Origin of the sequence: Burkholderia savannae (assembly GCF_001524445.2) — a bacterium.
In the GTDB taxonomy this organism is placed as follows: Bacteria; Pseudomonadota; Gammaproteobacteria; order Burkholderiales; family Burkholderiaceae; genus Burkholderia; species Burkholderia savannae.
In genome coordinates this window covers 3997739-4113081 of the sequence record NZ_CP013417.1, presented here as the reverse complement: position 1 = coordinate 4113081, position 115343 = coordinate 3997739, and the positions used below count along the sequence as shown (strand labels likewise).

Here is a 115343-nt window from a genome sequence, read left to right as displayed (position 1 = left end):
GCGAGCGGCCCAAGCGCGATCACGAAGCGGCCGAACGAGACGCCGCTCAACTGCCATAGAAAGAGGTTTTGCGGATTGCCGAGCGGCGTCGCGATCGCGCCTGCGTTCACGGCAAGCGCGATGTAGATCACGAGGCGCTTGAACGGCAGCGGCGTCAGCTCGCGCAGCGACAATACGAGCGGAATCACGACGAACAGCGCGACGTCGTTCGTGAGCCACACCGACAACGCCGCGGCGAACACGACGAGCAGCGCGGCAAGCGCGCGCTCCGAGCGCACGCGATGAACGATCCGATGCGCGAGCCACATCAGGAAGCCCGACAGCTCGAGCGCCTTCGTCAGCATCAACAGGCCGGCGAGCGTCGCAACCGTCTGCCAGTCGACGAGCTGCACGAGCGCGCTCGCCGATTGCGGACGAACGAACTGCAGTGAGATCAGCGCCGCGACGAGGATCGACAGAACCGGCTCGTGCCGAACGAACGCGACGATGCGCGCCAGCGCGCGGCGGCCGATCGAATTCGACACGTCGGCGTTACGCGGTGACGTTGCCGCGCAATCGCGCAAGAATGCCTTCGAGCGCGTCGAGATCGCCGAAGTCGATCGTCAGCTGGCCCCGTCCGCGGCGACCGACCTTGATCTTCACGTTCGATGCGAGCAAATCCGACAGCTCTTCTTCGAGGCGCCGCGTGTCGCGACCGCCGTCGTCCTTCGCGCGCGCCTTCACCGCCGGCTCGGCCTTCGTCGTGTGCGTGACGAGCTTCTCGGTTTCCCGCACCGACATCCGCTTGTTGACGACCTGATGCGCGAGCGTGATCTGCGTCGCGGCATCGACGGCGAGCAGCGCGCGGGCGTGCCCCATGTCCAGATCGCCCGCAAGCAGCATCGTCTGCACGGGCATCGCGAGATTGAGAAGACGCAGCAGGTTCGACACCGCGCTGCGCGAGCGGCCAACCGATTCCGCCGCCTGCTCGTGCGTGAATCCGAATTCGTCGAGCAGACGCTGGATGCCGTGCGCCTCTTCGAGCGGATTCAGATCCTCGCGCTGGATGTTCTCGATCAGCGCCATCGCGGCAGCGGCCTGGTCGGACACGTCCTTCACGAGCACCGGCACTTCCTCGAGGCCGGCGAGGCGCGCCGCGCGGAAACGCCGCTCGCCCGCGATGATCTCGTATTTGTCTGATGAAACGGGGCGAACGAGAATCGGCTGCATCACGCCCTGCGCGCGGATGCTTGCCGCGAGTTCTTGCAGGCTGCCCTCGTCCATTCGGGTACGCGGCTGGTATTTGCCCGCCTGCAGCTTGCCGAGCGCGAGCACGTTCGGCGCACCTTCGATCTTCACCGCTTCGGTGATGTCGGCGCTGCCGCCGAGCAGCGCTTCGAGGCCGCGCCCCAAACCTTTCTTCTTCGCTACCGCATTCATGTTCTGTTCCCTCGATTCTCGTCTGGAAGGCTGGCTCACAGCGCACGCACCCGCTCGATCATTTCCGCACCGAACTGGATATAGGCTTGCGCGCCACGCGAGCCGCGGTCGAACACCACACCGGGAAGTCCGTAGCTGGGCGCCTCCGCGAGGCGCACATTGCGAGGAATCACCGCGTCGAAAACCTTGTCGCCAAAATGCGCCTTCAGTTGATCGGACACCTGCTGCTGCAGCGTGATCCGTGGATCGAACATCACGCGCAGCAGGCCGATCACCTTAAGGTCGCGATTCAGGTTTGCATGCACTTGCTTGATCGTGTTGACGAGGTCGGACAAGCCCTCCAGCGCGAAGTATTCGCACTGCATCGGGATCACGACGCCGTGCGCCGCGCACAGCCCGTTTAGCGTCAGCAGCGACAGCGCAGGCGGACAATCGATCAGCACGAAATCGTAGTCGTCGGCGACCTTCGCGAGCGCGGCCTTCAACTGGCGCTCGCGATTTTCCACGCTCACCAGCTCGATTTCCGCGCCGGCGAGCTCGCGATTCGCCGGCAGCACGTCGTACTTCACCGCTTCGGGACGCACGCGCGCGTCCGCAACCGTAACACCGTCAACCAGCACTTCATAGACCGTCGACTCGCATTCCGCTTTGTCGATACCGCTGCCCATCGTGGCATTCCCCTGCGGGTCCAGATCGATCAGCAGCACGCGTTGCCCCTGCGCTGCGAGGCTCGCGGCGAGATTGACCGTCGTCGTCGTCTTGCCGACGCCGCCCTTCTGGTTCGCCACGCAGAAGATCTTTGCCATCGTTGGTATGTTCCTTCTCTTCAAATGGTCCGAGCGCCTGCGGCGCACCGATTAAATTGCTTCGTCGAGCTCGACTTCGATCAAATGCCGCTCCGCGTCGAGCGACGGGACCGTTAGACGGATCATCTGTTTGACACGCGCACCGGCCGGTAGCCGGCCGATTTCTTCATCGGGACGCACGCCCTTCATCGCCCAAATCGAACCGCCCGGCGCGACGAGATGCCGGGAAAGTGTAACGAAGTCCGCCAGATCCGCGAATGCCCGCGATACGATCACATCGAATTTCCCTGGGACTTCGGCGCCGGAACGCAGCGTTTCGACACGTCCCGTCACGACGGACAGATTGCCGAGCTTCAGTTCAGCCCTCGCCTGCGTCTGGAATGCGGATTTCTTATGGACGATGTCGTTCAACGTCACCTGCCATCCGGGCAGCGCGATAGCGAGCACGATGCCCGGCAGACCGCCGCCGGAGCCGACGTCCAGCGCGGTCGCCACCGCGCCGCGCGCACCGAGATGCGGGACGATCGACAGCGAATCGAGGATGTGTTGAATCAGCATCTGCCGCGGATCGCGGATCGCGGTGAGGTTGTAGACCGCGTTCCATTTCGCGAGCAGTGCGACGTAATCGAGCAACGCATCGCGCTGCGCATCGCTCAATATGACGCCCAGCGCTCGCGCACCATCCGACAGCAACGTTCCCGGCGTTTCCCGGCTGGCATTCGGGGCTTGACGACGTTGTGCCGTCATTGTTGCGTCGCGGCGTTGTTGGTTTCTGCGTCGGCGTTCGGCGCGCCGTCCGCGCCCTTTCGCCGGCCTAGCCCACGCTTCTTCAAATGCACCATCAGCAGCGAGATTGCAGCGGGCGTCACGCCCGAGATCCGCGACGCCTGCCCGATCGTTTCCGGACGGAACTGGTTCAGCTTCTGGCCCACTTCGAACGACAAGCCACGCACTTCGCTGTAGTCGATCCCGTCAGGCAATCGCGTGTTCTCATTCGCCTCATTCCGTTCGATTTCACCGGCCTGGCGCTCGATGTAGCCCTGATACTTGATGCCAATCTCGATCTGCTCCCTGATCTGGGCAAGCAGAATTTCGTCATCGGCCAGCGGCTCGGTCGGGCCGCATTCGCCGCCGCGAAGCCCACACACGCCTTCATAGCTGACGCCGGGACGGCGCAACAGCTCCGCCAGGCTGTATTCGTGATCGATCGGCTTACCGAGCAGCGCAGTCGCCTCTTCGGCCGGTAGCGTCTTCGGCGTCACCCACGTCGTGCGTAGCCGTTCTGTTTCACGTGAAACAGCGTCGCGCTTGCGGTTGAATGCGTCCCACCGGACGTCATCGACAACACCCAGCGCGCGTCCGATTTCGGTCAGCCGCATGTCCGCGTTGTCTTCGCGGAGACTCAACCGGTATTCGGCACGGCTCGTAAACATCCGATATGGTTCGGAAACTCCTCGCGTGACCAAATCGTCGACGAGCACGCCGAGATAGGCCTGGTCGCGACGCGAACACCACACCTCTTTTTCCTGTGCAAAGCGGCCCGCATTGATGCCGGCAAGCAGCCCCTGCGCCGCCGCCTCTTCGTAGCCGGTCGTGCCGTTGATTTGACCCGCAAAGAATAGGCCGTTGATCGCCTTGGTTTCCAGCGACGACTTCAGGGCGCGCGGATCAAAATAATCGTACTCGATCGCATAACCCGGGCGCAGGATATGCGCCTGCTCGAGACCGCGCATCGAATGCACGAGCGCAAGCTGCACATCGAACGGAAGGCTGGTCGAAATGCCGTTCGGGTAGAACTCGTTGGTCGTCAGCCCTTCCGGTTCGAGGAAGATTTGGTGCGAATCCTTCGATGCAAAGCGATGGATCTTATCTTCGATCGACGGGCAATAGCGGGGCCCAACGCCCTCGATAACGCCTGTATACATTGGCGAACGATCGAGACCGCTGCGAATGATGTCGTGCGTGCGCTCGTTCGTGTGCGTCACCCAGCACGGCAGCTGTTGTGGGTGCTGCTCGGCTCGCCCGAGGAACGAGAACACCGGAATCGGATCGAGGTCGCCAGGCTGTTCTTCGAGTTTCGAGAAATCGATCGTCCGGCCGTCGATACGCGGCGGCGTTCCGGTCTTCAGCCGCCCTTGAGGCAGCTTCAGCTCCTTCAACCGCGCCGACAGCGACACGGCAGCCGGATCGCCAGCGCGACCGCCCGTATAGTTGTTGAGCCCGACGTGAATCTTGCCGTCCAGGAACGTTCCGGCCGTCAGCACCACTGCGCGCGCCCGGAATCGAACGCCAACCTGCGTGACCGCACCGACCACACGGTCCCCTTCCACCATCAGGTCGTCGACGGCCTGCTGGAACAGCCAAAGATTCGGCTGATTCTCCAGACGACACCGAATCGCCTGCTTGTACAGCACGCGATCGGCCTGCGCGCGCGTCGCGCGGACCGCCGGCCCCTTCGATGAATTCAGGATACGGAACTGGATACCGCCTTCATCTGTGGCGGCCGCCATCGCACCGCCAAGCGCGTCGACTTCCTTGACCAGATGGCCTTTGCCAATCCCGCCAATCGACGGGTTGCAGCTCATCTGCCCAAGCGTTTCGATGTTGTGCGTTAGCAGGAGTGTCTTGGCGCCCATTCGAGCGGAAGCCAATGCGGCCTCCGTGCCGGCGTGACCGCCGCCGACGACAATGACGTCAAATTCAGTGGGATAAAGCATTGCGGACTTCGTGCAGGACGGCGCACGAACCTATCAGAGAAATGTATGGGCCGAATTATAGCGGGTTCGCTTTTGGCCCGAATCTCGTTCGAACGGCCGACCAACAAAAAACGGCGTGTTTCACGTGAAACACGCCGCCGATCGAAGCGCGCGAAGCGGCCCTTACACAGCCTTCTTCGCAAGCCCGAGGTAGGTTTCGATCACCCTGGGATTCCGGGCAAGCTCGCCTGCCGGGCCTTCCAGCGCGATCTCACCGGTTTCGAGCACATAGCCGTAGTCGGAGATCTGCAAGGCCGCGCGCGCATTCTGCTCGATCAGCAGCGTCGCTACGCCGGTTCCACGCAGCGCGCTGATGATATGAAAAATCTCCTTCACGATCAGCGGTGCGAGCCCGAGGCTCGGCTCGTCGAGCATCAGCAGATCCGGCTTACCCATCAGCGCGCGTCCAACCGCGAGCATTTGCCGCTCACCGCCCGACAGCGTTCCCGCCGTCTGCTTGCGCCGCTCCTTCAGCCTCGGAAACAACGTGAAAACCGGCTCGAGCTGGTCGAGAAAGTGTGCGTCACCGGCCATCTTCAGCCGGTATGCGCCGAGCACGAGGTTGTCCTCGACCGACATCGTGCCGAACAGCTCTCGCTTTTCCGGCACGAGGCACATCCCGCGCGCGACGCGCTGCTCGACCGGCAACGCATTCACGTCGTCGCCGCGGTACCGGATCGCGCCGGCCGAGTGGCCGGTCGTCGGCAACGCGCCCATCACCGCGTTAAGCAGCGTTGACTTGCCCGCCCCGTTCGGGCCGATCACAGCGACGATCTGCCCCGCTTCGACGTTTAGCACCGCGCGATGCAATGCTTCGACCTTGCCGTAGCGCACCGACAGATCGCGCACTTGTAGAATCGGCGTTATTTGGCCCATCATTCGACTCCGCCGAGATAAGCTTCCAGCACCGCGGGGTCCTGCTGTACGTCTTGCGGCAGCCCCTCGGCAATTCGGACACCGAATTCCATTACGACCAGCCGATCGGTCAGGTTCATCACGAAATCCATATCGTGTTCGACAAGCAGCACGCTCATCCCTTCCGCCCTCAACTTACGCAATAGTTCAGCCAGCCGCTGCTTTTCCTGGTAGCGCAGGCCGGCTGCGGGCTCGTCGAGCAGCAAGAGCGTCGGATCGCTGCACAACGCGCGGGCAACCTCGAGAATTCGCTGCTGGCCGAGCGCGAGGCTGCCCGCTTCGTCGTACATGTGCGCTTCGAGGCCGACGCGCCGGATCTGGTTCGCGGCTTCAGCCATCAGCCGCGCCTCCTCTTGCGCATTCAGTCTGACGATACTGCGCCAGATGCCGGTCGAGCCACGCAGATGCGCGCCGATCGCAACGTTCTCCAGTACGGTCATTCCAGGCAGCAATTTCACGTGCTGGAATGTGCGACCGATGCCCCGCTTCACGATTTCACGTGAAACAAGTTGGTCGATACGCTCGCCGCGGAACGTGATCTCGCCGCTTGTCGGCCGCAGCACGCCCGTCACGAGATTGAACGTCGTCGACTTGCCCGCCCCATTCGGGCCGATCAGGCCGACGATCTGCCCCGCCAGCACGTCGAAACTCACGTCGTTCACCGCGACGAGCCCACCGAACTGCTTACGCACGTTGTCGACGGCGAGCAGCGTCTCGCCGGCCCGCGGCCGCGCGCGCTGCGGCAGCGGCTCCGCATGGCCCGGAGCCCGGGCAGCCGGCTCGCGCGGAAAGAGCTTCGCGACGAAAGGCCAAACGCCCTGCCGTGCGTACTGCAGCAGCAGGACCATCAACACGCCGAACACGATGATCTCGAAGTTGCCTTCCGCGCCGAGCAGCTTAGGCAGCAGCGTCTGCAGATAGTCCTGCAGCACGGTGACGATCGCGGCGCCGAGCACCGCGCCCCACACGTGCGCGACGCCGCCGACCACCGCCATGAACAGGAACTCGATCCCATGATTCAGCCCGAACGGCGTCGGGTTCACTGCACGCTGCAGATGCGCATACAGAAAACCCGAAATCGACGCGAGCACCGCCGCATAAACGAAGATCGCCACGCGCATCCATCCGGTGTTCACGCCCATCGCCTCGGCCATCACGCCCCCGCCCCTCAACGCACGGATCGCACGCCCCGGGCGGCTATTAAGCAGGTTCTGAACAGTGACGATCGCCGCGAGCACGGCGATCCAGATCAGGTAATAGAGGCTGCGGCCGGTATCGAGCGCCTGCCCGAACACGGCAAGCGCCGGAATGCCGTTGATCCCATCGTATTTGCCGAGCCAATCGAGATTACCGAACAGGAAGAACAGCGCGAGCCCCCAAGCGATCGTTCCCAGCGGCAGAAAATGCCCTGAGAGGCGCATCGTGACGGCGCCCAGCACGAGCGCGACGAGCGCCGTCAGCGCAATACCCGCGATCAACCCGAGCCACGGCGACGCGCCGTAAGCCGTCGTCAGATACGCAGTCGCGTACGCGCCGATGCCGACGAACGCCGCCTGGCCGAAGCTCGTCATCCCGCCGATGCCGGTCAGCAGCACGAGCCCGATCGCGACGATCGCATAGAGCCCGATGTAGTTCAGCAGCGTGATCCAATACTCGGGCACGCGCGCCGCGCCGGGCAGCACCGGCAGCGCGAACAGCACGACGAGAAACAGCCAGAACGCCTTGTTGCGCAAGATCGCCTTCATCGCGTCACGCCTCCTCGTCTTCGGTTTGCGGCGCCGCAAGGCTGCGCCATAACAGCACCGGCACGATCAACGTGAAAACGATCACTTCCTTGTAGGCGCTCGCCCAAAACGACGAATACGATTCGAGCACGCCGACGAACAACGCCCCCGCTGCCGCGAGCGGATAGCTGACGAGCCCGCCGACGATCGCGCCGACGAAGCCCTTCAGGCCGATCAGGAAGCCGGAATCGTAGTAGACCGTCGTCAGCGGCCCGACGAGCACGCCGGACAACGCACCGAGCCCTGCCGCCAGCGTGAACGCGAGCCGCCCGGCCTCGGTCGTGCCGATGCCGACGAGCTGCGCGCCGAGACGGTTCACCGACGTCGCACGCAGCGCCTTGCCGGGCAGCGTGCGCTCGAAATACAGATAAAGCGCGACGATCAGCACGAGCGCGGCACCGGCCACCCAAGCGCTCTGCATCGAAATCGACAGGCTGCCGACGGCGAGCGACGCATCGGAGAACGCGGTCGTGCGCGAGCCTTCCGCGCCGAACATCACGAGCCCGAGCCCGACCAGCGCGAAATGCACGGCGACCGACACGATCAGCAGCAGCAGGGTCGTGCTTTCGGCGATCGGCTGATACGCGAGCCGATAGATGAACGGCCCGAGCGGCACGACGATCGCGAGCGTGAGCGCGATCTGCGCGATCATCGGCAGCGGCTGCGCGGCGGCGCTTCTCGTCACCGCGTAGATCGCGAGCGGCAGCAGCACATAGCGGCTCGCGAGTGTCGCCAGCGTACGCGCGAGCTGATGGCGGCGCGCCCGATACCGAATCAGCCCGCCTACTTCGAGCATGAAGCACGCGATGCCGGCGCAGAACAGCAGCCAGCAGGTTGCCGGAAACTTCTGCGCCTGCAGCGCGGCAAGCGTCAGCGCGCCGTACGTGACGAATTCGCCCTGGGGAATGAAGATCACGCGCGTGACGGAAAAGACGAGCACGAGCGCGAGCGACAGCAGCGCGTAGATTGCCCCTGTCGTGATGCCGTCCTGCGCAAGAATCGCCGCGATAGAGAAATCCATGTGGTTTCTTCGGTTGAGAATGCGTCGACGGAAAAAACGGAAGTACGGCCGGCGCGACGGCCGCTGTCGCGAAGCGGCGCGCTGTGACGGCGCTGGACGTCACCCATCATCCGGCAAAAGGACGAGACGCGCCGCTCGCCGATATGGGTGCGACGTGAAAACCGTGCCGCGCCGCGTGATGCATCGCATGCGGAAGGCGAAGCCCTTCGCTCTCGACGCGTGCCGTCCCGCGCCGCGCTGCGCGGTGCGTGCGCAACGCAACGCAACGCAACGCAACGCAACGCGAGACGAGGCGCACGCGCATCAGCCGCCGTTCAATCGGCCTGCAGCTTCCACTTGTCGCCGACGATCTGCACGATCACGCGGGCACGCGCGTCGAAGCCGTTGTGATCCGCGGGCGTCGTATTGATCACGCCATGCGATACCGGCAGATCCTTGACGTTCTCGAGCGCGCCGCGCAGCGCCTCGCGGAACGCCGGCGTGCCGGGCTGCGCCTTCTTCAGCGCGTCGGGAATCGCGCGCTGAAGCATCAGGCCGGCGTCCCACACGTGGCCGCCGAACGTCGATACCGCGCCCGCGCCGTACGCCTTCTCATACGCGGCCTTGTACGCGAGCGCCGGCTGCTTCGCCGGGTTCGAATCGGGCAACTGGCCGGCGACGAGCACGGGCCCCGCCGGCAGCAACTCGCCGTCGCAATCCTTGCCGCACACGCGCAGGAAATCGTTGTTCGCGACGCCGTGCGTCTGATAGACCTTGCCCGTGTAGCCGCGCTCCTTCAGCGTCTTCGCGGGCAACGCGGCGGGCGTGCCGGCGCCCGCGATCAGCACCGCGTCCGGACGCGCGCCGAGCGTCTTCAGCACCTGCCCCGTCACCGACGCGTCGGTGCGGTTATAGCGCTCGTTCGCGACGATCTTCAGCCCGTTCGCCGCCGCGGCCGCGCTGAACACGTCGTACCAGCCGGCGCCGTATGCGTCCGCAAAGCCGATGAAGCCGACCGTCTTCACGCCGTGCTTCGCCATGTAGCCGGCGAGCGCGTCGGCCATCAGGCGATCGTTCTGCGGCGTCTTGAACACCCACGCGCGCTTCGCGTCCATCGGCGCAATGATGTGCGCGCTCGCCGCGAGCGAAATCGTCGGCGTCTTGCCTTGCGCGACGACATCGATCATCGCGAGCGCATTCGGCGTGATCGACGAGCCGACGATCGCGTCAACGTGATCCTCGTCGATCAGCTTGCGCGCGTTTTGCACCGCGCGGCTCGTGTCCGACGCGTCGTCGAGCACGATGTACTCGACGCGCTTGCCGCCGATTTCCGTCGGCAACAGCGCGACCGTGTTCTTCTCGGGAATGCCGAGCGACGCGGCGGCGCCCGTCGCCGACACCGTGACGCCGATCTTCACCTGTGCCGATGCAAGCCCGGCGGTCAACAAGCAGCCGGCCGCAAGCGCGGCCTCGATCCATCGGTTCATTTTCATTGTGTGTCTCCAAACGCTGCGCGAAATGCGATCGATCGCGCCATTGCGACGCGACAAGCCGATCGAACCTGCACGCCACCGCGGCCGGTTTCACGTGCAACCGCGAATCGGCGCGGGGCGCGTTTTGTTTTGTTGCGCTCCCCAGTGCGTGCGCATCGCACGCCCCTTCTGCTGCTGTCTTGCAGTCCGCTATTGCTGCAACCCTCCGACCGATGCCGTACGCCGAGCGGCCGCGAGAAACACAGGCGGTCGCATTCGCCCGCCGTCGACGCCGTCGGCCGCGCGATGCAGCGCGCTCGGCTCCGCGCGGGCACGCGCTGGCGGTCGACGATTTCGGCGGTCACGCTCGCGCGTCAGCCGAAACCGGTCTCATCGGTGGCGCTCGCCTCGAACACGCGACTCGCCGACGGCGACGTTCTTCCCTTCGCGCTCCCGCACGCTGCGTGCCGCATGTGGCGAGACGCCGGCGTACCAGGCGAGCCGTGTGCCCGCGCAATCGCAATCGCGCGCGGCACGCGCAACGCCGCGTCGCGCGCGTCACCGCTGAACGTCGACGCAGTGCCGGCACGGCACGCGTTTGCCGCGCGCTTGCATGCGAGCGCGGACAGCGCGGTTGAATTCGAATCGGGATGTTGATCGGCGAAGAAAAGCCGGCCAACGTGCAGATGCGTGCGTTCGCAGTCGCTGCCGCACGCGCGCGGGAGATCGTCGTTTGCGACGCCGTACGCCGGATGAATTGCGCCCCTGTGGGCGCGCGCATTCCGCGTGTCCGGCGGCAGCGCTGTCGGCATGTCCGCGCCCGCGATCAGCGCCGCGCCGAACGGCTTCGACATCGCTTTCGGCCCGCGCCCCGCCCCCGCCCTCGGCGCATCGTCGCGCGCGAAGCGCTCGATCGCGGCGAACGCGCGCTGTTTCACGGCCGCGGCACGGCCGGACTCGTCGAGCGGCCCCTCGCTCCTCGATGCATCACCACGACCAACAAGCGCGCCGAACGCAACCATCGTCGCGCCGCGCTTCGTCACGTGCTCCGCGATGGAGCTCGCGATCGGGGTGTCGTCTCGCAGCTCGCGTTGCGGCGTGTTGAAGATTTCGCCGCGCGTCGCACCGAGCGGCTCGACGATCGACGCGACGGCCGTTGGCGAAATCATGAACGCCGGCGAATTCGCGGCGATCTCGGTCGTCACGCGCGCGTTCGCCACGCGAAGCGAACCAATCCGCGCATCGCCGTTGCCCCCGCTCGCGAGCTTGCGCGCATTCGTCTCCGCCTTCGCTAAATAGGAAGCGGCGGCCGCGGGCGAAATCATCGGCGCTGCCAACCGCGCGGCGACGTCGGTCAACTGGAGTGAATTCGTCATGCCGCCTTCGCCGATCGGCGAATCGCCCTCGCCCTCGCCCTCGCTCACGAGCTTGCGCGCATTCGTCACCGCCTTCGCCGAATCGGGCGCGGCGACGACGCCGCCGCTCGCCCCCCGCCCGCCGATCCCCTTCGGCGGCAGCACGATCACGTTCTTTCCGGAAATGCCGAACAACGCGGCAGGGCCAATAGCGGAGACGGCGGGGCCGACCGCGGCGTTTGCGAACGCGGCGCGCGAGACGGCCGCCCATGCGGCTGCCGCGCCGAATCCCCAGAACCGCCACGCCCGTTTCATCGAGTTCGTCTCCGTGTCTTGCGCTCGGCCAGCCCCGACCGACGGGTCGGGGAACGGCGAGTGTAGCGGACGCTTAGAGCGCGCGACAACCGGGTGAAGCCCGCAGCGGCAAGGGCCGCGCGGCCGTGTGCGAACGGCAATCGAAGGCGGCTGGATCGGCGGAATTCGGCGAAGATCGCGCGCGGCGCAATGGCCGGCGCACAAATAAAAAGCGCTGTTGGAACGAATCCAACAGCGCTTTGGATCGGGCACTCAGTGCCTCGAATGTCTCCTCGTTCTCCACCTGCAAATTCGTTTCGCGGTGCATCAGAACTGAGACGAAGGTTAATGCAAGCTTGCCGGATGCGACAACCTAGCATTTACCCCTATGGTGCATCGCCGCACGAAATTGGGGCATGCCGGCAGCCCGGCCGGATCGGCGTTTGCCGTGCCTATTGCATCGCATTCCCAACGATCGTTGCGCACCGCACGATCGCTCAGGACGTCCGCAGCGGCCGCACGCGCGCGATCACCTCGCCGACGATTCCACGCCGGAATGCAAGCACGCACGCGATGAAGATGAGGCCCGTGACGATCGTCGCGGACTCGCCGAGCGAGCGGAACCAGTCGATGCCCGTCGCCGACGCGAGCCAGGTGCCGATGTCGCCCAGCCGATCCTCGAGCGCGACGATCAGCGCCGCGCCGACGAGCGGGCCGAACAGCGTGCCCATGCCGCCCACGAGCGTCATCAGCACGACGAGGCCCGACATCGTCCAGTACGCGTCGCTCAGCGTCTCGAAACCGAGCACGACGACCTTCAGCGCGCCCGCGAGCCCCGCGAGCGCGGCCGACAGGATGAACGCGAGCAGCTTGAAGCGATCGGTATCGTAGCCGAGCGACGTCGCGCGAGGCTCGTTCTCCTTGATCGCGACGAGCACTTGCCCGAACGGCGAATGCACGATGCGCACGATGAAGAAGCACGCGCACGCGATGACGGCAAGTACGACGTAGTAGAGCGCGAGATCCGACGACAGATCGACGAGCCCGAACAGCTTGCCGCGCGGCACGCCCTGCAGCCCGTCCTCGCCGTGCGTGAACGGCGCCTGCAGATAGATGAAGTACACCATCTGCGCGAACGCGAGCGTGATCATCGCGAAATAGATGCCCTGCCGCCGGATCGCGAACAGGCCGACGACGAGGCCGAGCAGCGTCGCCGCCGCGGTGCCGGCGAGCACGCCGAGCTCGGGCGTCATGCCGAGCGACTGCATCGCGTAGCCCGTCACGTAGCCCGCGGTCGCGAGGAACATCGCATGGCCGAACGACAGCAGGCCCGTGAAGCCGATCAGCAGATTGAACGCGGCCGCGAAGAGCGCGAAGCACAGCACCTTCATCACGAACACCGGATACGCGCCGGCGAACGGCGCGACGAGAAGGCCGGCGAGCAGCAGCCCGTAGAGCGCTTTTCTCTGCATCATCTTTCCTTACCGAATAAACCTGCCGGACGGATCAGCAGCACGATCGCCATGATCACGAAGACGACCGTCGCCGACGCTTCCGGATAGAACACGCGCGTCAGGCCCTCGATCACGCCGAGCATCAGGCCCGTCACGATCGAGCCGAGAATCGAGCCCATCCCGCCGATCACGACGACCGCGAACACGGTGATGATCATCGGCTGCCCCATCAGCGGCGACACCTGGATCACGGGCGCCGCGAGCACGCCCGCGAACGCGGCGAGCGCGACGCCGAAGCCGTACGTCAGCGTGACCATCATCGGCACGTTCACGCCGAACGCCTCGACGAGCTTCGGATTCTCCGTGCCCGCGCGCAGATACGCGCCGAGCCGCGTCTTCTCGATCACGAACCACGTCGCGAGACACACCGCGAGCGACGCGACGACAACCCACGCGCGATAGTTCGGCAGGAACATGAAGCCGAGATTCGTCGCGCCGGAGAGCAGCTCGGGCACGTCGTACGGCTGCCCGGACGAGCCATAGATCGCGCGGAACACGCCTTCGACGACGAGCGTGAGCCCGAACGTCAGCAGCAGGCCGTACAGGTGATCGAGCTTGTAGAGCCAGCGCAGCATCGAGCGTTCGATCAGGATGCCGAACAGGCCGACGACGACGGGCGCGAGCACGAGCATCGCCCAGTACGGCAGGCCGAGATACGTGAGCCCCATCCACGCGAGCATCGCGCCCAGCATGAAAAGCGCGCCGTGCGCGAAGTTGATCACGTTGAGCAGCCCGAAGATCACCGCGAGCCCGAGGCTCAGGATCGCGTAGAACGAGCCGTTGACGAGTCCGAGCAACAACTGGCTCAGCATCGCCGACATCGGAATGCCGAAGATGTCCATCGAATCTGCCGTCAGTCAATCTGTCAGGTTGAAATAGTTGCGCATGCAACCAAATGCGCGCAACGGTCGCGTCAGGGCCGCCGTCGCGCGCACGTTCGCCGCGCGCCGAAACGCGCGCGGCGCGTGCAATGCGTCACGTCACTTCCACAACGTGCAGCGCGTCTCCTGCTTCGTCGTGAACGCCTGCTCGCCGGGGATCGTCGCGACGACCTTGTAGTAGTCCCACGGCTCCTTCGATTCTGACGGCTTCTTCACTTCCATCAGATACATGTCGTGAATCATGCTGCCGTCCGTGCGGATGTAGCCCTTCGCGTAGAAGTCGTCGATCTTCATCTTCTTGAGCTGCGCCATCACCTTGTCGGAATCGGTCGAGCCCACCGCCTGCACCGCCTTCAGATAGGTCGTCACCGACGAATAGTCGGCCGCCTGCAGGCTCGACGGCATCTTCTTCATCTTCCCGAAGTAGCGCTGCGCCCACTGTCGCGATGCCGAATCGCGATTCCAGTACCAGCTGTCCGTCAGCACGAGGCCCTGCGTCGTCTCGAGGCCGAGCGAGTGGACGTCGTCGATGAACATCAGCAGCGCGGCAAGCTTCATCGTCTTCGTGATGCCGAATTCCTTCGCCGCCTTGATCGCGTTCACCGTGTCGCCGCCCGCGTTCGCGAGGCCGAGGATCTGCGCTTTCGACGACTGCGCCTGCAACAGGAACGACGAGAAGTCCGACGCCGACAGCGGATGCCGCACTTCGCCGAGCACCTTGCCGCCGTTCGCCTTCACGACGTCCGCGGTGTTCTTCTCGAGCGCCTTGCCGAACGCGTAATCGGCGGTCAGGAAGAACCACGTCTTGCCGCCCTGCTTCACCACGGCCGAGCCCGTGCCCTTCGCGAGCGCCATCGTGTCGTACGCGTAGTGGACCGTGTACGGCGTGCACTGCTCGTTCGTGAGCGTGTCCGCGCCCGCGCCGATGTTGATGTAGACCTTCTTTTTCTCGGCCGCGACCTGGTTCATCGACAGCGCGGTCGCCGAGTTCGTGCCGCCGACGAGCAGATCGAGCCCGCCGCGGTCCATCCATTCGCGCGCCTTCGACGCGGCGATGTCCGCCTTGTTCTGGTGATCCGCGTACACCACTTCGATCGGCTTGCCGTTCACCTTGCCGCCGAAATCGGCCACCGCCATCTTGATCGCCTCGAGGCCGCCCTGCCCGTCGATGTCGGCGTAAAGGCCGGACATGTCGGTGATGAAGCCGATCTTCACGGTGTCCGCGGCCTGCGCGGCGCCCACCGACCACGCGGCGGCGGCAAGACATGCGTGCGCGAGGGTCTTCATTTTCATTGACGTCTCCTGGTGTAGTGCGTTGTGGTTGTCAGGTTATGTACATCGGGGGACCGGCAAAGCGGCGCGCTAGACGCCCAGCAGATCGTGCAGCACGGGCATCTTCCCTTCGAGCTCGGTCGCGCCGAAATGCTCGACGATGCGGCCGTGCTCCATCACGTAGAACCGATCGGCGAGCGGCGCCGCGAAACGGAAGTTCTGCTCGACCATCACGATCGTGTAGCCGCGCGCCTTCAGCGTGACGATCATCTTCGCGAGCGTCTGCACGATCACGGGCGCGAGGCCCTCGGAGATCTCGTCGAGCAGCAGCAGATTCGCGCCCGTGCGCAAGATCCGCGCGACGGCGAGCATCTGCTGCTCGCCGCCCGACAGCCGCGTGCCCTGGCTGCTGCGTCGCGACGCGAGGTTCGGGAACATCTCGTAGATGTCTTCGAGCGACATCGCGCTCTTGCGATCGCCGAGCACGGGCGGCAACAGCAGGTTCTCCTCGCACGACAGGCTCGAGAAGATCCCGCGCTCCTCCGGGCAATAGCCGATGCCGTAATGCGCGATACGGTGCGTCGGCAAATCGATCGTCTCGTGGCCGGCGACCTTGATCGAGCCGCTTCGCCGGCCCGTGAGCCCCATGATCGCGCGCAGCGTCGTCGTGCGTCCCGCGCCGTTGCGGCCGAGCAGCGTGACCACTTCGCCGCGGTGCACGGTCAGATCGACGCCGTGCAGGATGTGCGATTCGCCGTACCACGCTTCGAGCCCCGCGATCGCGAGCGCGGGCGTACCGCTTTCGACGTTGTTCAACTCGCGCTCTTCCCGTTCGCTGTGGTTCATGCGTGCGCCCCCGCGAGGGCCGCGTCCGCGCTGCCCATGTACGCCTCGACGACGAGCGGATTCTTCGACACCTCCGCGTACGTGCCTTCCGCGAGCACTTCGCCGCGCTGCAGGACGGTGATCGTGTCGGAGATGCCCGCGATCACGTTCATGTTGTGCTCGACCATCAGGATCGTGCGGCCGCTCGCAACCTTCTTGATGAGCGCCGTCACGCGATCGACGTCCTCGTGGCCCATTCCCTGCGTCGGCTCGTCGAGCAGCATCAGCTCGGGCTCCATCGCGAGCGTCGTCGCGATTTCGAGCGCGCGCTTGCGGCCGTAGGCGAGCTCGACCGTCGGCACGTGCGCGAAATCGGTGAGGCCGACCTGCGTGAGCAGATCCATCGCGCGATCGTCGAGGCGCTTGAGCGAGCGCTCGCTGCGCCAGAAATGGAACGCGGTGCCGAGCGAGCGCTGCAGGCCGATGCGCACGTTCTGCAGCGCGGTCAGATGCGGAAACACCGCGGAGATCTGGAACGAACGGATCACGCCGCGCCGCGCGATCTGCGCGGGGCGCTCGTCGGTAATGTCGATGCCGTTGTAGACGATCTGACCCGACGTCGGCTTCAGGAATTTGGTCAGGAGATTGAAGCAAGTGGTCTTGCCCGCGCCGTTCGGCCCGATCAGCGCGTGGATCGAGCCGCGCCGCACGCGCAGGTTCACGCCGTTCACCGCGGTGAAGCCCTTGAATTCCTTCGTGAGTCCGCGTGTTTCGAGAATCGTGTCGCCGAGAATCATGTTCCCTTCCTACGAAGTGAGGCGAAGCGCTGGGAGATCTCGCACAAGCGGCCACGATGCGTTCAGCGGATGTGAGGCTGCCCCCGAGCTTTGTGTGATTGCGTCGAGGCTGGTCTCCCCGCGCAAGTCGCAGATTCCGACCGCGTGTCATTGTCGCGCCGTTGGTGCAGTGCATTCATCGGGATTTGCACTTATAGGGCACGACAGACGCAAGCATTTTTTACTCGTTTTTTTTGATTTCCAGATCAATGCGCTCGCGTATTGCCGCGCAGCCGATCGGTTAGCGCGAAATCGTTTCAGATCTCGCGCAAACCCTGATGCCGCATGCATTTTTTCCGCGCGCGGCGAAAACATTCTCGACAAGAAAACGTGTTCCGGTACGAATCGAAAACCACTGCCGCGATCGAGTGCGCGCGCGATAGCCGGCTGCGCTTTTGGGTTAACCCTCGGCTGTTTTTTTATTGCGATTGTTTGCCGGTTCTTTCAACGGATCGTGTCGATTTTACGACGGCAGCGCGGCATCCGCGTGCGCGGCCGCGCCGCGCTCCGCCGCGCCGCGACGATCCGCGCGGATCATGTCGCTCGCGCGCTCGGCGATCATCAACGTCGGCGAGTTCGTATTGCCCGACGTGATCGTCGGCATCACCGACGCATCGACGACCCGCAGCCCCGTCACGCCAAGCACGCGCAGGCGGCTGTCGACGACCGCGTGCGGATCGTCCGCGCGCCCCATCCGGCACGTGCCGACCGGATGGAAGATCGTCGTGCCGACCGCGCCCGCCGCGGCGATCAATTCTTCCTCGCTCAGATACTGGGAGCCCGGCAGGATTTCCTCGGGTGCATAGCGCGCAAGCGCGGGCGCGGCGGCGATCCGGCGCGTGAGGCGCAGCGCGTTCGCCGCGACGTGACGATCGTAATCGGTCGACAGATAGTTCGGCGCAATCGCCGGCGCGTGCGCCGGGTCGGGCGACGTTGCATGAATGCTGCCGCGCGACGTCGGCCGCAGATGGCAGACCGAAGCAGTGAACGCGTTGAAGCGATGCAGCGGCTCGCCGAAACGCTCGAGCGACAGCGGCTGCACGTGGTATTCGAGATCGGGCCGCGCGAGCGACGGATCGTTCGGGTCCGATTTCGCGAACGCGCCCAACTGCGACGGCGCCATCGACATCGGCCCGCGCTGCATCAGCGCATATTGCAGGCCGATCCACAGCTTGCCCCACCAGTGCGCGGACAGCGTGTTGAGCGTGCGCACGCCGCGCACGCGAAACGCCATGCGCAACTGCAAGTGATCCTGAAGGTTTTCGCCGACGCCGCGCAGATCCGCGACCACGCCAACGCCAAGCGCCTGCAGCCGGTTGCCGTCGCCGATGCCGGACAGCTCGAGCAGCGGCGGCGAATTCACGGCGCCCGACGCGAGCAGCACTTCGCCGCGCGCGCGCGCGACGAAGGGCGCGCCGCCGCCGCGATACTCGACGCCCGCGCAGCGCTTGCCGTCGAACACGAGCCGCTCGGCCTGCGCGCCGGTGATCACGGTGAGGTTCGGCCGCGAGAGCGCGGGACGCAGGAACGCCTTCGACGCGTTCCAGCGAATGCCGCGCTTCTGATTGACTTCGAAATAACCGACGCCCGTGTTGTCGCCGCGATTGAAATCGTCGGTCGACGGAATGCCCGTCTGCTGCGCGGCCTGCGCGAACGCTTCCAGGATCTCCCAGCGCAGCCGCTGCTTCTCGACGCGCCACATGCCGCCCGCGCCGTGCGCGTCGCTCGCGCCCGCGTGATGATCCTCGCTGCGCTTGAAGACCGGCAGCACGCTGTCCCATGACCAGCCCGCGTCGCCCGTCGCCCGCGCCCATTCGTCGTAGTCGTCGCGCTGGCCGCGCATGTAGATCATCCCGTTGATCGACGACGAGCCGCCCAGCACGCGCCCGCGCGGATACGACAGCGCGCGGCCGTTCAGGCCCGCTTCGGGCTCGGTCTTGTAGAGCCAGTCGGTGCGCGGATTGCCGATGCAATACAGATAGCCGACCGGAATGTGGACCCAGTGATAGTCATCCTTGCCGCCGGCTTCGAGCAGCAGCACGGTCACGTCGGGGTCCTCGGTGAGCCGGTTCGCGAGCACGCAGCCCGCCGTGCCGGCGCCGACGATCACATAATCGAATTCGCCTTCGAGCGTACGTTCGGTAGCCACCTTCTCCGTCTCCTCAATATGGGTGCGGCGGTCCTTGCGCGGGCCGCCGTCGTGCGCGCCGCGGCGCAGGCCGCGCGTCGCGCCCGCTGTCGTGTCGTGTCGTGTCGTGCCGTGCCGTGCCGTGCCGTGCCGTGCCGTGCCGTTAAAGCATAGACCGCGCGCGGGCCCTTTGCGGTGCGCGCGCGGCAGCGTCAGTGCATCGGTTGCGCTCGCGTCACTTCGCGACGGGCATCGTGAACTCCGCGCCCTTCGCGATGCTGTCCGGCCAGCGCTGCATCACGCTCTTGTAGCGCGTGTAGAAACGCACGCCCTCCTCGCCGTACGCGTGGTGATCGCCGAACAGCGAGCGCTTCCAGCCGCCGAACGAATGCCACGCCATCGGCACCGGAATCGGCACGTTGATGCCGACCATCCCGACCTGGATCTGCCGCGCGAACGCGCGCGCGATGCCGCCGTCGGACGTGAAGCACGACACGCCGTTCGCGAACTCGTGCGCGTTGATGAGCGCGACCGCGCTTGCGAAGTCCGGCACGCGCACGACGGCCAGCACCGGCCCGAAGATTTCCTCGCGGTAAATCGACATGTCGGTCGCGACGTCATCGAACAGCGTGCCGCCGAGAAAAAAGCCGCTCTCGCCCCCTTCGACGACGTGATCGCGCCCGTCGACGACGAGCTTCGCGCCCGCCGCGACGCCCGCGTCGATATACGCGGACACCTTCGCGCGATGCGCGGCCGTCACGAGCGGCCCCATTTCGACGTCGGATTCCATCCCGTCGCCGATCTTCAGCGTCTTCGCGCGTGCGGCGAGCCGCTCGACGAGCGCGTCGGCGACGCCGCCCACCGCCACCGCCACCGAGATCGCCATGCAGCGCTCGCCCGCCGATCCGTAAGCGGCGCCGATGAGCGCATCGACCGCCTGATCGAGGTTCGCGTCCGGCATCACGACGAGATGGTTCTTCGCGCCGCCGAGCGCCTGCACGCGCTTGCCGCGCCGCGCGGCTTCCGTGTGAATGTATTCGGCGATCGGCGTCGAGCCGACGAACGACAAGGCGGCAATGTCCGGATGTGCGATCAGCGCGTCGACGGCGGTCTTGTCGCCGTGCACGACGTTGAACACGCCGTCGGGCAGCCCCGCTTCCTTCAGCAGCTCGGCGAGCCGGATCGACGCCGACGGATCGCGCTCGGACGGCTTCAGCACGAACGTATTGCCGCACGCGATCGCGACCGGGAACATCCAGCACGGCACCATCATCGGGAAGTTGAACGGCGTGACCCCGGCGACGACGCCGAGCGGCTGCCGCAGGTTCCAGTTGTCGATGCCGCCGCCGATCTGATCGGTGAAATCGGTTTTCAGCAGGCTCGGAATCCCGCACGCGAACTCGACGATCTCGATGCCGCGCATCACTTCGCCCTTCGCGTCCGAGAACACCTTGCCGTGCTCGCGGGTGATCAGCTCGGCGAGCTCGTCGTGATGGCGGTCGAGCAGTTCCTTGAACTTGAACATCACGCGGGCGCGCTTGAGCGGCGGCGTCTCGCTCCACGCGGGGAACGCCGCGGCCGCGGCCGAGACGGCCGAACCGACTTCCGCGACGGTGGCGAGCGGCACGCGCGCCGCCACGTTGCCGAACGCCGGGTTGAATACGTCGCCGTAGCGGTCGCTCGCGCCTTCGACCGCGCGACCGCCGATGAAATGGGTCAATGCGCGCACGCGCGAATCGTTCGAATGGGTACTGCCGTTCATGTCGTCCTCCGTGTTTGCCGTCGCCGCGCTCGGCTGCGCACGCGAGCCGCGTGCGTCGGGAAAGAAGCGTACCCGCGAGCCCCGTTCGCGATCCAATGAGTTATGCTCAATTGCGTTATAAGCAGCGCTAATATTGCTCGATGGACCTGACTCTGCTCCGCGCGTTCGTCGCGGTCGCGCGCGAGGGCAATCTCACGCGCGCGGCGACGCAACTGCATCTGACGCAGCCCGCCGTCAGCCTGCAGATCAAGAATCTGCAGGATCTGCTCGGCGTCGGCCTGTTCGTGCGCACGTCGCGCGGGCTCGTGCTCACGCGCGACGGCCAGGCGCTGCTGCCGCACGCGGAGCGCGCGCTCGACGCGGCGGCCGACGTGAAGCGCGCGGCCGCCGCGCTGCGGCACGAAGTGCGCGGGCGGCTGCGGATCGGCACGATCCTCGACCCCGAATTCCTGCGGCTCGGCGGCTTCCTGAAGCGGCTCGTCGAAACCTATCCGCAGATCGAGACGGCGCTGCGGCACGGGATGTCCGGCTGGGTGCTCGATCAGGTCCGCTCGCGCGAGCTCGACGTCGGCTACTACATCGGCCGGCCGGAAGAAGACGATCCGCGCGACGCCGGGCGCTTCCACACGGTGACGCTCACGCAGTTCCGCTATCGGGTGCTCGCGCCCGCCGGCTGGAAGGAACGCGTGCAGCGCGCGCGCACGTGGCGCGAGCTCGCCGCGCTGCCGTGGATCTGGACGCCCGCCGCGTCCGCGCACCAGCGGCTCCTGTCGCGCCGCTTCGCCGACGCGCTCGTGCAGCCCGTCAAGGTCGCCGAAGTCGATCAGGAGACGTCGATGCTCGATCTCGTCAAGTCGGGCGTCGGCCTGACGCTCGCGCGCGACTCGGTCGCGCTGCGGGAAGCGCACGCGCACGCGCTCACGATCGTCGAGCATGTCGCCGTGCCCGCCGAGCTCACGTTCGTCACGCTCGCCGAGCGGCGCGACGAGCGCGCGATCGCCGCCGCGCTGCGCCTCATCGACGAGCAATGGGCGATATGAGCGCCGCTGATGATCGAAGCGGCGGCGAAGACCTGGACAGGTGGAACGCCACGGTCGCGACCTGAATTGAATCAGGGCACGCCTCGCGCAATCGCTTCGGCGTCGAATCGCGTGATTGCGGCGCAATGTCGCGCCGCGACCGTCGCGCTCGATCCCACTCATCGCGCCGGGCCGCACCAAGTCGCGCCGCGCCCAATCGTGCCGTGCCGCACCGCGAATCGCGCCGTGCCGCGCGGCGTCGCCGCAAACGGCGCCGCCCTTGCGCATGACGTACCCGGCCACGGCGCGCCGCTCACCGGGCTCGGCCGCCCGCCGCGCGGCCGTTTCCGCCGAATGCGGCAGGCCCCGTTGCACGTCGCGTCAAAAGCGCTCGCGCCCCGATAGAATGGGGCTTCTGGATGGTTCGTCCGGACCCGCAAACGCTCTTCACAGGAGACCCGCATGGCCCGCAACATCGAGATCAAAGCCCGCGCGCGCGAATTCGAACGATTGCGCGAACGGGCCGCCGAGCTGGCGCCCGACGCGCCCCTCTTCTACCGCCAGCAGGATTTCTTCTACGACGTGCCGCGCGGCCGGCTAAAGCTGCGCCGCTTCGAGGACGGCACGCCCGCCGAGCTGATCTTCTATCAGCGCGACGACCAGGACGGCCCGAAGGCGTCGTACTACACGCGCAGCCCGGTGACGAATCCGGACGCAATGCACGCGCTGCTCGCGACCGCGCTGACGACCCGCGGCATCGTGACAAAGGAGCGGCACGTCTACCTGGCGGGCCGCACGCGAATTCACCTCGACCGCGTCGACGGCCTGGGCGACTTCGTCGAGCTCGAAGTGGTGCTTGCGCCGGACGACGACGAGGAAGGCGGCCACGCGGAAGCGCACGCGGTGTTCGAAAAGCTCGGCGTGTCGAGCGACGATCTCGTCGCGGTTGCGTACGTCGATCTGCTGAACGCGCAGGCCGAACCGGCCGCGTAACGCACGCCGGCGAGGCGGACGTGCGGGCAAAGCGCGCCCGCCCGCCGGCCGCCTGTCGTCAGCCGCGCCGCGCCCGCGTCACGCGTCACGCGGCGGGCGCGCCGGACGCGAGATGGCCGAGCGGCAGCGGCCCGTTGCGCTTGAACGTCGTGAGCACGATGTTCGAGCGTACGCTGTCCACGCCCGGCACCCGCATCAGCTTCTTCATCACGAACGACGACAGCGCGTTCAAATCCGGCGCGACGATCCTGAGCAGATAATCGGCGTCGCCGACCACCGCATGACATTCGAGCACTTCGGGCAGCACGTCGATCTGCTGCTGGAACTGCTCGATGATCGAATCGCCGTGATGCTTGAGCTTCAGGCTCGTGAACGCGGTGACGCCGAGCCCGAGCCGCTCGGGCCGCAGCACGACGCGGTAGCCGTCGATCACGCCCGCCGCCTCGAGCCGCTGCAGCCGCCTGCCGATCTGCGACGGCGACAGCGGCACTTCCTCGCCGAGCTGCTGATGCGTCGCGCGGCCGAAGCGCTGCAACACGTCGAGCAGCGCCAAATCGAAGTGATCGAGTTCCAGCATGAAAATTCTCCGCGTGATTTTGCGTATCAATGCGAGATTATCGCATTTAAAGCCGAATATCCGCTGACTTTGCGCCCAATCCGCGCAAGTCCCGCCCTACACTTGCAGGCATCCCAACCGATGCGAAGCAAGCGTTCACCATGTCCACCGTCGTCACCGCGAAACTGAAGGAACAGTTCGACGCGGGCCTCGAAACCCGCGCCGATTTCACCATCGACCAGCCGCTCGCCCGCTACGGCGAGGCCGACCACGCGGTGTGGCGCCAGCTCCATGCGCGCCAGGCGTCGCTGCTGCGCGGCCGCGCGTGCGACGCGTTCGTCGACGGGCTCGCGCGCATCGGCCTGCCGGCCGATCGCGTGCCGTCGTTCGCCGACGTAAACCGCCGGCTCGAGCCCGCGACCGGCTGGCGCATCGTCGCCGTGCCGGGCCTCGTGCCGGACGCCGTATTCTTCGAGCACCTCGCGAACCGGCGGTTTCCGGTCACCTGGTGGATGCGCCGCCCGGACCAGCTCGATTACCTGCAGGAGCCGGACTGCTTCCACGACCTGTTCGGCCACGTGCCGCTTCTCATCGATCCGGTGTTCGCCGACTACATGCACGCGTACGGCCGCGCGGCGCTCGGCGTCGCCGACGATCCGCGCGCGCTCGCGCTCCTTGCGCGCCTCTATTGGTACACGGTCGAATTCGGCCTGATCCGCGATGCGCGCGGCGAAAACGGGCTGCGAATCTACGGCGCGGGCATCGTGTCGAGCAAGGGCGAGACGCTCTACAGCCTGGAGAGCGCGGCGCCGAACCGGATCGGCTTCGATCTCGAACGCGTGATGCGGACCCGCTATCGAATCGACACGTTCCAGAAGACCTACTTCGTGATCGACGATTTCGCGCAGCTCTTCGCGCTCGCCCACGTCGACGCGCGCATGCTCGCCGCCCGCCTCGCCGACGCGCCCGAGCACGCGGCGGGCGCGGTGCTTGACGGCGATCATGTGCTCACGCGCGGCACGGGCGAAGGCTGGGCAACCGATGAAGACGCCTGACGAACAATTATGAAAGAATGGCCGATACGGCGCGCCGCCGCGCGAACTGGCTCGGCCGCGCCGCCATCGGACGAGGTATGAAAATGATTCACAAGCTCACATCGGAAGAACGCAAGACGCAACTCGAAAGCCTGCCTCACTGGACGGCCGTCCCGGGCCGCGACGCGATCCAGCGCAGTTTTCGCTTCGCCGATTTCAACGAGGCGTTCGGGTTCATGGCGCGCGTGGCGATCAAGGCGCAGGAAATGAATCACCATCCCGAGTGGTTCAACGTCTACAACCGCGTCGACGTCACGCTGTCGACGCACGACGCAGACGGCCTCACCGAACGCGACATCAAGCTCGCGCATTTCATCGAGGAAGTGGGCAAGCACGCAAAGGCTGCGTAATTACCCTGATGGAGATTCGAAAACGGATCGTCAACGTATCGCTTTCAGTAAGCGTTTTCTATGCTGAATGAAGCGAAAGCCTTCAGCCTTCCAAGCCGTTGTTAAGTCGAACGTAAGAGTCCCATGCGTTGCGTGCTTTAGGGTCTAATCCTTCCAGTTGCAGCGCACTTTGGCGCTGTACAATCAGCAACGCATACGGTTTGGAAAGCGCGCTAGCCTCTTCGCAGAGTTCGAGTTCGTCGCCGCTCGACGGCGAGCGGGCCCGCCAGAAATTGATCGCGGCTTCGAGTTCGTGGATCGAAATATCGGACATGATCGAAATGTTCGTTGCTGGCCGTCCTGCTCGTTGCCGGGCATGCGACGTTTTCGTGGAAATGGCGTCGTGCTGTCCCGCGTGCCTGAACCGCCAACCCATTGTACTTGAGCGAATCTCATGCGACTCCTTCTGATCGAAGACGACCGCCCCATCGCACGCGGCATTCAAAGCAGCCTCGAACAAGCGGGCTTCACCGTCGACATGGTTCACGACGGCATCTTTGCCGAGCAGGCGCTCGCGCAAAATCGCCACGAGCTCGTGATCCTCGACCTCGGCCTGCCCGGCATCGACGGCATGACGCTGCTGTCGCGCTTCCGCCAGACCAACCGCCACACGCCCGTCATCGTGCTGACCGCGCGCGACGAGCTGAACGATCGCGTGCAAGGCCTCAACTCGGGCGCCGACGACTACATGCTCAAGCCGTTCGAGCCCGCGGAGCTCGAAGCGCGGATTCGCGCGGTGATGCGCCGCAGCGGCCCGCACAGCGACATGCCGCGCCCGGAAGTGTCGCTCGGCGGCGTGCGCCTGTCGGGCGTCGATCGCCGCATCTTCAACGACGACAAGCCGCTCGAGCTGTCGCCGCGCGAATTCGCGGTGCTCGAAATGCTGCTGCTGCGTCACGGGCGCGTCGTCAGCAAGGCGCAGCTGCAGGATCACCTGACGCACTTCGGCGGCGATCTCGGCGACACCGCGATCGAAGTCTACGTGCACCGGGTGCGCAAAAAGCTCGAGCAGTGCCGTGTCGAGATCGTCACGGTGCGCGGCTTCGGCTATCTGCTGCAGGAGATCCGCCAGACGGCGAGCGTCTGACGGCCTGACGCCGCGCGTGCGGCACGCCGCGGCCGCGCGTGCCGCACGCCCTACCCGCGCCGCTTCGCGAAGCGGCGCTTATCTTTTTCTTTCGCGCGATGTCCCTTGATCCGGCTGTGACCAGCCTGCGCCGCACGCTGTTGCGCCGCCTCGCCGCGCCGCTATCGATGCTCGCGCTGATGAGCGGCCTCATTGCGTACTGGCTCGCGTGGCAATACACACAGCATGTCGTCGATCGATCGCTCGCCGATCTCGCATCGGCCATCTCGAAACAGATCCAGATCGCCGGCCCCGATGCGCCGTTCACGGTGCCGCCCCTCGCGCAGGCGATGTTCTCCGATCCGACCGAGCAGCTGATCTACCGGATCAGCGACGGCGAGCACGAGCTTGCCGGCGATCCGAAGCTGCCGCTGCAAGGCACGAGCGTGCGCCGGATGCACGTTGCGTACGTGTTCGAGGCCGAATACGAAAACCAGGCGGTGCGCGTGGCGCAAGTGCGCGTCGAGCAGACGGAAAGCGGCAATCCGATGATCGTCGAGGTTGCGCAGCCGGTGCGCTACCGCTACCGGATCGCGGCCGAATTCCTGGTTGCGATCATGATGCCGCTGCTGCTGCTGCTGCTCGCCGGCTGGGGAATCGTGTGGCGCGTCGTCAATCAGCAGCTCGGCCCGCTCACGCATCTCGCCGATTCGCTGAACCGGCAGACCCACACGTCGCTCGAGCCCGTCGACGAAACCGAGGTGCCGCTCGAAATCCGGCCGCTCACGAGCGCGATGAACGCGCTGCTCGGCCGCCTGAAAACCGCGCTCGACGCGCAGCGCAAGTTCATCGCCGACGCCGCGCACCAGTTGCGCACGCCGCTCACCGCGATCAAGCTGCATGCGGAACAAGCGGCCATCGCGCGCGATCCGCAGCAGGCGCTGACCGCGGTGCGCGAGTTGCGCTCGGCGGCAGACCGTGCGGTGCGGCTGTCGAATCAATTGCTGTCGCTCGCGCGCGCGGAGCCCGGCGAACAAGCGGCCCGCTTCGTCGACGTCGATCTCGCCGGCCTCGCGTTCGAAACCGGTGCCGAATGGGTGCCGCGCGCGCTCGCCGCGCACGTCGATCTCGGCTTTCAGCGTGGCGACGGCCGCGCCGACGACGAGCCGCTCATCGTGCGCGGCAATCCGGTGCTGCTGCGCGAGGTGATCGCGAACCTGCTCGACAACGCGCTGAAGTACGTGCCGCTCGCGCGGCCGCAAGGCGCGCGGATCACGGTCGACGTGTCGCGAATCGCGCTCGGCGACGGCATGCCCGCGGCCGAGATCGTCGTCGAGGATAACGGCTCCGGCGTGCCGGCGGGACAGCAGGCAGACCTCTTCAAGCGCTTTTTCCGCGGCGACGCGCAAAGCGGCAGCGGCGTCGAGACGGGCGCGGGCCTCGGCCTTGCGATCGTCCACGACATCATCGCGATGCACGGCGGCACGGTGTCGTACTCGGACGCGCCCGAAGGCGGCTCGCGCTTCGTCGTGCAGGTGCCGCTCGCGGACAAACCGTCTGCGCCCGCGCCTCGTCCGTCGGAATCGCCGACCGCTTCGGTCTGACGAAGCTGCTGCTCGTGCGGCCACGTGCCGCGCGCGAGCGGTTCGACGTGCGGATGCGATGCGCATGATCGGGCGATGCGGCTCGCCGCATGCGCGTCACGTCGTCCCTCGGAAGAATCCGAATGCCCGATTCACGGCCGCGTATGCGGCAATCGAAACGCGCGCCGAAGGAACATTCGCGCGCGACACCGCTGGACGACGCGTTCTCGAACGCACTCGACGACTCGGCCCAACGACGCGCGTCGCCGCCGCCAAACCTCCGCAGCCGCGCGCGAGCCAATTAGTTGGGATCGAAAAATATCGGGACGGCCCGTCTCGATTCGGCCGTCCTATCGAACGAAATCGCGGCGTGCGCCCGCCGTTCGCATCGCATCACCGCGGCGGCGTCACTTCTTCTTTTTCTTATCCTTGTCCTTGCCGCCTTTCTTTGCCTTCTTCTTTTTCTTGCCTTCGTCTTCTTCCGGCGTCGCCAGCAGCGTGCCCCGGCACGACGCCGCGCCGCAACGGCACGCGTATTCGCGCTTGAGCTTCTTCGTCAGGCGCGCATCGATCACGAGGCCGTAGTCGTAGAACAATTCTTCCTGCTCGTCGATGTCGCGCAGCGCATGGATGAACACGCGCCCGCCCACTTCCTCGGCTTCGCAGTTCGGCGCGCACGAATGATTGATCCAGCGCGCGCTGTTGCCGTTGATCTTGCCGTCGATCACGCCGCCCTCTTCGAGCGCGAAGTAGAACGTGTGATTCGGATCGTTCGGGTCGTGCGGATGGCGGCGCAGCGCCTCTTTCCACGAGATCCGCTCGCCCTTGTATTCGACTACGCGCTCTCCCGCCTTGATCGGCGCCGCGGCGAATACGCCCTTGCCGTGAACGCCCGAGCGGCGTACCACGATCCTGCGTGAACTCATCGAACGAATCCTTTGAAGACGACTTGAAACTGAAACGATCGCGCCGCGCATCGCATGTCGCTCGCGCCGCTTCGTCGGCCGCGACGCATGCGGCATTGCATGCCGTGCGTCGGCCGAGTGCGAATCACCCGAATCCTACACGTTCGGGATTGCTTCGTTCAACATCGAACAGCCGCTCGACGCTCGAAACCGCGCGAAATCAGCGGAAATCACGGTGCGCCGCGAATCGGCGAGTGAACCGGCGGGCGCGCTGCCCGCCCATCACTCTCCGATCACTCCCCGATCACTCGCCCACGCCTCGCGCGAATCCGAGTGCGCGCACCAAGCTCAACGCTGGCCGAACGACGCGTCGCCGAACAGCGCCTTGTGCTCGCGCGGCTGCGAACGCCAGTACTGCGGCGGCGCACTGACCGTCGCGCCGAGCTTCGCGGCCGCGTGCCACGGCCAGCGCGGATCATAGAGCATCGCGCGCGCCATCGCGACGAAGTCCGCATCGCCCGCTTCGATTAGGCGATTCGCGTGCTCGGGATCGGAGATGAGGCCGACGGCGACCGTCGGCATGCCGGCCGCGCGCTTGACCGCCTGAGCGAACGGCACCTGATAGCCGGGCGACAGCGGAATCTTCTGCAGCGGCGACACGCCGCCCGACGACACGTCGATCCAGTCGCAGCCGCGCCGCTTCAGCTCGTGCGCGAACGCGATCGTCTCGTCGAGCTCCCAGCCGCCCGGCACCCAGTCGGTCGCGGACACCCGCACGCCAACCGGACGATCGTCCGGAAACGCGGCGCGTACCGCGTCGAACACTTCGAGCGGAAAGCGCATCCGGTTCTCGAGCGAGCCGCCGTACGCATCGGTGCGGCGATTCGCGAGCGGCGACAAAAATTGATGCAGCAGGTAGCCATGCGCCGCGTGCACTTCGAGCGCATCGATGCCGAGACGCGCCGCACGCTTCGCCGATTCGACGAACGCTCGGCGCACGCGTTCGAGCCCGGCCGCATCGAGCGCGAGCGGCGGCGGCTCGTCGTCCCGATGCGGAATCGCGGACGGCGCATGCGGCTGCCAGCCGCCCCGGTCGACGGGAATCAACTGCCCGCCGTTCCACGGCACGTCGCTCGACGCCTTGCGCCCCGCGTGCGAGATCTGCATCGCGACTCGAATCGGCGAATACTTGCGGACCGCCGCGAGCACGGGTTCGAGCGCGGCTTCGGTCGCGTCGCTCCACAAACCGAGATCCGCGGGCGATATGCGGCCATCGGGCTCGACCGCCGTTGCTTCGATGCAGAGGAGCCCCGCCCCGGAGAGCGCGAGATGACCGAGATGGATCATGTGCCATGCGCGCGCCTCGCCGTTTTCGGCGGAGTACTGGCACATCGGCGAAATCACGATGCGATTGGGAAGGGTCACGCCGCGCAGCGTGAACGGAGAAAACAACGCGCTCATGGCAGCCGCTCTCACGTAGGAAGTCGAGCGACCGAGGTTAGCACGCGGCGCGCACGCTTGCCGCGAGCGCCATGACGCGCGGAATGGAACTGGACGGAAACGGTACCGCGATCGGCAGCGCGCCTCGCACCTGCCGCATTCGCTCGGATACGCGCGGCCGAAAACGGCCAAGCGCGGCGGCCCTACAGCCCGACGGAATCGAGCCACTCGCCGAACATCGCACGCGCGGCGCGTTCGAGCGTCGGGCCGAGCTGCGCAGTCTGCTCGCGCAATCGTTTCGCGTCAGTCCCGGGCGTTGCCGCGATCTCGCCCGCATGACCGATCAGCCAGGGCTCGAAGCGGTCCGCGCGGATCTCCGGATGGCATTGAAGCGCGAGTACGTGCGTGCCCCACGAGAAAGCCTGGTTGCGGCACGTCGGCGTCGATGCGAGATGGATCGCGCCCGCCGGCAGGTCGAACGTGTCGCCGTGCCAATGCATCATCGACGTGATCGCGCCGTCGACATGGCGCAGCGGTGACGCGCGCCCCGCGTCCGTCAGCGTGAGCGGCATCCAGCCGAGTTCCTTCGTCGCGGCCGGATACACGCGTGCGCCGAGCGCACGCGCGATCAGCTGCGAACCGAGACAGACACCGAGCGTCGGCAAGCCGGCCTCGATTCGCTTGCCGACGAGCGCCGTGAGCGGCGCCGTCGTCGGATACAGCTCGTCGTCGTACGCGCTGATCGGCCCGCCCAGCATGACGAGCAGCGACGGCTCGAGCGGGTCGAGCGCCTCGACGCGAGAACCGCCGACGTCGACGTACCGCACACGCCGGCCGCGCTCGCCGAGCACCTGCTCGAAACTCCCGAGGTCCTCGAAATGCACGTGGCGAATCGCAACGGCTTCAGCGTTCATCAGCGCCTCCGGCGAGAACAGGCGGCCGCCCGACGCGCATCACGCCTGCGCGAAGAGCTTCCAGGTCTTCTTCTGCGTCAGAGCGTCCGCTTCCTCGTGCACCGCGCAGTCGAGACGCAGGTCGCTGTCCGTCATCGTCAGATCGAGCAGCGAACAACGGTACGTCGGCTTACGCGCCGCTTTGCCCGGCTGGAAGTGCTTGCACGTCACGCACATCCGGTGCGGCGGAATGTCGCCGTTGACCTGCAGTTCGCGCAGCGTTTTCAACAGCGCGCGATACAGCACGCCCTGCTCGTCGCTGCCGAGCGTGCCGACCGCCTTCGACAGAAAGTCGGGCCACTGCAGCGCCTTCTTCGCCGCCGCGCGGCCACGCGCGCTCAAGCGCACCGCGAGCGCGCGGCCGTCGTCCAGCGCGCGACGCTTCTCGACTAGCCCCTTGTGCTCGAGCGTGCTCACCGCATCGCTCGTCGTCGCGGCGGTCAATTGCGTTTCGCGCGCAATCTCGCCCAGACGCATCGGCCCCTTGCGTTGGAGCAGCAGCACGAGGATTTCACCTTGCGTCGGCGTCAACCCCGCGCCTTCCGCCCAATCCCATGCCTGGCTCCGCATAGCCGTGCTCAACCGCAACAGGCTGTGGGTCACTCGCCCCGAAGCCTGGTTCCCGTAAACACCTTCGCTCATAGTCTTTTCGCTGTTGCCGGCCGTCTTATGAAGGCGGCCGTTTGTGGGGAGATCAGGTCTCGATCTCTGTCTCAAAAGGGCGCGCCCGGCCGAGCGCACCCGACATGTTCGCCGCGAGGCACACGCCGCGAACCTGCACGCGGTTTCAGCACCCCCGTCGGCGCCGACCACCGCGAAGCCGACATTCTAAGCGAGAGCGGAAAATCGCACAGCTAAGTTATCCCATCAAATCTGTGGATAACGCCTGAATAAGCACAGGAATGAACTGTGTGTCGTTTCTTGACAACTCGGAGCACAGGCTCGCCGAAAAAAATTCCGTCCCCGCGCATCCGCCGGAATTCTTACTCGATCCGCAGCGTTGTCAATGCCACAGGCCTTTGACTTTGCGGCGAAATATCAAGTTATCCACAGAATCGGCCGACGCTTGTTAACTACTACTACGTTTACATACGTATACGTCGAGGTAAACCTAAACCTGTGCTCGCCGGCTGCGAAGATTTGAAAAACTATTTTTCATTCCCGCCACCGCAGACATTGCTGGCGAACCGTTTCGTTCAGTGATTTTTCCTGCTTGAAAATCGTCCGCAGCCACGACGCGTCGTTCACGCGCGCCTTCGCGAGCGCGCCGATCTCGTCGAGCGCCGCGCGCGAGCCGAGCGCCGCCGCGTGCGGCGCGATGCGCTCGAGCGTGTCGAGGATGTCCTCGGCGATCGTCCGGCGCTCGCCCGTCTGCGGATTCACGCAGGTGCCCTCGAGTCCGAAGCGGCACGCCTCGAAGCGGTTGAACGTGTAGACGAGATAGTCGTCCTCCGACAGCTTGAGCGGCCGATCGATCAGCAGATAGCGTGCGAGCGTCTGGATGTAGCACGCGATCGCGGCCGCGCGGTCGACGGACAGCGGCGTGTCCATCACGCGCACCTCGATCGTTCCGTAGCCGGGCTTCGGGCGAATGTCCCAGTAGAAATCCTTCATGCTGTTGACGACGCCCGTGTTCACCATCTTCGTGAAGTACTCCTCGAAGCCTTGCCAGGTGAGCACGAACGGCGCGCGGCCCGACAGCGGGAACGCGAACACGGAATTCAGGCGTGCAGAATGAAATCCGGTGTCGACGTTCTGCACGTACGGCGACGACGCCGAAAGTGCGATGAAGTGCGGGATGAAGCGCGACATCGAATGCAGCAGGAACAGCGCGCTGTCGGCGTCCGGACAGCCGATATGCACGTGCTGGCCGAACACCGTGAACTGCTTCGCGAGATAGCCGTACAGCTCGGAGATGTACTGGAAGCGCGGCGCATCGAAGATCTGCCGCTCGCTCCATTGCTGGAACGCGTGCGTGCCGCCGCCGCAGAGACCGACGTTCAGCTGGTCGGCCGCGCTGACGAGCGTGTCGCGGATCGCGTGCAGTTCGCCCAATGCCTGATCATGCGTTCGGCATATGCCCGTCGACAGCTCGATCATGCTTTCGGTGATCTCCGGCGTGATGTTGCCGGGAAATTTCGCATCCTTGATGAGCCGCATCAGGTCGGACGACGCTTTAGTCAGATCGTAGTTGTGCGTATTGACGATCTGGATTTCGAGCTCGATGCCGAACGTGAACGGTTCGGAATTGACAAAGGTTTCGAGTGCCATGGCGTGGTTCCGGATAACGGGACGGGAAGCGTCGAACGCGCGGATCAGGTGGCGTCACGCCGTTCGCCGACGGCCGACAGGCTGCGATAGACGACAAGCGGCCCGATCAGTTGCAGCACGACGATCGAGCACATGATGACCGCGCGCAGGCGCGGATCGAAATTCGGGTAAAGCTGGTAGGTATCGTCGACGAGCAGATACGCGAGCGCCGACATCGGCACGAGCGAGAAGCCGAGCGCAACGCCCTGCTTGACGCCGAGGCCGCTCGGCTTCGCGAACGCGAGCACGCCGACGAGCTTCGCGACGAAGCGCGTCGCAATCAGCGCGCCCGCGACGAGTCCGCCCGCGACGATGTCCTGCCATGCGAACGACGTGAGCGTCAGCACGAACAGGATCACGGTGAGCAGCCACCCGGCCGTGCCGAAGTGCTCCGGCCAAAGCTGCGGGCGCGCCTCGAGGTTCTTCACGATGATGCCGGCGAGCAAGAGCGTGAGCATCGTCGACAATTTGAGCACCTGCGCAACCGCGATCGCCAGCACGACGAGACCGAACAGCGCGACGAACGAATGCTCGTCGCGCATCGTCGCGGCGACGTGCCTGAACAGATAATTGCATGCACGAGCGAACAGATACGCGACGATGAACGAGCCGGCGAGCAGATAGATCGGCTGCAGGATCGTCGCGAACACGTTGCCGTACGCTTCCTGATGCAGCCAGCTCGTGACGAGCTTCGTCAGCACGACTGCGTAGACGCTGTTGAGCGCGGAGAGCGTGATGAGCCGCTGCGACACCTGCCCTTCCGCGCGCAATTCGGTCTTCAGCTGGATCACCATCGCGGGCGACGTCGAGATCGCGATCGCCGCGAGCACGAGCGCGATCATCCCCGGCACCTTGAGGAGCAGCAGCACCGCGAGCACGAGTACGAACGTGAGCGTCGCCTCGGCGAGACTCGACGCGATGAGCCACGGATTGCGGCGAATCCAGCGCAAGTCGAGCCGGCTGCCGAGTTCGAACAGCAGCAGCCCGAGCGCGACGTTGACGAGGAGCCGCGACGTGTCGTCGGTGCTCGCATCGATCACGCCGAAGCCGAACGAGCCTGCGATGAGGCCGATCACCGCGTAGCCGGTGATGCGCGGCAGGCGCCATGCTCGATAGCAGAGCTCGCCGCAGAGGCCTGCTGCGAAGAGCGCGAAGCCGGCCCAGAAGATCGCATCCGGGGCGAGCGGCCAGTTGGGTAGAAACGAGAACGCTGACTTCATCGTGGTGACTTCTCCTTTGGAAGGCAACCTCCGGCGACGCGGATCGAGCGAGTCGAGCGAATGATGCGCGCTGGATGAGTGGTTGCCCCGTCGTTCGTTGTTCTGTACGACCGCTAGGACATGGGGTAAGCCCGCGTCGCTGAAAAGGGTGCGACGGTCAGTCGGGCCTGCAGCCGATCTGGGTCGGCCTGGCGTGTGCGAATGGGCAGCGCGATCTCAAATCCTCAGATCCGAATTCGAGCCGACCGTTCCGTTGATGCAAGCATGGCGCCATGCCATGACGTGCGTGAAGGAGACCGATTGTGCCACAGCTATTACGGTCCGAACCGAAATCGGGCAAACGGTTGGCCGACCGCAGGAGGCTAGCGTCTTTATCCTGAGGTAAACCTGTATACATACATAGTAAGAGTTAACAAAGCGCCCGTTTTTCTGTGGACAACCAGCGTTTACGTCGACAGATCAGGAACTTGCGGTGCGCATAACCGAATGCACAGCCTGTTTGTCCGCACAGAGTTTCGATGATCAACTTTTTCGGGTCTGTGCGGTGGCGCGTAGTTACCCCGTTTACGTCCACATCGGTTGCACAGTGAACGAGCGGGGAATTCGCTTGGTTATCCACAGGGTTGCGTGGATAACCGGCTCGCGTTTCTGTGGCGAGGTCGAGAAATTTCTTCGGCCGCACGTCGCGCAAAAGCGCTCGGTTGTCCAGATAGTGAGCCGGTTTCGATGAGTCAGTCGGCGCGCCCGTGACGCAATGCGCGCACGAGGAAGCGAGCCGGGTCGATCGCTTCGGCGAGCTCGCGTTCGAGCGGCCACGGCTCTCCTTCGATCTGCGCGGCGATCAGGTCGGCGCCGAGCGAGGCCCAGACGAGCCCGCGCGAGCCATAGCCAAATGCGCCGTACAGGCCAGCCGCGCGCGGCACGTCGCGCAGCCTCGCGCCGGTGAGCGCAGCCGCATTGCGCGCGGCCGCCGTTTCGTCGGGCAGCTCGCCGACGAGCGGCAGCCGGTCGCTCGCGACGCAGCGAAAGCCGACGCGCCCCGCAAGCGTGCGCGCGTCGAGCGTCGTCGCGGAAAAAGCGGGCAGCAGCCGCTCGAGCCGTTCGAGGTTTTCGCGATGGCCCGCTTCGCGCAGCGCCGTGTCGGCATCGTCCGGCTCGTACGTCGCGCCCGTCAGCGTGACGCCGTCGGCGAGCGGCACGACGTAGCCGTCGCCGATCACGGGCAGCGGCACGGCGGGCGCGCTGCCCGGCGGCAGCAGCGTCAACTGGCCGCGCACGCGCTGCGTCGGTGCGTGCCGAAGGCCCGCGACGCGCGCGGCGTCGGCCGCGTTCGCGACGACGACGACACTCGCCTGTGCAAGCGTCGCGCCCGATGCGTCGAGCGCGCGCCAGCGGCCGTCGCCGCCGCGCTCGAGCCGCGCGACTTCGACGCCGGCGATGCGCACGAGCCGTTCGCCGGCCGCCGCGCACTGCGCGGCCGCGAGCGCGGCGGGGCTGATCGAGCCGCCTTGCGGAAACCACCAGCCACCGTGCGCGACCTCGGTTTGCAGCAGCGCTCGCGTTTGGTCGCGCGACAGCGCCGCCGCGAGCTCCGCCGGCACGCCGAGCGCATCGATGGTGTCGCGCATCCGCTCGAATTCGTCGTCCGACGTCGCGAGCTGCACGAGGCCCCGCGTGCTGCGCGCGAACGCGTGTCCGGCGCGCTCGAGCGCGCGCCAGCGTCCGAGCGCATGCAGAAAACCGGCGCGCGACAGTCGGGACGCGAGGTTGTCGTCGCGCGCGATCATCGGATGGAACACGCCGGCGGGATTGCCGGACGCCTCGCTCGCAATCCGTTCGCGCCGCTCGACGAGCGTCACGTGCCAGCCGCGCGCCGCGAGCCGCTCGACGACCGCGCATCCCGCGAGCCCCGCGCCGATCACGAGCGCATCGCGCGTGCCGACGTCGAGCGCGCGCGGCGGCTCATGGCGCCGCACGCGCCAGCGCGGCGCGAATTCGCCGACGAGCATCGCGCGCTTGCCCGCGAAGCCTTCAACTTTCCGACACGCGAACCCCGCTTCGTCTAGCGCGCGCTTGACTGCGCCCGAGCTCGTGTACGTCGCGAACGTCGCATGGTCGTCGGCGAGTTTCGCGAGCGATTTGAAGATCGCGGGCGACCATAGATCCGCGTTCTTCGTCGGCGCGAAGCCGTCGAGATAGAACGCGTTTGCGCGCAGCACGAGATTCGGCAGCACGTCGAGCGCGTCGCCGAACGCGAGCGTGAGCGTCACGCGAGCGCCGTCGAATTCGAGGCGATGCACGCCTGGCGTCAGCGCGGGCCACGCGTTCGCGAGTTCGTCGACGAGCGGCTCAATGGTTGTATATGCAACGATATGCGCGGCGGCGCGACGCAGATCGTCGCGCGCGAACGGGTGCTTTTCGACCGACACGAAGTGAAGCCGCTCGCAGCGAGACGGGTCCGCGCGCCACGCGGCCCACGTCGCGAGAAAGTTGCAGCCGGTGCCGAATCCTGTCTCGAAAATCGTGAAAGTTTGCTCGTGCTGCCAGCGCTTCGGCAGGTCGTTGCCGCGGATGAACACATGGTCGGCCTGAGCAAGCGCGCCGGCCGCGCTATGGTAGATGTCGCCGTAGAGCGGCGAGACGACGGTGCCGTCTTCGCGGAAGACGAGCGTCGCCGGAACGATTCGATCGGGCATGCGAAACAATAAAGAAGGCGGCGAAATTGCGGCGAACCGCCGCGTGAGCCCCGTCCCGCCTGGCGTTGGCAAAATCCAACGAAACCACGCGCGGGCTTCGGCCGGGCAGCGGCGAAGCCGGTTGGCGCGACTCGAAACCCGCGCGGAACGCGTCTAACTCGACAAAATTCGCTCGAAAATCTTTGAAACCCTTGTCGTTATTGGGTTTGCGCTGCGCTATCATAGCAAGCGCCGTATCGCGGAGCTGCCAGGAGGCAAACCCGGCGGTGCGTTGCGCGGCGCAATACTTTGCGCTGTGCCGTTGCCACACACTATAGACGGCACGGTTCGCGCACGTATAATCGGCGCGTTCGCGCTGTTCGTGTCAACCTAACCTGGAAAGGAACCTTAATGAACAAACAGGAACTGATCGACGCCGTCGCCGCCCAGACGGGCGCCAGCAAGGCTCAAACCGGCGAAACGCTGGACACGCTCCTCGAAGTGATCAAGAAGTCTGTGTCGAAAGGCGACTCAGTTCAACTGATCGGCTTCGGCAGCTTCGGCTCGGGCAAGCGCGCAGCGCGCACCGGCCGCAATCCCAAGACGGGCGAGACCATCAAGATCCCGGCAGCCAAGACGGTTAAGTTCACGGCGGGCAAGGCGTTCAAGGACGCAGTGAACAAGCGCTGAAACGAGCTTTCGCGAACGAAAAACCCGCTGGTTCCAGCGGGTTTTTTCTTTTGTGCGCGGCTTTTTTGCCGCGCCGCATTGTCTTTTTCAATCTTTGACGATCAGTGGCGGTGGACGATTTCGGCGTCGTCGCCGTGATCGTGATCATGGTCATGGCCGTGATCATGATCATGGGCGTGGTCATGATCGTCGACGTCCCATGCCGGGAACGGGTCCGCGTAGCTTGCCCACGCATCCTTGCCTTGCGCGCATTCGGCGTCGGTGAGCAGGCACGCATCGAACTTCGCGCGCCACGCGGGCGCATCCAGCCCGACGCCGATCATCACGAGTTCCTGTCGGCGATCGCCGATCGACGTATCGGCGAGGTCGCCGTGCCAGTCGGCAACGATCTCGTTGTACAGTTCGTCGCCCTGTTCCGGCCATTCGGCGCGGTCCTGCGCCGCCCACCAGTGCCCGGCCGGACCGTGCCGGCACACCCCGCCCGCCTGCGACAGCGAGCCGGCGATGTCGTTGCGCGTCGCGAGCCAGAAGAAGCCCTTGCTGCGCAGCACGCCCTTCCACTCTTCGTGCAGCAGCGTCCACAGCCGCTCCGGATGGAACGGCCGGCGCGCGCGATAGACGAAGTGGCCGATGCCGTATTCGTCGGCTTCGCCATGCACGTGCCCATTGCCTTGGCCGTGCTCGTCTTCGTCGTAGTCATGCCGATGCTCGAGCGACGCGAGCCAGCCGGGCGCGCTCGCGGCTGCGTCGAAGTCGAAGAGTTTCGTGTCGATCACGTCGGCGAGCGGCACGTCGCCGAAGCGGCTCACGATCTGCCGCGCGCGCGGATTCAGGTTCGCGAGGATGCGCTGCAGGCGCGCGAGCGCGTCGGCGTCAACGAGATCCGCCTTGTTGACGACGAGCACGTCGCAAAATTCGATCTGCTCGATCAGCAGCTCGACGAGCGTGCGGTCGTCCTCGTCGGTCGCGGCGAGGCCGCGTTCCGCGAGCGCGTCGTCGCGGGCGTAGTCGCGCAGGAAGTTGAACGCGTCGACGACGGTGACCATCGTGTCGAGGCGCGCGACATCCTCGAGCGTCGAGCCGTCGTCGTCGACGAACGTGAAGGTCTCGGCGATCGGCATCGGCTCGGCGATGCCGGTCGATTCGATCAGGATCGCATCGAAGCGGTTTTCGGCCGCGAGGCGGCGGATCTCGACGAGCAAATCGTCGCGCAGCGTGCAGCAGATGCAGCCGTTCGACATTTCGACGAGGCGTTCCTCGACGTGCGACAGCTCGGCCGCGTCGCGCACGAGCGTCGCATCGACGTTGACGGCGGCGAGATCGTTGACGATCACGGCGACCTTCAGGCCGGCGCGATTCGCGAGGATGTGATTGAGCAGCGTGGTCTTGCCGGCGCCGAGGAAGCCGGACAGCACGGTGACGGGCAACGGCTGATTCATTGCGGTGCGCACCAACGAAAGAAGCGGGAGCGGCCGCCGCGCCCCGAAAAACGGGGCGGCACCGGCGGGCGACCGGCGCCGACGGGCGGCGGGAAAGCCGCATTGTGCATCAAATATAGATAGCCGGCCGCGCGCGGCGGCAAGGCGGCGGCGATTTCATGATGCGTGAAGCGCGAGCGAAACGGGCGGAAATTCTTGCATGCGATGCGATCGCGAGGCGGCTGGCGCGGCGTTGGGCTTGCTCGGGCGCGGCTTGGCTGCGGATTGCCGGGCCGTTCGTTCGGCCGCGTGCTCAGCGCTGCGCGTTCTGCGTATCCCGCGCGCTAGGCGCGGGCATCAGCTTCCATCGAACCAGAATGTCGGCGATTTGCCTCGCGTACTTGTCGCGCAGCGAAGGCGATTCCGAATGGTAGGCGCCCACCGCTTGCCAGGTGTTGCCGTACTTGTCCATCTTGCGGCGCAGATGCCATGCGGCGATATAGACGTTCTTGCAAGGCTCCATCAGCGTGCCCTTCGTGATTCCGTAGCGGGACAGCGTCGGCAGATGGATCGAGTTGATCTGCATGAGGCCGTAATCGATCGAGCCGTTCGTGTTCTTGTTGAGCGCGTCCGGGCGGTTATGCGATTCCTGCCACGCGATCGCGCGCAGGATCAGCGGATTCACCTTCTGATACTTCGCGGCTTCGTCGTAACAGTCGGCGCGTGCGGGTGCGCTGGCGAACCATGCGCCGGCGGCAAACATCGCGACAAGAACGAACCGATTGATCATTGAAGGAGAAGAAATAGCTTAGTTGAGCTTGCTGATTTTGCCGCAAACCTACCCACACGTTTCTGACAGGGCAATCCTAGCATACCCACGGATCGTTGCAGTGCCATGTCGATCGTTCGGATAACCGCCCTCTTCTTCGCCTTTCCGGCTGCGAGTCGACTTGAAAAACTTCCGTCGCCTTTCCGGTACATGCTCTTAAATCTCGCTTGATGTGAAAATGGGATATTAATCTCACATTATTAGTGGCTTGAAGAAAGCTATCGGATATTAATTGACGCGTGCTTGCCAAGCCAAGCCTTCTTGAGTTTAGTGGCTTGCTGAAATTGGTAGGGAATTCGCAAAAAGTCTATCTTTGAAAAGATGATCGAGGCTGAAGGAGGCTGAGATTTTTAAGTTGGAGAATTCTAATTGTCTCTCTATTTTGATCGAAATTATGCCGATAAATTGAGGCCAAGCAATAATGGCGCTTCGATCTCGAACGCCCAAGAAAGTCGGCTTTTTACAGCGCCAGCCAAGGCTGCCGCCTCAATTGTTCACGAGTGAAATGCGGTGATGAAACCGAAGTGGCATGGATAGATGGCGGAGGAAAAACGCGATCATGTTTGTTTATGCTGAAGGCGGAATTTTAATTAAATGGAGAAGGGTTGAATTCATGGGGCGAAGCAAGGATATTTTGAACGAAAGCTCTGCGAAGATTGTCTCTGAGATTTCTAGGGTTATCGTGGTAGATAGGGTGGGTGGAAATATCGATGTATTCACTAATAACCGGGAAGCAAGATGCGGAGGATATATGGTGTCAAATTCCAATTTCCGAGATGGGTGCGGCCAAATGGCATGGAAACGAATATTCTCGTTATTCAGCCCGAAGTAGACGGGACATCGGATTTCGAGTGCGCAGGCGTGGCCAAGGCAACGATCGTCCGAGAGTAAAGGCGAATCTGCGGAGGTATGTGCCGCATCGCTTGCGATATGGCGTATATCTCAAGTAGGTAAATCAACGGTAGACGGATTCAAAAGAGGGATTCGAGTGGCGCTGGAGCCGCAACCCTCTGGGCATAATGGCCCCGCGTTTTGCGGTAAAAGGACCAGCGATACCGTAGCCTGGCGAGCTGTAACAAAATGGAGCGGGCGGATGTCGTAACGCGTCTTCTGCTTCGGCGTGTCGCGGCTCAAGCGAGATTTTTTGCAGGCGGCGTAGTTTGTGGTCTTACTCGGTCGTGCCGGACCCGCCATGTACGGTTAGTGGCACACGCAATGACAACGTCCGGGCGTCGCACGTGACGCAACCTTATGCGCGTCACGTACGAAAATAGTGTCGGCTCTTACTGGTCACGCGCCGACGCCATGTGCGATAGTGTTGCAACGAACGGACAAGTGGCTTGCAGTCGATGATTGTTTCATCTCTTTGCTCGCCGATCCGGGAAGTTGCATGGGAGTGAAGATTGGGCTGGGGAAAACCCGCACGCGCTTTTCCGTCGGAGGCGCTTGCGCCGACCGTATCATACCGACAGCCACGCTGCCACCGCTATGTATGTTCTTGCATGCCGTTCGGCCGGGCCGGCTGCTCGGCAGGGCATTGATTAAATCCGTTTTCGCTTCCAATCGAACCAGTGAGGGAAGGCTTACATGTCGCATACGTCGAACTGAAATCCGTGTTGGAAATGAGTCGGTCCTGGGCTCTATGTGATATTTCGGACATGAAAAGCTGTTAATGTCCAAGCTTTCGCCATTGAATTTCAGCAATACCATCGGACACGGCCGCCGCCGGCATCGATCCATTACTCCATGACAAGAACTCGCTTTGCTTTGCGGCGCGTCGCAACGGCGCTCGTCGTCGCCGGAATTGTCGTCGCGCAGGCCGCTCACGCTCAGGTCACGCTCAATTTCGTCAATGCGGACATCGACCAGGTCGCGAAGGCGATCGGCGCCGCGACGGGCAAGACGATCATCGTCGACCCGCGCGTCAAGGGGCAGCTGAACCTGGTCGCCGAACGCTCCGTGCCGGAAGATCAGGCGCTGAAGACGCTGCAGTCCGCGCTTCGGATGCAAGGTTTCGCGCTCGTCCAGGATCACGGCGTCCTGAAAGTCGTGCCGGAAGCCGACGCGAAACTGCAGGGCGTGCCGACTTACATCGGCAACACGCCGCAGGCGCGCGGCGACCAGGTCGTCACGCAGGTGTTCGAGCTGCATAATGAATCGGCCAACAACCTGCTTCCGGTGCTGCGCCCGCTGATCTCGCCGAACAACACGATCACCGCGTATCCGGCCAACAACACGATCGTCGTCACCGATTACGCGGACAACGTGCGCCGGATCGCGCGGATCATCGCGGGCGTCGACAGCGCGGCGGGCTCGCAGGTCGCCGTCGTGCCGCTCAGGAACGCGAACGCGATCGACATCGCCGCGCAGCTGACGAAGCTGCTCGATCCGGGCGCGATCGGCAACACCGACGCGACGCTCAAGGTCACCGTGCAGGCCGATCCGCGGACCAACGCGCTGCTTTTGCGCGCGTCGAACGCGCAGCGCCTCGCCGCGGCGAAGAAAATCGCGCAGCAGCTCGACGCGCCGAGCGGCGTGCCGGGCAACATGCACGTCGTGCCGCTGCGCAACGCCGATGCGGTGAAGCTCGCGAAGACGCTGCGCGGAATGCTCGGCAAGGGCGGCGGCGAAAGCGGCTCGTCGGCGAGCTCGAACGATGCGAATGCGTTCAATCAGGGCGGCTCGCAGAGCGGCTCGAGCTTCTCGACGGGCACCTCGGGCACGCCGCCGCTGCCGTCGGGATTGTCGTCGTCGGGCTCGTCGGGCGGCACCGGCGGCACGATGGGCGGCGGCGGTCTAGGCACGGGTGGCCTCCTCGGCGGCGACAAGGACAAGAGCGACGAGAACCAGCCGGGCGGCATGATCCAGGCCGACGCGGCGACGAACTCGCTCATCATCACCGCGTCGGACCCGGTGTACCGGAATCTGCGGGCGGTCATCGATCAACTCGATGCGCGCCGCGCTCAGGTCTACATCGAGGCGCTGATCGTCGAACTGAACTCGAATACGGCCGGCAACCTCGGGATTCAGTGGCAGGTCGCGAACAATGCCCTCTATGCGGGCACCAATCTGGCGAGCACGGCGGGCAGTGTGGCCGCCAACAGCATCACCAATCTGACGGCCAACGCGACGAACCCGCTTAACGTGCTGAATGCGCTCACGCCGGGACTCAACATCGGCTGGCTGCACGACATGTTCGGCGTCAAGGGGCTCGGCGGGCTGCTACAGTACTTCGCGGGCGTGAGCGATGCGAACGTGCTGTCGACACCTAACCTGGTCACGCTCGACAACGAGGAAGCGAAGATCGTTGTGGGCCAGAACGTGCCGATCGCGACGGGCTCGTACTCGAATTTGACGAGCGGGACGTCGAACTCCGCGTTCAACACGTATGACCGTCGCGACGTCGGCCTCACGCTGCATGTGAAGCCGCAGATCACCGATGGCGGGATTCTCAAGCTGCAGCTCTATACCGAGGATTCGTCGGTCGTCAGCGGCACGACGAACACGACGACGAACCCGGCCGGCCCGACGTTCAACAAGCGCTCGCTTCAGTCGACGGTGCTTGCCGACAACGGCGAGATCATCGTGCTGGGCGGCTTGATGCAGGATAACTACCAGGTGTCGAACCAGAAGGTGCCGCTGCTGGGCGACATCCCGTGGATTGGCCAACTGTTCCGTTCCGAGACGAAGCAGCGCCAGAAAACGAACCTGATGGTGTTCCTGCGCCCCGTGATCATTTCCGACCGCGAGACTGCGCAGGCGGTGACGTCCAATCGCTACGACTACATCCAGGGCGTGACGGGGGCGTACAAGTCGGACAACAACATCATGCGCGACAAGGACGACCCGATCGTTCCGCCGATGCCGCTCGGCCCGAGCCAAGGCGGCTCGCCCTCGATGAACCTGTTCGACATCGACAAGATGCGGCGTCAGCAAGCCGCTCCGCCCGCGCCCGCCAGCGCGCCGGCGGCGGCGAGCGACATGGGCGCCGCGTCGCCGGGAGCCCGTCCGTGACGCAGGCGCTCGCGCAAGGTATCCAGGACCAGCCGACGGGTAACGCGCCGTCGCCGCTCGCCGCGCGGCTCTTGCCGTACGGCTTCGCGAAGGCCGGCCAGATCCTGATCGCGCACCAGCACGCGGACACGCTCGAAGTGTGGATCAGCGAGCGCACGAGCCCGGCCGCGCTCGCCGAGGTGGCGCGCAACTTCGGCGCGATCTCCTTGCGGCGCGTGCCGGCCGACGAGCTCGCGCAGGCGATCAACCAGGCGTACGCGCGCCAGGACGGCAGCGCCGCGCAGATCGTCGGCGAGGTCGAGGGCGAAGTCGACCTGTCACGGCTGATGCAGGACATCCCCGAGGTGGAGGATCTGCTCGAGTCCGAAGACGACGCGCCGATCATCCGGATGATCAACGCGCTCCTCACGCAAGCGGCGCGCGAGCAGGCGTCGGATATCCACATCGAGCCGTTCGAGAACGCGTCGGTCGTGCGCTTTCGCGTCGACGGCACGCTGCGCGACGTCGTGCGCCCGAAGAAGGCGCTGCACGGCGCGCTCATTTCGCGGATCAAGATCATGGCGCAGCTCGACATCGCCGAGAAGCGCCTGCCGCAGGACGGCCGCATCACGCTGCGCGTCGGCGGCCGGCCCGTCGACGTGCGGGTGTCGACGCTGCCGACCGGGCACGGCGAGCGCGCGGTGCTGCGTCTGCTCGAAAAGGACGCGCAGCGCCTGAATCTCGAAGCGCTCGGGATGGGCCGCGACACGCTCGGCCAGTTCGACAAGCTGATCTCGCGCCCGCACGGCATCGTGCTCGTCACGGGCCCGACTGGCTCGGGCAAGACGACGACGCTGTACGCGTCGATGTCGCGCCTCGAGACCGCGACGACCAACATCATGACGGTCGAAGATCCGATCGAATACGATCTCGCCGGCATCGGCCAGACGCAGGTGAACGAGCGCATCGGGATGACGTTCGCGCGCGCGCTGCGCTCGATCCTGCGTCAGGACCCGGACATCATCATGATCGGCGAAATCCGCGACCTCGAAACCGCGCAGATCGCCGTGCAGGCGTCGCTGACGGGCCACCTGGTGCTCGCGACGCTGCACACGAACGACGCGGCGTCGGCCGTCACGCGTCTCACCGACATGGGCGTCGAGCCGTACCTGCTCGCGTCGTCGCTGCTCGGCGTGCTCGCGCAGCGGCTCGTGCGCCAGCTCTGCCCGGTGTGCAAGGAGGAGCGGCACGAGGACGGCCGCACGATCTGGCATCCGGTCGGCTGCGACAAGTGCGGGCATTCGGGCTACACGGGGCGTCGCGGCGTCTACGAGCTGCTCGTCGTCGACGACGCGATCCGCTCGCTGATCCATCGCAACGCCGCGGACGCCGAGATTCTCGCGACCGGCCGCGCGAACGGAATGCGCACGTTGCGCGACGACGCCGAGCGCTGGCTCGCGGCGGGCGCGACGTCGCTCGAGGAAGTGCTGCGCGTGACGGGAGGCGCATAGCGTCATGCCGGCCTTCCGCTTCGAAGCAATCGACACGTCGGGGCGCGCGCAGAAAGGCGTCATCGAAGCCGACAGCGCGCGCAACGCGCGCGGCCAGCTCCGCACGCAGGGGCTCACGCCGCTCGTCGTCGAGCCGGCCGCGAGCGCGACGCGCGGCGCGCGCAGCCAGCGCCTCGCGCTCGGCCGCAAGCTGTCGCAGCGCGAGCAGGCGATCCTCACGCGCCAGCTCGCGAGCCTGCTCATCGCCGGGCTGCCGCTCGACGAAGCGCTCGCCGTGCTGACCGAGCAGGCGGAGCGCGACTACATCCGCGAGCTGATGGCGGCGATTCGCGCCGAGGTGCTCGGCGGCCATTCGCTCGCGAACGCGCTCGCGCAGCATCCGCGCGACTTTCCCGAGATCTACCGCGCGCTCGTCGCGGCGGGCGAGCACACCGGCAAGCTCGGGATCGTGCTGTCGCGGCTCGCCGATTACATCGAAGAGCGCAACGCGCTCAAGCAGAAGATCCTGCTCGCGTTCACGTATCCGGCGATCGTCACGGTGATCGCGTTCGGCATCGTCACGTTCCTGCTGAGTTATGTGGTGCCGCAGGTCGTCAACGTGTTCGCGAGCACGAAACAACAACTGCCGCTGTTGACGATCGTGATGATGGCGCTGTCCGATTTCGTCCGGCACTGGTGGTGGGCGATCCTGATCGGGATCGCGGCCGTCGTCTATCTGGTGAAGGCGACGCTGTCGCGCGACGGCCCGCGCCTCGCGTTCGACCGCTGGCTGCTGACCGCCCCGCTCGCCGGCAAGCTCGTGCGCGGCTACAACACCGTGCGCTTCGCGAGCACGCTCGGCATCCTGACCGCGGCGGGCGTGCCGATCCTGCGCGCGCTGCAGGCGGCGGGCGAGACGCTGTCGAACCGCGCGATGCGCGGCAACATCGAGGACGCGATCGTGCGCGTGCGCGAGGGCTCCGCGCTGTCGCGCGCGCTCAACAACGTGAAGACGTTTCCGCCCGTGCTCGTGCACCTGATTCGTTCGGGCGAGGCCACCGGCGACGTGACGACGATGCTCGACCGCGCGGCCGAAGGCGAATCGCGCGAGCTCGAGCGGCGCACGATGTTCCTGACGAGCCTGCTGGAGCCGCTGCTGATTCTCGCGATGGGCGGCATCGTGCTCGTGATCGTGCTCGCGGTGATGCTGCCCATCATCGAGCTCAACAACATGGTGCAGTGACGGACGACGGGCGCGGCCCGCCGTGGCGGCGAGCCGGCGGAAACGAAGCGGCGCGCCCGGCGGCGCCGCGCTTTCAGCGGACGTAGATCGCGGGAGACGGCGTGTTGGCGGGCAGGAAGATCTCGGAGCGCGCGCCGTTGCGCTCGACGACGATCGAGCGGTCGCGCACTTCGGCGAGCTTCGCGCCTTGCGCGATCTCGCTGCCGAGCGACACCGCGTGCGGCGCGTCGCCGCCGATGCCGACGATGGCCGCCGCGCCGCGCTGCAGCGCAAGGATGCCGAACAGGTGGATGTCCTGCACCGGATTGCGGGTTAGCTGCCCGCCGAAGAGCGCTGCGGCGTCTTCCGTGCGCACCGGCGTGCGTGCGGCGGCGGCGGGTAGCGGAGCCTGATGCGCGGACAGCGTGACGACCCAATAGGTGGCCGTCGCGCAGAGCACCGCGAAGAGGGCGAGGGATAGGAGCCGGATCGATAGCGCGTTCATGCGCGTTATTGTACGGAGGAATATGAAATTTGCGTTGAGTGGAAGCCCGGAGCAAGTCGCGCCTTACAATGCGGCTTCACGCAGCGCACGCCGCGCGGCTTGCTGCCGCGCGCGTCACTCACTCACCGCTCATTTTTTTGAAGAAGAGGTAGTCACTCATGCAAACGTGGATCACTCGCCGCTCTCAGGCAGCACGCCGCCAACGCGGCTTCACGCTGATCGAGATCATGGTCGTGGTGGCGATTCTCGGCATTCTCGCGGCGCTCATCGTGCCGAAGATCATGAGCCGTCCCGATGAAGCGCGCCGGATCGCGGCGAAGCAGGACATCGGCACGATCATGCAGGCGCTGAAGCTGTACCGCCTCGACAACGGCCGCTATCCGACCCAGGATCAGGGCCTGAACGCGCTGATCCAGAAGCCGTCCACCGATCCGATTCCGAACAACTGGAAGGACGGCGGCTATCTCGAGCGCATGCCGAACGACCCGTGGGGCAACCCGTACAAGTATCTGAACCCCGGCGTGCACGGCGAAATCGACGTGTTCAGCTACGGCGCCGACGGCAAGGAAGGCGGCGAAGGCAACGATTCCGACATCGGCTCGTGGCAATAAGCCGCTAACGCCACGCTTACGCGCGACGCGCGCACTTTTTCGATGTACGCACGACTCGGTTCGTCTTTCGCTTTCGGCACGCGGCGTCGCGCGGGGGCTTCCCGCCGTTGCGCAGCAGGGGCCGCATTCGGGCCGTCCGTAGAGGATGGCCTCGGTCGTTCGGCGGGAGCCGCTTGCGGGCGGCCCGCGGCGCGTTCCCGCGGTCGCGCCGAGGGGATGCGCTTCGGCCGCCCCGACGAGGCTTCCTTCGCGCGCCGCGCGCGCGGCTTCACGCTGCTCGAAATGCTCGTGGTGCTTGTGATCGCGGGCATTCTGGTGTCGGTCGCGTCGCTGACGCTCAGGCGCAATCCGCGCACCGACCTGCGCGAGGAAGCGCAGCGCGTCGCGCTATTGTTCGAGACGGCGGGCGACGAGGCGCAGGTGCGCGCGCGTCCGATCGCGTGGCGCGCGACCGATCACGGCTTTCGCTTCGACGTCCGTACGGGCGACGGCTGGCGTCCGCTGCGCGACGACGTGCTGCGCGCGCGCGACTGGGACGGCGGCGTGACGGGCGCCGCAATCGACTATCCCGGCTCGGACACGCATATCGACGCCGTCGTGTTCGGCACCGAAAGCATCGACGTGCCGGTGCGCGTCACGCTTTATTCGGCGGTCGGCAGCGCGACGATCGTCGGCACCGGCAACGGCCGCTACGAGGTGCGTTGACGATGCACGCCCATGCCCTTCCCCGCCGGCGTTTCCGCTCGCGCTCGCGCGGCTTCACGATGATCGAGGTGCTCGTCGCGCTCGCGATCATCGCGGTCGCGCTCGCGGCGTCGATCCGCGCGGTCGGCTCGATGGCGACGGGCGCATCCGATCTCCACGCGCGGCTGCTCGCCGGCTGGAGCGCGGACAACGCGCTCGCGCAACTGCGCCTCGCGCACGCGTGGCCCGAGATCGGCACGCAGACGTTCGACTGCTCGCAGGGCAACGTCGCGCTCACCTGCACGCAGCGCGTGAGCTCGACGCCGAACCCCGTGTTCCGGCGCGTTGCGATCTCGGTGTCGATGAACGGCCGCGCCGGCGTGCTCGCCCAGATGGTTACGGTGGTCGCGAATGAAACCAGCCGCTCGCTCTGAACGCCGCGCGCGCCGGCCGAAGCACGCCCGGCAGGCGGGCCGCGTGTCCCGACGCGGCGCGCGCGGCTTCACGCTGATCGAGATGATGATCGCGATCACGATCCTCGCGGTGATCGCGATCCTGTCGTGGCGCGGGCTCGACCAGATCATCCGCGGCCGCGAGAAGGTGGCGGCCGCGGTGGAGGACGAGCGCGTGTTCGCGCAGATGTTCGACCAGATGCGCATCGACGCGCGGCGCGCCGCGACCGACGACGAAGCGGGCGAGCCCGCGGTGCGCGTCGCGGGCGACACGCTGCAGATCGTGCGCGAATTCGATGCGCCGGGAGCGGCACCGAGCCTGCAGGTCGTGCGCTACCGGATCTCGAACGGCCGCGTCGTGCGCTACGCGTCGCCGCCGATCGGCGACGTCAATGCGCTGCGCGACGCGATTCGCGGCGGCGATACCGAAGGCTGGAGCGCGGTGCCGCTGATGCGCGGCGTCGGCATGATCAACGCGCGCGTCTACGTGCCGAAGGTCGGCTGGACGACCAGCATGCCCGACGCCGACAACGCGCTCGAGCAGAACAACAACGCGCTCAAGGTGCCGATGCTCGGCAACGCGCCGCCGCCGCGCGCGGTGACGGGGCTCGAGATCAGCATCGGCGCGACTTCGCTGCGCGTGCCGGTCACGCGCATCTTCCTGGTCGGGGAGTGACATGCGCGCATCCGCCCTCCTCGTTCGTCTCGCTTCGCTTCGCCGCTCGCGCGCGCGGCCCGATTCGCGCGCATCGAGCGCGTCAAGCCCGGCGCATCCGGCATCGGCGCGTTTGCCGAGCGCGCCGCACGGCGGCGCCGGCGCGCGCATGTGCGGGCCCCGGCGTTCGCTGCGCGCGGGCCCGAACCGCGAGCGCGGCGTCGCGATCATCAACGCGCTCCTCGTCGTCGCGCTGTCGGCGATCCTCGTATCCGGGATGTTGTGGCGCCAGCAGGTGCAGGTGCGCCGGATCGAGAACCAGCGGCTGCTCGCGCAGGCGCAGTGGGTCGCGCGCGGCGCGCTCGACTGGACGCGGATGGTGCTGCGCTCCGAAGGCGATACGGCGCCCGGCATCACCTATCTCGGCGGGATCTGGGCGGTGCCGATCGCGAAAACGAAGCTGTCGGAATTCCTCGGCCGGGTGGGCGTGACCGACGCGGCCGACGGCTCGGACACCTATCTGTCGGGCTCGATCGAGGACGCGCAGGCGAAGTTCAACCTGCGCAATCTCGTGTCGTCGCCCGCGCCCGGCGCGCTGCAATTGAACGCGGCGCAGGTGCAGACGTTCCAGCGCCTGCTCGCGACGCTCGGGCTCGACCAGCAGCTCGCGAAGATCGTCGCGCGGCACGTGCGCGCGGGGCTCAAGCAATCGGCGACGCGTTTCCAGGTGGCCCAGCTGCCGGGCGCCGCGAGCGGCGTGCCCGTGCCGCTGCCGGACGGCGGCACCGAAGGCGGCGGCAACTTCACCGACGAGCCGGGCATCGCGGGCGGCGAAGGCCGCGGGCCCGCGCCGCTCATGATGACGAGCGTCGATTCGCTGCTCGACGTCGAAGGCTTCACGCCGGAAATGGTCGAGCGGTTGCGCCCGTTCGTCACCGTGCTGCCGACGGTCACGCCCGTCAACCTGAACACCGCGCCCGCCGAAGTGATCGCGGCGCTCGTGCCGGGGATGTCGGTGTCGTCCGCGCAGGCGCTCGTGTCGCGCCGCGAGACCGTGTTTTTCCGCAACGTCGGCGACGTGACGCTCGCGTTGCGCGGCTCCGGCGCGCCGAACGTGAGCCTCGATTCGAGCCAGATCGACGTCACGTCCAGCTATTTCATCGTGCATGGCCGGATCGAGCACGACCGGGCAGTCGTCGATCGCACGTCGCTCGTGTATCGTGATCCGACCACGCACTCGACGCGGATCGTACGCATTCGCGATCAGCTATAACAACGCCATTCGGGAGAGGAGCTCTTGAGCACGTTGATTGTCCTATTGCCGCCGCGCGAGCCGGCCGTGCCGTTGCAGGAATGGCAATGGCCCGAGCTGCCGTTCGCGCTCGTCGACAAGAGCGGCCACACGCAGCGTGCGGGCCGCGCGACGCTCGCGCTGCTGCCGCAGGCGGCGACGACGGTGCTCGTCGTCGCCGCGCGCGACCTGCTGATGCTCGAGCAGGCGGTGCCGCCCCTGAAGGGGCCGAGGCTCAAGCAGGCGCTGCCGAATATCATCGAGGATCAGCTGATCCAGGACCCGCAGGGCTGCCACATCGCGGTCGACCCGGCGGCGCTCGACGGCGGGCGCCGTGTGCTCGCGGTGATCGATCGCGCGTGGTTCAAGTTCATCGCCGAAGCGTTCACCGCGGCGGGGCACCGCCATCTGCGCGCGGTGCCCGTCACGCGCTGCCTGCCGCTGCCGACGCGGCACGAAGCGGCCGAGGTCGACGCCGAAGCCGAGGTCGCGCACGAGCTGCAAGCGGGGCGCGAGGCGGGGCATCAAGCGTCCGCCGGCGCGCCGGCGGACGCCGCGAAGCCCGCCGAGCCGATCGTCGCGGTTGCGCTCGGCCTCGCCGTGACGGCGAGCGCGCCGTCGCTCGCCGAGGAATCGGCGGCGTTGCTGCCGGAGACGGCCGCCGCGCCGCGCGTCGAGCTCGCGCTCGCACGCGGCGCGCTTGGCGAGGGCTTCGCCGCGCCGGTGTCGACCGCGGCGCTGACGCTCGAGGCGCTCGCGAACGGCACGCCGCTCGAGCTCTACGAGCTCGGCGAGCCGGGCGCTGAGCCGCAGCTCGCGTCGGTGCGGCCGCTCGACGACAAGCGCCTGCTGCCGGGCGCCGCGATCTGGCCGTTCGACGCGCTCGTGCGCCGCGCGCTCGACGCCCGCTTCGACCTTTGCCAGTTCGAATTCGAATTCGCGCCATGGCGTTTCGACCGCGCGACGTTCATGCGCGTGCGCGTGCCGCTCGCGCTCGCGGCGGCGACGCTCGTCGCCGCGGTGATCGGCGCGAATGCGCACTGGTGGAAGCTCGCGCGCGAACGTGACGCGCTGTCCGCGCAGATCACCGAGACGCTGCTGTCGGCGTTCCCGAAGACGACGACGGTGCTCGATCCCGCCGCGCAGATGGCGCGCCAGCTCGACCGGCTGCGGATCGCGGCGGGCGAACTGTCGCCGAACGATTTCCTGTCGCTCGCGAGCGGCCTCGCACGCTCGCTCGGGCCGCTGCCGCCGAACGGCATCGCGTCGCTCGACTATCACGATCGCCGGCTCGACGTCGGCTTCAAGCCCGGGACCAAGGTCGACCCCGACTTCGCGCAGCGCCTCGCGCGCAACGGCCTCGCGGGCGAGATCGACAGCAGCACGGGCAAGTGGACCATTCGGAGCCGGTCATGAAAGAGGAGTTGAACGAAGCGCTGACCCAGTTCTGGGAGGCCCGCACCGTGCGCGAGAAGCTGCTGCTCGGCTGGGGCGGCGCGGTGCTCGCGATCGCGATCGCGTATTCGGTGCTGTGGTCGCCCGCGCAGGAAGGCCGGGCGCAGATCCAGCGCCAGTTGCCGACGATGCGCCACGAGCTCGCGGAGATGACCGCGCAGGCGAACGAGGCGCGCTCGCTCGCGGCCGCCGCGCAGGGCGTCGCGCCCACTGGCGTCGCGCTCAAGGACGCGCTCGCCGCGTCGCTGTCCGACCACGGGCTTGCCGCCGCGCCGCCGCAGGTGGTCGGCGGCGGCGTGCAGATCCAGTTGAAGAACGCGTCGTTCCCCGCGTGGACGCAGTGGCTCGACGACGTGCGCCGCCAGTTCAAGGCGCAGGTCGTCGAAGCGCACGTGAGCGCGCTGAAGGAGGACGGCCAAGTTGACCTGACGGCCGTGCTGCAGCCGGCGTCGGTCAAGTGAGCGACATCGATGTTCGATTTAGCGGACCACGGGGAATCCGGATGCCGATGACCTGGCCGATGCGCATCCGGCGCTTCGTGCCGTGGGGCGCCGTCGGCGGCGCGGCGATTTTCGTCACGCTCGTCGCGCTGCTGCCCGCGTCGTGGGTCACGCCGAAATTCGCGCGCGCGACAGGCGGCCACGTCAATCTCGTCGATCCGGAGGGCTCGCTCTGGCGCGGCTCGGCGACACTCCTGCTCGCGCCCGGCGCGGACCGCAGCGCGTCGACGCTGTTGCCCGGCCGCGTGGAATGGCGCACGCAGTTCTGGCCGCTCTTCACCGGGCGTGTGCGGATGCGGCTGCGCCAGACCGACGCGATGCCCGACGGCGTCACGCTCGACGCGACGCTGCGCGGCGCGATGCTGTCGGCGGGTTCGATGGCGGTGCCGGCGTCGCTGCTCGCGGGCCTCGGCGCGCCGTTCAACACGCTCGACCTGCAGGGCGACATGCGGATCGACTGGACCGACTGGCGGCTCTTCGGCAAGGATGCGTTCGGCCAGTTGACCGTGACGATCGCGGACATGAGTTCGCGCGTGTCGCGCGTGAAGCCGCTCGGCTCGTACCGGGCGGTGCTCGAGGCGCGCGGCGCGAACTCGACGCTCGATCTGTCGACGTCGAAGGGGCCGCTGATGCTGTCGGGGCAAGGGAATTTCGGCGCGACGGGCACGTCGTTTCGCGGCACCGCGAGCGCCGCGCCGGAGCAGCGCGACAACCTTGCGGGGCTTCTGAACCTGCTCGGCCATCCGATCGGCGGCGGTGCGGTGTCGTTGATCTACGGCGACGTGGCGCGCTGACGCAAAGCGCGCCGCGTGTTCGGCCGCGCGGCGTTGCGCCGGGGCGCGCTTGGGGACGCCGCGAGCACCGGCGAGGCGGCGACGCGAACGGCGGCGTTGGCCGAGATCGGGCCGTGGGCCGTTCGCGCGGCGGCCCGGCATGTGCGGTTTCGAAGCTTCGCGGCTTCGTCGCGAGGCGAACGCGGACGTGAAGAGACGGCCGTCGATCGTCTGATCTGAACCGGCTCATTCCGGTTTCGTGCCGTTTTTGCCACCGGCAATCGATACGACCGGACCGTGGCGCTGCCCGCCGGCATCGCCGGGCGGCATCCTCATCTTCATCGGCGTCATGCCATCGAGCTTGCAGCGGACATTCGACGGCTCGCAGAGGCGATCGTCGCGCCGCCGATAGCCGTTTTCCGCCCGCTGCTCCGCCCGGTCTTCCACCACACGGGGCACGGAGCACCGGGCACGATCATGCCGGCGAGCGGACGATGCGCCCGCCCGCAGCCGCCATCCGGATTATTGCTGCGCAGCCGTCGTCGTCGCCCGGACGACGGGCGCGTCGGCGGCGTCCGTCGCAACCGCTGCCGTCGACCGGGCCGTCGCCGCGGGCGCCGCAGCCGCCTGAGTCACCTGAGCGGTCTGAGCCGCCGGCGCCGCCGCTGCGGCCGGCGCGGAAGCCGGCACCGGCGCGGGCGCCTGCACGCCGCCCGTCACGCGCGCGATCTGCGCGACGTCCCAGCCTCCGCCCAGCGCCTTCACGAGCCCGACCGACGACACCATCCGCTGCCCGGAAATCGTCGAGAGCTTCTGCTGCGCGCTGAACGCGGTCGTCTGCGCGGTCAGCACGTTCAGGTAGGCGACCGTGCCCGCCTTGTACTGATTGAGCGTGATGTCGAGCGCGTGCTGCGCGGACTCGACCGCCTGCCGCTGCACGACGATTTCCTGCTCGAGTATCCGCTGCGACGCGAGGTTGTCCTCGACGTCCTGGAACGCGGACAGCACCGCGGCCCGGTACGAGGCGACGTCCTGATCGTAGGTCGCGCGCGCGGCTTCGGTCTGCGCGGCGCGCAGGCCCGCGTCGAACAGCGTCGCGGCGAGCTGCGGGCCGACCGACCAGAAGCGCGCCGGCAGCGTGAAGAGCTGCGACCACACCGAGCTCTGGAAGCCGCCCGACGCCGACAGCGTGAGCGTCGGGAAGAACGCGGCGATCGCGACGCCGATCTGCTCGTTCGCGGCGGCCGCGCGCCGCTCGGCGGCGGCGACGTCAGGCCGCCGCTCGAGGATCGCCGACGGCACGTCGATCGGCATCGAGGGCGGCTCGGCCGTGAGCGGCATCGGCGGCAGCGAGAACGTCGACGCCGGCTCGCCGACGAGCGTCGCGATCGCGTGCTCGTACTGCGCGCGCGCGATCCCGTTGTCGATCGCGGAAGCCTGCGCCGATTGCAGCTGCGTTTGCGCCTGGATCACGTCCGAGCGCGCGGCGACGCCCTGCGCGTACTGGTTTTGCGTGAGTTGCAGCGATTTCTGGTACGACGCGACGGTGTCGTCGAGCAGCTTTTGCGTCGCGTCGGCGGCGCGCAGCTGGAAGTAGGTCTGCGCGAGCGTCGCCTGCGCGGACAGCCGCGCGTTCGCGAGATCGGCCGCCGCCGCCGCCTCGCCGGCCTTCTGCGCGCCCACCGTGCGGCTTACCTTGCCCCACAGGTCCGGCTCCCATGACGCGTCGAGGCCGACGTTGTACGTGTTGCCGATCGTGCGCGCCGTGCTGCGCGATGCCGTGCTGCCCGAGGACAACGCGCTCGACGCGCGCGATTCGCTCGCGGTGAGGCCGAGCGTCGGGAAGTACGACGCGCGCGCCTCGGCGACGAGCGCGCGCGCCTGCCGGTACGCGGCCGCGTATTGCGCGACGGTCTGGTTCGACGCATTGAGCTTGTCGATCAGCGCGTTGAGCTGCGGATCGTCGTAGATCGCCCACCATGGGCCGCGGTCCGCGCGGTCGGCCGGCTGCGCGGCCTTCCAGCCGGGTGGCGCTTCCTTGTACGCGGCGGGAATCGCCGCGTCGGGACGGTGATAGTCGGGCCCGACCGCGCAGCCGGCGAGCAGCGCGGCGGCCGCAACGGCGACGGCGGCGCTCAGCGCGCGTGGCGCGCGCGGGTGTGGGACTTGCGACATGTTCTGGATTCCTGTCGAGGCGGCCGCCGGTGGACCGGGCGAGCGGGCGATGCGGCCGAAACGCCGACGGCGTGGCCGAAATGGTAACTGACGGATGCGGGAATGCGCAGACGTTAGGTTAAAGCGCGGACGGGGCCGGATGTGTTACCGGCGCGGGGCGGCTGTTTACCGCGCGTTACGCACCGATGCGGCGCGGCGGCCGCGTTTCACGGGCAGCGGACGGGATCGCCATGCGGGGCGGCGAGGCATAGCTGCGGCGCCGAAGTTTCCTGAGCCGACGCGGCCCGGCCGCCGCCGGCGCGCGCCGCGCGTTGCCGCCGCTGATCGAGCCACGCGAACCCGAGCGCCGCGAGCGAGCCGCCCGGTACGATCAGCAGCACGGCGTACAGCGCGATCTTCCAGCCGCGATGCGGGCCGGAAAGCGTGTGGCGGGCGGTGTCGGACAGGTTGCGGCGCAGCGCGCCGGCGGCGGTTTTCAGCAACGGCATGGGGAAATCCTCGGGACGCACGCCGAACGGATGCGGCTGCGTGGGCAAAGCGGTCAGAACATTGTCTCTGGCGGCGCATTAAGCGCGTAACTCATTGACTGAAATAATATTGACTATGCAATAAATATTCAAGATACTGGCGGCGTTTTTCCTGGAATGCACTGTTGCGGCTCGTGCAACCGACCGGACAGCCCGACGATGAGCAGCCTTTACGACCCCGAGCACATCGAGCTCGAATCGAGCCTCGGCTACTACCTGACGAAGGCGCGGCAGGCGCTCGTCGAGCGGCTGGACCGCGCGCTCGGCCCGCTCGACCTGACCGCGCAGCAGATCGGCGTGATCCTGCTGCTCGCGCGCGGCTTCGCGCGCACGCCGTTCGAGCTGTCGCGCAAGATGTCGTACGACAGCGGCTCGATGACGCGAATGCTCGACCGGCTCGAGAAGAAGGGCTTCGTCGTGCGCGCGCGCAGCGAATCGGACCGCCGGGTGATCGAGCTCGCGCTGACCGAGCGCGGCGCGCACGCGGCGAAGGTGCTGCCCGGCCTGATCGCGACCGAGCTGAACGCGCAGCTCGAGGGTTTTTCGGCCGACGAGCTCGCGCTCCTGACCGACCTGCTGCGGCGCTTCATCGCGAATTCGCCGGGCGCGGCCGATACCGCGTGCGCGGCGATCGTCGAATCGCTGCCGAACGACGGCTGACCGGGAACGACCTTGGATGAGCACCGGATTGCGGCCCGTCCGCCGCACATTTATCTGTCTGGGCAGAAGCTGACAAGTCACTTACTGTCAGTCGATGTCGACGAACAAAAGGATGTCGGGGCAACGGTCGCCCCGTAGGAGACATGCATGGCTGTGACGGCCCCCGCTTCCGCTTCCCCTTCCGCCGAACCGGCGCCGCTGTCGGGGGGCGTGCTCGCGCTGCTGACGGTCGGGCTCGCGCTCGGCACGTTCATGGAGGTGCTCGACACGTCGATCGCGAACGTCGCGGTGCCGACGATTTCCGGCAGCCTCGGCGTCGCGACGAGCGAAGGCACCTGGGTGATCTCGTCGTATTCGGTCGCGTCCGCGATCGCGGTGCCGCTGACCGGCTGGCTCGCGCGGCGGGTGGGCGAGGTGCGGCTCTTCACGCTGTCAGTGCTCGCGTTCACGATCGCGTCCGCGCTTTGCGGCCTCGCCGAGAATTTCGAATCGCTGATCGCGTTCCGGCTGTTGCAGGGCCTCGTGTCCGGCCCGATGGTGCCGCTGTCGCAGACGATCCTGATGCGCAGCTATCCGCCCGCGAAGCGCGGGCTCGCGCTCGGCCTATGGGCGATGACGGTGATCGTCGCGCCGATCTTCGGCCCGGTGATGGGCGGCTGGATCACCGACAACTACACGTGGCCGTGGATCTTCTACATCAACCTGCCGATCGGCGTGTTCTCCGCCGTGTGCGCATTCTTCCTGCTGCGCGGCCGCGAGACGAAGACGACGAAGCAGCGGATCGACGCGATCGGGCTCGCGCTCCTCGTGATCGGCGTGTCGTGCCTGCAGATGATGCTCGACCTCGGCAAGGACCGCGACTGGTTCAATTCGACGTTCATCACCGCGCTCGCGCTGATCGCCGTCGTGTCGCTCGCGTTCATGCTCGTCTGGGAATCGACGGAGAAGGAGCCCGTCGTCGATCTGTCGCTCTTCAAGGACCGCAACTTCGCGCTCGGCGCGATGATCATCTCGTTCGGCTTCATGGCGTTCTTCGGCTCGGTCGTGATCTTTCCGCTGTGGCTGCAGACCGTGATGGGCTACACGGCGGGCCTGGCCGGCCTCGCGACCGCGCCCGTTGGCTTCCTCGCGCTCGTGCTGTCGCCGTTGATCGGCCGCAACATGCACCGGCTCGATCTGCGGATGGTCGCGAGCTTCGCGTTCGTCGTGTTCGCCGTCGTGTCGATCTGGAATTCGACGTTTACGCTCGACGTGCCGTTCAATCACGTGATCCTGCCGCGGCTCGTGCAGGGGATCGGCGTCGCGTGCTTCTTCGTGCCGATGACGACGATCACGCTCTCCAGCGTCTCCGACGAGCGGCTCGCGAGCGCGTCGGGGCTGTCGAACTTCCTGCGCACGCTGTCGGGCGCGATCGGCACCGCGGTCAGCTCGACGTTCTGGGAAAACGACGCGATCTATCACCACGCGCGCCTCGCGGAATCGGTGAACGTCTACGCGCAGAACACGCTCGATTACCAGGGCGCGCTCGCGCAGCTCGGCATCACGGGCGACGTATCGGCCGCGCAGATCAACCAGATCGTCACGCAGCAGGGCTTCATGATGGCGACCAACGACTTCTTCCACATTTCGGCGCTCGCGTTCGTCGCGCTCGCGGCGCTCGTGTGGGTGACGAAGCCGAAGAAGGGGGCCGGGCCCGCGATGGGGCATTGAGCGGCGGCGGCCGGCGCGTCATGCGCAGCGCATCGCGGGCGGTTCGTGTGCGACGGCGCGAGCCCATGCGCCGCTGCGCGCCGGAGGCGGCGGCTTGACGACCGGGGCCGCGCGATGCGATAGGCTCGATGGTCCGGATGGTGAATAGTCCGGGCAGGCCGGATCGCCGCCGCGAGCGAGCGCCCCGTTCGCCGGGGCGCCGCGCTTAACGCGCGCGCAGGCTGCCGAACGCGAGGTCGTCGCCCGCGGCCACGGGGCCCGTCTCGCGCGCGACGTCGAGCCACGCGCGCGCCGCGTGCGACAGATAACCCTTCTTGAGCCAGCCGATCGCGACCGCCCACGTGATCTCCGGCTCGACGATCGGCCGGCACGTGAACTGCGCGGTGTCGAGCCGCCGGCAATAAGGCTGCGGCAGCAGCGCGATGCCGACGCCCGCGTGCACGAGCGCCGCCATGAAATCCCAGTGGCCGCTGCGGCTCACGATCTGCGGCGCGAAGCCGACTTTCCGGCACGCGTCGAGCACCGCGTCGTGCAACGCGAGGCTTTCCGCGTAGAACACGAACGGCTCGTCGGCGAGGTCGGCGAGCGGCACGGTTTCGGCGGCGTCCCAGCGCGAGCCGTGCGGCGCGACTAGCCACAGCGGCGCGCGCATCATCGGCAGCACGTCGAATACGGCCGGATCGACAGGCTCGAGCACCCCGCCCAGCTCCAGCTCGCCCGCGACGAGCGCCTCTTCGATCATCCGCGCGCCCTGCTCGAACAGCTTCAACTCGATTTTCGGGTAGCGCTGCTTGAACGCGGCGATCGCCTGCGTGAACAGCGAGCCGCCGAGCGGCGGAATGCCGATCGTCAGCTCGCCGCGCCCGAGCGTGCCGAGATCGTTCAGCTCGGCCTGCAGCTGCGCCTGCGCGGCGAGCACGTCCTGGCCGCGCTGGTAGACGATCCGGCCGGCGTCCGTCAGCACCATCTGGCGGCCGTCGCGCAGCAGGAGCGGCGAGCCGATTTCGTCTTCGAGGGACTTCACCATCTTGCTGATCGTCGGTTGCGTGACGTGCATCTGCTCGGCCGCGGCGGTGAAGCTCTGCTGCCTGACGACCTCGACGAAATAACGCAACGCGCGCAGCTCCATCGGCGCCTCCTGTTCAGTGAGCGAATCGGTGAAGATTCCTAAACGGAATGATTTTTATAGAACCAAGTCATTTTATTTATGAACGCGTGAATCCTATACTGCCTCCATTCTGTAAAGCAAGGCATTTCGCGAGGCATCTCATGACCCGAATCTCGACGGCGGCGACGGCCGCAACCCGGCCGGCCGTGCCGCCCGCGCGCGGCGGCCGCGCGGCGCGCATCGTGCTGCAGACGGCCGCGCTCGGCGCGCTGTGGGCGGCGGTCGACTGGGCGGTGTGCGCGCTCGGCGTGCCGGTGCCGTCCGGCGTGGTCGGCCTCGCGGTGCTGCTCGCGCTGCTGCTGTCCGGCCGAGTCGCGCCCGGCTGGGTGAAGGACGGCGCGAACTGGCTGCTGTCCGACATGCTGCTCTTCTTCATTCCGGCGACCGTCGCGGCGGTTCAGTACGGCGGGCTCTTCAGGGCGGACGGCTGGCGGCTCGCGCTCGTCGTCGTCGCGGGCACCGCCTTCGTGATGTTCTCGGTCGCGATCGCCGTCGACTTCGCTGCGGGTTTCGAGCGACGCATCGCGGTGATGCGCGTGCGCGCCGGCCGCCGCCGCGCACGGGCCTGACGCCGCCGCTCGGCCGTTTCACGCCCTCCTCTTCTGGCACCGGTTCCATCGACAGCATCATGACGACGCCCGACCCCTCGTTCCTCGCCGCGCCCGCGAGCACCGCGATTTCCGCCGGCTGCTTCGCGCTGACGATCGCGCTCTATTTCGCGTCGAAGCGGCTCTACGCGCACCGCAAGACGCTGTTTTTCTCGCCGCTCGTGCTCGTGCCGGCCGTGCTCGTCGCGTTCGTCGCGCTGACGGGCATTCCGTACGCGGTCTATTTTCACGACACGCGCTGGCTGATGTGGCTGCTCGGCCCGGCGACGATCGCGTTCGCCGTGCCGATTTACGAATACCGCGCGCTGATGAAGCGCCACTGGTTCTCGCTGTCGGTGGGCGTCGTCGTGGGGATCGCGGTCGCGATCTGCGGATCGCTGCTGCTGTCGAAGCTGCTGCACCTGTCGCCCGAGCTGCAGCGCAGCCTCGTCACGCGCTCGGTATCGACGCCGTTCGCGCTCGCCGTGTCCGACAAGATCCACGCGCCGCGCGACCTGACCGCGCTTTTCGTGATCGCGACCGGGATCTGCGGGATGCTCGTCGGCGAGTTCGTGCTCGCGCTCGTCCCGCTGCGCTCGCGGCTCGCGCGCGGCGCGCTGTTCGGCGCGGCCGCGCATGCGGTGGGCACCGCGAAGGCGCGCGAGATCGGCAGTGAGGAAGGCGTCGTGTCGAGCCTCACGATGATGATCGCGGGCGTCGCGATGGTACTGATCGCGCCGCTGCTGACGCTGCTGCCGATCTGACGCGCCGGGCCGGTGCGGTGGTGCGGCGCGCGATCGGCGGTTCGGCGATTCAGCGCCGCTGATCGGCGATCGGCGATCGGCGATCGGCAAATGGCGGTTGGCGAAAGCGGATCGCTGCCCGACGGACGTCGGGCCGGCTCGTTCTCCTCGTCGGTGCCGCGCTTCGGATACCGCTTTCCTGCACTTTTCCGCGCTGGCGTCTGCCGGAGACCCGCGACGCGCCCGGCCGCGGCCTGCTCGAGCCCTTTCCCCGCGCATCGGCGAGTTCTTTCGCACTGCTCGCCGGCGCGGGCTTGCGTTCGTCCGTGTCATTTACGCGGTTGCCTCGGCCGGCCAAGTCCGTTTCGCCGGAATTTTTCGCCCGCATCGGCTGCTTTTCTTTCCTTTTCGCCCCGCCCGCCCGCTCGTTCGGCCCAATCGGGGCTCTCGCGCATCCGCGCCGTCCGCGCCGCAGCTTTGGCCGGCCGGGCTGGTTCGGCCTGTGCGCCCCGGCCGCATCGGCTCGTTTTTTCTTTTTCTCGCCCGCGCAGCCCGGTCCGGCAGCGGCTTTCGTCGTCCACGCCACCCCCGCCCGCCGCGCCCTTTCGGCCCGATCGCGCCCCGCCGCGCCGGGCCGGCCGACGAACAAACGCCTGAGATAGCCGCAATTCCCCCCTCTATTCCGCCCATCGCGCGCGAGCCGGATGCCGAACAATGCAGGCTACTTAGAGTCTTCTCGCAAGCACGCCATGGCTACCACGACCGCAAACCCGACCGTCGACAAACCGGCCTCGTCCGGCAAGCTCAAGCGTCTCGTCCTTTTCCTGCTGCTCGGGCTCGTCGCCGCCGCCGCCGCCGCGGGCGGCACGTACTTCGTGCTGCTGAAGGAAGGCGTGCGCGGCTCGGCGCCGAGCGCGCCCCCGCCGCTCGCCGTGCCCGTGTTCTTCGCGCTCGATCCGCTCACCGTGAACCTGCAGTCGGACGACGGCATCCAGCACTACCTGCGCGTCGGCCTGTCGCTGAAGCTGACCGACTCGAAGGCGCAGGAATACCTGACCCAGCACATGCCGGAGCTGCGCAGCCGCATCCTGCTCGCGCTGTCGAACAAGCATCCCGAGCAGCTCGCGACGCTCGAAGGCAAGCGCGCGCTCGCCGACGAACTGAAGACGCTGATCGAGCAGCCGACTCAGCCGGGCAACCGCAGCGCGCGCATCGACGACGTGCTGTTCACCGAGTTCGTCGTCCAATAACGCCGCCGGCGAAGGAGCGCGCATGGGCCACGAAGAATTCATGTCCCAAGAGGAGGTCGATGCACTCCTCAAGGGCGTCACGGGTGAAGACGACTCGGCCGACGAACCGACCGAAGCGTCCGGCATTCGCCCGTACAACATCGCGACGCAGGAGCGGATCGTCCGCGGCCGGATGCCCGGCCTCGAGATCATCAATGACCGCTTCGCGCGCCTGTTGCGCATCGGCATCTTCAACTTCATGCGGCGCACGGCGGAGATCTCCGTGAGCCAGGTGAAGGTGCAGAAGTACAGCGAGTTCACCCGCAACCTGCCGATTCCGACCAATCTGAACCTCGTGCACGTGAAGCCGCTGCGCGGCACGTCGCTGTTCGTGTTCGATCCGAACCTCGTGTTCTTCGTCGTCGACAACCTGTTCGGCGGCGACGGGCGCTTTCACACGCGCGTCGAGGGCCGCGACTTCACGGCGACCGAGCAGCGGATCATCGGCAAGCTGCTCAATCTCGTGTTCGAGCACTATGCGACCTCGTGGAAGAGCGTGCGGCCGCTGCAGTTCGAGTTCGTGCGCTCGGAGATGCACACGCAGTTCGCGAATGTCGCGACGCCGAACGAGATCGTGATCGTCACGCAATTCTCGATCGAGTTCGGGCCGACGGGCGGCACGCTGCACATCTGCATGCCTTACTCGATGATCGAGCCGATTCGCGACGTGCTTTCCTCGCCGATCCAGGGCGAGGCGCTCGAGGTCGACCGCCGCTGGGTGCGCGTGCTGTCGCAGCAGGTGCAGTCGGCGGAAGTGGAGCTGGTCGCGGATCTCGCCGAGGTCCCGACGACGTTCGAGAAGATTCTCAACCTGCGCGCGGGCGACGTGCTGCCGCTCGACATCGCGGACACGATCACCGCGAAGGTCGACGGCGTGCCGGTGATCGAGTGCGGGTACGGCATTTTCAATGGCCAGTACGCGTTGCGCGTGCAGAAGATGATCAGCGCAAGCGACACGATGAAGGAAGGTGGATATGACTGAGTTGAATTCGACCCCCGAGGCCGAAGGCATCGACGAACAGGCGTTCGCGGACGCCGCGATGAGCGTGGCCGTGTCCGGCAAGCCGGCCGCCGACGCGCAGCGGGAAGAGGCCGCGCTGGACGACTGGGCGGCCGCGCTCGCGGAGCAGAACCAGCAGCCGATCGAGGCGGGCGCGACGGGGGCCGGCGTGTTCCGGCCGCTGTCGAAGGCCGCGGCGAGCTCGACGCACAACGACATCGACCTGATTCTCGACATCCCGGTCAAGATGACGGTCGAGCTCGGGCGCACGAAGATCGCGATCCGCAACCTGCTGCAGCTCGCGCAGGGCTCGGTCGTCGAGCTCGACGGGCTCGCCGGCGAGCCGATGGACGTGCTCGTCAACGGCTGCCTGATCGCGCAGGGCGAAGTGGTCGTCGTCAACGACAAGTTCGGCATCCGGCTCACCGACATCATCACGCCGTCCGAGCGCATCCGGAAGCTGAACCGATGAAATCGCGCATCGCGCCGCTCGTTTCGCCGCGCCGGCCGGCCGTGCGCGCCGCGCGAGCGTTCGCGGCGGCGCCGCGCGGCGTGCGGCGCGCGCTCGCCGGTTTCGCCGCGTTTTCGATCGGCGCGGCGGCGCTGCCCGCATCGGCCGCCGACATGAACGCGGTGAATCACGCGGCTTCGCTTGCGTCGGGCGTCGTCGTCGGCTCGGCCGCGCCGTCGCTCGGCGTCGGCGCGGTGCTGCAGACGTTCGTCGGGCTCGCGGTGGTGATCGGCCTCGTGTTCGGCTGCGCGTGGCTCGCGCGGCGCTTCGGCTTCCAGCCGTCGCGCCGCGGCGGCGCGCTCAAGGTGGTCGCGAGCGTTGCCGTCGGCGGCAAGGAAAGCGCGACCGTCGTCGAGATCGGCGACACCTGGCTCGTGCTCGGCGTCGCGCCCGGCAACGTGCGCCTGCTGCATGCGCTGCCCGCCGGCTCGGCGGGCGTGGTCGGCGCGCCCGTCGGCATGCCCGCGGGCGACGGCCTGCCCCGTGCGCCCGGCGCGCCGGACGGCGCGGCCCGCTCCGTCGCGCTCGGCCAGTATCCCGAGGGCGCTTCCTTCGGCGCGCGCTTTCGCGACGCGATGCTCGGCGAAGCCGCGAAGCGCTTCAAGCGCGACGGCGGCAAGGATCGCTGAGATGCCGCGCCTTCGCTTCGTCGCGCCGCCCGCGCAATCCGCCGCGCGCGCCCATTCCGACAGTCATTCGATGAAGACCACGTGCCCGCGCGGCGCCGTGCGCTGGCTGCCCGCGCTCGCCATCGGCCTCGCGCCCGCGCTCGCGTGCGCGCAGGCGGCTGGCCTGCCGGCGTTCAACTCGGCCCCGGGCCCGAACGGCGGCACGACCTACTCGCTGAGCGTGCAGACGATGCTGCTGCTCACGATGCTGTCGTTCCTGCCGGCAATGCTGCTGATGATGACGAGCTTCACGCGGATCATCATCGTGCTGTCGCTGCTGCGGCAGGCAATCGGCACCGCGTCGACGCCGCCGAACCAGGTGCTCGTCGGCCTCGCGCTGTTCCTCACGCTGTTCGTGATGTCGCCCGTGCTCGACCGCGCTTACGCCGACGCGTACAAGCCGTTCTCCGAAGGCACGCTGCAAATGGACCAGGCGGTGCAGCGCGGCACCGCGCCCTTCAAGGCGTTCATGCTGAAGCAGACGCGCGAGACCGATCTCGCGCTGTTCGCGAAGATCTCGAAGGCCGCGCCGATGCGGGGGCCGGAGGACGTGCCGCTGTCGCTCCTCGTGCCCGCGTTCGTCACGAGCGAGCTGAAGACGGGCTTCCAGATCGGCTTCACGATCTTCATCCCGTTCCTCATCATCGACATGGTCGTCGCGAGCGTGCTGATGTCGATGGGGATGATGATGGTGTCGCCCGCGACGGTGTCGCTGCCGTTCAAGCTGATGCTGTTCGTGCTCGTCGACGGCTGGCAGCTGCTGATCGGATCGCTCGCGCAGAGCTTCACCTAGGCTCGGTCGACCGAGGAGAATCGAGATGACCCCCGAAAACGTGATGACGCTCGCGCATCAGGCGATGTACATCGGCCTGCTGCTCGCCGCGCCTCTTCTGCTCGTCGCGCTCGCGGTCGGCCTCGTCGTCAGCCTGTTCCAGGCCGCGACGCAGATCAACGAGGCGACGCTGTCGTTCATTCCGAAGCTGCTCGCGGTCGCGGCGACGATGGTGATCGCCGGGCCGTGGATGCTGTCGACGATGCTCGATTACCTGCGCGAGATCCTGCTGCGCGTCGCGACGCTCGGCGCGGGCTGACGCCGCCCGCCCGAGCGCGTCGTCCGGTTCGGTTCGTTCACCGCGTCCGATTCTTCTGATTCGACCGATCCGTCCGATTCATCGGCTTTTTTCCGCTCGCCCCCTTTTACCGTCGACCGATGTTCTCCGTCACCTACGCGCAACTGAACGGCTGGCTCACGGCCTTCCTGTGGCCGTTCGTGCGGATGCTCGCGCTCGTCGCGACCGCGCCCGTGACGGGCCACCGCGCGACGCCGGTGCGCGTGAAGATCGGGCTCGCGGGCTTCATGGCGCTCGTCGTCGCGCCGACGCTGCCGCCGATGCCTGTCGCCACCGTGTTTTCCGCGCAGGGCGTGTGGATCATCGTCAATCAGTTCCTGATCGGCGCGGCGCTCGGCTTCACGATGCAGATCGTGTTCGCCGCGATCGAGGCGGCGGGCGACATCATCGGCCTGTCGATGGGGCTCGGGTTCGCGACGTTCTTCGATCCGCACTCGAGCGGCGCGACGCCCGTGATGGGGCGCTTCCTGAATGCGGTCGCGGTGCTCGCGTTTCTCGCGTTCGACGGGCATCTGCAGGTGTTCGCCGCGCTCGTCGATTCGTTCCGGCTCGTGCCGATCTCGGCCGACTTGCTGCGCGCGGCCGGCTGGCAGACGCTCGTCGCGTTCGGCGCGGCGATCTTCGAAATGGGGCTTTTGCTCGCGCTGCCCGTGGTCGCGGCGCTCCTGATCGCGAACCTCGCGCTCGGCATCCTGAACCGTGCGGCGCCGCAGATCGGGATCTTCCAGGTCGGCTTTCCGGTGACGATGCTCGTCGGCCTGCTGCTCGTGCAGCTGATGGCGCCGAACCTGATTCCGTTCGTCGGGCGCTTGTTCGACACGGGCGTCGACCTCGTCGGGCGCGTCGCGGCGGGGCTGCATTGAGCGGTGCGCGGATGGCGCCCGCGTGCGGGCCGGCGGCGCGCCGGTGAAAGCGTCGCCGCGGACGAACGCGAAGGCGCTCGATGCGGCCGGATCGACCGCGGGCGGTTGTCGAGCGGCGATTGCGGGCCGCCGGCGGCCGGCTGCCGTTTCGATGCCGGCTTCGCTTCTTTCCTTGTTTTCGCGTGAGCCTTGGGTGACCGCGATCGCGCCTGAGCGTTCGACCACCCGTGCGCCATTTCCCGCCTGGGGCCTGTTCCCGCTATTAGCGTGAACAGGCCCTAGCCGCGAGGCGGCGGCGTTGCTGGAAAACCCCTAAAAGAAAGCGACGCCCGCGAAAGGTTGCGGAAGGTTTCGTCTCCCTATACTCGTCCCGACGATGCAGCAAGCATCGCTTCATACAGACAACATTGGAGACTCCCGATGCGCACCACTCTTCGCGCGCTCAGCGTGGCCGCGATCGCGGCCGGCCTGTCCTTCGGCTTCGCTTCGCAATCCGCCTTCGCCGACGACGGCGGCAAGATCACGATCATGGTGGGCGGCATCACGAAGCTCATCTACCTGCCCGCGCGCCTCACGCAGGAGCTCGGCTACTTCAAGGCCGAGGGGCTCGACGTCGATCTGCAGTCGCAGCCGGCCGGCGTCGACGCCGAGAACGAGCTGCTCGCGGGCGCGGTGCAGGGCGTGGTCGGCTTCTACGATCACACGATCGACCTCCAGAGCAAGGGCAAGGACGTGAAGGCGATCGCCGTGCTCGGCCAGGTGCCGGGCGAGGTCGAGATGGTGTCGACGAAGGCGGCGGGCACGATCAAATCCATGGCCGACGTGAAGGGCAAGACGCTCGGCGTGACGGGCCTCGGCTCGTCGACGAGCTTCCTCACGCAGTACCTCGCGCAGCAGCACGGCGTCGCCGCGAACCAGTACACGATGTTGCCCGTCGGCGCCGACGCGAGCTTCATCGCGGCCGTCAAGCAAGGCCGCATCGACGCGGGGATGACGACCGAGCCGACCGTGTCGGTGCTCGAGAAGAACGGCGACGCGAAGGTGCTCGTCGATTTGCGCACGCTCGACGGCACGCGCGCCGCGCTCGGCGGCACGTACCCGGCGGCGAGCCTGTACGTGCAGTCCGCCTGGGCCGACACGCACAAGGAGCAGGCGACGAAGCTCGCGCACGCGTTCGCGCGCACGATGCAGTTCATCCACACGCACAGCGCGGAAGAGATCGCCGCGAAGATGCCCGCCGACTACCAGAAGGACAAGGCGCTCTACGTGAGCGCGCTGAAGGCGTCGCTGCCGATGTATACGCCCGACGGCAAGATGCCCGGCGACGGCCCGGCGACGGTGCTGAAGGTGCTGTCCGCGTTCAATCCGTCGGTGAAGGGCAAGCACATCGATCTGTCGAAGACATATACGAACGATTTCGTGAACGCGAAGTAAGCGCCGCGAACGACGCGCGGCCAGTTTTGAACCAGGCTCACGAGGGCCGCCGGCGCCGCAGGGACGGCGCCGGTTCCGATGCAGGACTTCTAGCGATGAATCAACATGTTTCGGCCAATGCACCCGCGATCGAGTTTCGCAACGTGTCGTGCCGCTTCATCTCGCCGGACGGCCGTGCGACCGTCGCGCTGCACGACTTCACGATGTCGGTCGCGCGCGGCGAGTTCGTCGCGATCGTCGGCCCGACGGGCTGCGGCAAATCGACGACGCTCAACCTGATCACGGGGTTGCTCAAGCCCGTGTCGGGCGAGGTGCACGTGATGGGCAAGCCCGTCGACGGCATCGATCCGCGAATCGGCTTCGTGTTCCAGGCCGACGCGGTGTTCCCGTGGCGCACGGTGATCGACAACGTCGCAGCCGGCCCGCTCTTTCGCGGCCGCTCGAAGGAGTCCGCGTATGCGCAGGCGGAGGAATGGATTCGCCGCGTCGGGCTCGCGAAATTCACGAAGCATTACCCGCACCAGCTGTCGGGCGGCATGAGAAAGCGCGTCGCGCTCGCGCAGACGTTCATCAACCAGCCCGAAATCCTGCTGATGGACGAGCCGTTCTCCGCGCTCGACATGCAGACGCGCACGCTGATGCAGGACGAGCTGCTGCAGCTCTGGTCGGCGAACAAGGGATCGGTCGTGTTCGTCACGCACGATCTCGAAGAGGCGATCGCGCTCGCGGACCGCGTGTTCGTGCTGACCTCGCGCCCGGCCACGCTCAAGCGCGTGTACGAGATCGACCTGCCGCGCCCGCGCGTCACGTCGGAAGTGCGCTACGAGCAGCGCTTCATCGAAATCTCGAAGGACATTTGGCACGACCTGCGCGAAGAAGTGCAGATCGGATAAACAGGAAAGGACTGGAGCATGACTGACATGACGCTTCCGACGCCGCTTGGCACCACCACCTCGCTCGAAGACGAAGAGCGCGCCGCGCAGAACCGATTGCGGCGGCGCCGGCAACTGATCGTCGGGCTGCGCATCGCGGTGCTCGTCGCCGTGCTGGGCGGCTGGGAGATCGCCGCGCGGCTCAAGTGGATCGACCCGTTCTTCTTCTCGATGCCGTCGCTGATCGTCGCACAGATCCAGGACTGGTTCGTCAACGGCACCTCGCAGGGCCCGCTGTTGCTGCAGGTGTGGGTGACGCTCGAGGAGACGATCGCCGGGTTCCTGATCGGCTCGGTCGCGGGCATCTTCTGCGGAATCGTGCTCGGCCGCAACAAGCTGCTCGCCGACGTGTTCGGGCTCTACATTCAGATCGCGAACTCGATTCCGCGCGTCGTGCTCGGCTCGATATTCGTGATCGCGCTCGGCCTCGGGATGGCGTCGAAGATCGCGCTCGCCGTCGTGATGGTGTTCTTCGTCGTGTTCGGCAATGCGTTTCAGGGCGTGCGCGAGGCCGACCGCTACCTGATCGCGAATGCGCAGATCCTCGGCGCGTCGCGCCGGCAGATCACGACGTCCGTCGTGATTCCGTCCGCGCTCAGCTGGATTCTCGCGAGCCTGCACGTGAGCTTCGGCTTCGCGCTCGTCGGCGCGGTAGTCGGGGAATTTCTGGGTTCCAAGCAAGGCATCGGCCTGTTAATCTCGACCGCACAGGGCGCGTTCAACGCGAGCGGCGTGTTCGCCGCGATGATCGTGCTCGCCGTCGTGGCGCTCGCTGCCGACTTCCTGCTGACCCGGCTCGAGAAGCGGCTCCTGAAGTGGCGGCCCGCCGCGTTCTGAAGACGATGCATCAACGAAACGGCGCATCTTCGGTGCGCCGTTTCGTTTTGGGGCTGGAGTGTGGGGGGATAACGGCATGTCGCACAGCCTGCGCGGCCGGTTGCTTTGGTGGCTGCTGCTGCCGCTTGCCGTGTTCGTCGCGATCGCGGGCGCGATGTCGTACGACACCGCGCGCAAGACGGCCGATCTCGTGCAGGACGGCGCGCTCGTCGCATCCGCGCGCGCGATCGCCGAGGACGTCGACTGGGAAAACGGCGCGCTCGTCGCGAACGTGCCGCCCGCCGCGCTCGAGCTGTTCGAGTCGCCCGCACAGGATCAGGTGTACTACAAAGTTCGCACGGGCGGCGGGCGGCTGCTCGCCGGCAATCCCGATCTCGACAATCCGCCCGCGCCCGCCGCGTCCGGCGCGCAGCCCGTGACGTTCGACACGACGCTCAACGGGCTCGCGATCCGCGCGGTCGCGTATACGCGCGAGCTGTACAACGCGGGCGACACGGAAACGGTGACGGTCGTCGTCGGCAAGACGCAGGCGTCTCGGGAGATGATGATCGCCGCGATCTGGCATCCGCAGCTCTGGCGGCTCGCACTGATGCTCGCGCTCGCGATGGCGCTCGTCTACCTCGGCCTCACGTTCGAGCTGCGGCCGCTGATGAAGCTGAAGGACGACGTCGCGGACCGCGGGCCGATGGAGCTCGAGCCGATCCGCACCGAGCGGCTGCATTTCGAGCTGCGGCCGATCGTCGACGCGATCAATCAATGCATCGCGCGGCTCAACCTGCATGCGGCAACGCAGCGGCGCTTCATCGCCGACGCCGCGCACCAGCTGCGCACGCCGATCGCGGTGATCGACACGCAGATCCAGTGCGCGCGGCAGCGCGAGAGCGACGACGCGGCGCTTGCCGGGCTGCTCGCGTCGATGCAGCGCAGCAGCCGCAGGATGGCGGACGTCACCGACAAGCTGCTGCTGCTCGCGCACGCGGAAGCGGCGTCGCCCGCGCGGCTCACCGCGCGCGTCGACGTCTCGGCCGTGGTGTCCGGCGTGCTCGAGGAGGAGATCGTGCTCGCCGAGCGGCGCAGGATCGATCTCGGCGCGGAGCTCGACGACGATCTGCAGGTTACGGGCAGCGAAAGCCTTTTGTCTGCTCTCCTGATGAATCTCGTCGACAACGCGGTGCGCTACACGCACGAAGGCGGCCGCGTGACGGTGAGCGCGCGGCGCGACGGCGACATGGTCGTGCTCGAAGTCGTCGACGACGGCCCCGGCATTCCGGCCGAAGCGCGGCCGCACGTGTTCAAGCGCTTCTACCGCGTCGCGAAGGACGAGGAAGGCACGGGCCTCGGGCTCGCGATCGTCGAAGAGATCGCGCAGTCGCACGGCGGCACGGTCACGCTCGCGACGGGCCCCGGCAATCGGGGCGTCAGGATGACGGTGCGCCTGCCCGCCTATCGCAATTGAGAGAGTCTCGATGAAACTGTTGCTCGTGGAAGATAACGCGGAACTCGCGCACTGGATCGTCGATTTGCTGCGCGGCGAGGGCTTCGGCGTTGATTCGGCGCCGGACGGCGAGAGCGCGGACACGGTGCTGAAAGCGCAGCGCTACGACGCGCTGCTGCTCGACATGCGGCTGCCCGGCATGAGCGGCAAGGAGCTGCTCGCGCGGCTGCGCCGCCGCGGCGACAACGTGCCCGTGCTGATGCTGACCGCGCACGGCTCGGTCGACGACAAGGTCGACTGCTTCAGCGCGGGCGCCGACGACTATGTCGTGAAGCCGTTCGAATCGCGCGAGCTCGTCGCGCGCATCCGCGCGTTGATCCGGCGGCAATGCGGCGTCGGCGCGACGCAGCTCGCGTGCGGCGATCTCGTCTATCTGTTCGGCACGCGCGAGTTCCAGTGCGACGGCGTGCCGCTCGTGCTGCGCCGCCGCGAGCATGCGATCCTCGAGACGCTGATGCTGCAGCAGGGCAAGACGGTATCGAAGGCGCGCCTGATGGATAGCGTGTACGGCCTCGACGACGAACCGAGCGCCGATGCGATCGACATCTACATCCATCGCCTGCGCAAGCACTTGTCGGGCTCGCTCGCGCAGATCATCACGTTGCGCGGGCTCGGCTACATTCTCAGAACGAAGGACGCGGCCGAGTAACGCAAGCCTCCGCGCCGCTCACGGCGCATCGCTCGCATGCCGCGCGCGCATCTGATGCGCGTGCGGCTTTGTTTCGTCCTGCTTCGCAAATCGTCCGATGTTTTCCCGCGCCGGCCGCGACGGCTCACGTCGGCCGAACGCGGCCGAAAAAATGCGCGCTACCCCGTATTTATCCCGAGCAATCCGCACCGCGCGCGAAAGCGGCGCGAAGGATTGCGCCCACTACGATGACGTCGCCGTTCGATGCGCATTGCATCGCGTATTCACAGCCAACGCTGCGCACTACGAAGGAATGGCGGTCAACACGATATCGGAGGGGACGATCTTGAAACGACAATACCTGGCACTTTCCATCGCGACGGTTGCCTGCGCGGCGCCGCAAGCGCACGCGCAGTCGAGCGTCCAGCTTTACGGGCTCATCGACCTGAGCGTGCCCACCTATCAATCGCACGCGAACGCGAAGGGCGATCACGTGATCGGCATGGGCATCGGCGGCGAGCCTTGGTTCAGCGGCAGCCGCTGGGGCCTGAAGGGCGCGGAAGACATCGGCGGCGGAACGAAGGTGATCTTCCGGCTCGAAAGCGAATACCGGGTGAGCGACGGCCAGATGGAAGACTCGGGCCAGATCTTCGATCGCGACGCGTGGGTCGGCATCGAAAACGAAACGTTCGGCAAGTTCACCGCGGGCTTCCAGAACACGATCGCACGCGACGCGTCGGCGATCTACGGCGACCCGTACGGTTCGGCGAAGCTGACGACGGAGGAAGGCGGCTGGACGAACGCGAACAACTTCAAGCAGATGATCTTCTACGCGGCGAGCGCGACGGGCACTCGCTACAACAACGGCCTCGCGTGGAAGAAGCTGTTCAGCAACGGCATCTTCGCGAGCGCGGGCTACGCGTTCAGCAATTCGACGAGCTTCGCGCAGAACTCGAACTACCAGGCCGCGCTCGGCTACAACGGCGGCCCGTTCAACGTGTCGGGCTTCTTCAGCCACGTGAACCACGGCGGCTACGCGAACAAGTCGTTCTCGGTCGGCGGCAACTACACGTTCGACATCTTCCGCTTGAATGCCGGCTATTTCCGCTACCTCGGCGATCAGGGCCCGCTCGGCCAGCGTCAGGACAACGCATGGACCGTGTCGTTCAAGGTCGCGCCGAAGGGCGCGCTCGATTACGAGCTCGGCTATCAGCAAATGCGCGTGCACAACGCCGCGTACAACAGCGACGGCAACATTCCGAACGCGAACGTCGGCGACTTCAGCCTGACGTCGGGTGTCGGCAACGGCTTCAAGGAAACGCTGTACGGATCGGTGTTCTATCACCTGTCGAAACGCACCGAGCTGTACCTCGCCGGCGACTACATGCGCCTGCACGGCGGCTACACCGTCGCGTCGACGCACGGCTCGACCAATCAGCTCGAGCTGACGACCGGCATCCGCACGCGGTTCTGACCCGCTGCGCGGCACGGCCGGCCGCGATACGGCCGTGCCGCCCTTCCCGCTTCTCCCGTCCAGCTCGCCCGATCTCCTGCGAGACCATGCGGTATTCGACAGCCCGGCTTCACGCCGGGCTTTTTTGTGCCGGTTTCCTGCGCTCGATTCGCGCCCGCGCGCGAGGGCGAAACCTCGCAATGGCGGCGGGCTTGCGAACCTGTGGTAAACATCTGCGTCGCCGAACGCGGGCGCGAAGCCCCGGCAGCCGAGGCTGCGGGCCCCGCCCGGCGGCACGCGCCGCGCCCGGCCGCCGCAAGTCCTTGACCTGCGCCGGGCGGATCGCTAGCGTTTCGCCTTTGCCGCGCCGCGCGGCCCGACGATCGGGCTCGCACGCCGGCGCGAAGACACGCAATTGATGGGAAGAATGATGCAAAAACTCGATGCGGCGAGCCCGGAAGCACAATCCGCGGATCTCGTGTCCGCGAACATCGAGCGCCTGAAGGCGCTTTTTCCGGACGCCGTGACCGAAGGAGCGGACGGCGCGTCGTTGAATCTCGACGCGCTCGCGGCGCTCGTCGGCGCGCCGGCCGTCGCCGACGCCGACGAGAAGTACGGCCTCAACTGGCACGGCAAGCGCCGCGCGCGCAGGCTCGCGCTCACGCCGTCGACGGGCACGCTGCGTCCATGCCCGCGCGAGAGCGTCGATTGGGCGTCGACCCGCAACCTGATGATCGAGGGCGAGAACCTCGAGGTGCTGAAGCTGCTGCAAAAGAGCTACGCGGGGCGCGCGAAGCTCGTGTACATCGATCCGCCGTACAACACCGGCAAGGATTTCGTCTATTCGGACAATTTCACCGACAGCCTGCGCCACTATCTCGAGCTGACCGGCCAGACGACGGGCGGCAAGCGGGTGAGCAGCAACGCCGATGCGAGCGGCCGTTTCCATACGGACTGGCTCAACATGATCTATCCGCGGCTGAAGCTCGCGCGCGACCTGCTCGCCGACGACGGCGTGATTGCCGTGCACATCGACGAGCACGAGCAGCACGCGCTCGTGCTCGTGATGCGCGAGATCTTCGGCGAGGACAACGAGCTCGGCGTCGCGGTGTGGGACAAGCGCAATCCGAAGGGCGACGCGCGCGGGATCGCGTACCAGCACGAATCGATCGTGTTGTTCGCGCGCGACGCGGCGCTGCTGTTCGAGCGCGCGCCGCTCAAGCGCCCGAAGCGCAACGCGCAGCGCATGCTCGACGCGGCGCGCGCGGCGATCGCGGGCGCGTCGACGATCGCGGACGCGAACGTCGCGTACCGGAGCTGGGTGAAGTCGCAGCAGGCAACGCTGTCGGGCGGCGAGGCGATGTACGACCGGCTCTCGGCCGACGGGCGCGTCTACCGGCTCGTGTCGATGGCGTGGCCGAACAAGAAGAAGGCGCCCGACGACTACTTCGCCGCGCTCATGCATCCGGTGACGGGCCGGCCGTGCCCCGTGCCCGAGCGCGGCTGGCGCAACCCGCCCGCGACGATGCAGGCGCTTATCGACAAGGGGCTCGTCGAATTCGGCGTCGACGAAACCACGCAGCCGCAGCGTATCTACTTTCTCGACGAGAACATGTACGAGAACGTGCCGTCGGTGCTGCCGTTCGGCGGCTCGGACGACGCGCTGATGAAATCGCTCGGCATTCCGTTCGATCAGCCGAAGCCTGTCGAATTCGCCGCGTCGATCGTCGGCTGGTGCACGGACGGCGATGATCTGATCGTCGACTTCTTCGGCGGCTCGGGCACGACCGCGCACGCGGTGATGGCGCTCAACGCGGCCGACGGCGGCCAGCGCCGCTACGCGCTCGTGCAGTTGCCCGAGCCGCTCGACGCCGACAGCAAGGATCAGAAGGCCGCCGCCGATTTCTGCGCGGCGCAGCGCGTGCCGCTCAACCTCGCCGAGCTGACGAAGGAACGGCTGCGGCGCGCGGCGGCGAGGATCGCGGCCGAGCATCCGGGCGTGCGCGCCGATCTCGGCTTTCGCGTGTTCAGACTCGATTCGACCAACGTCTCCGAATGGGACCCGCGCGGCGACGACATCCAGCAGTCGCTGTTCGCGGCCGTCGACCACATCAAGCCGAACCGGTCCGACGAAGATCTGCTGTACGAACTGATGCTCAAGCTCGGCCTCGACCTGTGCGCGCCGATCGAGGCGAGGACGATCGCCGGCAAGGCGGTGTACGTGATCGACGGCGCGATCGTCGCGTGCTTCGACGCGCGCATCGATCGCGCGTCGACCGACGCGCTGGGCGTCGGCATCGTCGAGCTGATCGCCGCCTCGGCCGCGGCGGGCGCGGCCGAGGCGCGCGACGTGACGTGCGTGTTCCGCGACAGCGGCTTCACGGACGACGTGGCGAAGGTGAACCTGTCGGCGATCCTCGAGCAGCACGGCGTGAAGCGCATCCGGAGCCTCTGATGCGCGCACGCGAGCCACACGCAGACAAGGAAGGTTGAGCATGCAGTTGCATTTCGAGTCGGATCTCGACTATCAGCTCGAAGCGATCGAGGCGGTATGCGATCTGTTTCGCGGCCAGGAGGCGTGCCGCGCCGAATTCAGCGTGACCGCGCAGGCCGCGCGACGGCGCGCGAGCCCGCAGATTTCGCTCGGGATGGCCGAATCGGGGCTCGGCGTCGGCAATCGCCTGACGCTCGACGCCCACGCGTTCGCCGAGAATCTCGCGCGCGTGCAGGTGCGCAACGGCCTGCCGCCGTCCGGCGCGCCGAGCTCGAACGATTTCACCGTCGAGATGGAGACGGGCACGGGCAAGACCTACGTCTACCTGCGCACGATCTTCGAGCTGCACCGCCGCTTCGATTTCACGAAGTTCGTGATCGTCGTGCCGTCGGTCGCGATCAAGGAAGGCGTCTACAAGACGCTGCAGATCACCGAGCGGCATTTCAGGCGCCTGTACGCGGGCGTGCCGTTCGATTGCTTCGTCTACGATTCGGCGAAGCTCGGCGAGGTGCGCAGCTTCGCGTCGAAGTCGACCGTGCAGATCATGATCGTCACGGTCGCCGCGATCAACAAGAAGGACGTCAACAGCCTCTACAAGGACAGCGAAAAGACGGGCGGCGAAAAGCCGATCGACCTGATTCGCGCCACGCATCCGATCGTGATCGTCGACGAGCCGCAAAGCGTGGACGGCGGGCTCGAAGGGCGCGGCAAGGAGGCGCTCGACGCGATGCGGCCGCTCTGCACGCTGCGCTATTCGGCGACGCACGCGGACAAGTATCAGATGCTGTACCGGCTGGACGCGATCGACGCGTACGAGCGCAGGCTCGTCAAGCAGATCGAGATCGCGTCGGCGACCGTCGAGGGCGCGCACAACAAGCCGTTCATGCGCGTGATGTCGATCGCGAGCCGGCGCGGCGCGATCACGGCGCGCGTCGAGCTCGATGTCGCGACGGCCGACGGCGGCGTCGAGCGGCAAACGCTGGCCGTCTCCGACGGCGACGATCTCGAGCGCGCGACGAAGCGCGCGGTCTACGCGAACTTCCGGATCGGCGCGATTCACGCGGCGCGCGGCGCGGAATACCTCGAGCTGCGCTATCCGGGCGGCGACGCGTTTCTGTCGATCGGCGACACGCACGGCGACGTCGACACGCTCGCGATCCAGCGCGAGATGATTCGCCGCACGATCCGCGAGCATCTCGACAAAGAGCTGCGTCTCACGCCGCTCGGCGTGAAGGTGCTGTCGCTCTTCTTCGTCGACGCGGTCGACAAGTACCGGAAGTACGACCGGCACGGCCAGCCGTTCAAGGGCGACTACGCGCTGCTGTTCGAAGAGGAATACCGCCGCGCGGCGAAGCTGCCCGCGTATCGCGCGCTGTTCGGCGGCGTCGACGCCGAGGCCGCGGCCGAAGCCGTGCACGACGGCTACTTCTCGATCGACAAGAAAGGCGGCTGGACCGACACGAGCGACAAGAGCGCGGGCAGCCGCGAGAACGCGGAACGCGCGTACGGCCTCATCATGAAGGACAAGGAGCGGCTGCTGTCGTTCGACACGCCGCTCAAGTTCATCTTTTCGCACTCCGCGCTAAAGGAAGGCTGGGACAATCCGAACGTGTTCCAGATCTGCACGCTGCGCGACATCCACAGCGAGCGCGAGCGCCGCCAGACGATCGGCCGCGGGCTGCGTCTTGCCGTGAACCAGCGCGGCGAGCGCGTGCGCGGCTTCGACGTCAACACGCTGACGGTGGTTGCCGGCGAAAGCTACGAGCAGTTCGCCGAGAACCTGCAGAAGGAGATCGAGGCCGATACGGGGCTGCGCTTCGGCATCGTCGAGACGCATCAGTTCGCGGCGCTGCCCGTGTCGGCCGCGGACGGCAGCGTCGCGCCGCTCGGCGTCGAACAGTCGACCGCGCTGTGGGCGTATTTGCGGGACGCCGGCTATCTCGACGCGCGCGGCCGCGTGCAGGACACGCTGCGCGCGGCGCTCAAGCTGCGCGCGTTGCCTCTGCCCGACGCATTCGACGCGCAGCGCGCGCTGATCGTGGACATGCTGCGCAAGCTCGCGGGCCGGCTCGACGTGCGCAACGCGGACGAGCGTCGCCACATCGCGCTGCGGCGCGACGCGCAAGGCAAGGCGGTGTACCTCGGCGACGAGTTCCGCGCGCTGTGGGATCGCATCCAGTACCGGACGACGTATCGCGTGAACTTCGACAACGCGCGCCTCGTCGAGCGCTGCGTGGCCGCGCTGAAGGCGGCGCCCGCCGTCGCGCAGGCACGGCTGCAGTGGCGCAAGGCCGACATCGCGATCGACGCGGCGGGCATCGAGGCGACCGAAATCGAGGACGCCGGCACGATCGCGATCGACGAGGGCGAAGTCGATCTGCCGGATCTGCTGACCGAGCTGCAGGATCGCACGCAGCTCACGCGGCGCACGATCGCGACCGTGCTGATCGAGAGCGGCCGGCTCGACGAGTTCCCGCGCAATCCGCAGCGCTTCATCGCGCTCGTCGCCGCGACGCTCGAGCGCTGCAAGCGCGATGCGCTCGTCGACGGGATCGAGTACACGCTGCTCGGCGAACGGCACGTGCACGCACTGTCGCTGTTCGAGGACGAGCCGCTCACCGGCTATCTGTCCAGCATGCGGCGCGGCGCGGCCAAATCGATCCACGAGGACGTGCCGTGCGAGACGCCCGCCGAGCGCGCGTTCGTCGAATCGCTCGAACAGGACGACGCGGTCAGGCTGTATGCGAGGCTGCCCGGCTGGTTCCGAATCCCGACGCCGCTCGGCAGTTACAGCCCCGACTGGGCGGTGATGATCGCCGAGGAAGGCGGGCCGCGCCTGTATTTCGTCGTCGAATCGAAGAGCGGCCTGGCCGACGGCGATCTGCGCGCGTTCGAGCGGCGCAAGATCCAGTGCGGCGCCGCGCATTTCCGCGCGCTGGCGGCGGCCGTCGACGATCCAGCGCGCTACGTGCGCGCGCGCACCGTCGACGATCTGCGGGCGTCCACGCCAAACGCGCACGACGCGGCCTGAGCGTCGACACCGCACGTTCTCGCCGTTTTTTCTCGCTGCGTCGCCGCATCGCCGGTGGTTTCCGGCGTGCGGCGCGCAGCGGTTTCCCGCCGCAGGCTCTTGCGCGCGCCCTTCCCCGCTTCGTTTCGCGGTGCGAAGCGAATTTCCTCGAACGCACGCTGCATCGCGCAACGCCGCGCACTTCATTTCGACATCCATAACGTCGGACGATGCCCGTGTGCATCGTCGAGCTAGTGTTTGTGCGCCGTCGGGAAAGATGCGCGCCGCACGCTGTTCCACACTCCGTGCCGGAGATCGACGGCGGCGCCCCGAGCGTCGCCGCGCATAACGACAACCCCAACGGAGACGACGATGAAGAAGTTTGCGGTAGCGGCGGCCGGCCTGGCCGTCACGGCGGGCGCGCACGCGTCCGACGGCAGCGTGACGCTGTTCGGCCTGGTGGATGCAGGCGTGTCCTACGTGTCGAACGAAGGCGGCAAGCGCAATGTGCATTTCGACGACGGCATCGCGGTGCCGAATCTGTGGGGGCTCAAGGGCACGGAGGATCTCGGCGGCGGCGCGAAGGCGATCTTCGAGCTGACGTCGCAGTACGCGCTCGGCAACGGCGCCGCGCTGCCGACGCCCGGCTCGATGTTCTCGCGCACCGCGCTCGTCGGCCTGTGGAGCGAGCGGCTCGGCAGCGTGACGCTCGGCCAGCAATACGACTTCATGACCGATTCGCTGACGTTCGGCTCGTTCGACGGCGCGTTCCGCTACGGCGGCCTCTACAACTTCCGTCAGGGCCCGTTCTCGAAACTCGGGATTCCCGACAATCCGACCGGCTCGTTCGACTTCGACCGGATGGCAGGCTCGAGCCGCGTGCCGAACTCGGTCAAGTACACGAGCGCGAACCTGAACGGTCTCGTGTTCGGCCTGATGTACGGCTTCGGCAATCAGGCGGGCGGCGGCCTGTCGGCGAACAGCACGGTCAGCGCCGGCCTCAAGTACGAGACGGGCAATTTCGCGCTCGGCGCCGCGTACGTCGAAGTCAAGTATCCGCAGATGAACAACGGGCACGACGGCCTGCGCAACTGGGGGCTCGGCGCGCGCTACGCGTTGTCGGCGTTCGATCTGAACCTGCTGTACACGAACACGAAGAACACGCTGACGGGCGCGGCGATCGACGTGATCCAGGCGGGTGCGCGCTACGTCGGCGCGCCGTGGACGATCGGCGCGAACTACGAATACATGAAGGGCAACGCGCAGCTCGAGCACAACTACGCGCATCAGGTCACGGCGGCTGCCCAGTATGCGCTGTCGAAGCGCACGTCCGCCTACGTCGAGACCGTGTATCAGTTCGCAGGCGGCAGCGCCGGCGCGCACGCGTGGATCAACGGCGTGATGGGGCCCGATGCGCAATCGAGCTCGCGCTCGCAGTTTCTCGCGCGCATCGGGATGCTGACCCGCTTCTGAACGCGTTGCGCTCTCCGGCGGCCGTCGCGCGGCGCGAGCCGGCACGGCGCGCCGGGCGCGCGGCCATCCGCCTGCGGCGGCCCGGCCGCAAGCCCGCAGGCCCGCACGCGCGACGCGTGCCGCGCCCCCTCCCCGCATCGGTCTCTTCCGCCCGCATAGGCTTCGCGCGACGGCTTATGTGAACCAGCGCACATAACTCCGCAGTCACCGCGTCAAAATCGTCGCTCGGGCGGCGGAATTCGCGTTCCGGAGTAAACCGGATTCAGTTCGCGCCGAATATTTAATATGCTAACTATATTCGGGCAGACAGGATGCCCCGGCACGGGTCCGGCTGGACGTGTACTCGCAAGGAGCGCATGGTGAACGGCAGATTCTTCACGACGGCGGGCGAATCGCCCGCGTTTCGCGGCCGCGCGTGGGGCCGCGTCGTCACGCAGTACTTCGGCGGACTCGACGCGTGCTGCGACGACGACGCATTCGACGCGCAGCTCAGCCAGTACGAGATCGGCCCGATGCGGGTGTTCACGATCGCCGCGCCCGCGCACCGGATCGTGCGCCCGGTCGCGGCGCTGCACGATCACGGCTCCGACTACTTCAAGCTGATCCTGCAACTGAGCGGCGTGAGCGAAATCGAGCAGCGCGGCAAGGTGTTCCGGCTTCGCACGGGCGACTGGAGCCTGTACGATCCGCGCGTGCCGTACAGCATCGCGAACCTGACGCACGTCGAGCAGCTCGCGATCCAGATCCCGCGCAAGCAGCTAGGCGGCTTCGCGGTGCCCGATCTGCACACGTCCGATGCGCGCGAATTCGAACTCAAGGGGCTGTTCTCGCTACTGTCGTCGTTTCTCGTATCGTTGTCCGAACAATTGCCGTCGCTGCCCGGCACGACGGGCACCGCGCTGTCGGAGACGATTCTCGGCCTGATCGTGTCGACGCTGAGCGCGCAGCGCGATGCGCAGGGCGAGCACGTCACGCTGCCCACCGTGCTGCGGATGCGCGTCAAGCAATACATCCAGGGCCACCTCGCCGACGCCGATCTGTCGATCGACCGGATCGCGCGCGAGCTGCGCTGCTCGAAGCGCTATCTGCACCGGATCTTCGAGGAGGAAGGCGTGACGATCGACCGCTACATCTGGTCGAACCGGCTCGAGCGCTGCAAGGAGGCGCTCGACAACGCACGCGCGGCGAAGCCCGCCATTTCCGAAATCGCGTTCAGTTGGGGTTTCAGCAGCAGCGCGCACTTCTGCCGCAGCTTCAAGCAGCGTTACGGCATGACGCCGCGCGAGTTCGTGCGGCGGCGCGCGTCGCCCTGAGCCGCACGGGCGGCACGCCGTCGGCTGTCGCCCGGCCCGCTCGCTTCGCGCCGGGCGACGCGCCTGTTTCGATGCGTCAGGCCGCGTTCGCGCCGCTTCCCTTCGATGCAAGATAGCTGCCGTGCAGAATCTCCGGCCGCTCGCGCAGCGTCTGCGCGCTGCCGGCGAATGCGACGCGGCCGCGCTCGAGCACGTAGGCGTCGGTCGCGAGCGCGAGCGCGATCGTCGTGAACTGCTCGATCAGCAGCACCGCCACGCCCTCTTTCGCGATCTGCGCGACGGTCCGCGCGAGGCGCGCCGTGACGGCAGGCGCGAGGCCGAGCGACAGCTCGTCGATGAGGAGCGTATGCGGTTCGCCGATCAGCGCCTGCGACACGCACACCATCTGTTTCTGGCCGCCCGACAGATCGTTGCTGCGTGCATCGAGCTTCGGCTTCAGTTCCGGGAAGATCGCGAGCACGCGTTCGATCGCGTCGTCGAGCCGCCGCGCAGACAGGAACGCGCCGGCGGCGCGCAGGTTGTCGCGAACCGACAGCTCGCCGAGCACGCGATGCCCTTCCGGCACGACCGCGATCCCGCGACGTCGCACCGCCTCGGGCCGCAGCGCGCCGAGCGGCGCGCCGTCGAGCAGCACGTCGCCGGACGTCGCGGGCAGCGCGCCCGCGACGCTCATCACGAGCGTCGATTTGCCGGCGCCGTTCGCGCCGACGAGCGCCGTCACCCGCCCGGGCGCGACCGTGAGCGACACGCCGTGCAGCACGGGTTTGTTCGCGCGATGGACGACGAGGTCTTTCACTTCGAGCTGCATGATCGTCGGACTCCTTGTCAATTGAGATGCGGCGCGCGTGCCGCGCCGCATGCGTGCGGCCGCGCGGGCTCGCGTAATGCCGCGAATGCCGCGGGGCGGTAAAGCGCGTTGCGCGTCAGGCGTGGCGCGTGCGTCGAGCGCGGACCGGCCGGTTGCGCGACGCCGCGCGTCTTTTCGAGTTGCCCGGTCGCGTGTCGCCGCGGCGCGGCGCGATCGGGCGGCGAACCGCAAACCGGCCTTGTGCCGCTCGCGTTCGCGATCACGCGCGACGTTTTCCGCAACGCGCGCCCACCGGTTCGCCGCCTCGCTTCAGGCCTCATGCTCATCGAATGCCTTGCCGAGATACGCGCTGCGCACGAGCGGATCGTCGAGCACCGCGCGCGTCGGCCCGAGCGCGAGCCGCTTGCCGAAATCGAGCACGAGCGTCTGTTCGCACACGGCGTCGATCAGGTCCACGTCGTGATCGATCAGCAGCACCTGCGCGCCGACGAGTTCGGGAATGCGAACGATCACGTCGCGCAGCCGCGCGGCTTCGGCTTCGTTCAGGCCCGCGCCCGGCTCGTCGAGCAGCAGCAGGCGCGGCTCGCCGACGAGCGCCTTGCCGAGCTCGAGCATCCGGCGCTGATACAGGTTGAGCGCCGCGCCCGGCACGTGCGCGACGTCGGCGAGGCCGACGAGCTCGAGCGCGCGCACGGTGTCGTCGCACGCGGCGAGCGCCGGCATCACGTGCTCGGCGAGCGCGAGCACGTTGTCGTGGACGCTCAGGTCCTCGACGATCTGTTCGGTCTGGAACGTCCGCCGCACGCCCGCGCGCACGCGCTCGGTGACGGAGAGCGCGAGCAGCGCGCGGCCGTCGAGCGCGACGCTGCCCGCGCGCGGCCGCAGAAAGCCGCTCAGCACGTTGAGCAGCGTCGTCTTGCCCGCGCCGTTCGGGCCGATCAGCCCGCAGATTGGCGCGTCGAGCGTCGCGTCCAGCGCGTCGATCACGCGCGTGCCGCCGAACTGCACGGTCAGGTTCGAGATTTCGATCATCGCGCGCCTCCGTCGCGGGGGCGCAACGCGTGCGCGATCCGCGACGCGAGCCCGGCAAGCTGCCCGGCGATGCCGGCGGGCGCGGTGATCAGCGCATGCAGCAGCGCGGCGCCGAAGAAGATCATCGCGAGATAGCCGTTCACCCCGAAATCGGTCAGGAGCGCGGGCACCGCGCGCAGCAGGAGCCCGGTGATCAGCGCACCGAACCAGTGATAGACGCCGCCCACGACCGACAGCGCGAACAGCAGCACCGATTCGGACGCGGCGAACGCGCGCCCGTCGAGCTGGCCGACTGTGCCGGCGAGCAAGCCGCCCGACAGCCCGGCGAGCAGCCCCGCGAGCCCGAACGCCCACGTTTGATAGAGGACGACGTTCACGCCCGCCGCGAGCGCGGTCGTCTCGCCGCGCCGGATCAGCGCCCACGAGCGCCCCGCTTTCGAGCGGCGATGCAGCTCGATCAGCGCGAACGCGAGCGCGGCCCACGCGGCGACGTAGCGGAAATACGCGGCGTCGCTCTGACCAAAGAGCGGCCGCGCCATCATCTGCCGCGCGCCGAACGATAGATGGCCGGTGAAGCCGTCGCCGCCGTCCGGGAAGCCGATCGCGGACACGACGACCTGAAACCCGCCCGCCATCATCAGCGTGACGAGCGCGAGATAGAGGCCGCGCAGGCGCAAAGCGGGCAGCCCGGCGATCATGCCGATCGCGCTGCCGCCCACGGCGCCCGCGATCATGCAAAGCTCGAACGGCACGCCGAGATGCGCGAGCCTGAGCGCGACCCAGCCGCCGACGCCGAGCAGCGCATGCTGCGACAGGCACACGAGCCCGAGCTGCCGATACAGCAGCGCAACGCCGGCGGCGGCGATGCTGATCGTCAGCGCGGACGTCAGCGTCTTGATCCAGTACGCGTCGGCGACGGCGGGCACGACGAGCGCGATCGCGGCGAGCGTGCCGAGCGTCGCGGCGAGCGGGATGCGCGCGCCGCGCGGTCGGACGCGTGCGGCCGCGCGGCGCGGCGGCTCGGCAAAGGCGAGAGGCGTTTTCATGATTCGTTCGCGGCGTGGCCGATCGATTTGGAGCCGATGAAGAGCATCGCGACGAGCGCGATCAGGAACGGCGTCGCGCTGCGGTAGGGCGCGAAGCCGGGCACGGTGATCGCGAGCGCCTCGGCGAGGCCGATCGCGATGCCGGCCGCGACCGTCGCGGGCAGCGACGCGAGGCGGCCGACGATCGCCGCGGCGAACGCCGGGATCACGAGGAACGTGAGCACCGCCGCCTGCAGGCGCACGAGGTTCGCGAGCAACAGGCCCGTGATGCCCGCGAACACGCCGGAGATCACCCACGCGGCGACGTCGACGCGCAGCACGCGAATGCCGAGCAGGCCGCTCAGGTGCCGGTTGTTCGACAGCGCGCGCATCTGAAGCCCCAGCCGCGTGCGCGCGAGCACGACGCCGATCGCCGCCATCATCGCGAATGCGAGCGCGAGGCCGACGATGCGCGTGTACGTGAAGCGGACGTCGCCGAAGTCGAGCGCTTCGCTGTCGGTCGGCAGCACGAGGCGGCGCGGCGTGTCGCCCCAATACCACTCGCAGAAGCCGAGCAGGACGAGCGCGAAGCCGAGCGTCGCGACGCTGCGCACGACGCGCTCGCGCCCGGCGAGGCGCGGCGCGAGCACGAGGCCGTAGACGAGCGACGCCGCGGTCGACGCGGCGATCGCCGCGCCCCACGCGAGCGTCTGCGGATAGTCCGCGTCGAGGCACGCGGCCGCGACGTAGGCGCCGAGCGCGCCCGTCGCGCCGAACGCGAAGTTCAGCACGCCCGATGCGCGATACAGCACGACGAGACCGACGCCCGACAGCGCGTAGACCGCGCCGACGCCGAGCCCGGAGATCAGATACGGAACGAAGTCGATTGCGTTCATGTCGTCAGTGCATCTTCTTTTCGGCCGCGCGGATGTCGGCGAGTTGCGGATCGTCGACCGCCTGGCAGGCCGATGCCGTCTTCCAGCCCGAGCCCGTCGATTGCGCCATGCGGCCCGCGTTGTTCGCGTTGTGCCGGTCGCCCGCGCCGACATAGAACGGGCCGCACAGGATGTCGCTGCGGAAGTCCTTCACCTGGCGCAGCGCGGCCGTCACGTGCGCGCGGTCGAGCTGGTTCGCGGGCAGCTTCAGCAGCGTGTCGGTCACGAGCCGCGCGGCGAGATAGCCCGCCTGCGAGAACGTGTCGCGCGGGTCCTTCTTGTCGCCGTACTTGTTCATCACCGCGAGCCAGTTCTGGTTGTCGGGCGTTGGCGCGTCGAGCGGCTGGAATTCGAGATTCACGTCGAAGTTGCCCTTCCAGTACGGGCCGATCGCCTTCGGCACGCCGAGGTCGTAGCCGGACGCCGCCGACACGAAATGAATCCGCCGGCCGAGGTTCTGCTGCTCGGCGGCCGACAGGATCGGCACCATCAGCCCCTTCGGCAGCCCGAGCAGGATCGCCTGCGGATTCTTCGACGCCGCCTGCAGCACGACCGAGGTCGGATCGGCGGAATCGGGGTCCATCACGATCGTGTCGACGCTCACGCCATTCTGCTTGCCCCACAACGCCGGCCCTTCGCACGACCACGCGCCGAGGCTCGGAATGTTCGGCGCGATGCAGACCATCCGCGTCGCCTTGTACTGCTGCTTCGCGTACAGCGCGGCTTCCGTCATCGACAGGCGCGGCCCCATGTTGAGCGGCACGTAGTTGCGCGCGAAATAGCATTCGCGCGGCACGCCGACGCCCGCGATCGCGATCACGTTCTCCTGCTCGTAGAACTTCGCGTTCGCGCCGCATTCGACGAAGCTCGCGTTGCCCGCGAGCGCGAGCACCTTGCGATCGCGCACGAGCTTAGACGCGACCTGCGACGCCGTTTCCGGATTCCACTGATCGTCTTCGACGAGGTATTGGACCGGCCGGCCGTTGATCCCGCCGTTCGCGTTCACGCACTTGAAATACGCGGCGGCCGCCCGCACCGACGAGCTGAAATCGTCGGGGCCGGTCTTGCCGACGATCGCGCCGATCGGAATCGGCGCGCCGGCCGCGGGCTTGCCGTTCGCGAGCCCGCAGCTCTGCGCGAACGCCGCGTGCTGCGCGAAGAGGCCGGCGGCGCCGATGCACGCGCCGACGAGCGTGCGCTTCATGTTGGGGAAAAGCGGCTTCATCGTGTCTCCTGGTGTTGTCGTGGGGCGCGGCTCCGCGTGCGGGCCGCGCCCTCGGGTGCTGCGTGGATGCTCCGGTGTTGCTCGGGTGTCGCTTCGATACGTCGGTGCTGCAATGCGTCAATGCTTCGGTGCTTCGCCGGCGCTCGGCCGCTTCGCGGCGCGCGCCGGTTCGCGCCGGTTCGCCCGTCAATGCGCGATGCAGACTGACTTGAGCTCGGTGAACTGCTCGAGCGCCGCGCGGCCGAGTTCGCGCCCGTAGCCCGATTGCTTGAATCCGCCGAACGGCAGGTTGTTGTCGAGCATGTTGTGCGTGTTGACCCAGACGATGCCCGCCTTCAGGCGCGGCACGACGCGATGCACGAGCGACAGGTTCTGCGACCACACGCTCGCCGCGAGCCCGAAATCGGTGTCGTTCGCGAGCCGCACCGCGTCGTCGACCGTGTCGAACGGCGTGACCGTGACGACCGGACCGAACACTTCCTCGCGCACGATCCGCATCGAGGGCGCCGCGTCGACGAATACCGTCGGCTTCACGAAATAGCCGCCGTCGAGCGCGCGTGCGCCGCCCGTGACGAGCGTCGCGCCCTCTTCCTTCGCCGCGTCGACGTGGCCGAGCACGCGCTCGAAGTGCCGCTTCGACACGAGCGGGCCGATCTGCGTGTGCGGATCGAAGCCCGAGCCGACCTTCATCGATTCGGCCGCCGCGGCAATGCCGGCAACGACGCGCTCGAAGTGGCGCTTCTGCACGTACACGCGCGAGCCCGCCGTGCAGACTTGCCCCTGGTTGAAGAAAATTCCTTGCGCGGCGCCCCGCGCGGCAACGTCGGGATCGGTGTCGTCGAAGACGATGAGCGGTGACTTGCCGCCGAGCTCGAGCGTGAAGCGCGCCATCCGGTCGACGGCCGCGTGGCCGATCGCTCGGCCGACGCCGACCGAGCCCGTGAACGTGATCTTGTCGACGCCCGGATGCGCGACGAGCGCCGCGCCCGCCTCGGCGCCCGTGCCCGTCACGATGTTCAGCACGCCGTCGGGCAGCCCCGCCTGCTGCGCGAGCTCGCCGAGGCGCAGCGCAGTGAGCGGCGTTTCCTCGGAGGGCTTCAGCACCACCGTGCAGCCGCACGCGAGCGCCGTCGCGACTTTCCACAACGCGATCGCGAGCGGGAAATTCCACGGCACGATCGCGCCGACGACGCCCACCGCTTCGCGGCGCGTGTACGCGAAATACTCGGTGTCGGCGGGCACCGCGATCGACGTGTCGAGCGTCGAGCCTTCGATTTTCGTCGCCCAGCCCGCCATGTAGCGCACGTATTCGGCGCCGCCCAGCACGTCGATCGCGCGCGCGACGCCGACGAGCTTGCCGGTCTCGAGCGTCTCGAGCGCGGCGAGCTCGTCCGCGTGCCGCTCGATCAGTTCGGCGAGCTGATGAAGCAGCTTCTCGCGGCTCGCGGGCCGCATCCGCGGCCAGTCGCCCGAATCGAACGCGCGGCGCGCGGCGGCGACGGCCGCGTCGACGTCGCGTGCGTCGCTCGCGGCGACCTCGGCGATCGTCATTTCGGTCGCGGGATCGACCACGGGCAGATAGCGGCCCGAGCGCGGCTCGGCTGCGCCGCCGTCGATCCAGTTGCCGAATTGGCGGCGGGCGAGAAAGCCGGATTGGCGTTGATGCTGTGTCGAGAGAGCGGCCAGGTTCATGAAGATCTCATGCAAAACGGAACGGTTGAACGGAAGCGCGAATGCGCGTTCACGGCTGCATCGCCCGCGCCACGAGCAGCGTGTCGGTGAACTGCTCGAAGCGCACGATCTTGCCCGCCTCGACGCGCCAGACGTGCGCGACGCGGCACTCGAACGATTTGCCGGTGCGCTTGTAGGTGCCCGAGTAGCGGCCGATGCCGATCACGGTGTCGCCCGCGTCGTGCAGCGCGTCGAGCTTGAACGTGTAGCCGTCCCACTCTTCGCCTAGGCGCCGGAACACGTTGCTGACGATCTCGTCCGCGCTGCGGTACGTGCCCGCGCACGGAAAGCCCGCCATCTCGGTCCATTCGATCGAGGGCGCGATGTCGGCCATCATCGCGGCGGGATCGCGCCGGTCGGATGCCGCGTAGTGATCGGCGACGATTTGATAAGGGGTACGCATCGTGTGCTCCTCAGACAGGTTGCGCATCGTCCGGATAGACGGTCTGCGACAGTTTGCGGATGAACGAGCCGGCCGGCTGGTTCGAGATCGCGCCGTCGCCCGTCTCGCCGAGGAATTTGCCCGTCGAGCGGCCGGCCGCGAAGTTGAACACGAATACCGACGCGACCGGAATCAGGAATTCCCGGAATGTGAATACATAGAGATCGTCGGCGAACTTGTAGGTCGTCGCGAGATCGACGTCGCCGTGGCCGCGCTGCTCGCCGACGAGACATTGCCAGCAGTAGCGCGTCGAGCTCAGGTACGTGTGTTCGTATGTATGGTTCGGGCTGTAGACGTTCAGCGTGCGCGTGCCGATCAGGTCGCGCGTTTGCGCGGGCGCGACGCCCGACACGCCCGCCTTGGCCGTCTCGGCCTCGCCGCCCGCGAGCGCGCCGACCAGGAAATCCTGCGCGACGCGCGGCTCCGCGCCTGCTTCGTCACGGCTGCGGATGCGCGACAGGATGCCGAGCGCGCGCCGCGTCGCGGTATTGAACACGAGCGTCAGCGCCTCGGCCGGCCGGCTCTTGAACGTGACGTCGACGAAGAACGTGTCGGGCGCGACTTCGATCGCTTCGTACCAGTCGGTGTCGCCCGCATCGCCGCGTCGCCACGAGAGCGTGTGGCCGTCGACGAAATTCGCGGCGAACGCGCCGCTCGGCAGCTCGAACGTCAGCGTGCGGCCGGCGAGCGCCTGCGTCGCGGGCAGCCGGTTCGTGTCGATGCCGGCTGCGAAGTCTTCGTAGTTCTTCCAGTCCTGCGGTGTGTCGCTCATCGGTTCGGTCCTCGAAAAAGGTGTTCTTGCGCGTGGCCGCGCTCAGCGTGCGAATTCGATCGTCGGCAGATCGACGGCCGATGCGCCGCCGTCGACGAGGAGCGACGTGCCCGTGATCATCGACGCATACGGCGACGCGAGATACAGCACCGTGTCGGCGACTTCGTCGGGCTCCGCCGGGCGGCCGAGCGGCACGTCGCGCGTGACGAGCCGGTACGCGTCCTCGCGCGTCGCGAGTCCGTGCGCGTCGCGCAGCGCGTCCATCTGCTCGTCGGCCATCGCGGTGCGCACCCAGCCCGGACACACCGCGTTCACGCGCACGCCGGCGCGGCCGTAGTCGCGCGCGAGCGAGCGCGTGAGGCCGATCAGCGCATGCTTCGTCGTCACGTAGCCGATGACGTTCGGGCCTGCGAAATGTCCGGCGAGCGACGACAGGATCACGATGTTGCCGCGCCGCTCGATCAGCTCGGGCAGCAGCTCGCGCGCGCAGACGAACGCGGTGTCGAGGTTCACGCGCGTCGATTGCGCCCACGATGCGTCGTCGGTGTCGAGCGCGCTGCCGACGCCGTGGCCGCCTGCGTTCGCGACGAGCACGTCGACGCGCCCGAACGCCGCGCGCGCCTCGTCGAGCGCGCGTTGCACGTCGCGCGCGTCGGCGGCATCGCCCGCGACGGCGATCGCGGCGCCGCCGAGCGGTTCGGCGACGGCTTCGAGCGGCTCGCGGCGGCGGCCGACCAGCACCGCCTTGCCGCCCGCTTCGACAAACTTGCGTGCGACGGCGGCGCCGATGCCGGTGCCGCCGCCCGTGATCAACGCGACTTTGTCGTTGAACGTGTGCATGACTGACGTCTCCTTCGATTGAGTGTGAATGCGCGATCGTGACGGCACGACGGCGCAACGTAACAACGCGTGCGCCGTGCTCACCGCAGATGCGCCGCGGGCAGCGGCGCGGCTTGCGGCGCGCCCGCGGCGGCGCGCACGTTCGATACGGCGGCCGGCGACAGCATGAATTCCGCGCAGCGCTCGGCGATCATGATCGTCGGCGCATTCGTGTTGCCGGACACGAGCGACGGCATCACCGACGCGTCGCAGATCCGCAGCCCGCCGACGCCGCGCACGCGCAACTGCGCATCGACGACGGAAGCCGGATCGCCGCCCATCCGGCACGTGCCGGACGGGTGATAGACGGTCTTCGCGTGCGAGCGCACGTAAGCGTCGAGATCGACGCGGCCGCCGTTGCTCGGCAGCATCTCGCCCGCGATCGCCTTCGACATCGACGGCATCCGCATGATCTCGCGCGCGAGCAACAGGCCGCGCATGAGCGCCGCGAAATCGTCCGGATGACTGAGGAAATTGCCGTCGAAGAGAATTGGCGCGTGCGGATCGGCGCTGCGCAGGCGCACCGTGCCGCGCGACTTCGGCCGCAGGAAGCACGGATTGATCGAGATCCCGTGGCCCGCGAGCGGCTCGCGGCCGACGTCGCCGACGAGCACGGGCAGCACGTGGAACTGCACGTCCGGACGGCCGCCGTTCGCGGTGTCGACGAAGCCGCCGCTTTCGACGACGTTCGACGTGAGGAGCCCCGTATGAAACATCGTGTACTGGATGCCGTGACGCAGCGCGTTGAGCCCACGGTCCTGTCCCGCGAGGCTGATCGGCTCGCGCGCGCGCCCGTACAGCGACACTTCGAGATGGTCCTGGAAGTTGAGCCCGACCTCGGTCGAATCGTGCACGACCGGAATGCCGTGCTGCAGCAGTTGATCCGCCGGGCCGACGCCCGACAGCATCAGGAGCTTCGGGCTCGCGAGCGCGCCCGCGCACAGCACGATCTCCGAGCGCGCGCGCACGATCCGCTCTTCGCCGTCGCGCGCGTGGTAACGCACGCCGACGGCCGCGCCGTTCTCGAACACGATGCGCGTGACGAACGCATCGGTTTCGATCGTCAGCAGCGGATCGCGCTTGACGGCGGCGAGATACGTTGCGGCGGTGCTGCCGCGCCGGCCTTCGAACGTCGTCGTCTGATAGAAGCCGGCGCCCGCCTGCGACGCGCCGTTGAAGTCGTCGTTGTACGGCAGTCCGAACTCTTGCGCGCCCTGGACGAACGCGTGGCTGAGCGGATGCCGAAAGCGCGTGTCGCTCACGTGCAGCGGCCCGTCGACGCCGTGCAGCGGCCCCGCGAGCCGGTGATTGTGCTCGGCGCGCCGAAAGAACGGCAGCACGTCGTCCCAGCCCCAGCCGTCGCAGCCGGCGTCGCGCCAGCCGTCGTAATCGGCGGGCGTGCCGCGGATGTAGACCATCGCGTTTACCGAACTGCCGCCGCCGAGCGTGCGGCCCTGCGGCACGTACATCCGGCGGCCGGCCGCGTGCGCTTGCGGCTCGGTCTCGTAGACCCAGGTCCGTTTCGTGCCGATCACGCGCACGAAGGTCGCGGGCGTGTGGACGAAGAACGAATTGTCGGGCGGGCCGGCTTCGAGCAGCAGCACGCGATGCCCGGCCTTGACGAGCCGGTGCGTGACGACGCAGCCGGCAGAGCCGCCGCCGATCACGATGTAGTCGAATTCCGTCGAGCCGTTGTGGTTTGCCGCCGACATATGTCGCTTCTCGCTTGGTCGAATGGATGGACAGGCTGCCACTATCGGCTAAATCGGCCGACGCGTGCGCCGTGTGCGCTGTCGGTCAATTCAAACTGCGTTCTAAGCGGAAGACGCCGGCGACGCGCACGTTGCGCGGTCTTGCGCACACATCGCAGGCACGGTCCGTCCCTTTTGAGGTTCTACGCCGGAACTCCGGAAATTTCCATCAATTCCGGCCCCTCTACGAGCGCGTCCAGGTCGATTTTGTTGTTGCTTTGAAAGGTGTAATGGCCGTTCAGCAGAATTTGCCGCCAGGCCGCCGACGATATATGCGTGAGCCGCGCCAGTGCCGCGATGGTGCCGCCGGCTTTCGATTTAGTCAGTAGCCGCCACGGAATGCCCGAGTTGTAGAAGATGATCGAGTTGGCCATCATGCAACCCACGCGATTGCGAAGGGCGTCGAGCTGAGCGCCGTGTGAGATCCCTGCGTCACGCATCGATTTTGACCACGTCGATTTACTTGCATACCGACGATGTAAAGCGGGCCCGGCAACTCGGATAGGCATTGACCGATTGGGTCCCTTATATCCATAAATCCCCCGGAACTTCGCGACCCTTATATCTCACACTTATGATGGCGATTCGCGCGCCTTGATCGGGAGGCCAGCGGCTGGGCCGTCCCTTACCGAACTTATCCCGCAACTGGAGTTGGATCGTCAGGCGGCCCGAAGGCGGCGGCCGGCATCAGATGGCCCGGTCGTCGGATCGCACCGGAGGTCGCGTGCCTTGCCGAACGGGCGTGCGGTGGCCATCGGTGGATACGGCTGCAGCACTGCTGTATTCATCGGTAGCTGTTTGGGAAAAGCGCCGCCGGATGCGAGCAGCCGGCACCGGTCCTCAGGTCTCTGCCCAATTGTGTGTCACGGCATGCTTGGGCTTCCCCCTATTCACACGTCTTTGCCCGGGATTTTCAGTCTCCGGCTCGTCGTCTTCCGTGATCGTGAATCATCACTAAACCATCCGTTCATCTCCCATGCACGTCGATACTTTCGAAATGCTCGTGGTGGCGCCTCCCGTTCTTCTGTTTGGCCAGCGGCTGGTCGCGCGTGCGGGTTGCTGCGGGCCTAACGATCCCCGAACCTGTCGTCTTCGGGCTCGTCGTCGCGCTCGCGCCGGCTGAATTGCGCGGAGAAGCAGTCTGGAGGTGCGCTTCGACACATCGATGCAAACCCCGCTGATGCTTGCGCTCTTTACCCTGATCGCCCTGAATGCGAAGCTTTCGAGCCTCAAAATCCGGTAGGCCAATGCTGCTGTGCTTCCTGCTCGTGGTGCTCGAGCCTGCGCATTCGGCAGGACGCACTCGGCATTGAACTGGCGAAGGCGTTGGTGTCAGCGGGCGTCGTTACCGAGCCAGCTCGGGGGCGGCGTAATCGGGCCACCTGAGGGGCGCAATGAGGCATGGCCGGAAATCCAGCCCCAGTGCGACTCGCAAACCGATTCGGGCAACTCACGAAACCAGCAATCAGTTGAATGCCATCCGCCTTATTGCGATAGAACTCGTCGATATACGTTATCTTGACGTTGCAGCACGCCGCGATCGACAAGATATCGCCTCAGCCGGGCGTAATCGGTTGTGAACAACTGACAGATTTTGGATATCTCCGATTCGGTGTATTGGGTATCCGGGGCGAAAGCCGTCGCGATCTTTTCGATGGTGAGATCCGATTCCAGCTGTCTATCGCTCAAATCGTCAACGCTACGACGCTGCCGATCGGCAATCTCTTCCCACACGGCGTCGACATCCGAAAATCCACTCTCATCTCGCTGAATAAGGCCGATGCTCAGCAACCGGGTCACGATTTTGCTGACAGCCTTCGTATCGATGCCGGCTTTCTCCACGATGTCGGCAATGCTACTGGCGCCGAGGGCGATCGCAGCATAAACGGAGCGTGTTTCGCGCGACGTCATCGCGGCAATAATGGCGTCTTTGCGAAGACGCTGGCTCAACGCCTCCTCGCCAATCGGCAAATAGCTGCTACGAATTGGAATTTCCCCCAATTCGACAAGCTCTGACTGCAGCGGCTGAGAACGGAGCGCGCGTTCATTTTGTTGACGCTTCCGGACGATACCCAACCCACTCTGGCGGTATTTGTGCAACTCCGGCAGTGTTACCAGCTCGAATGAATCGTCCAGCCTGCGAAACAGCTCTTCCCAGATCGGCGTTCTGACTCGGCGAACGCGTTGTGCGCCCTCCATGCTGACGGTGGTCAACATGGTTGGCTCGTGCAGGCACAGGTATCCACCAGGGGCGATGTGTTCCCAGAGCGCTGCGACGAAGCGAACATCGTCGGCCGGCGTGCCCGCATCGATCCACGCGATGTCTATCGCTCCCCATGAAGCGATGGTGGCGTCGTCGAGTGCGTAGAAGTTGCTTTTGACGAACGTAACGAGGCTCCTGTCGACATCGTGATCCTTCAATGCATCCCATGCTTCTTCGGCCGACGAACCTTCGGCCGTGAAGTCGTCAATGGTGATCAGCCTGGGCTGATAGATATCGGGAATTCCAGTCGGGTCCAGAAGTGCGCTGCGCTCCTGCCATGTCGAGGCATCCAGTAAATCTTTGTCGTGTTGCCAATCCTGCCGCGTCTGCTGGAGCGCCTTCGCGATGAAAATCGTGCTGTCGCCGGCACCTATCTCGACCACCGTTGCGGGGCGGGTCATGCGGATGAGCGCCGAGATCAGACTGGCGCTGTTCTCGGTGCCCATTCCGGGCCTAATCATGTGCATGGGCGTTCCCTCCAGAAATCAATCGCAACATGCCGGCTTCCGCAAAGTGGATGATGTTCGGGTGCAGTGATTTCGGTATCTCGTTCAAAAGCTTGCCCAGGGAGAAGATATCTCGAGAAGCTTCGCTCAATCGAATGGTTCGACCATTGAGCTGATTGATGGCAACGCGTCCGATCCCGGGGGCGTCGGCAACGATGCAGGTGGGTTCGATCATATAGCGGACCGGAGGAGATGCCGGGAACTCCTGGTCAGTCTCGATGAACCCATGTCGATATAGTGCGACCAATAGCGTGGCCGCTTCATGCACTGCGCCATTGATTTCCATGCTCGGCAGCGCGCCCACTGTTGTCCCTTCCGCGAGCGCGTGAATGTCTTCATGGCGAAACCCTCCAAACGCCTGCGCACTTGCAACCACGACAAGCGATGATCGAATCCCCCGCGCACCGACAAGCCGAGGCGTATTGCGAGTAATGCGCACTGACTTGGACCATCTGACCGAGCGGTCCGGAGCCAGGCATTCAGGACAGGTTGCGAGCGGGTTTCGCAATTCCGGCGGCATCGACTTGCTGAGCGTGTAGCTGCCATTTCCGTCAGCCTGGTCGCCCTGGAGATATTCGGCGAGCTGCCAGGCATATCCCCCCGTACCCTGATAAAAGTTGGGTCGAATCGGATCTGTTCTCATGGTGGTTCAAGCCGATTTCAGTATGACAATTGCCGTTGCCATGCCCACGGCCGTCCCGTCCTGCACTTCGGATGCGATCACTTTTTCGACCGTGAGGCCGCTGGCCTCCGCGATGGGGACGAGTGTCGACGGCGTCCACATCCGGTCTCGAAGATCGCATACGACTCCTTCGATATTCCCGTTTTCATTCCGTCCCGATTGCGCGAAGACCGATCGATGCATGATCAGCTTGTCGCTGTCGTATTTGTAGGCCCACCAGATGAGCGCGGCTTCCCCGTTGCTGCGCCGAAACGGCACCACTGTGCATCGTTTGTCCATGAACGAAAGACGCTCGGGCGTTCCGTCACCGAATACGGCGACCATGATCCTCGATCCGGCGTCGCGCAACCGTGCCTTCGCGCTGCGCAACAGCACTTCGAGCTTATCGTCGTCCAGAATGAAATTGACGGTCGCATCGCCAAACGTCACGACGTCGAAGCGCCGTTGTGTGATCAGCGTCGGCAGATCAAATATGTCGCCCTGGAGCGCGTGAACGTGGCTGTGATGGATGGACGCATTGAAGCGATCGATGGCGACCGGAGAGATGTCGATGCCAAAGCTCTCCTTCAGCGAGAATTTTTCAGCGAGGTGCAGGAGCAGCCGGCCATCGCCGCAGCCTAGATCGAGAATATTGTATCCATCCCGGACAATGGATTCCGCGGCGGAAAAATCCCATGTCGCACGGACGGTCGTCAATTCATATTCGTCGAATAACGGCTCGTCGAAATAGTAATGGCTGACTCTGAGATCCGCTATGCCCGATGTCACGATGCGATCCAAAGGGGCTTGCAGTTTGATTGATTTCGTATCGTTTGGCTTCGATCCGAAGCGCCCTATACCATCCATCACTACGCTCCTTTTGTAACCATGCTTGGTCGGTTTTTGACATTCCACGCGAAGCCGCATGCGCCGATGATCGCCGTTGCGATTCCAACAGCCACGAGAGCCGTGCTCACGTGTGCCGTGCTGATCATGCCGGCGCTCAGGAAGCCGAGAAATACCGAAGTCTGGATGCAAAATATATAGGCCGGCATTAGGTTGATACGCCGCTGCGGATCAATCGCCTTCATCATGAAACTTGCCGTGAGCGTGTTCTGGATGCCGTTTGCCGATCCGATCAGAAACGTGGCGCACATGATGATCCATGCCGCGTCGCTCAATGCGAGCCATAAAATGCCGAAGCCGATAATACTGGCGGCAATCGAGGCGCCGGCGGCATCGCCGAATCTCGCCAACATCCCGGAAAAAACCACGGGACCGACGATCAGCCCCACACTCAACGCGCTGATAACGAATCCGTAGATCTCGGCACTGAACTGCAGCTCGGTGCGAATTCGAAATATCAACAGCACATTGAGCGTGGATGTCAGCACGACCGTCATCAACAACGGGGCGACCGCACGGATCACGCCGGCTGTGCGAAAGAGATCAGGCAGGTCGAGTCGCCCCTTCTGCTTTTCCTGCGTGGGCGCCCGATCCGATTTTTGACTGGAAGAATCCAGCATCTTGAAACACAGCGCGGTGACAGGCGCGGCGACCAACACCAACAGTGCCAGCAGCAGCAGCCCCCGCGAACGCTGGGCCATGCCGTACAGCAGCCCGCCGAGAGCCGGGCCGCCCACGTAACCCATGTTCCGCACCGATTGCGTAATCCGGTTGACGCGATCGATGTGCCGCTCGTTGTTTGTGTAGCTTGGAATGGCGACCATGATTGCCGCCCACTGAAGGGACCCCGTGGACCCGAGCGCCATTGACACGACGACGTAGCTCCAGAATTGATTGGCCAAGGACGCGGCCGCGATCAGAACCGACTGAAGAAGAAATACCGCGGGAATCGTTTTGCGAGGCCCGATCCGCCGGAGGATCATGGGTGCGATTGGGCCGGAAAGAATGCCTCCGATGAGACCGGCGGCGAGCAATATCGATACCGAGGAAGTGTTGTCGGCCAGTCTCAGGGCAAAGGTCACTTGCGCTGCTTCGTCGGCGAAGCTGCCAAACGACAGGGAGATACAAATAAAAACGAGCGCCCATCGACCTCGGATGCCCATCAAAGCGCTCCCCACCGCGCCAGCGATGCGGCGACACTCAGGAGATCGTCATTAAGCAGCCTGTCTTTCCCGCTCGATAAATCCAAAATGTTCACTTGCTGACCGGCGGACAGGCAATTCAGAAAGTCATGCAATGCGTGGCTGTATCTGAAGCTGCCGCAGTGACCGTTGGCCGCGACCAGGACCTCCCCCTCCTGCAATATTGGCATCCAGTGCAGGGTGCTGACGGCGTTGAGGGCGATGACATCGTCCAGTTCTTCGACTTCGACGATTGGACGGCCGACATTCAGGCGGCTGCTGGTGTCCGAGATGAGTTGAGAAATCATCATGCGTCTTTTCAGAGACGCGCCGTCAAGCAAGGCCTTCAGGGATGAAAGCAGAAGCTCATCATCAGGGTTCAGGCTCGCGATGCCTGAGGAGCGCACATCATGGCGGGTACGATTGGGCGCCCGCAGCAGGCCCTTCACGTAGTTCGCGTTTTGCTGAGAATCGTTGCCGGTTTCCCAAAAAGCGATATTCACGTTAACTGAAACGTCGGATTTTGTTTCGGCAACGTGAAGCCAGTCCTCAGGGAAATAGGTTACTCGGTTCGTCTTGTTCTCGAGCGGAATGCCTTCTGACTTGAATGATTCATAGTCTGGAAATCGCACGCCAACGAGATCCGAGCGGGTTCCGGGCCAGGTAAACATCGTTTTCCCATCGCGCAAGGTGAACCCGAAATTGTGCGCATGATCCACATGGATTCCGATATAGGTGGATGAATATCGCCCGATAAAGCAGTCAATATCGACGCGGCCGCCAGGCCGATAGCCTATTGACAGGGCGAGTTGGTCAGAAAAGGCTTTTGCGACATCCCAGATGATGGGGCTTGCCGCATGCAGCCCGTAGTACATGACCGTCCATTCGTCGTCGCCGGCAAGACACCCGATTCTCGATACATAATCCTCGAGCGTGTTATCGGTGGGAAGCACAAGGAAATCGGAGCGCGGCTCCGACGTGCGCTTTCCGTTGAAAGCGGTTATGACTTCCGACTGAGCGTTGCGCGATCGAATGTCGTTCGCGCACACCGCATATTCCTTGAGCGCACCCAGCACATCTCTATCATTGAATGGGATATGCGATATGGCCAGCTCCGTCGCTTGCTTACCCCATAATTCTTTCACAAATTGCGGCGACAACAATGCGACCATATTCGATTCTCCGTTCAGAGAAGCATGGACAAGTGAGCAAGAGGCCAAGGCCCCTTGCTCAAGAGGCGGATTCAGCAATGCATGAGCATTACCGCGCCGTTCAGACAGCCTCGGCGACAGCCATTACTTCTTCATCGTTACGCTGCGCATACTTGACATTGGCCACAACCGGCTCTACCTCGACGTCATTGCGCTGTGCGTATTTCACATTCGCTACAACCGGCGCTACCTCGGCGTCGTTACGCTGCGCGTATTTGACGTTGGCTACGATCGGCTCGACCTCGCCAGCGGTCAATTCATGAATTCTCGTTATGTTTTCCAAGGAAATCGCCATATTGATGCTCCTTTTTAACGAAACTGAATTTAGGGCAGGTGACGCGTGCTTCCTCGTTTTTCAATTGAGAGGCTACACGCAGCTTCACATTGCATTATATGTAATCGGTGTGTCAAGCATTTGTAATGCCGATAAATCAGTGGATGCTCTAGGAATGTGCTGCATAAATCGCTTCCCCAGTGTCGCGGTTCATTGAAATCAATGCTTTACGCAAACCTCACTAAGAAATTTCCGATATATGCGGAGTTTCATTTGGGTGATCGAGAATCGGACGTTTCCGTACTACAAGGGCTTCCCTGTCGAGTCGCCACATGGGTCGGACGCAAATACATTCCGCGTGGTATCGCGTAAGACAGTGGCCAAAGCCCCGCGGCTTGCCGGCCAGTGCGGCTCCAGAATTGCGCCTCACTCGGCCTCGCCGTTATCGAAGAAGCGGTACGCCACCGTCGTCTTGCCCCAGCCCGACACGCCTGAGGCACGCCAGCCGTCGGCTTGGCCGCCGATCGTTCCGTCAATGTCCTCGCTCGCTTGTTCAGGCGCGCTTCACCAGGAGCGAGGTCAGCAAATTTGGTTTCTGCTTTCAGGGCCAAGACGTTCACGCAACAAGCGGGAGTAAACGCAGCGTGCCGAAAGTTTACGGGCCCCGGTTTATCTCATTGTCCGACGACGGTTTGTTCCGGCCTGCGGGGTGCGGTTGGCAGACTTGCGTATAAGGTAAGGCGATGGGTCGGAGTCCAAGCGGACGCAGCAAACTCTTGGCTGCTCGTCACGTCAAGCAACGAGCTGATTGATGTTCACAATGTGGAACGACGCATTTTTCTGGGATTCCGGCGTTGAACCTGCTTTGGGTGTCACATCGCGCTTTGTGATACCCGTCGTGCATAAAACAGTACCTTGCATTGACCGATACCGGCTGCTATAGTCCGCCCATGTTCACAGCACGCCACATAACGGACCGCGGCAGAACATAACAGGGTACCTTGCAACGCACACTACGCCGGCGGAATGGAATGAAGACCCAGTTGAAGAAAGGCACGCTCGACATGTGCGTGCTCGCCGTGCTGGCGCGGCGCGACAGCTACGCGTACGAGCTCGTGTCGACCCTCGCCGAAACGATGGAGATCAGCGAAGGCACGATCTATCCGCTGATGCGGCGCTTGCAGGCCGAGGCGTGGGTCACGACCTACCTCGTCGAATCGACGTCGGGGCCGCCGCGCAAGTACTACTCGATCACCGACGCCGGGCGCGCGAGCCTGCGGCAGATGGAGGACGAGTGGCGAAGTTTCGTCGACGAAGTCAACGGTGTGCTGGCGCTGCACCGCACGCCGGCGCACGGAGAGGAGCGGCAATGAAGCAGGACGCATTCATCCAGCGGTTGCGGCAGGCGCTCGACAGCCTGCCGAAGCGGGAAGTCGACGAGATCGTCGCCGATTACCGCGAATACATCGGCGACGCGCTCGCGGCCGGGCGCGCGGAGGAAGACGTGATCGCCGCGCTCGGCGATCCGGAGAAACTCGCCCGAGAGCTGAAGGCGCAGGCGAACTTCCGGCAATGGGAGGAGCGGCGCTCGTTCGGCAATCTGATGCGCGTCGTCGGCTCGATCGCCGGGCTCGGGCTGCTGCACGTGATCCTGCTCGTGCCGTTCCTGCTGTACATGCTCGTGCTGACGACGGGCTACGTGTTCTTCGGCGCGCTGACGGTGGCGGGCCTCGTCACGCTCGTCGCGTTCGGCAGCCATTACGTGTTCGGCACGCCTGTGCCGGGCGTGCTGCCGTTCGGCGGCGGCGCGGGGCAGGCCGACGTCGCGGGCGCCGCGGCCGGCAAGGGCGCGCCGGGCGGCAAGCAGGCGCAAGGCGGCAAGATCGAGAAGGATGCGCAAAGCGCGAGCGCCGCGGCCGCCGATGCGCTGAACGACGCGAAGGAGCTGCGCGTCGACGGCGAGCGCTACGTGCTCGACCTGCACGACGGCAGCCGCGTGTCGATCGTCACGCGCAAGGGCGTGATAGACGCGCGCAAGCAGGACGGCAAGCTGTCGATCGACGCGATGGGCGACGGCGCGCGCGAGCTGCTCGCGGCGGGCAAGGACGACACGCTCAGCATCGCGCGCGCCGACGTGATCGCGCTCGATCTGAAGAGCGCGAGCGGCGATCAGATGACGGTCGCGAACACGGGGGCGTCGGCGCCGGGCCTGAACGTTCCGGGCATCGCGGGCGGCAACGTGCAGATGACGCCGGACGGCCACGGCGGCATGCACCTGTCGGTGACGAACGGCGAGAACTCGGTGTCGATCGTCGGCGGCCGGATCACTGTCGACAACGGCAAGCAGCACGTCAGCGTCGCCGCGCCGACGGGATTCGCGCTCGGCGGCATCGCGTTCGGCTACGGGCTCGCGATGCTGCCGATCGGGATCGTCGGGCTGCTCGTGTGCATCTGGCTCACGCGGGTCACATGGCGCGCGCTCGTGCGGTACGTGCGGCGGCGGATCGATGCGGTGTCGGCGAAGCTCGAGCGGGAGCGGGTGAGCTGAGGCTCGGCGATTCGGTCAGGCCGTGGCTGTGGAAATGACAAGGGCGTTCGGCCGGGTTTCGAGCGCCCTTTTTTGTCCCCTGAAGAAATCGGTGCTCGGAGACTTCGAGCGGTTGTGAAAAAGTGCCGCCTGCAGGGATGCTCGCCGGCTGTGCGGCGATGGGCGTTCGACGGATTCGGGATGATCGCCGCTTCGCATAAGCGCTCGGCGGCGGAGCATCTTTTTCTGTGCCGTCGGACATATGCATTACCGTCTGTGTTTTTGTATTTTGTTTGTATACATATGTAGTAATAGTCAATAAAGGCTGTGGTCTTCTGTGGATAAGCGCCAAGATGCCTTTCGCATCAATGCCCTGTCGATCGGCCAACCATCTGTACAGGCAATGAATTGTCGCGCACCGTGAAGAACAACTTTTGAGGTGCACAGTCTGAGTGGTGGTTTATCCCCAAATTGTCCACTGGTTGCGGGCAGGCTTTCTCGTTCGGATTGAAGCTGTTCTGTGTGCTGCATCGAATGCGGTGGCGTCTGGCCCATCGCTCACTTGCATTGCAGAAAAACGCCACGGTTCGATAGCTCGGATCGTGACGCGGCATCTGCTCCGTCGCATCGACGGCGGGAGAACGTGAGCGAGCAAGACGACGAGCGCGACGAGCGCGGCGAGCGGTACCGGCTTGATGAACGCCGCAACTCGGTCGTCCGACGTCGAACGACGTGCGAGAGCCCGCGATGCCGGAGCCGGGACACCGCGCCGTGTAATGAGCGGCATCAGGAACGAGCCGCCGCCGGCGCCGTGCCGTACTTTATTACCACGACGCGCCGCCGGGCCCGCAAGTTTCATCCCACGGCGGACGCTCGTCATCCGACGCGGGGCCGAAGCTCGAAAAACTCAGGCCGCCGGCGGCTTTCCGCTGACGGCCTTCATCACCTGCCAATACGACGGCGGCCGCGCGACGCAGCCGCGCTCGCGCAGCATCCGGTGCATCTTCGGCAGCCGGAAGTACGGCACCGACGCCATCAGGTGATGCTCGACGTGGTAGTTCACGCGAATCGGCGCGACGGTCGCGCGCGCGAGCCAGCCGGCGTGCGTCGTGCGCGTGTTGCGCAGCGGATCGTCGCCCGTTTCGAGGCACGCATGCTCGGCCATCGAACGGATGCGGATGAACAGCGGAAACGGCGTCACGTACGCGAGCACCCACACGCCGTACAGCCACGGATGGCCGCTCGCCCACAGCGCGCCGAGCAGGATGCCGTTCGTGATCAGCATGCCGGCCGCGGCGCGGAAGAACGCGAGCGGATAGTCCCGCCAGCGGCGGCCTGCCTGCGGCACGCGCCGGATGTCGTTCGTCAGCGACCACTCGAGCACGCCCGCGTCCATCAGCGCGCGGCCGATCAGGAACTTGACGCCCGTCACGCCGGAAACGTCGCGCAGGAACTTGCGCGCGAGCGACGCGCGCGTCGTCGGCAGGCCCGCGACGAGCGACAGATCCGGATCGGCGCTCGACGACGTCGTCGCGTGGTGAGTCAGGTGATACGGGCGGTACTTGCGCAGCTCGTTCCAGATCGGGCGCGCGCACAGCCAGTCGACGAGCACATCGTTCGCCCAACGCGTGCGAAACAGCGTGCCGTGCGCGGCGTCGTGCTGGAGGATGCCGAGACAGAGCTGGCGTCCGGCGAGAATCGTCATGCCGACCGCGAGCGCCAGCGCGAAGCCCCACGGCGGGAAATGCGCGCGCGCGTAGGCGAGGCCCGCGAACGCGAGCGCGATCACCGCCCACGTCGAGCCGACCGCCCATGCGCCGCGCCGGTTCGAGCGTGCGGTCAGCGAACGGATCTCGTCGCGGGTGAAGAGGTCGCGGATGCGGATTCTGTCGGTCATGTCGATGTCTCCCCCAATGCGTCGCGCTAGTGCAGATGGCCGGCCACGGCGGCGCGCGCCGCGCCCGGCGCGGACGGATGCTCGCTGTCGAGGAGCGCGCGCCAGACCCGGTGGCCTGCCGCGACGTAGCGCCGCGCGCATTCGATGAACGCGGCGCGCGCGGCGACGTCGACGAACGGCTCGGGCAGCAGCGGATCGAACACGACTTGCCGGATCGCCTTGCCGCCGAGCAGGAACGCCTCGCGCGCGGCGACGTCGAGATCGAGCTCCGGTGCGCGCGCGAGCCAGTCTTCGAGCTGCGCGCCGAGCGTGCGATATGTATCCGACAGCGCCTCGCCGTCCCACAGCGCGCGGATGCGCGCTTCCTGCTCGGCGTCGAAGCCCATTGCGACGAACACCGCCGCCGACGGCTCGACGCCGAGCTTCGTCAGCCGCCGGCGCACGGCGTCGACGTTGCCTTCGACGTTGTCCGGGCGCATGTACAGGCTCTTGTCCCATTCGCGGAAGCCGAGCATCTCGAGCGCGCGCTCGCGGCGCGCGAGCGCGGTGCGATCGACGCGTCCGAGCGAGATGCACGACACCATCAGATACGCGCCGCTCCAGCGGCGCAGCCGCGATTCGACGGTGCGCCACGCGGTCAGCTCCTCGGAGAGCTCGACGGCCGACGGCCCGAGCCGGTAGCTGCCGCGCTCGGCGCCTTCGACGAGCGACTCGGCCGCGAGCCGCGCGAGCGCGACGCGCACGCTGTTCTCGGTGAGGCCGAACAGCCGGCACGCGATGATCGCTTCGCGCACCTGCAGCGGCTCGCCGTCCTTCGCGACCAGCAAATCGAGGATCAGATGTTTCGCGGTGGGTTGCGTCATGGGGAGATTTCTTGGCCGGAAAGCGAAAGGTGATTACTTAGAATTCATTTATATAGATTTTCTTGTAATGTTTCAAGTGAATTGACGAGGGAGGCGGCGGCGAACGAGGGGGGCGGCATCGCAGTCGCGTTTGTCTTCGCCACGATGCCGGAGTCGGCCTGAGCCTTGTGGGGCGGGAAAGAGCGGCGATCGTGCAGTGCGGAATGAATGGCGAGCCGACGCCGTTCACACGCCGCGACGCTGCGGCGAAAGGTGAGGCGTTCGCGGGTGAAGGTGAGAACGGCGCCGGGCGGCGTGCCGTTGCGTACCGAGCCGCGCGCTCGCTATCCGATCGTACGGACGGCGGGAAAAGGCCGACAAAAGGGAGGACGAAAGGCAGACAAAAGGAGGATAAAAGGCGGACTAACGGCAGGCGAACGATGCCGCGGCGAGCTCTCGCGTCGCCGGCTGCGTGCGACGCGGCGTGTCGATTCGACGGCAAAGCGCAACGGCTCGGCGGCAGGCGATGGGCGTGCCGATCCATCTTGAGCCGTAAGCGGGCGAGCGTTGCCCACCGCGCGGGAGCGGGCGACGAACGCGGCCGGCGCGCGTCTGCGCGTTCGAACCCGCGGCGATGCCGGCGTGCCGCCGCGCGTCTTGCACATTCAGCGCGTTGGGACGCCGCATCGCGTGCCCCGCCGGTCTTTCGGCTTCTTTCGGCTTGTTTGGCGCTCTCATTGTTCGAGTCGGCCCCTTTTTAGCCTCTTTTCAGCTCCTTTGGTTCTTTGGGTCCTTTTGCCCCTTTTGCCTCTTCCTGCAGCGCGCCCGCTGCCCGACTCCCGATCTCAGTCGCCCGCGTTCGTCCCGCCCGCCCCCGAAACCGCGCCCGCACCGCCGCCCGCCGCCGCCGCCCGCCGCGCATCCGGCCGATGCCGATGCCGATACTGAATCGGGCTGCACCCATGCCCGGCCAGGAACGCATGGCTCAGCGCGCTCGCGCTCGCGAAGCCGCATTCGTCGGCGATGTGATCGAGCGTCATCCGGCTCGTGCGCAGCAGGAACGCGGCGAGCTCGACGCGCAGCACGGCGACGTAGCGCCGCAGCGTCAACCCGGTCGCGGCTGCGAAGCGGCGCGACAGCGTGCGCTCGCTCATCGCCGCGCGCACGGCGAGCTCGGCGAGCGTCGGCGGATGCGCGAGCGCGCGCTCGACGATGTCCTGCACCGCGAGCACCGGCCCGTCGCCGTGCCGCTTGTATTGCGCGGCCCACACGGCCATGTGCTCGTACGACGGCAGCGACTGCGTGAGCGCGACCCGCAGCAGCCGCTGCGACACGCCCGCGCCGAAGCAGTAGTCGATCACGTACGCGCAAGCGTCGACAGCCGGATTGATCCCGCTTACGGTGATGAGCCGCCCGTCGACGATGAGCGGCGCCGACGGCATGTAGCGCACCGCCGGAAAATGCCGCGCGAACAGCGTGCGCTCGCTCGGCAGCCCGGTCGCGCCGCGCCCGTCGAGCAGGCCGGCCTTCGCGATCAGCGGCGCCGCGTTGAGCCCGACGACGAGCGCGCCCGCCGCGTAGCGGCGCTTGAGCCAGTCGATGAAGACGCGCTCTACCGCGTCGATCTGCTCGTCCGGCATGAACTGCGCGGGAACGATCACGACTTCGTGCGCGTCGGGCTCGCGCAGCGCGCCCGTCGCCGGCACGTCGATGCCGCCGATCGTCCGCACCGGCCGGCCGTCGTGCGACAGGATCGCGATGTCGAACAGCCGGCTGTTGACGACGTCGAGGCTGCGCGCCCTCATCGTGCCGGCGAGCAGCAGCATTTCCTGCGTGAGGAAAACGTAGCCGCCCAACAGCCGCGGCGGCAGAAGGATCGCGACACCGGGCCGGCCAGCGCCGCGCAGCTGTTTTTTCATGTCAAGAAAATGGCGTTTCGAATCAACGCAGATTGTCGCGGACTTGCTCAAATACCGCAAACAGCAGGCGCCGACGCCGGCCGCCGAGCGATTCCCTCATTGGAGACGCCATGATTCCACGCACCATCTTCGCCGAAGAGCACGAGCAGTTCCGCGAGTCCGTCCGCCGATTCATCGAGTCTGAAGTGATGCCGCACCACGAGCGCTGGGAAGATCAGGGCTACGTCGACCGCGACGTGTGGACGAAGGCGGCCAAGGCCGGCTACCACTGCGCGAGCATGCCGGAGGCATACGGCGGCGCGGGCGCGGACATCCGCTACAGCGTGGTGCTGTTCGAGGAGATCGCGCGCGCGGGCGCGTCGGGGCTCGGCTTCGGGCTGCATTCGGAGATCGTCGCGCCGTACATCCTCCATTACGGCAGCGACGCGCTGAAGGCGCGCTATCTGCCGAAGCTCGCGAGCGCCGAGATGATTGGCGCGATCGCGATGACCGAGCCCGGCGCGGGCTCCGACCTGCAAGGCGTGCGCACGAGCGCGGTGCGCGAAGGCGACCACTACGTGCTCAACGGCTCGAAGATCTTCATCACGAACGGCTGGCACGCGGACGTCGTGATCGTCGTCGCGCGCACGACGCCCGAAGGCGGCTCGAAGGGCACGAGCCTGTTCGTCGTCGACACGGGCATGCCGGGCTTCAGCAAGGGCAAGCGGCTGAAGAAGGTCGGCATGAAGGCGCAGGACACGTCCGAGCTGTTCTTCGACGGCGTGCGCGTGCCGGCCGGCAACCTGCTCGGCGAAGAGAACCGCGGCTTCGTCTACCTGATGCAGGAGCTGCCGTGGGAGCGGCTGCAGATCGCGATCAGCGCGATCGCAGCGGCCGAGGCGGCGCTTTCGTGGACGCTCGACTACACGCGCGAGCGGCGCGCGTTCGGCCGCGCGGTGATCGACTTCCAGACGAGCCGCCACGCGCTCGCCGAGCTCAAGAGCGAGATCCAGATCGGGCGCGTGTTCGTCGACAAGTGCATCGAGCTGCAACTCGCGGGCAAGCTTGATGCGGCGACGGCGTCGATGGCGAAGTACTGGACGACCGAGCTGCAATTCAAGGTGATCGACCGCTGCGTGCAGCTGCACGGCGGCTACGGCTACATGTGGGAATACCCGATCGCGCGCGCGTGGGCCGATTCGCGCGTGCAGCAGATTTACGGCGGCACCAATGAAATCATGAAGGAGCTGATCGCGCGCACGCTGTGACGTGCGCGGCCGGCGCGCAGGCCGCGGCCCGGCACAGCCGCGCGTCGCGGTGCGGGCGGGGCGGTGCTTCGGCTTCTCGGCGCATTGGACGATGAGGGCGCGTGGGGTGCTGAGGCGCTGGGGCGCTGGGGCACTGGAGGCACTGGAGGCGCTTGGGGCGTGCCGGACGTTCGGCACGCATCCGCAGCGTCGATCGTGTCGGACAAGCGATCGAACGGAGTTCGGCACGGCGCGGCGGCGGGCAGCGGTTCGGCCGGTTTTCCGCGCGGCATGAGCATTGGTTTGTCGAACGGTTCGCCGGACGGCTCGCCAAGCGTCAGGCCGCATGACTCGCCGGCGTTCGCCGAGGAATTGCCGAATGGCTCGCCGAGCCGCTCGAGGTCGGTTTGTTTGTCGAAGAGCCGATCCGCCCGCCCGAACGCCGGCTTGGCTGCCCGACCGCCCGACCGCCCGACCAAAACCGTCGGCCCGCAAGACCCGATCGGCGAGATCAGCAAGACCCGACGAGAACGACTCGGCCGGCAGTGCGACGCGACCGCCCCGGCCGCCTCGACCGCCGTCCGAATGCAGCCCTGACCGGCCGTCCTGACAGGCCGTCCTGACAGGCCGTCCCTATCAACCCAAGGAACGATCGATGGAAGCCTACATCTTCGACGCCGTGCGCACGCCGCGCGGCAAAGGCAAGAAGGACGGCAGCCTGCACGGCGTCACGCCGCTGCGGCTCGCCGACACCGCGTTGCGCGCGATTCGCGACCGCAACGCACTCGACACGAGCCTCGTCGACGACGTCGTGCTCGGCTGCGTCGAGCCCGTCGGCGAGCAGGGCGCGTGCATCGGCCGCATCGCCGTGCTCGCGGCCGGCTACGCGCAGACGACGGCCGGCGTGCAGATCAACCGCTTCTGCGCGTCGGGCCTCGAAGCGTGCAACATGGCCGCCGCGCAGGTGATGTCCGGCCAGTCGGACATGGCGATCGGCGGCGGCGTCGAGAGCATGTCGCGCGTGCCGATGGGCTCGAGCGGCGGCGCGTGGCCGGTCGATCCGGCGATCGCGATTCCGAGCTACTTCGTGCCGCAGGGCGTGTCGGCGGACACGATCGCGACGAAGTGGGGCTACAGCCGCGCCGACGTCGACGCATACGCGGTCGAAAGCCACCGCCGCGCGCATGCGGCGACGCAGGCCGGCTGGTTCGCGCGCTCGATCGTGCCGGTGCGCGACGACAACGGCCTGACGATTCTCGATCGAGACGAGACGATCCGCCCGCAGACGACGCTCGACACGCTCGCGGCGCTCAAGCCGTCGTTCGCCGAGCTGGGCGAGATGTACGGCTTCGACGCGGTGATCCGCCAGCGCTATCCGGAACTCGAGCGCATCGAGCACGTGCATCACGCGGGCAACAGCTCGGGGATCGTCGACGGCGCGGCGGCCGTGCTGATCGGCACGCTGGAGGCGGGCAAGCGCGCGGGCCTCGCGCCGCGCGCGCGGATTCGCTCGTTCGCGAGCATCGGCTCGGAGCCGTCGATCATGCTGACGGGGCCGAGCTACGCGGCCGAGAAGGCGCTCAAGCGCGCCGGCATGCGCGCGGCCGACATCGATTTGTACGAGCTGAACGAAGCGTTCGCGTCGGTCGTGCTGCGCTTCATGGACGTGATGGCGATTTCGCACGACAGGATCAACGTGAACGGCGGTGCGATCGCGATGGGCCATCCGCTCGGCGCGACGGGCGCGATGATCCTCGGCACGCTGCTCGACGAGCTCGAGCGGCGCGGCGCGGCCACGGGCCTCGCGACACTGTGCGTGGGCGCCGGCATGGGCACGGCGACCATCATCGAACGGATTTGACGGGGGACCACCATGATCGATTACACGCTCGATGACGACGGCATCGCGACCCTCACGTGGAACCTGCCCGAGCGCAGCCAGAACGTGCTGAACGGCGAGAGCTGCGAGGCGTTCTTCGCGGCGGCGGCGCGCGCGCTTCAGGACGCGGCGGCGAAGGGGATACTCGTCACGTCGGCGAAGCCCGATTTCATCGCGGGCGGCGACCTCGAATGGCTGCAGGCGAGCAACGACGCGGCAACGCTCTTCGAGCGCACGTGCGAGCTGCACCGCGCGCTGCGCGCGCTCGAGACGGGCGGCAAGCCGGTGGCGATCGCGATGCCGGGCTCGGCGCTCGGCGGCGGCTTGGAGATCGCGCTCGCGGGCCATTATCGCGTCGCGGCCGACAATCCGAAAGCGCGCTTCGGGCTGCCCGAGGTGACGCTCGGCCTGTTGCCGGGCGGCGGCGGCACGCAGCGCCTGCCGCGCCTCGTCGGCGTCCAGGCGTCGCTGCCGCTCCTGCTCGAAGGCAAGCGGCTGAAGGCGGCCGATGCGCTGAAGGCCGGCATCCTGCACGCGGTCGTGCCGGCGGGCGAGGAGAGCGCCGCCGCGCGCGCGTGGCTGCTCGACGCGAGCCGCCGCACCGCGACGCAGCCGTGGGACGCGAAGGGCTTCAGGATTCCGGGCGGCGCGCTCACGCACCCGTCCGTCCAGCAGGTGTTCATGGCGGCGAACGCGCTCGCGCGGCAGAAGACATACGGCAACTATCCGGCCGTCGCGAGCATCCTGTCGTGCGTGTACGAAGGGCTGCTGACGGATCTCGACACGGGCCTGAAGACGGAAGCGCGCTATTTCGTGAAGGCGGTGCTGTCGCCGGAAGCGAAGGCGATGATCCGCACGCTGTTTTTCGGGATGAACGAAGCGAACAAGCTCGCCGCGCGGCCGGCGGGCGTGCCGACGCAGCGCTACCGGAAGATCGGCGTGCTCGGCGCGGGCATGATGGGCGCGGGCGTCGCGTACGTGAGCGCGAAGGCGGGGCTCGACGTCGTGCTGATCGACACGAGCGACGAAGCGGCCGCGCGCGGCAAGGACTACTCGCGCAAGCTCGTCGACAAGCAGGTGCAGCGCGGCCGGCTCGCGCAGGAGAAGGCCGACGCGCTCGTCGCGAAGATCACGCCGACGACCGACTTCGCGCGGCTCGACGGCGCGGAGCTCGTGATCGAGGCGGTGTTCGAGGATCGCGCGATCAAGGCCGACGTCACGCGCAAGAGCGAAGCCGTGCTCGCGCCCGACGCCCTCTTCGCGTCGAACACGTCGACGCTGCCGATCTCGGGGTTGGCGCAGGCGAGCGCGCGGCCGGCGAACTTCATCGGCCTGCATTTCTTCTCGCCCGTCGACAAGATGCCGCTCGTCGAAGTGATCGTCGGGCGCGAAACGAGCCAGCAGACGCTTGCGCGCGCGTTCGATTATGTGAAGGCGATCGGCATGACGCCGATCGTCGTCAACGATTCGCGCGGCTTCTACACGAGCCGCGTGTTCTCGACGTACGTGCTCGAAGGGCTCGCGATGCTCGCCGAGGGCGTCGCGCCCGCGCTGATCGAGAGCGCCGGGCTGCTCGCCGGGATGCCGGTCGGGCCGCTTGCGTTGACCGACGAGGTGTCGAGCGAGCTGATCCACAAAATCACGAAGCAGACGCGCGCCGATCTCGGCGACGCGTACGTCGCGCGCCCCGGCGAGGACGTGGCCGCGCGGATGGTCGAGCTCGGCCGGCTCGGCCGCAAGGCGGGGCGCGGCTATTACGACTATCCGGCGAACGGCGGCAAGAAGGCGTTGTGGCCGGGGCTCGCGAGCGAGTTTCCGGCCGCGGCCGAGCAGCCCGACGTGAAGACGCTGATCGAGCGGCTCGTGACGGTGCAGGCGGTCGAGACCGCACGCTGCCTCGTGGAGCGCGTGCTGACGACGGCTCGCGACGCGGACGTCGGCGCGATCCTCGGCTGGGGCTTCCCGGCGTTTCGCGGCGGGCCGGTGTCGCATATCCACGGCGTCGGGGTGGACGCGTTCGTCGCGACGTGCGATCGTCTTGCGGCGCAGTACGGCGCGCGCTTCGCCGTGCCGACGCTGTTGCGCGAGATGGCGGCGCAGGGGCAGAGCTTCTACTGAGCGGGGCGTGTCGAAGCGTGCGGTGATCGGGGTGCGCCGGGCTTCGCGCCGCGTGCGCGATCGCGTTGTGCGCCGCGCGCGGCGAGGCGCGTGATGCGGCGTCGTAACGCATCGCGTCGTGGCGCGTCGTATCGCGGGCATCGCGGGCATCGCGGGCATCGCGTCGCGTCAGTCGAGTCGGTTGCGTCAGTTGCGTCATAACGCATCGCGCACGCATTGCGCGGAATCGACGCGGGGCGAGCGACGTGACATTGCGTGACGCCGTGTGACGCCGCCGAACCGCGATCGGCGCCGCCACCGACGCACCGCGATTCGGCATCGCACCGAACCGGGCGCATCGAACTTCACGGGAGCGGGCATGGGCCCTTTGCACGGAATCCGAATCGTCGAAATCGCCGGAATCGGCCCCGCGCCGTTCTGCGGAATGCTGCTCGCCGACATGGGCGCCGACGTGATCCTCGTCGAGCGCACGGCCGGCCGCGACGGCGATCCGCTCGATCTCGGCCGTCGCGCGATCTTCAATCGCGGCAAGCGCTCGCTTTCGCTCGACCTCAAGCAGCCGGCGGCGGTCGATGCGGTGCTGCGGCTCGTCGAAGGCGCCGACGCGCTGATCGAAGGGATGCGCCCCGGCGTGATGGAGCGGCTCGGGCTCGGCCCCGATGCATGCTTCGCGCGCAATCCGAGGCTCGTGTACGGTCGGATGACGGGCTGGGGGCAAGACGGCCCGCTCGCGCACGCGGCGGGCCACGACATCAACTACATCGGCCTGTCCGGCGCGCTGTGGTATGCGGGGCGGCCGGGCGACGCGCCGCTTGCGCCGCCGACGCTCGTCGGCGATCTCGGCGGCGGCGCGCTGTATCTCGCGATGGGCGTGCTCGCGGGCATCCTGGACGCGCGCCTGCGCGGCAAGGGCCAGATCGTCGATGCGGCGATCGTCGACGGCAGCGCGAATCTGATGAACCTGCTGCTGTCGATTCACGCGGCGGGATTCATGCCGATGGCGCGCGGCCAGGGCTTGCTCGACGGCCCGCACTGGTACGGCAGCTATCGCTGCGCGTGCGGCGGCTACGTGAGCGTCGGCGCGCTCGAGCCGCAGTTCCACGCGCTGCTGCTGGACAAGCTCGATCTCGCCGACGACGAGGATTTCCGCAATCCGTACGATGCGAGCCGCTGGCCGCGGCTGCGCGAACGGCTCGCGGACCTCTTCGCGAGCCGGCCGCGCGCGCATTGGGTCGAATTGCTGGAGGGCACCGACGTGTGCTTCGCGCCCGTGCTGAGCCCGGTCGAGGCGAAGGCGCATCCGCATCTCGCCGCGCGCGGCGTTTATGCGGAACGCGACGGCGTGCTGCAGGCGGCGCCGGCGCCGCGGTTTTCCGGCTCGCCGGCCGCGCAGCCGGGCGCGGTGCCGCGACGCGGCGCGGACAGCGCCGCGATCCTGCATGAAGCGGGCTTCGCGGACGACGAGATCGCGGCGCTCGTCGCGAAGGGCTGAGCGGGCCGGGCGCGGCATCGCGTGCCGGCCGATCGGCGGGCGGCGGCGCGCGTCGCGCGATTCGACGCCGCGCGGCGCGCGCTCACGTTCACTTCCCGCCGGTCGTCGGCAGCGGATTCCATTGCCTGAGCGCGCGTTCCTTCGCCGGGCCGTTCTTTGCGAGCCACGCGCTGACTTCGTTGCCGACCGCGTGCCCATATTCGCGATGCGAGTAGATCGCGGCCGCGCCCGCGCCGTCGACGAGCGCGATGCGCGTGAACACCGCTTCGATGAAATCGCGCGTCGGGAACACCACCGAGATGAAGTATTCGGCCGGCTTGCCGGGCGCGGCCGGCACCGCGTCGACCTTCAGAACCATCGCGCGGTTCTGCTTGTAGAGCCCGAGCACCGAGTTCGCGATCGCCGCGAGCCCGTCACCCGTCGTCGCTTCCGGATAGCGCACGAGCGTGATCATGCTGCGCCACGTCAACAGATCTTCCTCGCCCTTCGGCGTGTATTCGAGCCGATTGCTCGCGGCGTCGCGCCGGAAGAAATCGACGCCGTCGAACGACAGCGTCTTGCCGGCGGGTGCGGCGTGCGCGACGGATGCAGTGGATGCAATGGATGCGGCGAGCGTCAGCGCGAGCCAGGCCCGGATGATGCGCATGGAGTGGTCCTCGGATTGGATGGAAGCGCCGGCGGCCGTCTTCGGCGCGGCCGCACACCCGGACTGTAGCCGAATTGCTTGCGTCGTGACGCGCGGCGCACCGCCCATCGAGGATGCGCGCGGGCGAGACGCACGGCATCCGGCGCCCGGACCTATCGCCCGGATTCTCCGTCGACACGCCGCATGACCGCCGCCACCAGGCGATCGCAATCGCCGCCGCCGAATTCGAACACGTCGTGCTCGACGAGGCCGATCTCGCGCGCCAGCGCGTCGCGCAGCAGGCGCTTCGCGCGGAAATGGCGGCTGCGCACGGTCGCCTCTGGAATGCCGAGGCAGTGCGCGGTTTCGTCGACGCTCAGTTCCTCGACCGAGCGCAGCACGAACACGATCCGAAACGCGTACGGCAACCGCTCGAGCTTCTGTTCGAGCAAACCGCGCAGCTCGGCGCGCGCCGCGGCCCGATACGACGGATCGGGATCGTGCGCGCACATCGCGTCGATTTCGGATTCGGCGTTCATATCGACGATCGGAACGACACGTTGACGGCGCGCATGCCGGCGCAGACGCGCGAAGCATTCGTTGAGCACGAGCCGCGCGAGCCACGTGAAGAGCGCGGCTTCGCCGCGAAACTCGCCGATCGCGCGGTATGCGGACAGATACGCGTCCTGCAGCGCGTCTTGCGCGTCCGCGTTGGAGTGCAGCGTCGCGCGCGCGATGCGAAAGAGGCGCCGGTTGTGGCGCCGCATCAACAGTTCGAAGGCGGACTGATCGCCCGCGGCGATGCGGCGTGCGAGCAATCGTTCGTCATCCGCATCGTTTTGCGCGAACGCCGTCGCGAAATTCGTCATCTCGATCGCCTCGTGTTGGCGGGCCGCATCAGCGGACGATCAGCGTGGCCTGCATCGTCGGATGAAGCCGGCATTGGTATGGATAATCGCCGCGCCTGTCGGCGACGTAGCGCCACCGTTCGCCCGGCGCGATGTTGCGCGAATCGAACGCGTCCGACATCGCGCTCGCGGTGTGCGCAACGAGATCCTTGTTCACCCATTCGACGCGATCGCCGCGATGCACGGTCAACGTCTGCGGAATGAAGCGCATGCCCTCGATCACGACGACGTGCGTGCCGGGCGACGCGGCTTCGCCGGTCGCCGCGGGAACCGCACCCGCGAGCAGCGCGCCCGCGAGCGCGAGCCCGGCCGCGGTTGCGCTGCGCGACGGACGAGCCGGGCGGGCATGCCGGCGCTCAGCCACCGCTCTTTCCCAGCGCGGCTTGCAAGTGCTTCGCGTGATCCAGGTGCGCGACGA

104 protein-coding genes and 2 pseudogenes (2 of these 106 running past the window's edge) are annotated in these 115343 nt (G+C 66.7%); 49 read left to right on the top strand and 57 right to left on the bottom strand.

The annotated features are described in order from the left end of the window. The 17 genes from WS78_RS20160 to WS78_RS20070 form a co-directional block, all read right to left on the bottom strand. A protein-coding gene (locus WS78_RS20160; protein WP_038750255.1) for an SLC13 family permease crosses the window boundary here: on the bottom strand, positions 1–524 show its start. 610 nt of this gene lie to the left of the window's left edge; 524 of the gene's 1134 nt are visible here — the first part of the coding sequence; its start codon is at positions 522–524; the stop codon falls past the left edge of the window. 7 nt (positions 525–531) lie between these two features. After that, positions 532–1419: a ParB/RepB/Spo0J family partition protein gene (locus WS78_RS20155; RefSeq protein ID WP_059577952.1), complete on the bottom strand. Its 888-nt coding sequence runs from the start codon at positions 1417–1419 to the stop codon at positions 532–534. A 35-nt stretch (positions 1420–1454) separates the two neighbouring features. Next, positions 1455–2225 (bottom strand): ParA family protein, encoded by a 771-nt coding sequence (locus tag WS78_RS20150; RefSeq protein ID WP_004195817.1) that lies wholly within the window; start codon positions 2223–2225, stop codon positions 1455–1457. Between the two features lie 51 nt (positions 2226–2276). Continuing rightward, positions 2277–2972 carry a 16S rRNA (guanine(527)-N(7))-methyltransferase RsmG gene (rsmG, locus tag WS78_RS20145; protein WP_063889446.1) on the bottom strand — a complete coding sequence of 232 codons (696 nt, stop codon included), beginning with the start codon at positions 2970–2972 and terminating at the stop codon, positions 2277–2279. Further along, the gene (mnmG, locus tag WS78_RS20140) at positions 2969–4942 is read right to left on the bottom strand and encodes a tRNA uridine-5-carboxymethylaminomethyl(34) synthesis enzyme MnmG (protein ID WP_059577949.1); all 1974 of its coding nucleotides are present in this window, start codon (positions 4940–4942) and stop codon (positions 2969–2971) included. Before mnmG ends, rsmG begins: the two co-directional genes overlap by 4 nt. Before the next feature lie 162 nt (positions 4943–5104). Continuing rightward, complete coding sequence (locus WS78_RS20135; protein ID WP_059577946.1) at positions 5105–5860, bottom strand: ABC transporter ATP-binding protein; 756 nt, start codon at positions 5858–5860, stop codon at positions 5105–5107. Then, a complete protein-coding gene (locus WS78_RS20130) occupies positions 5857–7641 on the bottom strand; it encodes a branched-chain amino acid ABC transporter ATP-binding protein/permease (RefSeq protein ID WP_059577941.1) in 1785 nt (594 codons plus the stop codon). Before WS78_RS20130 ends, WS78_RS20135 begins: the two co-directional genes overlap by 4 nt. 4 nt (positions 7642–7645) lie before the next feature. Continuing rightward, positions 7646–8701, bottom strand: a complete 1056-nt coding sequence (locus WS78_RS20125) for a branched-chain amino acid ABC transporter permease (RefSeq protein ID WP_038750138.1) — start codon at positions 8699–8701, stop codon at positions 7646–7648. Positions 8702–9015: 314 nt separating this feature from the next. Next, the gene (locus tag WS78_RS20120; protein WP_038750135.1) at positions 9016–10173 is read right to left on the bottom strand and encodes an ABC transporter substrate-binding protein; all 1158 of its coding nucleotides are present in this window, start codon (positions 10171–10173) and stop codon (positions 9016–9018) included. A 353-nt stretch (positions 10174–10526) separates the two neighbouring features. Next, the gene (locus tag WS78_RS20115) at positions 10527–11822 is read right to left on the bottom strand and encodes a type 1 periplasmic-binding domain-containing protein (protein WP_156437523.1); all 1296 of its coding nucleotides are present in this window, start codon (positions 11820–11822) and stop codon (positions 10527–10529) included. Between the two features lie 476 nt (positions 11823–12298). Further along, positions 12299–13273 carry a branched-chain amino acid ABC transporter permease gene (locus WS78_RS20105; protein WP_059577931.1) on the bottom strand — a complete coding sequence of 325 codons (975 nt, stop codon included), beginning with the start codon at positions 13271–13273 and terminating at the stop codon, positions 12299–12301. Continuing rightward, complete coding sequence (locus WS78_RS20100) at positions 13273–14157, bottom strand: branched-chain amino acid ABC transporter permease (RefSeq protein ID WP_038750132.1); 885 nt, start codon at positions 14155–14157, stop codon at positions 13273–13275. Before WS78_RS20100 ends, WS78_RS20105 begins: the two co-directional genes overlap by 1 nt. A 138-nt stretch (positions 14158–14295) precedes the next feature. After that, the gene (locus WS78_RS20095; RefSeq protein WP_059577928.1) at positions 14296–15489 is read right to left on the bottom strand and encodes a beta-hydroxybutyrate-binding protein; all 1194 of its coding nucleotides are present in this window, start codon (positions 15487–15489) and stop codon (positions 14296–14298) included. A gap of 69 nt (positions 15490–15558) precedes the next feature. Then, positions 15559–16314: an ABC transporter ATP-binding protein gene (locus tag WS78_RS20090; protein WP_038750127.1), complete on the bottom strand. Its 756-nt coding sequence runs from the start codon at positions 16312–16314 to the stop codon at positions 15559–15561. Next, complete coding sequence (locus WS78_RS20085; protein ID WP_038750124.1) at positions 16311–17090, bottom strand: ABC transporter ATP-binding protein; 780 nt, start codon at positions 17088–17090, stop codon at positions 16311–16313. The genes WS78_RS20090 and WS78_RS20085 overlap by 4 nt, the downstream gene beginning before the upstream one ends. Positions 17091–17592: 502 nt before the next feature. Continuing rightward, on the bottom strand, positions 17593–19278 hold the full coding sequence (locus WS78_RS20075; RefSeq protein WP_059577924.1) for a GMC family oxidoreductase: 1686 nt from the start codon (positions 19276–19278) through the stop codon (positions 17593–17595). Between the two features lie 214 nt (positions 19279–19492). After that, positions 19493–21019 carry a CoA-acylating methylmalonate-semialdehyde dehydrogenase gene (locus WS78_RS20070; RefSeq protein ID WP_059578132.1) on the bottom strand — a complete coding sequence of 509 codons (1527 nt, stop codon included), beginning with the start codon at positions 21017–21019 and terminating at the stop codon, positions 19493–19495. Between the two features lie 140 nt (positions 21020–21159). On the opposite strand from WS78_RS20070, the gene WS78_RS20065 reads away from it, so the two are divergent. Beyond that, complete coding sequence (locus WS78_RS20065) at positions 21160–22059, top strand: LysR family transcriptional regulator (protein WP_038750119.1); 900 nt, start codon at positions 21160–21162, stop codon at positions 22057–22059. A gap of 441 nt (positions 22060–22500) precedes the next feature. Beyond that, the gene (locus tag WS78_RS20055; protein ID WP_038750114.1) at positions 22501–23031 is read left to right on the top strand and encodes a class IV adenylate cyclase; all 531 of its coding nucleotides are present in this window, start codon (positions 22501–22503) and stop codon (positions 23029–23031) included. 85 nt (positions 23032–23116) lie between these two features. Here WS78_RS20055 and WS78_RS20050 read toward each other — a convergent pair whose 3' ends face one another. Further along, the gene (locus WS78_RS20050) at positions 23117–23608 is read right to left on the bottom strand and encodes an Lrp/AsnC family transcriptional regulator (RefSeq protein ID WP_004195800.1); all 492 of its coding nucleotides are present in this window, start codon (positions 23606–23608) and stop codon (positions 23117–23119) included. A 140-nt stretch (positions 23609–23748) separates the two neighbouring features. Between WS78_RS20050 and phhA the strand changes: the two genes are divergently transcribed. Together phhA and WS78_RS20040 are read left to right on the top strand one after the other, a co-directional pair. After that, positions 23749–24642: a phenylalanine 4-monooxygenase gene (gene phhA, locus WS78_RS20045; RefSeq protein WP_038750111.1), complete on the top strand. Its 894-nt coding sequence runs from the start codon at positions 23749–23751 to the stop codon at positions 24640–24642. An 83-nt stretch (positions 24643–24725) separates the two neighbouring features. After that, positions 24726–25031 carry a 4a-hydroxytetrahydrobiopterin dehydratase gene (locus WS78_RS20040; RefSeq protein WP_038750241.1) on the top strand — a complete coding sequence of 102 codons (306 nt, stop codon included), beginning with the start codon at positions 24726–24728 and terminating at the stop codon, positions 25029–25031. A gap of 82 nt (positions 25032–25113) precedes the next feature. On the opposite strand, the gene WS78_RS20035 is transcribed toward WS78_RS20040, so the two are convergent. Beyond that, complete coding sequence (locus tag WS78_RS20035) at positions 25114–25344, bottom strand: DUF3717 domain-containing protein (protein ID WP_038750108.1); 231 nt, start codon at positions 25342–25344, stop codon at positions 25114–25116. A 120-nt stretch (positions 25345–25464) separates the two neighbouring features. Between WS78_RS20035 and WS78_RS20030 the strand changes: the two genes are divergently transcribed. Both WS78_RS20030 and WS78_RS20025 read left to right on the top strand, forming a co-directional pair. After that, on the top strand, positions 25465–26157 hold the full coding sequence (locus tag WS78_RS20030; RefSeq protein WP_004195796.1) for a response regulator transcription factor: 693 nt from the start codon (positions 25465–25467) through the stop codon (positions 26155–26157). 116 nt (positions 26158–26273) lie between these two features. Next, positions 26274–27740 carry a sensor histidine kinase gene (locus WS78_RS20025; RefSeq protein WP_059577916.1) on the top strand — a complete coding sequence of 489 codons (1467 nt, stop codon included), beginning with the start codon at positions 26274–26276 and terminating at the stop codon, positions 27738–27740. A 386-nt stretch (positions 27741–28126) separates the two neighbouring features. On the opposite strand, the gene WS78_RS20020 is transcribed toward WS78_RS20025, so the two are convergent. The 4 genes from WS78_RS20020 to WS78_RS20000 form a co-directional block, all read right to left on the bottom strand. Beyond that, positions 28127–28645 carry an SET domain-containing protein gene (locus tag WS78_RS20020; protein ID WP_038750102.1) on the bottom strand — a complete coding sequence of 173 codons (519 nt, stop codon included), beginning with the start codon at positions 28643–28645 and terminating at the stop codon, positions 28127–28129. Between the two features lie 327 nt (positions 28646–28972). After that, entirely contained in the window at positions 28973–30085 is a 1113-nt protein-coding gene (locus tag WS78_RS20010; protein WP_059577912.1) for an NADH:flavin oxidoreductase/NADH oxidase, read from the bottom strand. Between the two features lie 182 nt (positions 30086–30267). Continuing rightward, positions 30268–30978: a glutamine amidotransferase gene (locus WS78_RS20005; RefSeq protein ID WP_038750096.1), complete on the bottom strand. Its 711-nt coding sequence runs from the start codon at positions 30976–30978 to the stop codon at positions 30268–30270. 39 nt (positions 30979–31017) lie between these two features. Further along, complete coding sequence (locus tag WS78_RS20000) at positions 31018–31659, bottom strand: MarR family winged helix-turn-helix transcriptional regulator (protein WP_038750094.1); 642 nt, start codon at positions 31657–31659, stop codon at positions 31018–31020. Here WS78_RS20000 and WS78_RS19995 point away from each other — a divergent pair. Next, positions 31612–31875, top strand: a complete 264-nt coding sequence (locus tag WS78_RS19995; RefSeq protein WP_081989731.1) for a diguanylate cyclase — start codon at positions 31612–31614, stop codon at positions 31873–31875. The two genes, WS78_RS20000 and WS78_RS19995, sit on opposite strands and share 48 nt — an antisense overlap. Positions 31876–32172: 297 nt before the next feature. Here the strand turns inward: WS78_RS19995 and WS78_RS19990 are convergent, their stop codons facing one another. The 3 genes from WS78_RS19990 to mnmC form a co-directional block, all read right to left on the bottom strand. Beyond that, entirely contained in the window at positions 32173–33288 is a 1116-nt protein-coding gene (locus tag WS78_RS19990) for a YbdK family carboxylate-amine ligase (protein ID WP_038750091.1), read from the bottom strand. A gap of 44 nt (positions 33289–33332) precedes the next feature. Then, the gene (locus WS78_RS19985) at positions 33333–34547 is read right to left on the bottom strand and encodes a cation:proton antiporter (protein ID WP_038750088.1); all 1215 of its coding nucleotides are present in this window, start codon (positions 34545–34547) and stop codon (positions 33333–33335) included. A 731-nt stretch (positions 34548–35278) separates the two neighbouring features. Further along, entirely contained in the window at positions 35279–37243 is a 1965-nt protein-coding gene (mnmC, locus tag WS78_RS19970) for a bifunctional tRNA (5-methylaminomethyl-2-thiouridine)(34)-methyltransferase MnmD/FAD-dependent 5-carboxymethylaminomethyl-2-thiouridine(34) oxidoreductase MnmC (RefSeq protein WP_059577908.1), read from the bottom strand. A gap of 390 nt (positions 37244–37633) precedes the next feature. Here mnmC and WS78_RS19965 point away from each other — a divergent pair, with 390 nt between their 5' ends. Then, complete coding sequence (locus WS78_RS19965; protein WP_010100512.1) at positions 37634–37912, top strand: HU family DNA-binding protein; 279 nt, start codon at positions 37634–37636, stop codon at positions 37910–37912. Between the two features lie 101 nt (positions 37913–38013). On the opposite strand, the gene WS78_RS19960 is transcribed toward WS78_RS19965, so the two are convergent. After that, the gene (locus WS78_RS19960) at positions 38014–39351 is read right to left on the bottom strand and encodes a GTP-binding protein (RefSeq protein ID WP_059577903.1); all 1338 of its coding nucleotides are present in this window, start codon (positions 39349–39351) and stop codon (positions 38014–38016) included. Positions 39352–39643: 292 nt separating this feature from the next. After that, positions 39644–40120, bottom strand: a complete 477-nt coding sequence (locus WS78_RS19955) for a lytic transglycosylase domain-containing protein (protein WP_038750079.1) — start codon at positions 40118–40120, stop codon at positions 39644–39646. A 1785-nt stretch (positions 40121–41905) separates the two neighbouring features. On the opposite strand from WS78_RS19955, the gene gspD reads away from it, so the two are divergent. The 3 genes from gspD to gspF are packed head-to-tail and all read left to right on the top strand — an operon-like array spanning position 41906 to position 46885. Further along, entirely contained in the window at positions 41906–44173 is a 2268-nt protein-coding gene (gene gspD / locus WS78_RS19950) for a type II secretion system secretin GspD (protein ID WP_038750077.1), read from the top strand. Further along, positions 44170–45663, top strand: a complete 1494-nt coding sequence (gene gspE, locus WS78_RS19945; RefSeq protein ID WP_052145111.1) for a type II secretion system ATPase GspE — start codon at positions 44170–44172, stop codon at positions 45661–45663. Before gspD ends, gspE begins: the two co-directional genes overlap by 4 nt. 4 nt (positions 45664–45667) lie before the next feature. Continuing rightward, positions 45668–46885, top strand: coding sequence for a type II secretion system inner membrane protein GspF (gene gspF, locus WS78_RS19940; protein ID WP_038750074.1), 1218 nt, complete (start codon positions 45668–45670; stop codon positions 46883–46885). A gap of 73 nt (positions 46886–46958) precedes the next feature. Here the strand turns inward: gspF and WS78_RS19935 are convergent, their stop codons facing one another. Further along, positions 46959–47369 (bottom strand): general secretion pathway protein GspC, encoded by a 411-nt coding sequence (locus WS78_RS19935; protein WP_038750072.1) that lies wholly within the window; start codon positions 47367–47369, stop codon positions 46959–46961. A 158-nt stretch (positions 47370–47527) separates the two neighbouring features. Between WS78_RS19935 and gspG the strand changes: the two genes are divergently transcribed. From gspG to WS78_RS19890, 8 genes are all read left to right on the top strand, one after another. Further along, complete coding sequence (gene gspG, locus WS78_RS19925) at positions 47528–47980, top strand: type II secretion system major pseudopilin GspG (protein ID WP_038750069.1); 453 nt, start codon at positions 47528–47530, stop codon at positions 47978–47980. Between the two features lie 42 nt (positions 47981–48022). Then, on the top strand, positions 48023–48685 hold the full coding sequence (locus WS78_RS19920) for a GspH/FimT family pseudopilin (RefSeq protein WP_197419450.1): 663 nt from the start codon (positions 48023–48025) through the stop codon (positions 48683–48685). Beyond that, the gene (gene gspI, locus WS78_RS19915; RefSeq protein ID WP_394335869.1) at positions 48682–49098 is read left to right on the top strand and encodes a type II secretion system minor pseudopilin GspI; all 417 of its coding nucleotides are present in this window, start codon (positions 48682–48684) and stop codon (positions 49096–49098) included. Before WS78_RS19920 ends, gspI begins: the two co-directional genes overlap by 4 nt. Further along, the gene (locus tag WS78_RS19910; protein ID WP_059577895.1) at positions 49076–49792 is read left to right on the top strand and encodes a PulJ/GspJ family protein; all 717 of its coding nucleotides are present in this window, start codon (positions 49076–49078) and stop codon (positions 49790–49792) included. Before gspI ends, WS78_RS19910 begins: the two co-directional genes overlap by 23 nt. A gap of 148 nt (positions 49793–49940) precedes the next feature. After that, entirely contained in the window at positions 49941–51044 is a 1104-nt protein-coding gene (gene gspK / locus WS78_RS19905; protein ID WP_082717621.1) for a type II secretion system minor pseudopilin GspK, read from the top strand. Between the two features lie 24 nt (positions 51045–51068). Then, positions 51069–52478 carry a type II secretion system protein GspL gene (gspL, locus tag WS78_RS19900; protein WP_059577888.1) on the top strand — a complete coding sequence of 470 codons (1410 nt, stop codon included), beginning with the start codon at positions 51069–51071 and terminating at the stop codon, positions 52476–52478. Continuing rightward, positions 52475–52978 (top strand): type II secretion system protein GspM, encoded by a 504-nt coding sequence (gspM, locus tag WS78_RS19895; protein ID WP_038750234.1) that lies wholly within the window; start codon positions 52475–52477, stop codon positions 52976–52978. The genes gspL and gspM overlap by 4 nt, the downstream gene beginning before the upstream one ends. Before the next feature lie 41 nt (positions 52979–53019). Next, positions 53020–53811 carry a type II secretion system protein N gene (locus WS78_RS19890; RefSeq protein WP_059577885.1) on the top strand — a complete coding sequence of 264 codons (792 nt, stop codon included), beginning with the start codon at positions 53020–53022 and terminating at the stop codon, positions 53809–53811. A gap of 225 nt (positions 53812–54036) precedes the next feature. On the opposite strand, the gene WS78_RS19880 is transcribed toward WS78_RS19890, so the two are convergent. From WS78_RS19880 to WS78_RS19870, 3 genes are all read right to left on the bottom strand, one after another. Next, complete coding sequence (locus WS78_RS19880) at positions 54037–54240, bottom strand: hypothetical protein (RefSeq protein ID WP_156437521.1); 204 nt, start codon at positions 54238–54240, stop codon at positions 54037–54039. A 72-nt stretch (positions 54241–54312) separates the two neighbouring features. Beyond that, positions 54313–55965 (bottom strand): efflux transporter outer membrane subunit, encoded by a 1653-nt coding sequence (locus WS78_RS19875; RefSeq protein WP_059577878.1) that lies wholly within the window; start codon positions 55963–55965, stop codon positions 54313–54315. Between the two features lie 206 nt (positions 55966–56171). Next, a complete protein-coding gene (locus tag WS78_RS19870; protein WP_038750046.1) occupies positions 56172–56453 on the bottom strand; it encodes a hypothetical protein in 282 nt (93 codons plus the stop codon). Between the two features lie 198 nt (positions 56454–56651). On the opposite strand from WS78_RS19870, the gene WS78_RS19865 reads away from it, so the two are divergent. Together WS78_RS19865 and WS78_RS19860 are read left to right on the top strand one after the other, a co-directional pair. Next, on the top strand, positions 56652–57152 hold the full coding sequence (locus WS78_RS19865; RefSeq protein ID WP_038750231.1) for a MarR family winged helix-turn-helix transcriptional regulator: 501 nt from the start codon (positions 56652–56654) through the stop codon (positions 57150–57152). 147 nt (positions 57153–57299) lie between these two features. After that, entirely contained in the window at positions 57300–58862 is a 1563-nt protein-coding gene (locus WS78_RS19860) for a DHA2 family efflux MFS transporter permease subunit (RefSeq protein WP_059577876.1), read from the top strand. Positions 58863–59067: 205 nt separating this feature from the next. Here WS78_RS19860 and WS78_RS19855 read toward each other — a convergent pair whose 3' ends face one another. After that, positions 59068–59991, bottom strand: coding sequence for a LysR family transcriptional regulator (locus WS78_RS19855; RefSeq protein WP_038750044.1), 924 nt, complete (start codon positions 59989–59991; stop codon positions 59068–59070). Positions 59992–60131: 140 nt separating this feature from the next. Here WS78_RS19855 and WS78_RS19850 point away from each other — a divergent pair, with 140 nt between their 5' ends. The 19 genes from WS78_RS19850 to WS78_RS19750 all read left to right on the top strand — a co-directional run bounded on the left by WS78_RS19850 (position 60132) and on the right by WS78_RS19750 (position 81890). Then, positions 60132–60599 carry a CidA/LrgA family protein gene (locus tag WS78_RS19850; protein WP_059577873.1) on the top strand — a complete coding sequence of 156 codons (468 nt, stop codon included), beginning with the start codon at positions 60132–60134 and terminating at the stop codon, positions 60597–60599. 59 nt (positions 60600–60658) lie between these two features. Beyond that, positions 60659–61381, top strand: a complete 723-nt coding sequence (locus WS78_RS19845; protein WP_038750039.1) for an LrgB family protein — start codon at positions 60659–60661, stop codon at positions 61379–61381. Between the two features lie 728 nt (positions 61382–62109). Next, positions 62110–62610 (top strand): flagellar basal body-associated protein FliL, encoded by a 501-nt coding sequence (gene fliL / locus WS78_RS19840; protein WP_038750036.1) that lies wholly within the window; start codon positions 62110–62112, stop codon positions 62608–62610. 22 nt (positions 62611–62632) lie between these two features. Beyond that, entirely contained in the window at positions 62633–63631 is a 999-nt protein-coding gene (gene fliM, locus WS78_RS19835) for a flagellar motor switch protein FliM (RefSeq protein ID WP_038750033.1), read from the top strand. Then, positions 63624–64121 carry a flagellar motor switch protein FliN gene (gene fliN / locus WS78_RS19830; protein WP_038750031.1) on the top strand — a complete coding sequence of 166 codons (498 nt, stop codon included), beginning with the start codon at positions 63624–63626 and terminating at the stop codon, positions 64119–64121. Before fliM ends, fliN begins: the two co-directional genes overlap by 8 nt. Further along, positions 64118–64789, top strand: coding sequence for a flagellar biosynthetic protein FliO (gene fliO / locus WS78_RS19825; protein ID WP_038750028.1), 672 nt, complete (start codon positions 64118–64120; stop codon positions 64787–64789). The genes fliN and fliO overlap by 4 nt, the downstream gene beginning before the upstream one ends. Before the next feature lie 70 nt (positions 64790–64859). Then, positions 64860–65621, top strand: a complete 762-nt coding sequence (fliP, locus tag WS78_RS19820) for a flagellar type III secretion system pore protein FliP (RefSeq protein WP_038750225.1) — start codon at positions 64860–64862, stop codon at positions 65619–65621. 25 nt (positions 65622–65646) lie between these two features. Next, positions 65647–65919 (top strand): flagellar biosynthesis protein FliQ, encoded by a 273-nt coding sequence (gene fliQ / locus WS78_RS19815; RefSeq protein ID WP_009901928.1) that lies wholly within the window; start codon positions 65647–65649, stop codon positions 65917–65919. Between the two features lie 119 nt (positions 65920–66038). Continuing rightward, on the top strand, positions 66039–66821 hold the full coding sequence (gene fliR, locus WS78_RS19810) for a flagellar biosynthetic protein FliR (RefSeq protein ID WP_038750025.1): 783 nt from the start codon (positions 66039–66041) through the stop codon (positions 66819–66821). A gap of 420 nt (positions 66822–67241) precedes the next feature. Beyond that, positions 67242–68255 carry an ABC transporter substrate-binding protein gene (locus tag WS78_RS19805; RefSeq protein ID WP_059577869.1) on the top strand — a complete coding sequence of 338 codons (1014 nt, stop codon included), beginning with the start codon at positions 67242–67244 and terminating at the stop codon, positions 68253–68255. Positions 68256–68350: 95 nt separating this feature from the next. Next, on the top strand, positions 68351–69148 hold the full coding sequence (locus WS78_RS19800) for an ABC transporter ATP-binding protein (RefSeq protein ID WP_038750019.1): 798 nt from the start codon (positions 68351–68353) through the stop codon (positions 69146–69148). 27 nt (positions 69149–69175) lie between these two features. Then, on the top strand, positions 69176–70024 hold the full coding sequence (locus WS78_RS19795; protein WP_059577866.1) for an ABC transporter permease: 849 nt from the start codon (positions 69176–69178) through the stop codon (positions 70022–70024). Positions 70025–70100: 76 nt separating this feature from the next. Then, a complete protein-coding gene (locus tag WS78_RS19790; RefSeq protein ID WP_038750014.1) occupies positions 70101–71480 on the top strand; it encodes a sensor histidine kinase in 1380 nt (459 codons plus the stop codon). Between the two features lie 10 nt (positions 71481–71490). Then, positions 71491–72168: a response regulator gene (locus tag WS78_RS19785; protein ID WP_038750011.1), complete on the top strand. Its 678-nt coding sequence runs from the start codon at positions 71491–71493 to the stop codon at positions 72166–72168. Between the two features lie 292 nt (positions 72169–72460). Next, positions 72461–73621 carry a porin gene (locus WS78_RS19780; RefSeq protein WP_038750008.1) on the top strand — a complete coding sequence of 387 codons (1161 nt, stop codon included), beginning with the start codon at positions 72461–72463 and terminating at the stop codon, positions 73619–73621. Positions 73622–74027: 406 nt separating this feature from the next. Continuing rightward, positions 74028–76055, top strand: a complete 2028-nt coding sequence (locus tag WS78_RS19770) for a site-specific DNA-methyltransferase (protein ID WP_038750006.1) — start codon at positions 74028–74030, stop codon at positions 76053–76055. A gap of 40 nt (positions 76056–76095) precedes the next feature. After that, entirely contained in the window at positions 76096–79125 is a 3030-nt protein-coding gene (locus WS78_RS19765) for a type III restriction-modification system endonuclease (RefSeq protein ID WP_059577863.1), read from the top strand. Between the two features lie 351 nt (positions 79126–79476). Further along, complete coding sequence (locus WS78_RS19755; RefSeq protein WP_038750000.1) at positions 79477–80577, top strand: porin; 1101 nt, start codon at positions 79477–79479, stop codon at positions 80575–80577. Between the two features lie 356 nt (positions 80578–80933). After that, positions 80934–81890: an AraC-like ligand-binding domain-containing protein gene (locus WS78_RS19750; RefSeq protein ID WP_059577856.1), complete on the top strand. Its 957-nt coding sequence runs from the start codon at positions 80934–80936 to the stop codon at positions 81888–81890. Positions 81891–81966: 76 nt separating this feature from the next. Here the strand turns inward: WS78_RS19750 and WS78_RS19745 are convergent, their stop codons facing one another. The 11 genes and pseudogenes from WS78_RS19745 to WS78_RS19690 all read right to left on the bottom strand — a co-directional run. Further along, positions 81967–82698: an ABC transporter ATP-binding protein gene (locus tag WS78_RS19745; RefSeq protein WP_038749994.1), complete on the bottom strand. Its 732-nt coding sequence runs from the start codon at positions 82696–82698 to the stop codon at positions 81967–81969. Between the two features lie 309 nt (positions 82699–83007). Then, positions 83008–83730: an ABC transporter ATP-binding protein gene (locus tag WS78_RS19735; RefSeq protein ID WP_059577848.1), complete on the bottom strand. Its 723-nt coding sequence runs from the start codon at positions 83728–83730 to the stop codon at positions 83008–83010. Continuing rightward, positions 83727–84776, bottom strand: a complete 1050-nt coding sequence (locus WS78_RS19730) for a branched-chain amino acid ABC transporter permease (protein WP_038749985.1) — start codon at positions 84774–84776, stop codon at positions 83727–83729. Before WS78_RS19730 ends, WS78_RS19735 begins: the two co-directional genes overlap by 4 nt. After that, positions 84773–85651, bottom strand: a complete 879-nt coding sequence (locus WS78_RS19725) for a branched-chain amino acid ABC transporter permease (RefSeq protein ID WP_038749983.1) — start codon at positions 85649–85651, stop codon at positions 84773–84775. Before WS78_RS19725 ends, WS78_RS19730 begins: the two co-directional genes overlap by 4 nt. 4 nt (positions 85652–85655) lie before the next feature. Continuing rightward, the gene (locus tag WS78_RS19720) at positions 85656–86915 is read right to left on the bottom strand and encodes an ABC transporter substrate-binding protein (protein ID WP_038749980.1); all 1260 of its coding nucleotides are present in this window, start codon (positions 86913–86915) and stop codon (positions 85656–85658) included. 186 nt (positions 86916–87101) lie between these two features. Beyond that, positions 87102–88607: an aldehyde dehydrogenase family protein gene (locus tag WS78_RS19715; RefSeq protein ID WP_059578124.1), complete on the bottom strand. Its 1506-nt coding sequence runs from the start codon at positions 88605–88607 to the stop codon at positions 87102–87104. 49 nt (positions 88608–88656) lie between these two features. Next, positions 88657–89049, bottom strand: a complete 393-nt coding sequence (locus WS78_RS19710) for a nuclear transport factor 2 family protein (protein WP_038750219.1) — start codon at positions 89047–89049, stop codon at positions 88657–88659. Between the two features lie 10 nt (positions 89050–89059). After that, positions 89060–89860 carry a molybdenum cofactor biosynthesis F family protein gene (locus WS78_RS19705; protein WP_038749977.1) on the bottom strand — a complete coding sequence of 267 codons (801 nt, stop codon included), beginning with the start codon at positions 89858–89860 and terminating at the stop codon, positions 89060–89062. Between the two features lie 42 nt (positions 89861–89902). Beyond that, positions 89903–90700: an SDR family NAD(P)-dependent oxidoreductase gene (locus WS78_RS19700; protein WP_038749974.1), complete on the bottom strand. Its 798-nt coding sequence runs from the start codon at positions 90698–90700 to the stop codon at positions 89903–89905. A gap of 80 nt (positions 90701–90780) precedes the next feature. Then, positions 90781–92451 carry a GMC family oxidoreductase gene (locus tag WS78_RS19695; RefSeq protein ID WP_059577845.1) on the bottom strand — a complete coding sequence of 557 codons (1671 nt, stop codon included), beginning with the start codon at positions 92449–92451 and terminating at the stop codon, positions 90781–90783. Between the two features lie 182 nt (positions 92452–92633). After that, positions 92634–92861, bottom strand: a pseudogene (locus tag WS78_RS19690) (hypothetical protein); the annotation flags it as partial. A 3-nt stretch (positions 92862–92864) separates the two neighbouring features. On the opposite strand from WS78_RS19690, the pseudogene WS78_RS37685 reads away from it, so the two are divergent. Together WS78_RS37685 and WS78_RS38365 are read left to right on the top strand one after the other, a co-directional pair. Next, positions 92865–92995: pseudogene (locus WS78_RS37685) on the top strand (site-specific integrase); the annotation flags it as partial. Positions 92996–93655: 660 nt separating this feature from the next. Next, complete coding sequence (locus WS78_RS38365) at positions 93656–93733, top strand: hypothetical protein (RefSeq protein ID WP_394335882.1); 78 nt, start codon at positions 93656–93658, stop codon at positions 93731–93733. A gap of 242 nt (positions 93734–93975) precedes the next feature. On the opposite strand, the gene WS78_RS19680 is transcribed toward WS78_RS38365, so the two are convergent. The 6 genes from WS78_RS19680 to WS78_RS19655 all read right to left on the bottom strand — a co-directional run bounded on the left by WS78_RS19680 (position 93976) and on the right by WS78_RS19655 (position 99513). Continuing rightward, positions 93976–95199 (bottom strand): DUF2087 domain-containing protein, encoded by a 1224-nt coding sequence (locus WS78_RS19680; RefSeq protein ID WP_082717619.1) that lies wholly within the window; start codon positions 95197–95199, stop codon positions 93976–93978. 7 nt (positions 95200–95206) lie between these two features. Continuing rightward, entirely contained in the window at positions 95207–95902 is a 696-nt protein-coding gene (locus WS78_RS37680) for a hypothetical protein (protein WP_226377175.1), read from the bottom strand. 6 nt (positions 95903–95908) lie between these two features. Further along, a complete protein-coding gene (locus WS78_RS19670) occupies positions 95909–96787 on the bottom strand; it encodes a class I SAM-dependent methyltransferase (protein WP_226377174.1) in 879 nt (292 codons plus the stop codon). Positions 96788–96789: 2 nt separating this feature from the next. Further along, complete coding sequence (locus WS78_RS19665; RefSeq protein WP_059577830.1) at positions 96790–97989, bottom strand: MFS transporter; 1200 nt, start codon at positions 97987–97989, stop codon at positions 96790–96792. Then, complete coding sequence (locus tag WS78_RS19660) at positions 97989–99179, bottom strand: hypothetical protein (RefSeq protein WP_038749960.1); 1191 nt, start codon at positions 99177–99179, stop codon at positions 97989–97991. The genes WS78_RS19665 and WS78_RS19660 overlap by 1 nt, the downstream gene beginning before the upstream one ends. Before the next feature lie 100 nt (positions 99180–99279). Further along, complete coding sequence (locus WS78_RS19655) at positions 99280–99513, bottom strand: hypothetical protein (RefSeq protein ID WP_038749958.1); 234 nt, start codon at positions 99511–99513, stop codon at positions 99280–99282. Positions 99514–100523: 1010 nt separating this feature from the next. On the opposite strand from WS78_RS19655, the gene WS78_RS19650 reads away from it, so the two are divergent. Together WS78_RS19650 and WS78_RS19645 are read left to right on the top strand one after the other, a co-directional pair. Beyond that, positions 100524–100865: a PadR family transcriptional regulator gene (locus WS78_RS19650; RefSeq protein ID WP_038749955.1), complete on the top strand. Its 342-nt coding sequence runs from the start codon at positions 100524–100526 to the stop codon at positions 100863–100865. Beyond that, positions 100862–102040, top strand: coding sequence for a DUF1700 domain-containing protein (locus WS78_RS19645; RefSeq protein ID WP_059577825.1), 1179 nt, complete (start codon positions 100862–100864; stop codon positions 102038–102040). Before WS78_RS19650 ends, WS78_RS19645 begins: the two co-directional genes overlap by 4 nt. A gap of 886 nt (positions 102041–102926) precedes the next feature. On the opposite strand, the gene WS78_RS19640 is transcribed toward WS78_RS19645, so the two are convergent. From WS78_RS19640 to WS78_RS19630, 3 genes are all read right to left on the bottom strand, one after another. Beyond that, complete coding sequence (locus WS78_RS19640; protein ID WP_059577821.1) at positions 102927–103916, bottom strand: fatty acid desaturase family protein; 990 nt, start codon at positions 103914–103916, stop codon at positions 102927–102929. A 26-nt stretch (positions 103917–103942) separates the two neighbouring features. Beyond that, a complete protein-coding gene (locus WS78_RS19635; protein WP_038749948.1) occupies positions 103943–104779 on the bottom strand; it encodes a PaaX family transcriptional regulator C-terminal domain-containing protein in 837 nt (278 codons plus the stop codon). Between the two features lie 824 nt (positions 104780–105603). After that, positions 105604–106677 (bottom strand): GlxA family transcriptional regulator, encoded by a 1074-nt coding sequence (locus WS78_RS19630; RefSeq protein ID WP_038749945.1) that lies wholly within the window; start codon positions 106675–106677, stop codon positions 105604–105606. 110 nt (positions 106678–106787) lie between these two features. Between WS78_RS19630 and WS78_RS19625 the strand changes: the two genes are divergently transcribed. The 5 genes from WS78_RS19625 (at position 106788) to WS78_RS19610 (ending at position 113392) form a co-directional block, all read left to right on the top strand. Further along, positions 106788–107924 carry an acyl-CoA dehydrogenase family protein gene (locus tag WS78_RS19625; RefSeq protein WP_038749943.1) on the top strand — a complete coding sequence of 379 codons (1137 nt, stop codon included), beginning with the start codon at positions 106788–106790 and terminating at the stop codon, positions 107922–107924. Between the two features lie 195 nt (positions 107925–108119). Next, a complete protein-coding gene (locus WS78_RS36050; protein ID WP_156432432.1) occupies positions 108120–108500 on the top strand; it encodes a hypothetical protein in 381 nt (126 codons plus the stop codon). A gap of 58 nt (positions 108501–108558) precedes the next feature. After that, a complete protein-coding gene (locus tag WS78_RS19620) occupies positions 108559–109764 on the top strand; it encodes an acetyl-CoA C-acetyltransferase (RefSeq protein ID WP_059577818.1) in 1206 nt (401 codons plus the stop codon). Positions 109765–109776: 12 nt separating this feature from the next. After that, complete coding sequence (locus tag WS78_RS19615; RefSeq protein ID WP_059577815.1) at positions 109777–111900, top strand: 3-hydroxyacyl-CoA dehydrogenase NAD-binding domain-containing protein; 2124 nt, start codon at positions 109777–109779, stop codon at positions 111898–111900. 358 nt (positions 111901–112258) lie between these two features. Beyond that, positions 112259–113392: a CaiB/BaiF CoA transferase family protein gene (locus WS78_RS19610; protein WP_059578120.1), complete on the top strand. Its 1134-nt coding sequence runs from the start codon at positions 112259–112261 to the stop codon at positions 113390–113392. Between the two features lie 88 nt (positions 113393–113480). Here the strand turns inward: WS78_RS19610 and WS78_RS19605 are convergent, their stop codons facing one another. The 4 genes from WS78_RS19605 to WS78_RS19590 form a co-directional block, all read right to left on the bottom strand. After that, positions 113481–114038 (bottom strand): hypothetical protein, encoded by a 558-nt coding sequence (locus WS78_RS19605; protein ID WP_038749936.1) that lies wholly within the window; start codon positions 114036–114038, stop codon positions 113481–113483. Positions 114039–114190: 152 nt separating this feature from the next. Then, on the bottom strand, positions 114191–114886 hold the full coding sequence (locus tag WS78_RS19600; RefSeq protein WP_059577811.1) for an RNA polymerase sigma factor: 696 nt from the start codon (positions 114884–114886) through the stop codon (positions 114191–114193). A gap of 28 nt (positions 114887–114914) precedes the next feature. Further along, on the bottom strand, positions 114915–115289 hold the full coding sequence (locus WS78_RS19595; protein WP_082717606.1) for a cupredoxin domain-containing protein: 375 nt from the start codon (positions 115287–115289) through the stop codon (positions 114915–114917). Beyond that, positions 115282–115343 carry the end of a DUF4142 domain-containing protein gene (locus tag WS78_RS19590; protein ID WP_059577808.1) on the bottom strand. The gene runs 478 nt beyond the window's last position, so only the last 62 of its 540 coding nucleotides appear in the window; its start codon lies off the right edge, out of view; its stop codon occupies positions 115282–115284. The genes WS78_RS19595 and WS78_RS19590 overlap by 8 nt, the downstream gene beginning before the upstream one ends.

Coding starts and splice junctions, on each gene's coding strand:
- WS78_RS19700 (WP_038749974.1), bottom strand. CDS start 90,700: ATGCACACGTTCAACGACAAAGTCGCGTTGATCACGGGCGGCGGCACC.
- WS78_RS20085 (WP_038750124.1), bottom strand. CDS start 17,090: ATGATTCTCGGCGACACGATTCTCGAAACACGCGGACTCACGAAGGAA.
- WS78_RS19985 (WP_038750088.1), bottom strand. CDS start 34,547: ATGAAGTCAGCGTTCTCGTTTCTACCCAACTGGCCGCTCGCCCCGGAT.
- WS78_RS19725 (WP_038749983.1), bottom strand. CDS start 85,651: ATGAACGCAATCGACTTCGTTCCGTATCTGATCTCCGGGCTCGGCGTC.
- WS78_RS20030 (WP_004195796.1), top strand. CDS start 25,465: ATGCGACTCCTTCTGATCGAAGACGACCGCCCCATCGCACGCGGCATT.
- WS78_RS20035 (WP_038750108.1), bottom strand. CDS start 25,344: ATGTCCGATATTTCGATCCACGAACTCGAAGCCGCGATCAATTTCTGG.
- WS78_RS19620 (WP_059577818.1), top strand. CDS start 108,559: ATGGAAGCCTACATCTTCGACGCCGTGCGCACGCCGCGCGGCAAAGGC.
- WS78_RS19800 (WP_038750019.1), top strand. CDS start 68,351: ATGAATCAACATGTTTCGGCCAATGCACCCGCGATCGAGTTTCGCAAC.
- WS78_RS20155 (WP_059577952.1), bottom strand. CDS start 1,419: ATGAATGCGGTAGCGAAGAAGAAAGGTTTGGGGCGCGGCCTCGAAGCG.
- WS78_RS19710 (WP_038750219.1), bottom strand. CDS start 89,049: ATGCGTACCCCTTATCAAATCGTCGCCGATCACTACGCGGCATCCGAC.
- WS78_RS20100 (WP_038750132.1), bottom strand. CDS start 14,157: ATGGACATCTTCGGCATTCCGATGTCGGCGATGCTGAGCCAGTTGTTG.
- WS78_RS19845 (WP_038750039.1), top strand. CDS start 60,659: ATGACGACGCCCGACCCCTCGTTCCTCGCCGCGCCCGCGAGCACCGCG.
- WS78_RS19605 (WP_038749936.1), bottom strand. CDS start 114,038: ATGCGCATCATCCGGGCCTGGCTCGCGCTGACGCTCGCCGCATCCATT.
- WS78_RS19715 (WP_059578124.1), bottom strand. CDS start 88,607: ATGAACCTGGCCGCTCTCTCGACACAGCATCAACGCCAATCCGGCTTT.
- WS78_RS20150 (WP_004195817.1), bottom strand. CDS start 2,225: ATGGCAAAGATCTTCTGCGTGGCGAACCAGAAGGGCGGCGTCGGCAAG.
- WS78_RS19645 (WP_059577825.1), top strand. CDS start 100,862: ATGAAGCAGGACGCATTCATCCAGCGGTTGCGGCAGGCGCTCGACAGC.
- WS78_RS20010 (WP_059577912.1), bottom strand. CDS start 30,085: ATGAGCGCGTTGTTTTCTCCGTTCACGCTGCGCGGCGTGACCCTTCCC.
- WS78_RS19890 (WP_059577885.1), top strand. CDS start 53,020: ATGCCGATGACCTGGCCGATGCGCATCCGGCGCTTCGTGCCGTGGGGC.
- WS78_RS19960 (WP_059577903.1), bottom strand. CDS start 39,351: ATGAATCAGCCGTTGCCCGTCACCGTGCTGTCCGGCTTCCTCGGCGCC.
- WS78_RS20125 (WP_038750138.1), bottom strand. CDS start 8,701: ATGGATTTCTCTATCGCGGCGATTCTTGCGCAGGACGGCATCACGACA.
- WS78_RS20120 (WP_038750135.1), bottom strand. CDS start 10,173: ATGAAAATGAACCGATGGATCGAGGCCGCGCTTGCGGCCGGCTGCTTG.
- WS78_RS19705 (WP_038749977.1), bottom strand. CDS start 89,860: ATGAGCGACACACCGCAGGACTGGAAGAACTACGAAGACTTCGCAGCC.
- WS78_RS19635 (WP_038749948.1), bottom strand. CDS start 104,779: ATGACGCAACCCACCGCGAAACATCTGATCCTCGATTTGCTGGTCGCG.
- fliL (WP_038750036.1), top strand. CDS start 62,110: ATGGCTACCACGACCGCAAACCCGACCGTCGACAAACCGGCCTCGTCC.
- WS78_RS37680 (WP_226377175.1), bottom strand. CDS start 95,902: ATGAGAACAGATCCGATTCGACCCAACTTTTATCAGGGTACGGGGGGA.
- WS78_RS19750 (WP_059577856.1), top strand. CDS start 80,934: ATGGTGAACGGCAGATTCTTCACGACGGCGGGCGAATCGCCCGCGTTT.
- WS78_RS19650 (WP_038749955.1), top strand. CDS start 100,524: ATGAAGACCCAGTTGAAGAAAGGCACGCTCGACATGTGCGTGCTCGCC.
- fliN (WP_038750031.1), top strand. CDS start 63,624: ATGACTGAGTTGAATTCGACCCCCGAGGCCGAAGGCATCGACGAACAG.
- gspK (WP_082717621.1), top strand. CDS start 49,941: ATGTGCGGGCCCCGGCGTTCGCTGCGCGCGGGCCCGAACCGCGAGCGC.
- mnmG (WP_059577949.1), bottom strand. CDS start 4,942: ATGCTTTATCCCACTGAATTTGACGTCATTGTCGTCGGCGGCGGTCAC.
- rsmG (WP_063889446.1), bottom strand. CDS start 2,972: ATGACGGCACAACGTCGTCAAGCCCCGAATGCCAGCCGGGAAACGCCG.
- WS78_RS19850 (WP_059577873.1), top strand. CDS start 60,132: ATGACCCGAATCTCGACGGCGGCGACGGCCGCAACCCGGCCGGCCGTG.
- fliM (WP_038750033.1), top strand. CDS start 62,633: ATGGGCCACGAAGAATTCATGTCCCAAGAGGAGGTCGATGCACTCCTC.
- WS78_RS20105 (WP_059577931.1), bottom strand. CDS start 13,273: ATGCAGAGAAAAGCGCTCTACGGGCTGCTGCTCGCCGGCCTTCTCGTC.
- WS78_RS19745 (WP_038749994.1), bottom strand. CDS start 82,698: ATGCAGCTCGAAGTGAAAGACCTCGTCGTCCATCGCGCGAACAAACCC.
- WS78_RS20055 (WP_038750114.1), top strand. CDS start 22,501: ATGGCCCGCAACATCGAGATCAAAGCCCGCGCGCGCGAATTCGAACGA.
- WS78_RS19615 (WP_059577815.1), top strand. CDS start 109,777: ATGATCGATTACACGCTCGATGACGACGGCATCGCGACCCTCACGTGG.
- WS78_RS20040 (WP_038750241.1), top strand. CDS start 24,726: ATGATTCACAAGCTCACATCGGAAGAACGCAAGACGCAACTCGAAAGC.
- WS78_RS19920 (WP_197419450.1), top strand. CDS start 48,023: ATGTACGCACGACTCGGTTCGTCTTTCGCTTTCGGCACGCGGCGTCGC.
- WS78_RS19625 (WP_038749943.1), top strand. CDS start 106,788: ATGATTCCACGCACCATCTTCGCCGAAGAGCACGAGCAGTTCCGCGAG.
- WS78_RS20130 (WP_059577941.1), bottom strand. CDS start 7,641: ATGAAGGCGATCTTGCGCAACAAGGCGTTCTGGCTGTTTCTCGTCGTG.
- WS78_RS19730 (WP_038749985.1), bottom strand. CDS start 84,776: ATGAAAACGCCTCTCGCCTTTGCCGAGCCGCCGCGCCGCGCGGCCGCA.
- WS78_RS20095 (WP_059577928.1), bottom strand. CDS start 15,489: ATGAAAATGAAGACCCTCGCGCACGCATGTCTTGCCGCCGCCGCGTGG.
- fliQ (WP_009901928.1), top strand. CDS start 65,647: ATGACCCCCGAAAACGTGATGACGCTCGCGCATCAGGCGATGTACATC.
- WS78_RS19875 (WP_059577878.1), bottom strand. CDS start 55,965: ATGTCGCAAGTCCCACACCCGCGCGCGCCACGCGCGCTGAGCGCCGCC.
- WS78_RS20135 (WP_059577946.1), bottom strand. CDS start 5,860: ATGATGGGCCAAATAACGCCGATTCTACAAGTGCGCGATCTGTCGGTG.
- gspD (WP_038750077.1), top strand. CDS start 41,906: ATGACAAGAACTCGCTTTGCTTTGCGGCGCGTCGCAACGGCGCTCGTC.
- WS78_RS19785 (WP_038750011.1), top strand. CDS start 71,491: ATGAAACTGTTGCTCGTGGAAGATAACGCGGAACTCGCGCACTGGATC.
- WS78_RS19670 (WP_226377174.1), bottom strand. CDS start 96,787: ATGGATGGTATAGGGCGCTTCGGATCGAAGCCAAACGATACGAAATCA.
- WS78_RS19655 (WP_038749958.1), bottom strand. CDS start 99,513: ATGGCGATTTCCTTGGAAAACATAACGAGAATTCATGAATTGACCGCT.
- fliR (WP_038750025.1), top strand. CDS start 66,039: ATGTTCTCCGTCACCTACGCGCAACTGAACGGCTGGCTCACGGCCTTC.
- WS78_RS20090 (WP_038750127.1), bottom strand. CDS start 16,314: ATGAACCACAGCGAACGGGAAGAGCGCGAGTTGAACAACGTCGAAAGC.
- WS78_RS19955 (WP_038750079.1), bottom strand. CDS start 40,120: ATGATCAATCGGTTCGTTCTTGTCGCGATGTTTGCCGCCGGCGCATGG.
- fliO (WP_038750028.1), top strand. CDS start 64,118: ATGAAATCGCGCATCGCGCCGCTCGTTTCGCCGCGCCGGCCGGCCGTG.
- WS78_RS19600 (WP_059577811.1), bottom strand. CDS start 114,886: ATGACGAATTTCGCGACGGCGTTCGCGCAAAACGATGCGGATGACGAA.
- WS78_RS19755 (WP_038750000.1), top strand. CDS start 79,477: ATGAAGAAGTTTGCGGTAGCGGCGGCCGGCCTGGCCGTCACGGCGGGC.
- WS78_RS19935 (WP_038750072.1), bottom strand. CDS start 47,369: ATGAACGCGCTATCGATCCGGCTCCTATCCCTCGCCCTCTTCGCGGTG.
- WS78_RS19630 (WP_038749945.1), bottom strand. CDS start 106,677: ATGAAAAAACAGCTGCGCGGCGCTGGCCGGCCCGGTGTCGCGATCCTT.
- WS78_RS20070 (WP_059578132.1), bottom strand. CDS start 21,019: ATGAACGGCAGTACCCATTCGAACGATTCGCGCGTGCGCGCATTGACC.
- WS78_RS19665 (WP_059577830.1), bottom strand. CDS start 97,989: ATGGGCATCCGAGGTCGATGGGCGCTCGTTTTTATTTGTATCTCCCTG.
- gspF (WP_038750074.1), top strand. CDS start 45,668: ATGCCGGCCTTCCGCTTCGAAGCAATCGACACGTCGGGGCGCGCGCAG.
- WS78_RS19860 (WP_059577876.1), top strand. CDS start 57,300: ATGGCTGTGACGGCCCCCGCTTCCGCTTCCCCTTCCGCCGAACCGGCG.
- WS78_RS19610 (WP_059578120.1), top strand. CDS start 112,259: ATGGGCCCTTTGCACGGAATCCGAATCGTCGAAATCGCCGGAATCGGC.
- WS78_RS19640 (WP_059577821.1), bottom strand. CDS start 103,916: ATGACCGACAGAATCCGCATCCGCGACCTCTTCACCCGCGACGAGATC.
- WS78_RS20020 (WP_038750102.1), bottom strand. CDS start 28,645: ATGAGTTCACGCAGGATCGTGGTACGCCGCTCGGGCGTTCACGGCAAG.
- WS78_RS20050 (WP_004195800.1), bottom strand. CDS start 23,608: ATGCTGGAACTCGATCACTTCGATTTGGCGCTGCTCGACGTGTTGCAG.
- gspG (WP_038750069.1), top strand. CDS start 47,528: ATGCAAACGTGGATCACTCGCCGCTCTCAGGCAGCACGCCGCCAACGC.
- WS78_RS38365 (WP_394335882.1), top strand. CDS start 93,656: ATGCAAACCCCGCTGATGCTTGCGCTCTTTACCCTGATCGCCCTGAAT.
- WS78_RS19795 (WP_059577866.1), top strand. CDS start 69,176: ATGACGCTTCCGACGCCGCTTGGCACCACCACCTCGCTCGAAGACGAA.
- WS78_RS19865 (WP_038750231.1), top strand. CDS start 56,652: ATGAGCAGCCTTTACGACCCCGAGCACATCGAGCTCGAATCGAGCCTC.
- WS78_RS19780 (WP_038750008.1), top strand. CDS start 72,461: ATGGCGGTCAACACGATATCGGAGGGGACGATCTTGAAACGACAATAC.
- WS78_RS19720 (WP_038749980.1), bottom strand. CDS start 86,915: ATGAAGCCGCTTTTCCCCAACATGAAGCGCACGCTCGTCGGCGCGTGC.
- WS78_RS20000 (WP_038750094.1), bottom strand. CDS start 31,659: ATGAGCGAAGGTGTTTACGGGAACCAGGCTTCGGGGCGAGTGACCCAC.
- WS78_RS19910 (WP_059577895.1), top strand. CDS start 49,076: ATGAAACCAGCCGCTCGCTCTGAACGCCGCGCGCGCCGGCCGAAGCAC.
- gspM (WP_038750234.1), top strand. CDS start 52,475: ATGAAAGAGGAGTTGAACGAAGCGCTGACCCAGTTCTGGGAGGCCCGC.
- WS78_RS20065 (WP_038750119.1), top strand. CDS start 21,160: ATGGACCTGACTCTGCTCCGCGCGTTCGTCGCGGTCGCGCGCGAGGGC.
- fliP (WP_038750225.1), top strand. CDS start 64,860: ATGAAGACCACGTGCCCGCGCGGCGCCGTGCGCTGGCTGCCCGCGCTC.
- WS78_RS20115 (WP_156437523.1), bottom strand. CDS start 11,822: ATGAAACGGGCGTGGCGGTTCTGGGGATTCGGCGCGGCAGCCGCATGG.
- WS78_RS19790 (WP_038750014.1), top strand. CDS start 70,101: ATGTCGCACAGCCTGCGCGGCCGGTTGCTTTGGTGGCTGCTGCTGCCG.
- WS78_RS19805 (WP_059577869.1), top strand. CDS start 67,242: ATGCGCACCACTCTTCGCGCGCTCAGCGTGGCCGCGATCGCGGCCGGC.
- WS78_RS19660 (WP_038749960.1), bottom strand. CDS start 99,179: ATGGTCGCATTGTTGTCGCCGCAATTTGTGAAAGAATTATGGGGTAAG.
- WS78_RS19990 (WP_038750091.1), bottom strand. CDS start 33,288: ATGGCACTCGAAACCTTTGTCAATTCCGAACCGTTCACGTTCGGCATC.
- mnmC (WP_059577908.1), bottom strand. CDS start 37,243: ATGCCCGATCGAATCGTTCCGGCGACGCTCGTCTTCCGCGAAGACGGC.
- WS78_RS19695 (WP_059577845.1), bottom strand. CDS start 92,451: ATGTCGGCGGCAAACCACAACGGCTCGACGGAATTCGACTACATCGTG.
- WS78_RS19680 (WP_082717619.1), bottom strand. CDS start 95,199: ATGGGCACCGAGAACAGCGCCAGTCTGATCTCGGCGCTCATCCGCATG.
- WS78_RS19735 (WP_059577848.1), bottom strand. CDS start 83,730: ATGATCGAAATCTCGAACCTGACCGTGCAGTTCGGCGGCACGCGCGTG.
- WS78_RS19770 (WP_038750006.1), top strand. CDS start 74,028: ATGATGCAAAAACTCGATGCGGCGAGCCCGGAAGCACAATCCGCGGAT.
- WS78_RS19965 (WP_010100512.1), top strand. CDS start 37,634: ATGAACAAACAGGAACTGATCGACGCCGTCGCCGCCCAGACGGGCGCC.
- phhA (WP_038750111.1), top strand. CDS start 23,749: ATGTCCACCGTCGTCACCGCGAAACTGAAGGAACAGTTCGACGCGGGC.
- WS78_RS19765 (WP_059577863.1), top strand. CDS start 76,096: ATGCAGTTGCATTTCGAGTCGGATCTCGACTATCAGCTCGAAGCGATC.
- WS78_RS20005 (WP_038750096.1), bottom strand. CDS start 30,978: ATGAACGCTGAAGCCGTTGCGATTCGCCACGTGCATTTCGAGGACCTC.
- WS78_RS19870 (WP_038750046.1), bottom strand. CDS start 56,453: ATGCCGTTGCTGAAAACCGCCGCCGGCGCGCTGCGCCGCAACCTGTCC.
- WS78_RS19855 (WP_038750044.1), bottom strand. CDS start 59,991: ATGGAGCTGCGCGCGTTGCGTTATTTCGTCGAGGTCGTCAGGCAGCAG.